Source organism: Streptomyces sp. NPDC007905, assembly GCF_042959345.1.
Taxonomy (GTDB): domain Bacteria; phylum Actinomycetota; class Actinomycetes; order Streptomycetales; family Streptomycetaceae; genus Streptomyces.
Window position 1 is genome coordinate 200,177 of the sequence record NZ_JBIBKS010000004.1, and the last position, 112,080, is coordinate 312,256.

General features: G+C 72.0%; 103 protein-coding genes and 5 pseudogenes (2 of these 108 only partly in view). 38 read left to right on the top strand and 70 right to left on the bottom strand.

Going from position 1 to position 112,080, the window contains the following annotated elements:
* Positions 1-753 carry the 5' portion of an ADP-ribosylglycohydrolase family protein gene (locus ACFZDC_RS09595; RefSeq protein WP_391321880.1) on the bottom strand. Its footprint begins 336 nt before the window's first position, so 753 of the gene's 1,089 nt are visible here — the first part of the coding sequence; its start codon is at positions 751-753; its stop codon lies beyond the left edge, outside the window.
* 67 nt (positions 754-820) lie between these two features.
* Here ACFZDC_RS09595 and ACFZDC_RS09600 point away from each other — a divergent pair, with 67 nt between their 5' ends.
* The 3 genes from ACFZDC_RS09600 to narJ all read left to right on the top strand — a co-directional run bounded on the left by ACFZDC_RS09600 (position 821) and on the right by narJ (position 3,492).
* Entirely contained in the window at positions 821-1,651 is an 831-nt protein-coding gene (locus ACFZDC_RS09600; RefSeq protein ID WP_391321882.1) for a helix-turn-helix domain-containing protein, read from the top strand.
* A 100-nt stretch (positions 1,652-1,751) separates the two neighbouring features.
* Positions 1,752-2,615, top strand: a complete 864-nt coding sequence (locus ACFZDC_RS09605) for a Scr1 family TA system antitoxin-like transcriptional regulator (RefSeq protein ID WP_391321884.1) — start codon at positions 1,752-1,754, stop codon at positions 2,613-2,615.
* A gap of 382 nt (positions 2,616-2,997) precedes the next feature.
* Positions 2,998-3,492: a nitrate reductase molybdenum cofactor assembly chaperone gene (gene narJ, locus ACFZDC_RS09610; RefSeq protein WP_391321886.1), complete on the top strand. Its 495-nt coding sequence runs from the start codon at positions 2,998-3,000 to the stop codon at positions 3,490-3,492.
* 9 nt (positions 3,493-3,501) lie between these two features.
* Here the strand turns inward: narJ and dnaK are convergent, their stop codons facing one another.
* The 4 genes from dnaK to ACFZDC_RS09630 all read right to left on the bottom strand — a co-directional run bounded on the left by dnaK (position 3,502) and on the right by ACFZDC_RS09630 (position 8,694).
* Positions 3,502-5,364, bottom strand: coding sequence for a molecular chaperone DnaK (dnaK, locus tag ACFZDC_RS09615; RefSeq protein ID WP_391321889.1), 1,863 nt, complete (start codon positions 5,362-5,364; stop codon positions 3,502-3,504).
* A 173-nt stretch (positions 5,365-5,537) separates the two neighbouring features.
* Positions 5,538-5,963, bottom strand: coding sequence for an OsmC family peroxiredoxin (locus ACFZDC_RS09620; RefSeq protein WP_391321891.1), 426 nt, complete (start codon positions 5,961-5,963; stop codon positions 5,538-5,540).
* Positions 5,964-6,060: 97 nt separating this feature from the next.
* Complete coding sequence (locus ACFZDC_RS09625; RefSeq protein WP_391321893.1) at positions 6,061-8,139, bottom strand: phage holin family protein; 2,079 nt, start codon at positions 8,137-8,139, stop codon at positions 6,061-6,063.
* Between the two features lie 123 nt (positions 8,140-8,262).
* On the bottom strand, positions 8,263-8,694 hold the full coding sequence (locus ACFZDC_RS09630; RefSeq protein WP_391321895.1) for a hypothetical protein: 432 nt from the start codon (positions 8,692-8,694) through the stop codon (positions 8,263-8,265).
* An 85-nt stretch (positions 8,695-8,779) separates the two neighbouring features.
* Here ACFZDC_RS09630 and ACFZDC_RS09635 point away from each other — a divergent pair, with 85 nt between their 5' ends.
* Both ACFZDC_RS09635 and ACFZDC_RS09640 read left to right on the top strand, forming a co-directional pair.
* Entirely contained in the window at positions 8,780-9,553 is a 774-nt protein-coding gene (locus ACFZDC_RS09635; RefSeq protein ID WP_391321897.1) for an MBL fold metallo-hydrolase, read from the top strand.
* On the top strand, positions 9,550-10,182 hold the full coding sequence (locus tag ACFZDC_RS09640; RefSeq protein WP_391321899.1) for a VTT domain-containing protein: 633 nt from the start codon (positions 9,550-9,552) through the stop codon (positions 10,180-10,182). The genes ACFZDC_RS09635 and ACFZDC_RS09640 overlap by 4 nt, the downstream gene beginning before the upstream one ends.
* Positions 10,183-10,279: 97 nt before the next feature.
* Here ACFZDC_RS09640 and ACFZDC_RS09645 read toward each other — a convergent pair whose 3' ends face one another.
* From ACFZDC_RS09645 to ACFZDC_RS09655, 3 genes are all read right to left on the bottom strand, one after another.
* Positions 10,280-11,341, bottom strand: a complete 1,062-nt coding sequence (locus ACFZDC_RS09645) for an MBL fold metallo-hydrolase (RefSeq protein WP_391321901.1) — start codon at positions 11,339-11,341, stop codon at positions 10,280-10,282.
* Entirely contained in the window at positions 11,338-12,594 is a 1,257-nt protein-coding gene (locus tag ACFZDC_RS09650; RefSeq protein ID WP_391321903.1) for an aminotransferase class I/II-fold pyridoxal phosphate-dependent enzyme, read from the bottom strand. Before ACFZDC_RS09650 ends, ACFZDC_RS09645 begins: the two co-directional genes overlap by 4 nt.
* 238 nt (positions 12,595-12,832) lie before the next feature.
* A complete protein-coding gene (locus ACFZDC_RS09655) occupies positions 12,833-13,762 on the bottom strand; it encodes a hypothetical protein (protein WP_391321905.1) in 930 nt (309 codons plus the stop codon).
* A gap of 305 nt (positions 13,763-14,067) precedes the next feature.
* Between ACFZDC_RS09655 and ACFZDC_RS09660 the strand changes: the two genes are divergently transcribed.
* On the top strand, positions 14,068-15,864 hold the full coding sequence (locus tag ACFZDC_RS09660; protein ID WP_391321906.1) for a thiamine pyrophosphate-requiring protein: 1,797 nt from the start codon (positions 14,068-14,070) through the stop codon (positions 15,862-15,864).
* Between the two features lie 809 nt (positions 15,865-16,673).
* The gene (locus ACFZDC_RS09665) at positions 16,674-17,219 is read left to right on the top strand and encodes a hypothetical protein (protein ID WP_391321908.1); all 546 of its coding nucleotides are present in this window, start codon (positions 16,674-16,676) and stop codon (positions 17,217-17,219) included.
* A gap of 190 nt (positions 17,220-17,409) precedes the next feature.
* Here ACFZDC_RS09665 and ACFZDC_RS09670 read toward each other — a convergent pair whose 3' ends face one another.
* The gene (locus ACFZDC_RS09670; protein ID WP_391321910.1) at positions 17,410-17,832 is read right to left on the bottom strand and encodes a DUF6368 family protein; all 423 of its coding nucleotides are present in this window, start codon (positions 17,830-17,832) and stop codon (positions 17,410-17,412) included.
* A 6-nt stretch (positions 17,833-17,838) separates the two neighbouring features.
* On the bottom strand, positions 17,839-18,258 hold the full coding sequence (locus ACFZDC_RS09675) for a hypothetical protein (RefSeq protein ID WP_391321911.1): 420 nt from the start codon (positions 18,256-18,258) through the stop codon (positions 17,839-17,841).
* Positions 18,259-18,765: 507 nt separating this feature from the next.
* On the opposite strand from ACFZDC_RS09675, the gene ACFZDC_RS09680 reads away from it, so the two are divergent.
* From ACFZDC_RS09680 to ACFZDC_RS09690, 3 genes are read left to right on the top strand one after another with little or no spacing between them, the layout of a single operon-like run.
* Positions 18,766-19,140, top strand: a complete 375-nt coding sequence (locus ACFZDC_RS09680; RefSeq protein ID WP_391321913.1) for a DUF2795 domain-containing protein — start codon at positions 18,766-18,768, stop codon at positions 19,138-19,140.
* Positions 19,137-19,850: a diguanylate cyclase gene (locus tag ACFZDC_RS09685; RefSeq protein WP_391321915.1), complete on the top strand. Its 714-nt coding sequence runs from the start codon at positions 19,137-19,139 to the stop codon at positions 19,848-19,850. Before ACFZDC_RS09680 ends, ACFZDC_RS09685 begins: the two co-directional genes overlap by 4 nt.
* The gene (locus ACFZDC_RS09690) at positions 19,799-20,341 is read left to right on the top strand and encodes a DJ-1/PfpI/YhbO family deglycase/protease (protein WP_391321917.1); all 543 of its coding nucleotides are present in this window, start codon (positions 19,799-19,801) and stop codon (positions 20,339-20,341) included. Before ACFZDC_RS09685 ends, ACFZDC_RS09690 begins: the two co-directional genes overlap by 52 nt.
* Positions 20,342-20,410: 69 nt before the next feature.
* Here ACFZDC_RS09690 and ACFZDC_RS09695 read toward each other — a convergent pair whose 3' ends face one another.
* The 3 genes from ACFZDC_RS09695 to ACFZDC_RS09705 all read right to left on the bottom strand — a co-directional run bounded on the left by ACFZDC_RS09695 (position 20,411) and on the right by ACFZDC_RS09705 (position 23,244).
* The gene (locus ACFZDC_RS09695) at positions 20,411-20,698 is read right to left on the bottom strand and encodes a DUF6158 family protein (RefSeq protein ID WP_391321919.1); all 288 of its coding nucleotides are present in this window, start codon (positions 20,696-20,698) and stop codon (positions 20,411-20,413) included.
* 227 nt (positions 20,699-20,925) lie between these two features.
* Positions 20,926-22,545, bottom strand: coding sequence for an ATP-binding cassette domain-containing protein (locus ACFZDC_RS09700; protein ID WP_391321921.1), 1,620 nt, complete (start codon positions 22,543-22,545; stop codon positions 20,926-20,928).
* Positions 22,546-22,587: 42 nt separating this feature from the next.
* Entirely contained in the window at positions 22,588-23,244 is a 657-nt protein-coding gene (locus ACFZDC_RS09705; RefSeq protein ID WP_391321923.1) for a histidine phosphatase family protein, read from the bottom strand.
* Positions 23,245-23,323: 79 nt separating this feature from the next.
* Between ACFZDC_RS09705 and ACFZDC_RS09710 the strand changes: the two genes are divergently transcribed.
* Positions 23,324-24,811, top strand: a complete 1,488-nt coding sequence (locus tag ACFZDC_RS09710; protein WP_391321925.1) for a phosphatase PAP2 family protein — start codon at positions 23,324-23,326, stop codon at positions 24,809-24,811.
* Between the two features lie 121 nt (positions 24,812-24,932).
* The gene (locus tag ACFZDC_RS09715; RefSeq protein ID WP_391321927.1) at positions 24,933-25,754 is read left to right on the top strand and encodes a methyltransferase domain-containing protein; all 822 of its coding nucleotides are present in this window, start codon (positions 24,933-24,935) and stop codon (positions 25,752-25,754) included.
* Between the two features lie 39 nt (positions 25,755-25,793).
* Here the strand turns inward: ACFZDC_RS09715 and ACFZDC_RS09720 are convergent, their stop codons facing one another.
* The 13 genes and pseudogenes from ACFZDC_RS09720 to ACFZDC_RS09780 form a co-directional block, all read right to left on the bottom strand.
* The gene (locus ACFZDC_RS09720; protein ID WP_391321928.1) at positions 25,794-26,087 is read right to left on the bottom strand and encodes a gas vesicle protein GvpK; all 294 of its coding nucleotides are present in this window, start codon (positions 26,085-26,087) and stop codon (positions 25,794-25,796) included.
* A complete protein-coding gene (locus tag ACFZDC_RS09725; RefSeq protein ID WP_391321930.1) occupies positions 26,084-26,302 on the bottom strand; it encodes a gas vesicle protein GvpJ in 219 nt (72 codons plus the stop codon). Before ACFZDC_RS09725 ends, ACFZDC_RS09720 begins: the two co-directional genes overlap by 4 nt.
* On the bottom strand, positions 26,299-27,066 hold the full coding sequence (locus tag ACFZDC_RS09730) for a GvpL/GvpF family gas vesicle protein (RefSeq protein ID WP_391321932.1): 768 nt from the start codon (positions 27,064-27,066) through the stop codon (positions 26,299-26,301). Before ACFZDC_RS09730 ends, ACFZDC_RS09725 begins: the two co-directional genes overlap by 4 nt.
* Positions 27,063-27,419 (bottom strand): gas vesicle protein GvpJ, encoded by a 357-nt coding sequence (locus ACFZDC_RS09735; protein WP_391321934.1) that lies wholly within the window; start codon positions 27,417-27,419, stop codon positions 27,063-27,065. Before ACFZDC_RS09735 ends, ACFZDC_RS09730 begins: the two co-directional genes overlap by 4 nt.
* Entirely contained in the window at positions 27,416-28,573 is a 1,158-nt protein-coding gene (locus ACFZDC_RS09740; protein ID WP_391321936.1) for an SRPBCC family protein, read from the bottom strand. The genes ACFZDC_RS09735 and ACFZDC_RS09740 overlap by 4 nt, the downstream gene beginning before the upstream one ends.
* The gene (locus ACFZDC_RS09745) at positions 28,570-29,244 is read right to left on the bottom strand and encodes a DNA primase (protein WP_391321938.1); all 675 of its coding nucleotides are present in this window, start codon (positions 29,242-29,244) and stop codon (positions 28,570-28,572) included. The genes ACFZDC_RS09740 and ACFZDC_RS09745 overlap by 4 nt, the downstream gene beginning before the upstream one ends.
* On the bottom strand, positions 29,241-29,504 hold the full coding sequence (locus ACFZDC_RS09750; RefSeq protein WP_391321939.1) for a gas vesicle protein GvpG: 264 nt from the start codon (positions 29,502-29,504) through the stop codon (positions 29,241-29,243). Before ACFZDC_RS09750 ends, ACFZDC_RS09745 begins: the two co-directional genes overlap by 4 nt.
* 29 nt (positions 29,505-29,533) lie before the next feature.
* Entirely contained in the window at positions 29,534-30,304 is a 771-nt protein-coding gene (locus ACFZDC_RS09755) for a GvpL/GvpF family gas vesicle protein (RefSeq protein ID WP_391321941.1), read from the bottom strand.
* Positions 30,301-30,723, bottom strand: a complete 423-nt coding sequence (locus ACFZDC_RS09760) for a gas vesicle protein GvpJ (RefSeq protein WP_391321943.1) — start codon at positions 30,721-30,723, stop codon at positions 30,301-30,303. The genes ACFZDC_RS09755 and ACFZDC_RS09760 overlap by 4 nt, the downstream gene beginning before the upstream one ends.
* A gap of 67 nt (positions 30,724-30,790) precedes the next feature.
* Positions 30,791-31,159, bottom strand: coding sequence for a gas vesicle protein GvpO (locus ACFZDC_RS09765; RefSeq protein WP_391321944.1), 369 nt, complete (start codon positions 31,157-31,159; stop codon positions 30,791-30,793).
* A gap of 142 nt (positions 31,160-31,301) precedes the next feature.
* The gene (gene ligD / locus ACFZDC_RS09770) at positions 31,302-32,246 is read right to left on the bottom strand and encodes a non-homologous end-joining DNA ligase (RefSeq protein WP_391321946.1); all 945 of its coding nucleotides are present in this window, start codon (positions 32,244-32,246) and stop codon (positions 31,302-31,304) included.
* A complete protein-coding gene (locus tag ACFZDC_RS09775; protein WP_391322197.1) occupies positions 32,243-34,090 on the bottom strand; it encodes a transketolase in 1,848 nt (615 codons plus the stop codon). The genes ligD and ACFZDC_RS09775 overlap by 4 nt, the downstream gene beginning before the upstream one ends.
* Before the next feature lie 531 nt (positions 34,091-34,621).
* Positions 34,622-35,539: pseudogene (locus ACFZDC_RS09780) on the bottom strand (NAD(P)/FAD-dependent oxidoreductase); the annotation flags it as partial.
* A 195-nt stretch (positions 35,540-35,734) separates the two neighbouring features.
* Between ACFZDC_RS09780 and ACFZDC_RS09785 the strand changes: the two are divergent.
* Positions 35,735-36,691: a TIGR03557 family F420-dependent LLM class oxidoreductase gene (locus ACFZDC_RS09785; protein ID WP_391321948.1), complete on the top strand. Its 957-nt coding sequence runs from the start codon at positions 35,735-35,737 to the stop codon at positions 36,689-36,691.
* A gap of 71 nt (positions 36,692-36,762) precedes the next feature.
* Here ACFZDC_RS09785 and ACFZDC_RS09790 read toward each other — a convergent pair whose 3' ends face one another.
* Complete coding sequence (locus ACFZDC_RS09790; RefSeq protein WP_391321950.1) at positions 36,763-37,203, bottom strand: phage holin family protein; 441 nt, start codon at positions 37,201-37,203, stop codon at positions 36,763-36,765.
* Positions 37,204-37,295: 92 nt separating this feature from the next.
* Here ACFZDC_RS09790 and ACFZDC_RS09795 point away from each other — a divergent pair, with 92 nt between their 5' ends.
* Positions 37,296-37,643, top strand: coding sequence for a VOC family protein (locus ACFZDC_RS09795; protein WP_391321952.1), 348 nt, complete (start codon positions 37,296-37,298; stop codon positions 37,641-37,643).
* A gap of 13 nt (positions 37,644-37,656) precedes the next feature.
* On the opposite strand, the gene ACFZDC_RS09800 is transcribed toward ACFZDC_RS09795, so the two are convergent.
* The 12 genes and pseudogenes from ACFZDC_RS09800 to ACFZDC_RS09855 form a co-directional block, all read right to left on the bottom strand.
* Positions 37,657-39,618: a DUF5107 domain-containing protein gene (locus ACFZDC_RS09800; RefSeq protein WP_391321954.1), complete on the bottom strand. Its 1,962-nt coding sequence runs from the start codon at positions 39,616-39,618 to the stop codon at positions 37,657-37,659.
* A 73-nt stretch (positions 39,619-39,691) separates the two neighbouring features.
* A pseudogene (locus ACFZDC_RS09805) lies at positions 39,692-39,784 on the bottom strand (arginase family protein); the annotation flags it as partial.
* Positions 39,785-39,795: 11 nt separating this feature from the next.
* Positions 39,796-40,362 (bottom strand): GNAT family N-acetyltransferase, encoded by a 567-nt coding sequence (locus ACFZDC_RS09810; protein WP_391321955.1) that lies wholly within the window; start codon positions 40,360-40,362, stop codon positions 39,796-39,798.
* 181 nt (positions 40,363-40,543) lie between these two features.
* On the bottom strand, positions 40,544-41,467 hold the full coding sequence (locus ACFZDC_RS09815) for an LD-carboxypeptidase (RefSeq protein WP_391321957.1): 924 nt from the start codon (positions 41,465-41,467) through the stop codon (positions 40,544-40,546).
* On the bottom strand, positions 41,464-43,428 hold the full coding sequence (locus ACFZDC_RS09820) for a prolyl oligopeptidase family serine peptidase (protein WP_391321959.1): 1,965 nt from the start codon (positions 43,426-43,428) through the stop codon (positions 41,464-41,466). The genes ACFZDC_RS09815 and ACFZDC_RS09820 overlap by 4 nt, the downstream gene beginning before the upstream one ends.
* Before the next feature lie 3 nt (positions 43,429-43,431).
* Positions 43,432-44,736 carry a M20/M25/M40 family metallo-hydrolase gene (locus ACFZDC_RS09825; RefSeq protein ID WP_391321961.1) on the bottom strand — a complete coding sequence of 435 codons (1,305 nt, stop codon included), beginning with the start codon at positions 44,734-44,736 and terminating at the stop codon, positions 43,432-43,434.
* A complete protein-coding gene (locus ACFZDC_RS09830; protein ID WP_391321963.1) occupies positions 44,729-45,562 on the bottom strand; it encodes a M55 family metallopeptidase in 834 nt (277 codons plus the stop codon). Before ACFZDC_RS09830 ends, ACFZDC_RS09825 begins: the two co-directional genes overlap by 8 nt.
* A 59-nt stretch (positions 45,563-45,621) precedes the next feature.
* A complete protein-coding gene (locus ACFZDC_RS09835) occupies positions 45,622-46,494 on the bottom strand; it encodes a glycosyl hydrolase (protein WP_391321965.1) in 873 nt (290 codons plus the stop codon).
* Positions 46,495-46,621: 127 nt separating this feature from the next.
* Positions 46,622-47,341, bottom strand: coding sequence for a methyltransferase domain-containing protein (locus ACFZDC_RS09840; protein ID WP_391321966.1), 720 nt, complete (start codon positions 47,339-47,341; stop codon positions 46,622-46,624).
* A gap of 140 nt (positions 47,342-47,481) precedes the next feature.
* Positions 47,482-49,971 carry a SpoIIE family protein phosphatase gene (locus ACFZDC_RS09845; RefSeq protein WP_391321968.1) on the bottom strand — a complete coding sequence of 830 codons (2,490 nt, stop codon included), beginning with the start codon at positions 49,969-49,971 and terminating at the stop codon, positions 47,482-47,484.
* 154 nt (positions 49,972-50,125) lie between these two features.
* A complete protein-coding gene (locus ACFZDC_RS09850; protein WP_391321970.1) occupies positions 50,126-52,534 on the bottom strand; it encodes a DHA2 family efflux MFS transporter permease subunit in 2,409 nt (802 codons plus the stop codon).
* 153 nt (positions 52,535-52,687) lie between these two features.
* The gene (locus tag ACFZDC_RS09855) at positions 52,688-53,131 is read right to left on the bottom strand and encodes an SRPBCC family protein (protein ID WP_391321972.1); all 444 of its coding nucleotides are present in this window, start codon (positions 53,129-53,131) and stop codon (positions 52,688-52,690) included.
* A gap of 133 nt (positions 53,132-53,264) precedes the next feature.
* Here ACFZDC_RS09855 and ACFZDC_RS09860 point away from each other — a divergent pair, with 133 nt between their 5' ends.
* From ACFZDC_RS09860 to ACFZDC_RS09875, 4 genes are all read left to right on the top strand, one after another.
* On the top strand, positions 53,265-54,329 hold the full coding sequence (locus ACFZDC_RS09860; protein WP_391321974.1) for an Rv2578c family radical SAM protein: 1,065 nt from the start codon (positions 53,265-53,267) through the stop codon (positions 54,327-54,329).
* A gap of 136 nt (positions 54,330-54,465) precedes the next feature.
* Positions 54,466-56,028 carry an alpha/beta fold hydrolase gene (locus ACFZDC_RS09865; RefSeq protein WP_391321976.1) on the top strand — a complete coding sequence of 521 codons (1,563 nt, stop codon included), beginning with the start codon at positions 54,466-54,468 and terminating at the stop codon, positions 56,026-56,028.
* 55 nt (positions 56,029-56,083) lie between these two features.
* A complete protein-coding gene (locus ACFZDC_RS09870; RefSeq protein ID WP_391321977.1) occupies positions 56,084-56,506 on the top strand; it encodes a Rid family hydrolase in 423 nt (140 codons plus the stop codon).
* A 19-nt stretch (positions 56,507-56,525) separates the two neighbouring features.
* The gene (locus ACFZDC_RS09875) at positions 56,526-57,050 is read left to right on the top strand and encodes a GNAT family N-acetyltransferase (RefSeq protein WP_391321979.1); all 525 of its coding nucleotides are present in this window, start codon (positions 56,526-56,528) and stop codon (positions 57,048-57,050) included.
* 7 nt (positions 57,051-57,057) lie between these two features.
* Here the strand turns inward: ACFZDC_RS09875 and ACFZDC_RS09880 are convergent, their stop codons facing one another.
* Entirely contained in the window at positions 57,058-57,639 is a 582-nt protein-coding gene (locus ACFZDC_RS09880; RefSeq protein WP_391321981.1) for an adenylosuccinate lyase, read from the bottom strand.
* Positions 57,640-58,019: 380 nt separating this feature from the next.
* Here ACFZDC_RS09880 and ACFZDC_RS09885 point away from each other — a divergent pair, with 380 nt between their 5' ends.
* From ACFZDC_RS09885 to pssA, 13 genes are all read left to right on the top strand, one after another.
* Complete coding sequence (locus tag ACFZDC_RS09885; RefSeq protein WP_391321983.1) at positions 58,020-59,825, top strand: 3-hydroxybutyryl-CoA dehydrogenase; 1,806 nt, start codon at positions 58,020-58,022, stop codon at positions 59,823-59,825.
* A gap of 184 nt (positions 59,826-60,009) precedes the next feature.
* On the top strand, positions 60,010-60,834 hold the full coding sequence (locus tag ACFZDC_RS09890) for a TetR family transcriptional regulator (protein ID WP_391321985.1): 825 nt from the start codon (positions 60,010-60,012) through the stop codon (positions 60,832-60,834).
* Positions 60,835-61,146: 312 nt separating this feature from the next.
* The gene (locus ACFZDC_RS09895) at positions 61,147-62,424 is read left to right on the top strand and encodes a nucleotide sugar dehydrogenase (protein ID WP_391321987.1); all 1,278 of its coding nucleotides are present in this window, start codon (positions 61,147-61,149) and stop codon (positions 62,422-62,424) included.
* On the top strand, positions 62,421-63,917 hold the full coding sequence (locus ACFZDC_RS09900; protein ID WP_391321989.1) for a glycosyltransferase: 1,497 nt from the start codon (positions 62,421-62,423) through the stop codon (positions 63,915-63,917). The genes ACFZDC_RS09895 and ACFZDC_RS09900 overlap by 4 nt, the downstream gene beginning before the upstream one ends.
* Before the next feature lie 100 nt (positions 63,918-64,017).
* Positions 64,018-66,084 (top strand): polysaccharide deacetylase family protein, encoded by a 2,067-nt coding sequence (locus tag ACFZDC_RS09905; RefSeq protein ID WP_391321991.1) that lies wholly within the window; start codon positions 64,018-64,020, stop codon positions 66,082-66,084.
* On the top strand, positions 66,081-66,872 hold the full coding sequence (locus ACFZDC_RS09910) for a hypothetical protein (RefSeq protein ID WP_391321993.1): 792 nt from the start codon (positions 66,081-66,083) through the stop codon (positions 66,870-66,872). Before ACFZDC_RS09905 ends, ACFZDC_RS09910 begins: the two co-directional genes overlap by 4 nt.
* A gap of 394 nt (positions 66,873-67,266) precedes the next feature.
* Positions 67,267-68,604 carry a crotonyl-CoA carboxylase/reductase gene (ccrA, locus tag ACFZDC_RS09915; protein ID WP_391322199.1) on the top strand — a complete coding sequence of 446 codons (1,338 nt, stop codon included), beginning with the start codon at positions 67,267-67,269 and terminating at the stop codon, positions 68,602-68,604.
* Between the two features lie 9 nt (positions 68,605-68,613).
* Positions 68,614-70,641 carry a methylmalonyl-CoA mutase family protein gene (locus ACFZDC_RS09920; RefSeq protein WP_391321995.1) on the top strand — a complete coding sequence of 676 codons (2,028 nt, stop codon included), beginning with the start codon at positions 68,614-68,616 and terminating at the stop codon, positions 70,639-70,641.
* Positions 70,638-71,597 carry an aldolase/citrate lyase family protein gene (locus ACFZDC_RS09925; RefSeq protein ID WP_391321996.1) on the top strand — a complete coding sequence of 320 codons (960 nt, stop codon included), beginning with the start codon at positions 70,638-70,640 and terminating at the stop codon, positions 71,595-71,597. Before ACFZDC_RS09920 ends, ACFZDC_RS09925 begins: the two co-directional genes overlap by 4 nt.
* 2 nt (positions 71,598-71,599) lie before the next feature.
* Positions 71,600-72,127, top strand: a complete 528-nt coding sequence (locus ACFZDC_RS09930) for a MaoC family dehydratase (RefSeq protein ID WP_067303517.1) — start codon at positions 71,600-71,602, stop codon at positions 72,125-72,127.
* 3 nt (positions 72,128-72,130) lie between these two features.
* Positions 72,131-73,336, top strand: coding sequence for an acyl-CoA dehydrogenase family protein (locus ACFZDC_RS09935; protein ID WP_391321998.1), 1,206 nt, complete (start codon positions 72,131-72,133; stop codon positions 73,334-73,336).
* Positions 73,337-73,505: 169 nt separating this feature from the next.
* Positions 73,506-74,162 carry a phosphatidylserine decarboxylase gene (locus ACFZDC_RS09940; protein WP_391322000.1) on the top strand — a complete coding sequence of 219 codons (657 nt, stop codon included), beginning with the start codon at positions 73,506-73,508 and terminating at the stop codon, positions 74,160-74,162.
* A gap of 22 nt (positions 74,163-74,184) precedes the next feature.
* Complete coding sequence (gene pssA / locus ACFZDC_RS09945; RefSeq protein WP_391322201.1) at positions 74,185-75,000, top strand: CDP-diacylglycerol--serine O-phosphatidyltransferase; 816 nt, start codon at positions 74,185-74,187, stop codon at positions 74,998-75,000.
* Positions 75,001-75,254: 254 nt separating this feature from the next.
* Here the strand turns inward: pssA and ACFZDC_RS09950 are convergent, their stop codons facing one another.
* A complete protein-coding gene (locus ACFZDC_RS09950; RefSeq protein ID WP_391322002.1) occupies positions 75,255-76,391 on the bottom strand; it encodes a glycerate kinase in 1,137 nt (378 codons plus the stop codon).
* Positions 76,392-76,556: 165 nt separating this feature from the next.
* On the opposite strand from ACFZDC_RS09950, the gene ACFZDC_RS09955 reads away from it, so the two are divergent.
* Together ACFZDC_RS09955 and ACFZDC_RS09960 are read left to right on the top strand one after the other, a co-directional pair.
* Positions 76,557-77,630 (top strand): ADP-ribosylglycohydrolase family protein, encoded by a 1,074-nt coding sequence (locus ACFZDC_RS09955; protein WP_391322004.1) that lies wholly within the window; start codon positions 76,557-76,559, stop codon positions 77,628-77,630.
* A 27-nt stretch (positions 77,631-77,657) separates the two neighbouring features.
* Entirely contained in the window at positions 77,658-78,152 is a 495-nt protein-coding gene (locus tag ACFZDC_RS09960; protein ID WP_391322006.1) for an NUDIX domain-containing protein, read from the top strand.
* 28 nt (positions 78,153-78,180) lie between these two features.
* Here ACFZDC_RS09960 and fdxA read toward each other — a convergent pair whose 3' ends face one another.
* From fdxA to gap, 13 genes are all read right to left on the bottom strand, one after another.
* On the bottom strand, positions 78,181-78,501 hold the full coding sequence (fdxA, locus tag ACFZDC_RS09965) for a ferredoxin (protein WP_391322008.1): 321 nt from the start codon (positions 78,499-78,501) through the stop codon (positions 78,181-78,183).
* Complete coding sequence (gene ispG, locus ACFZDC_RS09970) at positions 78,498-79,625, bottom strand: flavodoxin-dependent (E)-4-hydroxy-3-methylbut-2-enyl-diphosphate synthase (protein ID WP_391322010.1); 1,128 nt, start codon at positions 79,623-79,625, stop codon at positions 78,498-78,500. Before ispG ends, fdxA begins: the two co-directional genes overlap by 4 nt.
* Positions 79,626-79,638: 13 nt before the next feature.
* Positions 79,639-81,504: a 1-deoxy-D-xylulose-5-phosphate synthase gene (locus ACFZDC_RS09975; RefSeq protein ID WP_391322012.1), complete on the bottom strand. Its 1,866-nt coding sequence runs from the start codon at positions 81,502-81,504 to the stop codon at positions 79,639-79,641.
* Positions 81,501-82,490 (bottom strand): 4-hydroxy-3-methylbut-2-enyl diphosphate reductase, encoded by a 990-nt coding sequence (gene ispH, locus ACFZDC_RS09980; RefSeq protein WP_391322014.1) that lies wholly within the window; start codon positions 82,488-82,490, stop codon positions 81,501-81,503. The genes ACFZDC_RS09975 and ispH overlap by 4 nt, the downstream gene beginning before the upstream one ends.
* On the bottom strand, positions 82,487-83,884 hold the full coding sequence (gene ptlI, locus ACFZDC_RS09985) for a pentalenene oxygenase (protein WP_391322016.1): 1,398 nt from the start codon (positions 83,882-83,884) through the stop codon (positions 82,487-82,489). Before ptlI ends, ispH begins: the two co-directional genes overlap by 4 nt.
* Before the next feature lie 7 nt (positions 83,885-83,891).
* Positions 83,892-84,956: a pentalenene synthase gene (gene ptlA, locus ACFZDC_RS09990; protein ID WP_391322019.1), complete on the bottom strand. Its 1,065-nt coding sequence runs from the start codon at positions 84,954-84,956 to the stop codon at positions 83,892-83,894.
* Positions 84,957-85,270: 314 nt separating this feature from the next.
* Entirely contained in the window at positions 85,271-86,284 is a 1,014-nt protein-coding gene (locus ACFZDC_RS09995) for a polyprenyl synthetase family protein (RefSeq protein WP_391322021.1), read from the bottom strand.
* Positions 86,281-87,204, bottom strand: coding sequence for a neopentalenolactone/pentalenolactone F synthase (ptlD, locus tag ACFZDC_RS10000; protein ID WP_391322023.1), 924 nt, complete (start codon positions 87,202-87,204; stop codon positions 86,281-86,283). The genes ACFZDC_RS09995 and ptlD overlap by 4 nt, the downstream gene beginning before the upstream one ends.
* A gap of 96 nt (positions 87,205-87,300) precedes the next feature.
* Complete coding sequence (ptlE, locus tag ACFZDC_RS10005) at positions 87,301-89,061, bottom strand: neopentalenolactone/pentalenolactone D synthase (RefSeq protein WP_391322024.1); 1,761 nt, start codon at positions 89,059-89,061, stop codon at positions 87,301-87,303.
* Positions 89,058-89,909, bottom strand: a complete 852-nt coding sequence (gene ptlF / locus ACFZDC_RS10010; RefSeq protein ID WP_391322025.1) for a 1-deoxy-11-beta-hydroxypentalenate dehydrogenase — start codon at positions 89,907-89,909, stop codon at positions 89,058-89,060. The genes ptlE and ptlF overlap by 4 nt, the downstream gene beginning before the upstream one ends.
* Positions 89,910-90,051: 142 nt before the next feature.
* Positions 90,052-91,503, bottom strand: a complete 1,452-nt coding sequence (locus ACFZDC_RS10015) for an MFS transporter (RefSeq protein WP_391322027.1) — start codon at positions 91,501-91,503, stop codon at positions 90,052-90,054.
* Positions 91,504-92,358: a 1-deoxypentalenic acid 11-beta-hydroxylase gene (gene ptlH / locus ACFZDC_RS10020; protein WP_391322029.1), complete on the bottom strand. Its 855-nt coding sequence runs from the start codon at positions 92,356-92,358 to the stop codon at positions 91,504-91,506.
* A 224-nt stretch (positions 92,359-92,582) separates the two neighbouring features.
* Positions 92,583-93,587, bottom strand: a complete 1,005-nt coding sequence (gap, locus tag ACFZDC_RS10025; RefSeq protein ID WP_391322031.1) for a type I glyceraldehyde-3-phosphate dehydrogenase — start codon at positions 93,585-93,587, stop codon at positions 92,583-92,585.
* Between the two features lie 136 nt (positions 93,588-93,723).
* Between gap and ACFZDC_RS10030 the strand changes: the two genes are divergently transcribed.
* Positions 93,724-94,185 carry a MarR family transcriptional regulator gene (locus ACFZDC_RS10030; protein WP_391322033.1) on the top strand — a complete coding sequence of 154 codons (462 nt, stop codon included), beginning with the start codon at positions 93,724-93,726 and terminating at the stop codon, positions 94,183-94,185.
* A gap of 231 nt (positions 94,186-94,416) precedes the next feature.
* On the opposite strand, the gene ACFZDC_RS10035 is transcribed toward ACFZDC_RS10030, so the two are convergent.
* Positions 94,417-94,617, bottom strand: coding sequence for a type II toxin-antitoxin system VapB family antitoxin (locus tag ACFZDC_RS10035; RefSeq protein WP_391322035.1), 201 nt, complete (start codon positions 94,615-94,617; stop codon positions 94,417-94,419).
* 394 nt (positions 94,618-95,011) lie between these two features.
* Here ACFZDC_RS10035 and ACFZDC_RS10040 point away from each other — a divergent pair, with 394 nt between their 5' ends.
* Both ACFZDC_RS10040 and ACFZDC_RS10045 read left to right on the top strand, forming a co-directional pair.
* Positions 95,012-95,764 carry a Sir2 family NAD-dependent protein deacetylase gene (locus ACFZDC_RS10040; RefSeq protein ID WP_391322037.1) on the top strand — a complete coding sequence of 251 codons (753 nt, stop codon included), beginning with the start codon at positions 95,012-95,014 and terminating at the stop codon, positions 95,762-95,764.
* Positions 95,765-95,783: 19 nt separating this feature from the next.
* Entirely contained in the window at positions 95,784-96,125 is a 342-nt protein-coding gene (locus ACFZDC_RS10045; protein WP_391322038.1) for a hypothetical protein, read from the top strand.
* A 20-nt stretch (positions 96,126-96,145) separates the two neighbouring features.
* On the opposite strand, the gene ACFZDC_RS10050 is transcribed toward ACFZDC_RS10045, so the two are convergent.
* Both ACFZDC_RS10050 and ACFZDC_RS10055 read right to left on the bottom strand, forming a co-directional pair.
* Positions 96,146-96,628: a methylated-DNA--[protein]-cysteine S-methyltransferase gene (locus ACFZDC_RS10050; RefSeq protein ID WP_391322040.1), complete on the bottom strand. Its 483-nt coding sequence runs from the start codon at positions 96,626-96,628 to the stop codon at positions 96,146-96,148.
* 11 nt (positions 96,629-96,639) lie between these two features.
* Positions 96,640-98,121: an AlkA N-terminal domain-containing protein gene (locus ACFZDC_RS10055; protein ID WP_391322042.1), complete on the bottom strand. Its 1,482-nt coding sequence runs from the start codon at positions 98,119-98,121 to the stop codon at positions 96,640-96,642.
* A gap of 183 nt (positions 98,122-98,304) precedes the next feature.
* Between ACFZDC_RS10055 and ACFZDC_RS10060 the strand changes: the two genes are divergently transcribed.
* On the top strand, positions 98,305-99,444 hold the full coding sequence (locus ACFZDC_RS10060; RefSeq protein ID WP_391322203.1) for an MFS transporter: 1,140 nt from the start codon (positions 98,305-98,307) through the stop codon (positions 99,442-99,444).
* On the opposite strand, the gene ACFZDC_RS10065 is transcribed toward ACFZDC_RS10060, so the two are convergent.
* The 7 genes and pseudogenes from ACFZDC_RS10065 to ACFZDC_RS10095 form a co-directional block, all read right to left on the bottom strand.
* On the bottom strand, positions 99,425-100,036 hold the full coding sequence (locus ACFZDC_RS10065) for a hypothetical protein (RefSeq protein WP_391322044.1): 612 nt from the start codon (positions 100,034-100,036) through the stop codon (positions 99,425-99,427). The genes ACFZDC_RS10060 and ACFZDC_RS10065 overlap by 20 nt on opposite strands.
* Before the next feature lie 155 nt (positions 100,037-100,191).
* Positions 100,192-101,067 (bottom strand): methylenetetrahydrofolate reductase, encoded by an 876-nt coding sequence (locus tag ACFZDC_RS10070; protein WP_391322046.1) that lies wholly within the window; start codon positions 101,065-101,067, stop codon positions 100,192-100,194.
* 279 nt (positions 101,068-101,346) lie between these two features.
* A pseudogene (locus tag ACFZDC_RS10075) lies at positions 101,347-101,464 on the bottom strand (cytochrome d ubiquinol oxidase subunit II); the annotation flags it as partial.
* Positions 101,455-101,824, bottom strand: a pseudogene (locus ACFZDC_RS10080) (trehalase-like domain-containing protein); the annotation flags it as partial. The pseudogenes ACFZDC_RS10075 and ACFZDC_RS10080, both read right to left, overlap by 10 nt.
* A gap of 10 nt (positions 101,825-101,834) precedes the next feature.
* Positions 101,835-102,266, bottom strand: a complete 432-nt coding sequence (locus ACFZDC_RS10085) for a hypothetical protein (protein WP_391322048.1) — start codon at positions 102,264-102,266, stop codon at positions 101,835-101,837.
* 33 nt (positions 102,267-102,299) lie between these two features.
* Entirely contained in the window at positions 102,300-102,773 is a 474-nt protein-coding gene (locus tag ACFZDC_RS10090) for a PLDc N-terminal domain-containing protein (RefSeq protein ID WP_391322050.1), read from the bottom strand.
* Positions 102,774-102,897: 124 nt separating this feature from the next.
* Positions 102,898-103,542, bottom strand: a complete 645-nt coding sequence (locus tag ACFZDC_RS10095) for a DUF308 domain-containing protein (RefSeq protein WP_391322052.1) — start codon at positions 103,540-103,542, stop codon at positions 102,898-102,900.
* A gap of 237 nt (positions 103,543-103,779) precedes the next feature.
* On the opposite strand from ACFZDC_RS10095, the pseudogene ACFZDC_RS10100 reads away from it, so the two are divergent.
* Positions 103,780-104,178: pseudogene (locus ACFZDC_RS10100) on the top strand (DUF2252 family protein); the annotation flags it as partial.
* Positions 104,179-104,180: 2 nt separating this feature from the next.
* Here ACFZDC_RS10100 and ACFZDC_RS10105 read toward each other — a convergent pair.
* The 6 genes from ACFZDC_RS10105 to ACFZDC_RS10130 form a co-directional block, all read right to left on the bottom strand.
* Complete coding sequence (locus ACFZDC_RS10105; RefSeq protein ID WP_391322054.1) at positions 104,181-105,338, bottom strand: hypothetical protein; 1,158 nt, start codon at positions 105,336-105,338, stop codon at positions 104,181-104,183.
* 80 nt (positions 105,339-105,418) lie between these two features.
* The gene (locus ACFZDC_RS10110) at positions 105,419-107,233 is read right to left on the bottom strand and encodes an Hsp70 family protein (RefSeq protein ID WP_391322056.1); all 1,815 of its coding nucleotides are present in this window, start codon (positions 107,231-107,233) and stop codon (positions 105,419-105,421) included.
* A 105-nt stretch (positions 107,234-107,338) separates the two neighbouring features.
* Positions 107,339-109,345, bottom strand: a complete 2,007-nt coding sequence (locus ACFZDC_RS10115; RefSeq protein ID WP_391322058.1) for an AAA family ATPase — start codon at positions 109,343-109,345, stop codon at positions 107,339-107,341.
* Positions 109,342-110,571, bottom strand: coding sequence for a hypothetical protein (locus ACFZDC_RS10120; protein WP_391322060.1), 1,230 nt, complete (start codon positions 110,569-110,571; stop codon positions 109,342-109,344). Before ACFZDC_RS10120 ends, ACFZDC_RS10115 begins: the two co-directional genes overlap by 4 nt.
* Entirely contained in the window at positions 110,561-111,235 is a 675-nt protein-coding gene (locus tag ACFZDC_RS10125; protein WP_391322062.1) for a 4Fe-4S cluster-binding domain-containing protein, read from the bottom strand. Before ACFZDC_RS10125 ends, ACFZDC_RS10120 begins: the two co-directional genes overlap by 11 nt.
* Positions 111,232-112,080 carry the 3' portion of a hypothetical protein gene (locus ACFZDC_RS10130; RefSeq protein ID WP_391322063.1) on the bottom strand. 237 nt of this gene lie beyond the right edge of the window, so 849 of the gene's 1,086 nt are visible here — the last part of the coding sequence; the start codon falls outside the window, past its right edge; it ends in the stop codon at positions 111,232-111,234. Before ACFZDC_RS10130 ends, ACFZDC_RS10125 begins: the two co-directional genes overlap by 4 nt.

Genomic DNA, 112,080 nt, shown 5'->3' on the forward strand with positions numbered 1-112,080 from the left:
CTGGTGACCGGGGTGGCGTTCCAGCAGCCGCAGGGTGCGCAGCACCGAGCCCTCCAGCGACTCCCCGGCGACCAGGTGGGCCACGATCGCGGCCAGCGCGCCAGCCGCGTAGTAGCCGGTGGGGTGGCCGTGGGTGATCTGCGCGCCGCGGGCGGCCATGGCGAAGGCCGCGTCGGCGGTGTTGACGAGGCCGAAGGGGGCCGAGCGCATCACCGTGCCGCAGCCCTTGGAGTCCGGATTGACCTGCCCCGGTCTGCCGTCGAGCGGGAGCAGGGGGTCGGGTGCGTACATCTGGGCGACCCCGGACAGGCAGGCGTTGCCGGGGGCGCGGCGGGCGTACAGCCAGGCCTCGGTGACGAGACCACCCGTCGGAGCGCCGCTCTGCGGCGGTGCGGCCTCCCGCGGCCCGGACTTCGTCTGCGTCTCGAGCCACCGCTCGTAGGACCGGCGCAGCAGCAGGGCCCAGCCGCCGCCGATCCCCTTCTCCCGCTCACGGGCATGGGCCTGCACGAGCGCCTCGGTGGTGAACAGGGTCATCTGCGTGTCGTCACTGATCAGGCCGACCGCGCCGTGCGCGCCCGGGACGAGACCGGTCACCCCGCGCGCGCCGTGCAGGGCGCGGATCCGGTCGAGGGAGGCGAACTCGACCGGGTAGCCGAGGGCGTCGCCGAGTGCCCCGCCGAGCAGGCAGCCGCGGACTCTGGACCGGTACACCGCCGCGGCCTCCCAGGACGGCTTCCACCACTGGTCCATGCGTGCGCTCCTCGACTCCGGTGCCCGGCTGCGGTCGTCAGCGGGCTCCTCGACTACGGTCGTCCGTATGACCATTGTCGCGACCGGCCCGTCCGCATCCGCAGCCGCCCCCAAGGACAAGGGGGTGGGCCCGCTGCTGCGCTCCTGGCGGGAGCGCCGCCGGATCTCGCAGCTGGAGCTGGCGTTGCGCGCCGACTCCTCCGCCCGGCACATCAGCTTCATCGAGACGGGCCGGTCGCGGCCCAGCGAGGAGATGGTGCTGCGGCTGGCCGAGCACCTGGACGTGCCGGTGCGCGAGCGCAACGCGCTGCTGCTGGCGGCCGGTTACGCCCCGCACTACCCGGAGACCCCGCTGGACGACCCGGCGCTGGACGCACTGCGCGACGGCATGGAGCGGCTCATCCAGGGCTACGAGCCGTATCCGGCGCTCGTGGTCGACGCCGGGTACACCGTGGTCGCCGCCAACCGGGGCATCGCCATGCTGCTGGAGGGCGTCCCCGAGAAGCTGATGACACCGGCGCCGAACGCGATGCGGCTGACGCTGCATCCCGAGGGGCTCGCGCCGCGCATCCGCAACCTGCGCGAGTGGCGCGGGCATCTGCTGGCGCAGATGGAACGGGAGATCGCCCTGCACCGCTCGGACCAACTGCGGGCCCTGTACGAGGAGGTGGCCGCCTACCCGGTGCCCGAGGACGCGCCCGGTGACGAACCGGCCGAGCCGGTGCCGTACTTCGCGCTGCCGCTGCGGATCGAGCACGACGACCGGGTCCTGTCGTTCGTGTCGTCCATCTCCACCTTCAACACGCCCATGGACGTCACGGTCGCCGAACTGGCCATCGAGACGTTCCTTCCCGCGGACCCGGCGACCACCAAGTACCTGCGCACACTGGCAGGTTGACCCTCACGCACCGGTCCACGGTTCTTCTCGACCACGTGTGCGACGGGCGGGTCGCATGACAGACTGCCCGCATGCTTCGGCGCGTAGGCGAGGGCGTGGCGTGAGTGAGCGGCGGCCTGCACCCACCGTGGGCCAGGTGGTGCTGGGCAAGCGGCTGCAGGAGCTCCGGGAGGCGGCCGGTCTCGGCCGTGAGGAGGCCGCCCGGGTGCTCAGGGTGGCGTCGGCGACCGTACGTCGGATGGAGATGGCCGAGGTCGCGCTGAAGATCCCGTACGTGCAGGTGCTGCTGTCCACCTACGGGGTGCCCGAGGAGGAGACGGCCGCGTTCGTGCGGCTGGCCGAGGAGGCGAACGAGCCGGGCTGGTGGCAGCGGTTCCACGACGTTCTGCCGGACTGGTTCAGCCTGTACGTGAGCCTGGAGGGCGCCGCCCGGATCATCCGCTCCTACGAGCCGCACTTCGTGCCCGGCCTGCTGCAGACGGAGGCGTACGCGCGCGCGGTGATGGAGGCCGGGACGATAGGGCAGACCGGTCCGGAGACGGTCGAGCGGCATGTGTCGCTGCGCATGGAGCGGCAGCGGCTGCTGGAGCGTGACGATCCGCCGCACCTGTGGGTGATCATGGACGAGACGGTGCTGAGGCGCCCGGTGAGCACCCGGCCCGAGGTGATGCGCGACCAGCTGGACCGGCTGCTGGAGTACGCCGAACGGGACCGGGTCACCCTGCAACTCGCCGAGTTCGCGGCCGGCCCGCACCCGGGGACGTACGCCCCGTTCACGCTGTTCCGGTTCGCCGAGCCGGAGCTGCCGGACATGGTGTTCACCGAGTACCTGACCGGCGCGCTGTACCTGGACTCCCGCCGGGAGGTCGCCGCGCATCTGGAGGTGCTGGACCACATGACGACCCGGGCCGCCTCCGCGCAGCGCACCCGGAAGATCCTGCGTGAGTACCGCGAGACCCTCTGACACCGTTGTGACCGGCTGAGGAGCACACCCCGCTGGTCCGGATCCGACGCCCCGCCGATCGAGGGGGTGGCGGCTCAGGCAAAGGACGTCGTGCGCCTGTACGCCGGGGTGGCGCGCAATCCCTGACCCGGACGGGTGGCCTGGACAGGTGCGTTTCCCCACCCGCCCCTAGGTTCTGAACCACGGGGTGAGCAAGGGAGCGCACGTGGCGGACACGCGGACACCACCCGGGGAGCCCGGCGCGGCGCTGCTGAGCGCCGGGCGGTTCCTCCCGCTTCCTCGCCCGCGTGGACCCCGCGACCCGGCGGTCCCGCGAGGAGGCGGACATCGCAGAAGTCGGCCGCGACGCGTTCCCTCCTGTGCTCCCCGAACAGGAGGCCTGATGCCCTCGGACGCGGTGCTCTACCAGGCGGCGGCACTCTGCCTGACCTACCCGGACGACGACTTCGTCGCCCGGCTGCCGCTGCTGCGCGAAGCCGCCCCGCAGCTGCGGTCCTTCACCGACCACGCGGCCGTCACCCCGCAGCGGGAGCTGGCCGCACATTATGTGCGGGTCTTCGACCTCAAGAGCCGACACAGCCTGTACCTGAGCCGGTGGCGCGACGGCGACACCCGGCGGCGGGGCATGTCCATGGGGCGCTTCAAGGACGTCTACCGGGAGCACGGGCTGGAGTTCAGCGGCGAGGAACGGCCGGACTTCCTGCCGGCGGTCCTGGAGCTCACCGCTCGCACCGGCGACACCGCTCTGCTCACCGGGCACCGGGGCGCGCTGGAACAGCTGCGGTCCCGGCTGACCGCCTACGGCACCCCGTACGCAGGCGTCCTGGACGCGGTGTGCGCCACTCTGCCGACGTCGTCCGGCGGGGCGCGTTCCTGAGCCGTCGAGTCAGGCGGCGCCGCCCTTGGTGTCCCGTTCGTCGTCCACGATCTCCGCGTCCACCACGCTCTCTTCGTCCGGCGTGCTCTGTTCCCCGCCCGAATCGCCGGAGGCCGACGGCTGGGCCTGGCTGTACATGGCCTGGCCCATCTTCTGGCTGACGGTGGCGAGTTTCTCGACTCCCGTGCGCAGGGCGGAGGTGTCGGCGTTCTGTTCCAGCAGCGTCTTCAGTTCCGTGACCGCGGTCTCGACCTCACTGCGGGTGTCGGCGGGCACCCGGTCCCGGTTGTCGCTCAGGAACCTCTCGGTCTGGTAGACGAGTTGCTCGGCCTGGTTGCGGGTCTCGGCGGCCTCGCGGCGTTTGCGGTCCTCCTCGGCGTACTGCTCGGCCTCCCGCATCATGCGGTCGATGTCGTCCTTGGGGAGGGCGGAGCCGCCGGTGACGGTCATCTTCTGCTCCCGGCCGGTCGCGAGGTCCTTCGCGGAGACGTGCATGATGCCGTTGGCGTCGATGTCGAAGGCCACCTCGATCTGCGGTACCCCGCGCGGGGCCGGCGGCAGGCCGGTGAGGTCGAAGACGCCGAGCTTCTTGTTGTAGGCGGCGATCTCGCGTTCGCCCTGGTAGACCTGGATGCCGACCGATGGCTGGTTGTCGGTGGCGGTGGTGAAGATCTCCGAACGGCGGGTCGGGATCGTGGTGTTGCGTTCGATCAGCCTGGTCATGATGCCGCCCTTGGTCTCGATGCCCAGGGACAGCGGGGTGACGTCCAGCAGCAGGACGTCCTTGACGTCGCCACGGATGACACCGGCCTGGAGGGCCGCGCCCACCGCGACCACCTCGTCGGGGTTGACGCCCTTGTGCGGGTCCTTGCCGGTGAGTTCCTTGACCAGCTCGGTGACGGCGGGCATGCGGGTCGAACCGCCGACCAGGATGACGTGGTCGATCGCGGACAGCTGCACACCCGCGTCCTTGACCGCCTGGTGGAAGGGCGTCTTGCAGCGGTCCAGGAGGTCCGCCGTCAGTTCCTGGAACTGGGCGCGGGTCAACTTCTCCTCCAGGTGCAGCGGGCCCTCGGCGGAGGCGGTGATGTAGGGCAGGTTGATGGAGGTCTCCGAGGACGAGGACAGCTCGATCTTGGCCTTCTCGGCGGCCTCGCGCAGCCGCTGCACGGCCATCTTGTCGTTGCCCAGGTCGATGCCGTACTGCCCCTTGAACCGCTTGACCAGGTGCTCGACGATCCGCTGGTCCCAGTCGTCGCCGCCGAGGTGGGTGTCACCGTTGGTGGCCTTCACCTCGATGACCCCGTCGCCGATCTCCAGCAGGGACACGTCGAAGGTACCGCCGCCCAGGTCGAAGACGAGGACCGTCTGCTCCTCGCCGCGGTCCAGGCCATAGGCGAGGGCGGCGGCTGTGGGCTCGTTGATGATCCTCAACACCTTCAGGCCGGTGATCTCCCCGGCCTCCTTGGTGGCCTGCCGCTGGGCGTCGTCGAAGTACGCCGGTACGGTGATCACCGCGTCCGTGACGTCCTCGCCGAGGTAGGCCTCCGCGTCCCGCTTCAGCTTCTGCAGCACCCGCGCCGACAGCTCCTGTGCGCGCAGCCGGGTGCCGTCGATCGAGCCCTGCTCGGGGAAGCGCCAGTCCGGATCACCCATGTGCCGCTTGACCGAGCGTGCGGTGCGCTCGACGTTGGTCACGGCCTGCCGTTTGGCGACCTCGCCGACCAGTACCTCACCGTTCTTCGCGAACGCCACCACGGAGGGTGTGGTCCGCGCGCCCTCCGCGTTGGCGACGACGGTGGGCTCGCCGCCCTCCAGAACGGCCACCACCGAGTTCGTCGTCCCGAGATCGATCCCGACCGCACGTGCCATGGTTCGTCCCCTTCCACCAGCGCGTTCACCAGAGCAACCGCCGAGACGCCTCCGTCAGGACGCCTGCCGCACTCCCAGCACAGGACGCGCGTACGTCCTTGTCAATGCACGAGTGCCCGAAAACGGCGATGCCGCGCCCCGGCGGGAACGCGGCATCGGATGACGTACGAGCGTCAGGCCAGCTCGGCCGTCAGGGTGATGGTCGTACCGGTCAGGGCCTGGCTGACCGGGCAGTTCTTCTTGGCGTCCTCGGCCGCCGACCGGAAGCCGTCCGCTTCCAGGCCCGGCACCTCGCCGCGGACGGTGAGGTGGATGCCGGTGATGCCCTCGCCGGGCTGGAAGGTGACGTCCGCCTTGGTCTCCAGGCGGGTGGGCGGGGTGCCGGCACCGGCCAGCGCGTGCGACAGCGCCATGGAGAAGCAGCTGGAGTGGGCGCCCGCGATCAGCTCCTCCGGGCTGGTCTTGCCGTTCGCGTCCTGGGCGCGCGAGGCCCACGTGACGGGCTGCTGAGCGATACCGGAGGAGTCGAAGGTGACGACGCCGTTGCCCTCGAGCAGATTGCCTTCCCAGACCGTGTGTGCGGTGCGCGTGGTAGCCACGGTGGTTCCTTTCGGGTGTGGTCCCGTTTCCGAGTTCCTGGTCCCATCCGATCACATTCGGGCGCACCGCACCCTGAAGACCGGGCCACGCGGGGTTTCAGGCGGCCCGCTCCTCCTCCGCCGCCTCGGTGAGCGGCACCTGCGGCCCGTTCGCCTCGCGCAGCCAGCGGCGCAGCACGCGGTGCACGTGCTCGGCGCCGGTCGGTTCCGCTCCCTCCTCGGCGGGTGGGGACAGGGTGAGCGGGGAGAGCAGGAAGGGGCGGGACTGGTCGCCGCCGAGACCGCCGTGGGAGCCGATCTGCTCCTCGAAAGCGAGGACTTCGCCGTCGGCGGGGTCGTGGGCGGAGTTGACCATGATGTCGGCGGTGTGCGGGAAGGTGTGGGTGCGGCGGACGGCGTCGGCGGCGCCGGGGCCGAAGCGGGCGAGCGGGCCGGGCTCCTCCTCCAGCCTGTCCAGCGGGATCTCGGTGCCGTACGGGCCGAGCACCACGCCGTCGTGCGCCTCGCTGCGCACCAGCAGGAAGCCTATGCCGGGGTGGTTGGCGAGGGTGGCGAGCAGGGCGGGGTGCCGTGCGTCGATCTCCTCCTTGGTCATGCGGTGCGGCACGTCCGCGAAGGAGACCAGGCCGAGGTTGCCCGAGGCCAGCACGACCGGCTCCGAGCCACGGGCGGCCCGGTACTCCTCGCCCCTCTCCTCCACGGGCCGGCGCAGGGCCGCGCGGACGGCGGCGCGGGCCTCGGCGCCGCTGCGGGTGCGTTCGGCCCTGCGCGGCACGGGCAGTCCGCAGCCGGCCCGGACGAGGTCGGCGAGGGTGAGGCCGTAGCGGGCGTGGAAGGTCTCGCCGGGGCTCTGGCCGTGGTCGGACAGGACGACGATCCGGTAGGGGCGCGGGGCGTGTTCGGTGGCCTTCTCGATGAGCGCGAGGGACCGGTCGAGGCGCTGCAGGACCTTCTCGGCGTCCCGGCTGCGCGGCCCGGAGTGGTGGGCGACCTCGTCGTAGGCGACGAGGTCGGCGTAGACGGCGGTGCGGCCGGCGAGCAGGTCGCCCATCACGGCGGCGACCACGACATCCCGTTCGACGACGGTGGCGAAGGCGCGCACGAAGGGGTACAGGCCGCCGCGGCTCACCCGGGGCCGCTGTCTGCGGACGCGGGCCCGGGTGGACTGGCCGATCTCGCGGGCGACCTCGGCGACGAAGGACAGGGCGGTGCGCACCGCGTTGGCGGGGTCGGAGAAGTAGGCGAAGTAGCCGGCGCGGGAACGGTTCTCCCGGCCGCGGCGGCGGGTGGCTATGGACAGCACGAGGGCCTGTTCGCCGGCACCGCCGCCGAACAGGTTGCCGCGGCTGGCGCCGTCGACGGTGAGCAGTCCACCGTCGCCCGTACGCAGGACGGCGCGGCGCTGCAGTTCGACGGCGCTGGTCGGGCGATTGCAGACCATCACCTCGCCCCGGTCCTTCTCGTACCAGCGGAAGGCGGGCACGTCGAAGGTGCTGCCGTGCAGGATGCCGAGCTGGCTGGCACCGGTCTGGCTGGACCAGTCGGTGCGCCAGTGGGTGAGCCGGTGGGTCGGCTGCCCGCCGTCGTCCGTCGCCAGCCAGCGGGCGACCGTCGGCATGAGGCCCTTGCGGACGGCGTGGGTGAGGACGTCGTGGCCGACGCCGTCGAGCTGGACGCAGACCAGGCCGGGCGTGGCCGGGCAGGGCGGGCCGGCACCGCGGCGGCGGTCGGCGAGGCGCAGGAGGCGGCGGCGATAGGCGTCGTCGTCGCGCACGGTGAGGGCGGCGCCGGTGGCCGAGGCGACGGCGGACATCACGGCGGCCACGATGACGGCGGTCTCCGGGGCCGCCTCGGGGCGCCCGGAGGGGTTGACGCGCAGGGCGAGCAGCAGCAGGGAGCCGTTGAGGAAGAACACCAGCAGGCCGAGGACCAGCGCGGGCACGAGCAGCAGCAGCCGTACCAGGCGCGGCCACACCACGGCCGAGAGCACGCCGAAGGCGCCGGCGCCGCACGCGGCGGTGACGGCGATCCGGGTGGCGCTGTCACCGTCGGCGGACTGGAGCCTGAAGTCGGGCAGCAGGCCCGCGAGGACGAGCATGGTGAGCGTGGAGACCGCCCACACCGTGACGCTCCGCCCGACCTGACCGGCAATCCGCCGCCACCGCACGCCCCGCACACCTCACGTCCCGGCCCTCCCCCACCCGTCGGGCGGGGTACCCCCGTCTCGCTCAGCTCGACCAGGGCCTTGCTCCACCTTGTCATAGCAGGCCGGGGGCCGGACGATCGGGCCGCCGGGCCGTCATCGCCCGTCGTACCCCGCCGTCGGCATCGACAGCCTGCGGTGGACCCGTGCCTTCATCTGCGCGTCGTACGACGGCTCGGCCCGCCCCACCGTCTCCACGCGCACCCCGCGCCGCGCGCACTCGGCGGTGAACTCCTCCACCGAGGACAGGGCGCGCTCCAGCACGCGCCGACTGGGTGCCACGAACACGTCCACGCCGGGCCGGACCCCGTCCCACAGTGCGCAATGGTCGAAACGGAGGCCGCCGACGAGGAGTTCCCGTACGACCACGTAGCCGTGTTCCGCCGCCCAGCGGGCACACATGGCGTGCTGGCTGCGAGAGTCCACCAGGAAGGGATCGGCCTCCAGTTCCTCCAGTGGCGTCAGGCTCGCGATGGCGGTGACCCGCACCGGCGCGAGCCCGCCGGAGGCACCCCGCAGCTGTCCCATGGCGTCCCCCTCACCTCCGGGTTTCGCCGCCGACCCTACTCCTGCCCGTAGGCTTCGGGGGAGTCGCGCGAAGGAGGCGAAGAAGGTGCCGGTGGAGATCACCTGGTGGGGTCACGCCACCTGCACGCTCCAGGACTCGAACATACGGGTGCTCACCGATCCCCTGTTCGCCCGCCGGCTCGCGCATCTGCGCCGCCGCCGGGGCGCCGTACCCCCCGCCGAGGCCCACCGCGCGGACCTGGCGGTCGTCTCCCATCTGCACGCCGACCATCTGCACCTGCCCTCGCTGGCCGCACTCGCCCCGGGCACGCGCCTGCTCGTGCCCCGGGGCGCACCACGGGCGGTACCGGGGCTGCGCCGGCTGCGGCAGCTACGGATCACCGAGGTGGCCCCGGGCGACGAAGTGCGGGTCGGGGACCTCCTGGTGCGGGCGGTGCCCGCACAGCACGACGGGCGTCGGCTGCCGGTCGGCCCGCACCGCTCCCCCGCTCTCGGGTACGTCGTCGAGGGCGAGGCACGCACCTACTTCGCCGGGGACACGGGCCTGTTCGACACGATGGCCGAGCAGGTCGGGCCGGTGGACGTGGCGCTGCTGCCGGTGGGCGGCTGGGGGCCGTACCTCGGTGAGGGGCACCTGGACGCGGGCCGCGCGGCCCGGGCGCTGGCCCGGCTGGCGCCGCGCCTGGCGGTGCCGGTGCACTACGGGACCTACTGGCCGATCGGCATGGACGCGGTGCGCCCGCACGAATTCCACGCCCCGGGCGAGGAGTTCGTACGCCTTGCTGCCGCCACCGCGCCGCAGGTGGCCGTGCACGAACTCGGGCACGGGGAGAGCGTGCGGCTGGAGGTCGCGCGGTGAGCTGGTGGCCCACCGCCGTCATCCTCGCCGCCGCTTCGGCGAGGCCTGTGTCGCCGCAGTACACACAGCAGGCACTCGGCACTCCGTCGCTGTTCCTGCTGGTGCTGATCGGGGCGCTGGTGCCGGTCGTGCCGACCGGGGCGCTGGTGAGTTCCGCAGCGGTGGTGGCGTTCCATCAGACGGCGCCGTTCTCGCTGGCGCTGGTCTTCGTGACGGCCTCGCTGGCCGCCTTCCTCGGGGACGCGGCGCTGTACTGGCTGGGGCGGCGTGGGATGCGGTCGAGGAACGGCTCGCGCTGGCTGGAGGCGATCCGTTCCCGGGCGCCGGAGGAGCGGCTCGCGCAGGCGCAGGGGAAACTGGCCGACCACGGGGTCGCCGTGCTGGTGTTGTCCCGGCTGGTCCCCGCGGGGCGGATACCGGTCATGCTTGCGTGCCTGATGGCCGAGTGGCCGCTGCGGCGCTTCAGCAGGGGGAACCTGCCGGCGTGTCTGGCTTGGGCGTTGACCTACCAGGTGATCGGGGTCCTCGGTGGGTCCCTGTTCCCGGAGCCGTGGGAAGGTGTTGTCGCCGCGGTGGGGTTGACCCTGGTGATCAGTGCGATCCCGAGTGCGGTGCGGCGCGTTCGGTAGCGCCGTCGGGGGTTCGGTCGTTTTCGGGGGGCGGTTCCGTGTGAGCGGCCGCGCCCCGCGGCGGTACATCGACACATCCCCGTGCCCATCGGGGAGTTCAGTCGAGCACTCGCGAGCCGCCCACCGGCAGATCCCACAGGTCCTCGCGCTCCAGGCCCGCCTTCTCCCAGGCCGCCCTGGCCCGTGTGAGGGGTTCCAGGACCGGCTCCGCCGACAGGATGAACGTGCCCCAGTGCATCGGTGCCATCCTCCTCGCCCCCAGGTCCAGTGTGGCCTGGACCGCCTCCTCCGGGTCGCAGTGGACGTCGCTGAGCCACCAGCGGGGGTCGTAGGCGCCGATGGGCATGAGCGCGAGGTCGATTCCGGGGTAGCGACGGCCGATGCGGGAGAACCAGTGGCCGTAGCCGGTGTCACCGGCGAAGTAGAGGCGCTGTCCGGCGGGGGCGGTGAGGACCCAGCCGCCCCAGAGGCTGTGGCAGGTGTCGGTGAGGGTGCGCTTGGACCAGTGGTGGGCGGGCACGAAGTCGAAGCGGACGCCGGACAGTTCGGCGCCCTCCCACCAGTCCAGCTCGGTGACGCACGTGAACCGGCGCCGCCGGAACCAGCCGCCGAGGCCGGCCGGAACGAACACGGGTGTCTCGCGCGGGAGTCGGCGCAGGGTGGGTGCGTCCAGGTGGTCGTAGTGGTTGTGGCTGATGACGACCGCGTCGACGCGCGGCAGGGTGTCCCACGGGACGCCCACGGGGGTGATACGGGCCGGGGTGCCGAGGATGCGGCGGGACCACACCGGGTCGGTGAGGACGGTCAGCCCGCCCATCTGGACGATCCAACTGGCGTGCCCCGCCCAGGTGACGGCGGCCGTGCGGGTGCCGGTGCGGGGCAGCGGACCGGGTGCGCAGGGAAGTCTGGGGATGTCGGCGAGGCCCTCGGGGCCGGGGCGCACGGCGCCCTCCCGGGCAAAGCGGGCGAGGGCCTTGAGCCCGGGCAGGGGCGCGGTGAGCCGGTCGTGGAAGGTCCGCGGCCAGACGCGGTGTTCGCCCAGCGGACGGGGCTCGGCCAGCGGCGGGAACGGGGGCGCGACGGGGGCCGGGGCCACGGGGGCGCCGACTTCGTGGCTGGTCCTGATGGCGGGCTCGGGCTCGTGCGTCTGCTGCGTCATCGAGGAGGCTCCCGTCGCTGAGCGTCGTCGCGGAGATCGTCGAGGGCCGACCTCAAGGAGATCAACGCGCTGTGCACCTGTGGCAGTTCCAACGGTGAGGGTGACGTGAGGCATTCCGTGCGTTCCTCGTCCGTGCCGTGCAGCAGGGGCCCCGTGGCCAACCGCACGCGCAGTGCCCCGAGGTCGTCGCCGAAGCGGTGGCCACCGGGCGCGGACATGCCGAGCCGGGCGGAGAGGAAGTCCTCCAGTTCCTGGGCGTCGGCGACGCCCTGCTCGGCGAGCGCTTCGCGCAGCGGGCCGAGGTCGACGTACAGGTGCCGGCCGGCCTGTGGCGGCCGGGCGAGCGCGCCGGCCGCGACGACCACGCTGTGCGCGGCGGCGGCCACACGCGCGTGGAGGCGTACGGCGGCCTCGCGGCGCTCGGTGACGGGCTCGGGTTCGTCGAGGGCGTACCCGGCCGCGGCGGCGACCGGTGCGGCGATCCGGGCGCCGAGCGCGGTGAGGATGTCGAGCACGCGCGCGTGCAGCCGCTCCCCCTCCGCACCGGTGGGGAAGCGGGCGACGGCGGCGGGCCAGCCGACCGGCAGCAGGGCGCCGGCCAGGTCGGTGACGACGGTGACCCGGTCGGGCAGCATCTCGGCGGGGCTGAGCAGCACGGTCTGGTGCGGGTCGTGCAGGGTGTCGCGCCAGGTCTCGTCGCTGACCAGGTGCAGACCCTCGGCCGCCGCCGCCTCGACGGTCTCGTGCAGCAGCTCGGGCGGGGCGACGGTCGCGGTGGGATCGTCGGCGACGGACAGCACCAGCAGCCGGGGATCCCCGCCCTCGGTACGGACCCGGCGGACGGTCTCCAGCAGGGCGTACGGGTCGGGGACGCCGCCGCTCTCGGCGGGGGTCGGCACGTAGAAGACGGGCCTGCCGAGCAGGCGGGCGTACGGCGCCCACCAGGAGGCACACGGGCGGGGCACCAGCACGTCACCGCCGTCGCCGGAGAGCGCGGCGGTCAGGGCGAGCAGCAGGGCAGGGGCACCGGGTCCGGCGGCCACCCGGTCGGGAGCGCAGGGCAGTCCGCGCCGGGTCCAGTAGCCGCACGCCGCCTCCAGCAGGGCGGGGGCGCCGCCGAGGGGCTGGGCCTCGGCGCGGCTCGCTGCGGCGGCGAGGCAGGCGGAGAGTTCGGGGAGGACGGGCAGGCCGTCGCCGGGCAGGGGCGGCCCATAGCGGACGGGTCCGTGTCCTTCCGGGTCCGTCCGCCGCATGTCCGCCTCCGCGCAGTCCGTGGTGCCGTGTGGTGTTCCCGTCCGGGCCGTGCTCTCCTCGTCGGCTGCTCCTGTGGTGCCTGCTGCGTGGCTGGTGCGTCCGGTGCCTGCTGGTGCCTGCTGGTGCCTGCTGGTGCCCTCGGGATGGTGTGTACCCGGCGGACGGCCCTCCATGGCCCGCGGTCCGATGTGTTCAGTTGATCCAGGTTTGCCCCGGGCGCCCGGGTCCGGCCTCCCGTCAGCTGTTCGCAGCCCTCGTGCGGCCGTGCAGCCGGTAGACGGCGCCTGCGCAGGCGGCGGCGATCAGCACCCCGCCGGCGACCAGCGCCGGCACCGAGTCGGTGAAGGTGCCGCCCGCCCCGGCCGCGACCCCGCTCTGCACGGTCGCCGGGGAGCACTCGTCGTCGCCGTCGTGGTGATCGCGGCAGCCGTCTCCGCCGGAGCAGCTGGTGCCGTGGGAGTTCTCGCACCCCTGGTCTCCGGTGCAGGCCCGGGCCGCCGCGCACTGCTGTCCGTCGCCGCGGCACTCCGGCTCCCGGCACTGCGCGGGCCCGTCGGGGCACTTCTCCCCCTCGCGGCACTGCGCGGGCCCGTCGCTACAGGTCCGCGTGCCCTCCTCACACTCGCGTCCCTGGCCTTGGCCTTGGTCCTGGCCCTGGCCTTGGTCCTGGCCCTGGCCTTGGTCCTGGCCCAGCCCTTGCCCCTGGCCGAGCCCCTGGTCCTGGCCCTGTCCCAGCCCTTGCCCCTGGCCCGGATCCTGCGCCGCCCCCGTCTCCGGCCGCAGTCCCTGCGCCGACTCCGACTCCCTGGCCGGCCCCGGCGTCTGCCCTTGCTGCTGGGTCAGTCCCGGCGTCTGCCCCGGTTCCTGGACCAGTCCGGGCGTCACCCCCTGCTCCGGGACCAGTGCCGGCGTCTCCCCCGGCTCCTGCCCGTCGCCGCACTGCCCGGTGGCGTCGAGGGAGTCGAGTGCCTGCCCGGTGAGAGCGCCGCAGGACGCGGACACGGTGAGCGTGCCGCCGGGCTTGGCGGTGCCGGCGCTCGCCGCGGACGCGGGATGCGCGGACGCGGGATGCGCGGACGCGGGATGCGCGGACGCGGCGGGCCCGGCTATGGCGAACGCGGCCCCTGCCAGGACGGCGACGGACAGGGCACGAGCGGTGCGGCGCATGGGGCGGGCTCCTCGACGGACGGCGGAACTGCGGGACGGTGGAGACGACGGCCGGGCGCTGCGGCCGCGGGACACGGCTCTCGCACCCTCGCTGCCATCACAGCCCGCCGGACGCCGCACCGCGCGCGGCCGGACCCCATTCGCGGGACGCGAACGGCCTAACGGGTGACTCCGGGACGGCCTCGGCGAGCCTGCGCGACGGTCGTCGCCGGTACCGTCCACGCAGGTTTTCCAGCCCCCCTGCCGGTGACTCGGTAGGTGCTGACCGGATCGTCCGCTTCGCACCGCACCGGGGAGATCTCTTCATGAGCACAAAGGTCGCCGATCACATCCTCGAGCGCCTGCGCGCTTGGGGCGTGGAACAGGTCTTCGCTTATCCCGGGGACGGGATCAACGGACTGCTCGCCGCCTGGGGGCGGGCCGAGGACCAGCCGCGTTTCATCCAGTCCCGGCACGAGGAGATGTCCGCCTTCGAGGCAGTCGGGTACGCGAAGTTCAGCGGCCGGCTCGGGGTGTGCGCGGCGACCTCCGGACCCGGCGCGATCCATCTGCTGAACGGCCTGTACGACGCCAAGCTGGACCATGTGCCCGTGCTGGCGATCGTCGGCCAGACCAACCGGACCGCGATGGGCGGCTCCTACCAGCAGGAGGTGGACCTGCACACGCTGTTCAAGGACGTCGCCTCGGAGTTCGTGGAGACGGTGATGGTGCCCGAGCAGCTGCCGAACGTGCTGGACCGGGCGATCCGCACGGCCTACGCCCGGCGCTGCCCGACCGCGCTGATCATCCCCGGTGATGTGCAGGAGCTGGACTACTCGCCGCCCACGCACGAGTTCAAGATGGTGCCCTCCAGCCTGGGCATGAGCGACTACACGGCGGTCCCCACGGACGACGCGCTGCGCCGGGCGGCGGACGTGCTGAACGCGGGCGACAAGCCGGCCATCCTGATCGGGCAGGGTGCCGCCGGGGCGGTCGTGGAGGTGCAGGAGATCGCCGAGCTGCTCGGCGCGGGCGTCGCCAAGGCGCTGCTCGGCAAGGACGTACTCAGCGACGAGCTGCCCTACGTCACCGGGCCGATCGGCCTGCTGGGCAGCAGGCCGTCGTACGAGATGATGCGGGACTGCGACACGCTGCTGACGATCGGCTCGTCGTTCCCGTACACCCAGTTCATGCCGGACTTCGGCAAGGCGCGCGGGGTGCAGATCGACATCGACCCGCACATGGTCGGCATGCGGTATCCCTACGAGGTGAACCTCGTCGGCGACGCGAAGGCCACCCTGCAGCGGCTGATCCCGCTGCTGCAGACCGATCGCGGCGGGCGCGAGTGGTACGACACCGTGTGCGCCAACGTGAAGCGCTGGCACGAGACGATGGAGCGGCGGGCCGGACTGTCGGCCGACCCGATCAACCCCGAGTACGTGGCCCGGGCACTGGACCCGCTGCTGCCGGACAACGCGATCCTGACCTCCGACTCCGGTTCGGTCGCGAACTGGTACGCACGGCACATCACCATGCGGCCGGGCATGCGCGGTTCACTGTCCGGAACGCTGGCGACGATGGGCCCGGGGGTCCCGTACGCGATCGGCGCGAAGTTCGCGCACCCGGACCGACCGGTGATCGCGCTGGTCGGCGATGGTGCGATGCAGATGAACGGCCTGGCGGAGATGATCACCGCGGCCAAGTACCGGGACCGCTGGTCGGATCCACGGCTGGTGGTGGGCGTCTGGAACAACCGCGACCTGAACCAGGTGACCTGGGAGATGCGCGCGATGGAGGGCTCCCCCTCCTTCCTGCCGTCCCAGGAGATCCCTGACGTGCAGTACGCGGCGTTCGCCCGCTCGCTGGGCCTGACCGGCGTCCGGGTGGAGAAGGCCGAGGAGGTCGAGGCCGGCTGGCGGGCGGCCCTGGAGGCCGACGGACCGGCCGTGATCGAGTTCCTCACCGACCCCGCCGTACCGCCGATCCCGCCGCACGCCACCTGGGAGCAGATGGAGGCGACCGCCACGTCGATCCTCAAGGGCGACGCGGACCGTGGTTCGATGATCAGGCAGGGGCTGAAGGCGAAGGTGCAGGAGTTCCTGCCGAGCCGGGGCAAGCACTAGCGCGAAACGTCGGGTGGTGAACGGCGTCCAACAGTTCACCGTCGGGAGAGCCCGGCACAGCAGCGCCCCCGCCCGAGGAGAGAGCGCCCCTTGAGATCAGTGCGTCACAGGGGGCGCCGGGTATCGGCAACGGCACAGTTCCAGCGCCACGGACGAGGTCCGGAAGGCCGGCCGGGCCTTCTCACCCGTGGTACAGCACGCGGACGACGATCGTGTCCGGCGTCAGGCCACCTTCGAGGCCTGGCAGGCGTTCGCCTCCGGGCACCCGCCGGTGCACCCGGCGAGTCACTTCTGGGCCAGGCACTTCGCGGCCCCCGAGGGCTACCCCGGAATGCAGGCCGTGGAGGACTACCGGACCCAGCCGGCGCTGCTCGCCGGGAGTGAAGTGGCGGTTGTAGTCGTACGGAGCCATAGCGGCACCGATCGCCTCGGGCACATCACCCGGGGCACACCGGGGGACAGACACGGTGACTCGTTCTTTCGCCATGGCCCTTGTGGCTCTCTCTCCTCGTTCTCTGCTCACGCCGGGTGCCAATGCCGCCACACCGACGTGGACCGCTGGTGGCAGTTCTTCCTCCGCAGATTCGACCTGGGGCACACCTTCAGGCTCCTGAAGCAGACCCTCGGCTGGACGGCACCGAAGGTCCGCCACGCCGACAGCGCCGATCTGTGGACCTGGCTCATCATCACACCCGCCTTGCGCCATCGACCAAGTTCCCGGCCACCACCCGAAAGAGGCGTAGCCCCGGGCCTTCGAAGATCGTTGGGCGGTATGCACAAGAACACTGCTCAACTCGAGAGGACCTCCCTTGTCGAATCTCCGGACGCGGGCGCTCGCCCGGCGCGCGACAGGCGTGGCCATGGCCGCGATCACGACCTTCCTGCTCCAAGGAGCCCCGGCGTCGGCGACGGCTGCCGCGGAACCGCCGGTCGCGGGCACCTACTGCACGCCGTGGGAGGGCCACTACGGCGCGAAGAACTGGACCTACGCCGATGCCCGTGTGTGCCTCGTCGTCGATGCCTCGCAGAAAGCCCACGTCAGGGGCGAGACCGACACGAACACCTACTACTGGGGCGCCGCCTGGTACAACGCCAGCAGCAACTACCCGGCCAACTGGCGCGCCACGGGAACGGTGAGCAACTCCAAGGGCAAGGTGCTGTCGTACGACACGTACCTGGTCAGCCAGACGTCCCGCACCGGCTCGAAGGACGACATGATCAACGTCGGCACTCTGTCGGAATGCGGCGAGTACACCGTCAGCATGCGGTTCTTCCAAAACGGGGCGTACTGGACGGACGGCCCCTCCATCGACTCGGGGGAGCGCACCTACCAGATCGCGGTGCCCTGCTCCTGAGTCGACCGCGCGTCTGCCGCGCCGCCGCCCCGGGGCGGCGGCACTCGTACGCCCAGACGGGGCTTCGGCCTTGCTCCCCAAGGCCGAACGGCACGTTCTTCGGACATCGGCTGAGGACATCCGGCCGTACGACCATGGCACCGAAGGCGCGACGCCGTGCCCGGGCCAGCTTCCAAGGTCAAGATCAATCTCATCGATACTGGCTGCTCCGTTGGTCCCCACGGCCGCGCTTCTGCCACTTTTCGGCGCCTGAGCCCCATGGGTTTCCGTTCGGGGAACGGCCACAGTGACCGACTGGACGGTTGCAGAAGGCGACGACATTGACGGCGTGGGTCGGCGTGAAGCCGATGAGAGACTCCTGATCGACTTCATCGGCGTGCTCGGCCTCGGATATGGACTCGTCGCCGATGCCGGGCCCCATGACGGAGACCAGGACAGGCCGTCTTCCGTCGACGCCCCCGGGCTCCGAGATGCCGAGGCTCTCCGTGTGAATGTTCAGGTCGTACTCGCCGACCCGCTTCTCCTCGAACCGCGCCGAGGAGCGAACCAGAAGGTCGCGGAGCCGCTGAATCGCCGCGCGGGGGACGGCCTCTGCCAACTCGACCACCAACACCGGTAACTACGGCGCCGTAGACGTCATCCACGTGGCCCGTCCGCTGAGCTTTACGGAACCCGCCATGTTTGCGGGGATGTGGGCCACGAGCGAGCCGGTGCGGCTCTCGCCCGGCTTCAGCGTGCCGTAGGCGCACTTAAAGGCGGTACCTGACGAGGTACAGGGTTCTGAGATCTTGATGACCCGGAGATTCTGGGGCTGCAGCTCATGGGTCACAACGAGCTCATCGACCGGCTCCTGGCCGTTGGTCACCGTCCACGACCAGGTGGCGGTGTCCCCGTCATCGGAGATTTCCGGGGCCCCGTAAGTGAGGCCGACCGTCGCCTCGGCGTGCGCCGACGGCACGTTCACCACGAGGGTCAACGCAGTCACGGCGGCCGCGAGCGCGGAGCGCAGCAGGCGCCGGTAGGGGCGGTTCAGTTTCATGATCTACCCAACGCCACCGGCGCATGACGGTCACGGGGAAGCTGAAGCTGGTGGTGTTTTAGCTCCGTCGCCGTCTTCGGCCTGCCGGCCGGGGTGCAGCGTGCGCCGTCCGTCGGCGCCACCGGCCCGGTGCTGCCCGAGGCTGGGCAAAGGCGCAGCGGCTCGACTCGTCACCAAGGGTGATTACCGGCAAAGCCGAACGGTTCGCCGGACTCGCGGAGCGGAAGATCGTGGGAGCAGAGAGCTGCTGCCTCTGACTCCCTGCCCCGTCCTCATCGACGGCTGTTACACGACGGCCCTACCGGGTACGCGTCTGCGCACTGAACGGTTCGGTGCGCACAGGGGGCAATCGTTGGTGTGCGGAAAACAGTTCTCCCAGGTCACCGGCTTGGCCACCGAACTCGTTCGCGTCGTTCGACAAAACGGCCGGTTTCCGGCCGTCGGACCCGGTGTCGGCCTCCGGGCCGCCGGGTACGCGGTGCGGACCCCGAAGATCTGGAGTGAGACATGCAGCGAGGCAGTGACCGGCTGAACGTCCACCGGGACGACGAGATGAAGCACGAGCTGAAGGGCCTGCTCCGGTCCGGGCACCCGACGCGCGTCGAGGAGTGGCACGATCCGGAACCGGCCGCCGACGACGACCCGGAGGTCTGGAGCGGGCCGGTGGGCGGTCTGGGATCGCCGGCGTCCCTGGAGCGGGTGCGGCTGGAACTGGCCCGGCACCTGAGCCGGCACGCCTTCCCGGCGAACGCCGCGGACGTGGCCCGGGCCCTGCGCCGCGGCAACGCGCCCGGCGGGTTGGTCGACGCGGTGGCCCGGCTCCCGCGCTCGGAACGGTACGCCAATGTGCAGGAGCTGGCCGAGGCGCTGGTGGGCGAGTGAGCCGGAGCCAGGCCGCGCAGATCGCCACGACCGGCACCACGGTCGACGTCGGGGAGGCCACCACGCGGTTCCTGCTGTACGGGCTGCTGCCCGGCTGGTTCTTGCCCGGTCTGGCGGACTGGGCGATGCACCGGCGCACCCGGATCGAGCACACCGCGGGGACGAAGGAGTCCCTGATCCACTCCCTGATGATGGCCGAGGTCGGCGTGCCCATCGCGTTGACCCTGCGCTACGAGATCAATCCCCTGCTGCTGACCGTGCAGCTCGGCGCGGCGGCGGTGCACGAGGCGACGGCGCTGTGGGACGTGCGCACCGCTGTGGACAGCGACCGTGAGGTCAAACCCCTGGAGCAGCACATCCACAGCTTCCTCGAGGCGCTGCCGTTCGGGGCGCTGGCCTCGCTGATGTGCCTGCACTCCGACCAGGTGCGGTCGCTGCTGCGGCGCGGGCGTGGCGATCCGGACGCCTGGCGCCTGGTGCCGCGCCGGCGCCCGCTGTCGCCCGGCTATCTGGCGGGCATCGGCCTCGCGATCGGCGCCTGCGTGCTCCTGCCGTACGGCGAGGAGCTGCTGCGCTGCGGGCGCGCGGCCGGGGCGAGGAAGCGGCGCGCGCGGGCCGAGAGGGCCGTTTTCGGTACTGCGAAAGGAAGTGAGGAGTCATGCGTATCGCGTTTCTGGTCGCGCCCGAGGGCGTCGAGCAGGTCGAGCTGACCGAGCCGTGGAAGGCGGCCTCCGACGCCGGGCACGAACCGGTGCTGGTGTCGACGGAGTCCGGGAAGATCCAGGCGTTCAACCATCTGGACAAGGCGGACACCTTCCCCGTGGACGAGGTCGTGGGCGAGGCGTCGGCCCAGTCGTTCGGCGGGCTGGTCCTGCCGGGCGGGGTGGCCAATCCGGACTTCCTGCGGATGGACGAGAAGGCCGTCGCGTTCGTGAAGGACTTCTTCGACCAGGGCCGTCCGGTGGCCGCCATCTGCCACGCGCCGTGGACGCTGGTGGAGGCGGACGTCGTGCGGGGCCGGGTGCTGACGTCGTGGCCGAGCCTGCGGACGGACATCCGCAACGCGGGCGGCACCTGGGTGGACGAGCGGGTGAAGATCTGCGACCACGGCTCCAACCAGCTGGTCACCAGCCGCAAGCCGGACGATCTGAAGGCGTTCTGCGACACGTTTCTGCACGTGTTCGCCGGCGAGGTGGGCTGACCCACCGCCCCGAACCGCGCCCGGGCCGGCCCGCCTCACCGCGGGCCGGCCCTTTCGCGTGGGACCGCCTCAGGTGCCCGACGCGCCCGGAGTCGCCGCCTCGCCGCAGCTGCGCTCACGGGCGCCCTCGCGGGTGCGGCCCGCGCTGACCAGGCGGCGCGGGTTGCGGCGCAGGTACTCGCCCTCCAGCTGCGCCATGCGCTCGTTGTGGGCCCGCAGCGCGTCGTTCGATCCGTACAGGAGCGTGTCGTGGCGCGTGCGGTGGATCGTCTCCAGCTCTTTCATGAGCTGCTGGTCGTCCAGTCGGCTGGGGTCGACTCCGGTCATGGTGGTGCCCCGCTCGTCGTGGTCGTTCATGGGGTCCGAGTACCCGCCCGGCATGCACTGACCCGAGCGTTTTCCGGGAGGGAGCCGTGGAGCTCGCGTAGCTCGCGTTCCTCCACCCACTGTACGAACATCCCGGCCCCCGGGCCTCCGCATGCGTCGCCCCCTGCCGGCCCGCAGGTGCGCAGCGCGCCGGTGCGGCGGTGCGCCGGTGCGGCGGTGCGCCGGTGCGGCGGGAGAGCCTGTGACCCCCGGCAGGGCTACCGGGCCCGTTGCACCCGGCGTTCGTCCCAGACGGGCTCCGGGGTCTCGCGGACGCGGCCGTCACTGCCGAAGACCAGGAAGCGGTCGAAGGAGCGGGCGAACCAGCGGTCGTGGGTGACCGCGAGAACCGTGCCGTCGAAGGCCTCCAGGCCCTCCTGGAGGGCTTCGGCGGACTCCAGGTCGAGGTTGTCGGTCGGCTCGTCCAGCAGCAGCGCGGTGACTCCCTGCAGTTCCAGCAGGAGGATCTGGAAGCGGGCCTGCTGGCCCCCGGAGAGCCGGTCGAAGGGCTGTTCGGCCTGGCCGGTGAGCTCGTAGCGGCGCAGCCGGGACATGGCCGCGCCGCGGTCCTGGGCGTGCTCCTTCCACAGGATGTCGAGCAGGGTACGGCCCCGCAGCTCGGGGTGGGCGTGGGTCTGGGCGAAGTGGCCGGGCACGACTCGCGCACCGAGTCTGAATTCCCCTGTGTGCGCCACGTCCTCGCCGGCGAGCAGCCTGAGGAAGTGCGACTTGCCCGAGCCGTTGGAGCCGAGCACGGCGACCCGTTCGCCGTAGAAGACCTCCAGGTCGAAGGGGTTCATCAGGCCGGTCAGCTCAAGGCCCTTGCAGGTGACGGCCCTTACGCCGGTGCGCCCGCCCTTCAGGCGCATGGTGATGTCCTGCTCGCGCGGCGGCTCGGGCGGCGGCCCCACCTCCTCGAACTTGCGCAGACGGGTCTGCGCGGCCTGGTAGCGGGAGGCCATCTCGTGGCTGACCGCGGCGGCCTGACGCAGGTTCAGGACGAGCTTCTTCAGCTGGGCGTGCTTCTCGTCCCAGCGGCGGCGCAACTCCTCGAAGCGGGCGAAGCGTTCGCGGCGGGCCTCGTGGTAGGTGGCGAAGCCGCCACCGTGCACCCAGGCGTCGGCGCCGGCCGGCCCGGGCTCCACGGAGACGATCTTCTCGGCGGCGCGGGCGAGGAGTTCACGGTCGTGGGAGACGAACAGGACCGTCTTGCGGGTCTCCCTCAGCTGCTGTTCCAGCCATCGCTTGCCGGGGACGTCCAGGTAGTTGTCCGGCTCGTCCAGCAGCAGCACCTCGTCGGTGCCGCGCAGCAGCGCCTCCAGGACGAGGCGTTTCTGCTCGCCGCCGGAGAGGGTGCGCACCTGCCGCCACTGCGCCTGCTCGTACGGCACACCGAGTGCGGCCGTGGTGCACATGTCCCACAGCGTCTCGGCCTCGTAGCCGCGCACCTCGGCCCAGTCGGCGAGGGCCTGGGCGTAGGCGAGCTGGGCTGCCTCGTCGTCGACGGTCATGATGGCGTGCTCGGCCAGGTCCACGGCCTTCGCCGCCTCGCGGATGCGCGGCGGGGCGACGGAGACGAGCAGGTCGCGTACGGTCGTCTCGTCCCGGACGGAGCCCACGAACTGGCGCATCACGCCGAGGCCGCCGCTGACGGTGACCGTGCCGCCGTGCGGTTTCAGCTCGCCGGAGATCAGCCGGAGCAAGGTGGTCTTGCCGGCGCCGTTCGGGCCGACAAGGGCGACGGCCGCGCCTTCGCCGACCCGGAAGGAGACATCGCCGAGCAGCGTCCTGCCGTCGGGGAGGTGGTATTCGAGGTGCGCGGCTTCCAGATGTCCCATGAGGGGGCATTCTCCGGGGCGGCCCCGACCCTGGGCAAACGCTTATCCGGCAGCGTCCAGGGGCTCTCCGGCCGGGCCGCCCTCCCCCGCGGGTACGACGGTGGCGCCTTCCCAGGACAGTGCCTTCCACCCGTCGGCCGGCGAGCCCTCCAGGATCACCACACCGGTGTTGCGCAGCGGGCGGGCGGCGGCGAAGGCCACGTCGACGTTGGCGGCGCGGGCGGCGGTCCACATGCGGATGGCGGCGCCGTGGCTGACCATGGCGACGGTGACCGCGCCGCTCGCGGCGGCCTCGGCGATCACGGCGTCGTACCGGGCCAGTGCCTCCTCGCCGCTCTCCCCGCCGGGGATCCTGAGCGACGGGTCCCCGGCCGCCCACGCGAACACCGTGCGCAGGTACAGCCGGCCCTCCGGGGAGTCGCCGGGCCGCATCTCCAGGTCGCCTGCGGACACCTCGCGGATGCCGGCGCGGACGATCACTTCCAGGTCCCGTGCGGCGGCCAGCGGGGCGGCGGTGAGCCGGGTGCGCAGCAGGGTGGAGGCGTAGACGGCCTCGATGTCCTCGCCGGCGAGTGCCTCGGGCAGGGCGGCGGCCTGCCGTTCGCCGAGCGGGGTCAGGCCCGGGCCGGGTACGCCGGTGTCCAGCAGATGGTCCAGGTTGGACGGGGTCTGACCGTGGCGGACGAGGAGCAGGCGCATCCGGGGTTTCCTCCCGCGTCGGCCAGGCAATCGGCGTACACGGACACAAGAAGGGGCTGCTTCAGGGTAACCGCACCCCATGAGCGCAGACGTCGACCTGACCGCCGTCCCGAAGACCGGCCGGCACGCCCTGCGGTGGCTGCTCGCCGCCGACTCCCGGCTGTTCGAGGCGGCCGCGGCATGGCACTGGCCCGGTGCCGAGCGGGTGCTGCCGAAGCTGAGCCGGAGCGCGAACCACGGGGTGCTGTGGTTCGCGACGGCCGCCGTGATCGCGGCCAGCCGCACCCCGCGGGCGCGGCGGGCCGCCACTCGCGGGGTCGCCTCCCTGAGCCTGGCCTCTCTGGCAATCAACACCCTCGGCAAGCGGTCCGTGCGCCGCGCCCGGCCCGTGCTGGATCCGGTGCCGCTGGCCCGGCAGCTGAAGCGGCAGCCGATCACCACGTCCTTCCCGTCGGGTCACGCGGCGTCGGCCGCCGCCTTCGCGACCGGCGTGGCCCTGGAGTCGCCGGCCTGGGGAACGGTGGTGGCGCCGGTGGCGTTCTCCGTGGCCATGTCCCGGGTCTACACGGGCGTGCACTTTCCGAGCGACGTGCTCGCCGGGGCGGCGCTGGGCGCGGGCGCGGCGTTCGCCGTCCGAGGCCTGGTGCCGACCCGAGCCCAGATCACGCCGGCGCCGCGGCCACGTGCCGAGGCGCCGGCCCTGCCCGAGGGCGACGGCCTCGTGGTCGTCGCCAACCGCGCCTCGGGCACCTCCGACCGGGTGGGCGTGCTGCGCGAGGCACTGCCCAAGGCGGAGGTCCTGGAGTGTGAGCCCCAGGACGTGAGGGCGGAGCTGGAGAGGGCGGCCGTGCGGGCGAGGGCGCTCGGGGTGTGCGGGGGCGACGGGACGGTGAACGTGGCGGCCTCGGTCGCGCTGCGGCACGGCCTGCCCCTGGCGGTGGTGCCCGGAGGCACACTGAACCACTTCGCCTACGACCTGCGCCTGGAGGATGAACGCAAGGTGGCCGACGCCGTCCGCCGGGGCGAGGCGGTCCGCGTGGACGTCGGCCGGTTCGTCGCCGGGGACCAGGAGGGCATCTTCGTCAACACGCTCAGTCTGGGCGTCTACCCGGAGCTGGTGCGCGTACGGGACCGCTGGTCGTCCCGGATCGGCGGCTGGCCGGCCGGGGTGCTCGGAGCGCTGAAGGTGCTGCGCTCCGACGGGCATCCGCTGGAGGTCGTGCTCGGCGGGCAGCGCCGGCCGCTGTGGCTGCTGTTCGTGGGCAACGGCGTCTACCACCGCATGGGGCTCGCGTCCGGTCGCCGCAAGGACCTGGCGGACGGACTGCTGGACGTGCGGGTCGTGCACGGCAGCCGCAAGCCCGCGCTGCGGCTGCTGGCAGCGGCGGCGGCCGGTCCGCTCACCCGTTCACCCGCCCATGCGGCGGTGCAGCTGAACCGGCTGCGGCTGACCGGCCTCGCCCCCGGGACCCCCCTGGCCTACGACGGCGAGGTGACCGAGGTCAGGGGCGACGTGCTGGTGGAGAAGCTGCCCGAGGCGCTGACCGTGTACCGCCCCCTCTCCTGACCGTCCATATTCTGATATACGGGTCTCATCATTCGGCATGGACGCGTACCGTTCGACGTACCGCGCCACCGGGCCGCAGGCCCCCGGCCGGTCCATCGACGAGGGGCGAAGGGGCACAGCCATGCCGAAAGCGCAGGAGACCGCCGTCTACACGCACGGCCACCACGAGTCGGTGCTGCGGTCCCACACCTGGCGGACCGCCGCCAACTCCGCGGCCCATCTGCTCGGCGTGCTCAAGCCCCACATGAAGATCCTGGACATCGGCTGCGGCCCGGGCACCATCACCGCCGACCTGGCGGAACTGGTGCCCGACGGCCACGTCACCGGCGTCGACCACGCGCCCGGCATCCTGCGCCAGGCCCGGGAGACCGCCGCCGGGCGCGGCCTGGCCAATGTGGACTTCGCGGTCGCCGACGTCCACGCCCTGGACTACCCCGACGAGACGTTCTGCGTGGTCCACGCCCACCAGGTGCTCCAGCACGTCGGCGACCCGGTGCAGGCGCTGCGCGAGATGCGCCGGGTGACGAAACCGGGCGGGTACATCGCCGTACGGGACGCCGACTACGCTGCCATGACCTGGTATCCGGCGGTGCCGGGCCTCGACGACTGGCTGGACCTGTACGAGCGGGTCGCCCGGGCCAACGGCGGCGAGCCGGACGCCGGGCGCCGGCTGAGGGCCTGGGCGCTGGCCGCCGGACTGAGGGACATCACGGCCGGCTCCAGCACCTGGACGTTCGCCACGCCCGAGGAGCGGGCCTGGTGGAGCGGCCTGTGGGCGGACCGCACCCTCGCCCCGGACTACGCCGAGCGGGCCACGGAGGGCGGCCACGCGACACCGGAACTCCTGAGGGCCGCGTCCGAGGCGTGGCGGGAGTGGGGCCGGCGGGAGAAGGGCTGGTTCACGGTGCTGCACGGGGAGATCCTGTGCCGTAAAGAAGCGTGAACCGCCCCTCTCACTCGTGATTCGTCCGCCGCGCCCGGCTCATTCCCGGGGAAGCAGCGGTCCGAGCGGTCCGAGGTCCAGGTTCAGGTCCTCGGGCCGCAGGCCGTAGCGCTCCCGCAGCTCCGCCATCCGCTCCTCCAGGAGCATCAGGGTGAGCCCGATCCGCTCCTCCTGCTCCTCGCTCAGCTCGCCGGTGTCGAAGCGGCGCACCGCCTGCCGTTCCATCAGCTGGCGCAGCAGTTCCACCACGGTCAGAACGAGTTTCACCAGGTCTCGCTCGACGGTGTCGGGTTCCAGGTCGAGCCGGTTGCGTTGCGTCTTGTGTACCGTCATCGGGGCCCCTCGATCCCCGGCCGGGCGGCGGGCAGCACCTCGAAGGGCGAGGGGACCGACTCGTTCACCGAACTGATCAGCGCGTTCAGGTCGATGCGCACGAGGTCGACGTCCGCGATCCGCAGCGTGATGTCGCCGGTGATGACGACCCCGCCGGCCAGCAGCCGGTCGAGCAGGTCGACCAGGGCGACCTCACGGCGTTCGATGACGGTCACTGTTCCTCCCCGGAAAACGAATAAGCGGCCCAGGGCCCGGTGAGTTCCACACGTATTCCGGGCACCTCGCCCTTCGTGCGGTCCACCATTTCCACGAATCCCTCGGAATCCGCCCGGCGTACCAGGTAAGCGGCGTTGAGCACGTTCCGGCCCGACGTCCCGGACAGCGCGGCGTTCTGCGGCGGGTGCAGCCGGGAATCCTCGGCATAGCGGGAAAGCCGCTCGTGCAGGGTCTGGGCGAACGTCTCGGCGCTGCGCCACTGCTCCTCGTGCGCGTGCGTGGACTCACGCCGCCGGCGCAGATAGTCCCGCCCGCTGGCGGGTCGGGCGGCGCCCGAGACGGCGGGTTCCGCGACCTCGCTCGACGCGCTCTCCAGGTACACCTTGACGCCCCATTCGACCCGGCCCTCCAGCCGGTCGAGGATGCGCCGGAAGTCGCCCTCACGTTCCTCGATCATCATGCGCACCCCGCTGTCGTCCCGGAAGACGGTCGCGAGCCGGAGCGGCAGCGGGGTGGTGACGGTGGTGAGCGCGTCGATCACGCCCTGGTGGGCGCGGGCGGTGGCGGCCAGCCAGTCGAGGTCCTCCAGGCGGCCCCGCAGGGCCTCCTCGCAGAAGTCGTGCTCCGGGACCGTGCTGACGACCGCCACCAGCCCATGGTGGTGCAGCAGCGCCGGCGGAGCGCCCCCGATGCCCGTCAGCTCGGCCTGCAGGGGCGCGCCGAGCGGGTGGCAGACGGCGTAGACGTACCGCAGTCCGGTCATGGGGCCTCCTTCGGCGCACGGCCGGTTTCCAGCTCCTCGAGGCGTGCCAGCCGCTCCCTGAGCTCGGCGTTCTCGCGGGTGAGTTCGTCCCTGCGGGCGCGGGAGGAGAGAGCGGGGTCGGTCTCCCACCAGTCAATGCCCATTTCCTTGGCCTTGTCGACCGAGGCGACGATGAGCCGGAGCTTGACGGTGAGGAGTTCGATGTCGAGCAGGTTGATCCTGATGTCGCCCGCGATGACGATGCCCTTGTCGAGCACGCGCTCGAGGATGTCGGCGAGGTTCGCACCGCTGCTGTGGCCGTAGGGCTCGGGGAAGCGGCTGGACGACTCCGGGAACCGGCTGGGCGTCGTCATCGACGGCTCCCGCCTCCGGCGTACTCGGGTTCCTCTTCCTCCTCGTACTCCTCTTCATCCTCCGGTGTTTCTTCGCCGCCGGGCTCCTCCTCGTCCTCGTACTCGGCCGCCTCTTCCTCGACCTCCTCCTCGGGCTCCTCGGCCTCGTTCTCGAGTTCCTCGCCCTCCTCTTCCTCGTCTTCCTCCTCAGGCTCCTCGGCCTCCTCCTCAGGCTCCTCGCCCTCCTCGGCCTCCTCGGCCTCCTCGCCTTCCTCCTCCCGCTCCTGGGACTCTTCCTCCTCCTCGGCGACCGCGTCCTCATGGCTGCGGACGACCTCACCGTCGCGGATCTCGCCGCGCCAGCCGTCCTCCGCCTCACCCTTGAGCGTGATGAACCGGGCGAAGTTCTTCAGGTCGAGCCGGGCCCTGCGGCCCTGGGCGCGCCATATGTTGCCGGTCTTCTCGAACAGACCGCTCGGGTAGTACTCCATGACCAGCAGGACACGGGTGAGGTTGTCCCCGAGCGAGTGGAAGGACACGACACCCTTCGTGGTGCCCTTGGCGCCCTCCGACGTCCACTGGATGCGGTAGTCCGGGATCTGCTCGGTGGTGTGGGCCTTCCAGCTGCGGTTGGACCAGAACACCTTCAGCTGCCAGTCGGACTTGGTGTCGTCGGCGCGGTTGGCACTCTTGACGCCCTTGGCGAAGGTGCTGAAGTCCTGGTACTGGGTCCACTGGTCGTACGCCGTGCGCAGCGGCACGCCGACGTCGATGGACTCGATGATGACGGTGGGCTTGTTGCCCCCGCCGCCCTTGCGCTTACCCTTGCCGCCCCCGAGGTTCTTGACGGCGTCCATGACGTTCTCCTTGGCCCGGTCGAAGCCGACCCCGAGCATGGAGCGCAGCGGCCCCTGGCCCTGGGCGAGCCTGCGGCCGCCGTCGAGCGCCAGCTTCGCGAAGCCCGGGCTGTTGCCCTCTGCGATGTCGTTGAGCTTGACCGTGGTCTCTCCGAGCTTGCGGCCGAGGCCGCTCAGCAGCCGCTCAGCCTGCGCGGACAGGTATTCCTGTACCTCTTCCTTGAGGTGGTCTGCGGCCTCGCTGTGGGCGAGATCGGATATGGGGTTGCTCTTGGCGGCACCCGTGGCCTTGCCGGCGGATCCGAGGGTTTCGGTCATCGGTCATCGCCACCCTTCGACTGCCGGGACCGGCCGCCACGGCTCCCGCCGCCGGCCGCGGCCGTCTTCTTCGCGGCCGTCTTGCGGGCCACTGCCGTCTTCTTGGCCGGAGCCTTGGGAGCGGCCTTCTTGGCAGATGCCTTCTTCGGCGGGGTCTTCTCGGCCGCCTTCTTGCGCGGCCGCTCCTCCCGCCGGGCCTGCGAGGTCTCCTCGTCGTCCCCGGTCTCCTTCTCGGCCGCCTTCTTGCGCGGCCGCTCCTCCTGCCGACCTTCCGAAGTGTCCTCGGTGTCCTCGGTGTCCTCGGCGTCGTCCCGCGGCTCCTCGTCCTCCTCGTCGGAGCCGGTCCCGGGCACCGCCCCGGAGAGCCGGTCGCGCACCTCGGTGGTACGGCCGTGCAGCCGCTCGGCGAGCGCGTTCATCTGCCGCTCGGCCATGGCCCCGGAGGCGGCCTTACCGACGCCTCGCAGGTCCTCGCGCAACTGGTCCCCGATCTCCTTGAACTGCGGGTTGTCGCGCAGCTGTTGCTGGAGCAGGTCGCCCAGGGCCCGCGGGGTCAGATTCAGCTTCTTCCCGGCCACGAGAGAGCCGACCGCGAGGGCCATTTTCGCTTTCTTCGTGCGCCCCAGCAGGTATCCGGCCCCTACCGCGAGGCCGAGTGCCGTCCGATTCATGATGTCGTCCCCTCGCCAGTCGTTTCGCCGGAGCGCATGGCTATCTCCAGCCGGTCGAGCAGTTCGTCCTCGAGCCGGTCGAACTCCTCCTCAGTGACCTCGCCCGCCTCCAGCTGCTCTTCGAGGCGGGCGAGTTCGGCCCGTACGGTGGCGGGGTCGTAGTAGATCCGTTCCGCCTCGCGGAGCACCTGTCTGATCGCCCACAGGCTGCCGCGCGCCGGAGCGAACGGCAGCAGCAGCACCTCACCGATCAACCCCACGCTGTTCTCCTTCCGCTCGGGCCCCGCCGCTACTGCGCGCCGGCGTCGGCGCCGGCCGTGCTGCCCGCGGGCTCGGCCGGGCCGGGCTCGACGAAGCTGTACGGCGGCAACGGTCCGTTGACGCGCAGGTCGAGGTGGGCATGGCTCTTGCGGACCTGTTCGACCGTGGCCAGGAAGTTCTCGGCCGAGTCCCGGGCGACCAGGAAGGACGCGTTGAGCAGCCAGCCGGTGGACTCGGGGCCCACGCTCACGGCGGCGGCCGCGGGGGCCAGCAGGCCCTGCACCTCGGTGGCGTCCTCGGTCTCCTTGGCCTTGACGGCGGCCGCGACCATCTCACCCAGGCGGATCTTGTCCTCGTAACTGCCGCCGCCCGAACGCCGGTTGTCCTCGGCGAGGGTGCGCAGTTCGGTGTTCTCGGCCATCACGAGGTGCAGCACGGCCTCTTCGACGTGGCTGGCCTTGACGTTGTACTCGACCTTGCCGTCGAGCTCCCGCAGCCGCTCACCGTAGTGCTCCGCGCGCTCGGTGAGCACCTGGGTGACGGCGTCGTCGCCGTCGGCGACGCTGCCGAAGCGCATGGGCAGCACGCAGCCGCCCGCGCCGGTCTCGGCGAGCACGTTCTGGTGGGCGAGCAGGTCCCTGCGCTTGGGGCGCAGGTCCTCGGGGGCGTCACTGACCACGGCGGCCAGTTCACCGGCCGTGAGGATGCGTACGGGGCGGGACGGCTCGCCGACACCGGCCATGCCCTCCGGGAGCGACGGGTGGGACCGTGCGGTGATCCCGTAGACGTACGTGCTCACTCCTGCTCCTCCTTCCGGCGTGCCGTGCTCTTGCGCGGACGCGGCCGGTCCTCGGTCTGCCCTTCTTCCCGAGCCTGCTTGAAGGCGTCGGACACGGTCTGCGCGGCGCCGGACAGCGCCCCCTTGGACTTGCCGCGGGCTCCGGACTCGGTGATCTCGCCGACCAGGTCGGGCAGGCCCGGGCTCTTGCGCGGCCCCGCCTCAAGGTCGAGGCGGTTGCACGCCTCGGCAAAGCGCAGGTAGGTGTCGACGCTGGCCACGACGACCCGGACGTCGATCTTCAGGATCTCGATGCCGACCAGGGAGACGCGCACGAAGGCATCGATGACGAGCCCCCTGTCGAGCACCAGCTCGAGTACGTCGTAGAGGCCGCTGCTGCCGCCTCCACCGCCGGTCTGCTGTGCCGGTACCACGGTCATGCGACCGTTCCTCCTCGTAAGTGATCTCTTGCGGTGTGTATGTGGGCCCGGGACGCGGGCGGCCGGCCTAGTGGCCGCCGGCCCTGCGGGCGTCGGCCCGTCCGCGCTCGTAACGGCGAACGCGCCGGTAACCGGTGAGCTGCCCCTCCGGGTCCAGTTCGACCTGGTAGCTCGCCATCAGGCTCATCGTGTCCGGCACCCGGGCGAGTTCGAGGACCTCCATCTCGAGCGACCATCCGTCCTCGGACTGCTCGAAGGAGGACACCGACTCCGGTGCGAGACCGGTGAGTTCGGCGAGCTGGGCCCGCGCCTGACGCAGGACCTCCATGGGGCTCGGCCGCCGGTCCGCGTTCCTTCCTGACGTGTGGTGGTTCTCCTGTGAGTCCTGGGGTTCTTGCGAATCCTGTGACTCGGATGTGTTCTTTGTGTTCGACATGGCCACCTCTCCTTGCGGGTGGCCGCTCCTCCCCTGGCCAAACATAGGAAGGGCATGGCTCCTCGGCGTCGCAGGTCACCGAGGTGCTGGGGGCGGCCGCGACCGGCCGTCCCCAGCTGTGCTCAGCCGCGTACGGCCACGCTCAGCCCCGCAGCTCCGCCAGGCGGCGCCGGGCGGGTCCCAGGGCACGGCCCCGGCTCGGCAGGCCGGACCAGGGGTCGGTGCGGGCCTGGTCGACGGCGTCGGCGATGGTCCAGCGGCGGGCGTCGAGGCCGGGTTCGTCCAGCTGCTCCCAGGCGAGGGGCACGGCGACGGGGGCGCCGGGCAGGGCGCGGACCGTATAGGGAGCGACGGCCGTCTGCGCGTAGGCGTTGCGCTGCACGTCGAGGTAGAGGCGGTCGCCGCGCTCGCTCTTGCGGGCGGCGGTGGTGAGCCGGTCCGGGTCCGCTGCCTCGGCGAACTCCGCGACCTCGTGGGCGAAGCGGCGTACCTCGTCGAAGTCGTGGCGTCCGTCGAGCGGGACGACGAGGTGGAGGCCGCGCGAGCCGGTGGTCATCGGCGCGCTGGGCAGGCCCAGCTCGTCCAGCAGCTCGTGGAGCCGCCCGGCGGCCCGCCGGACGGCGGCGAAGTCGTCGCCGGCGGGGTCCAGGTCGAAGACCAGCCGGTCGGGGTGGTCGAGGCCGCCGGCCCGGTCGGTGCGGGAGAGCCAGCGGTGCAGGGTGATGCAGGCCTGGTCGGCGAGGTGGAGGAGGGTGGCGGTGTCGTCGCACACGACGTGGGTCACCGTGCCGCCCTCCTTGGCGACCTCGGCCCGGGTGACCCAGTCCGGGTAGTGCTCCGGGGTGTTCTTCTGCATGAAGCGGGGGCCGTCGAGGCCGTCCGGGTGGCGCTCCAGCATCAGCGGGCGGCCCCGCAGATGCGGCAGCAGGTAGGGCGCGACGGAGTGGTAGTAGTCGGCGAGGTCGCCCTTGGTGTACTCCTTGGCGTCCCCGCCGCCCGGGAAGAGCACCTTCCCGGGCCGCTGGATCTCCACCGTACGGCGGCCCGCCCGTATCGTCCGCACCCTGTCGTCAGGGTCCGAACTCATCGCACGACCGCCTCCTCGACCAGCAGTTTCGCCGCGGCCGCGATGCCCGTGGCGTCGATGCCGGCCGCGTGCAGCTGCTCGTCGGGCGCGGCGGAGCCCGGCATGGTGCGCACCGCGACCCGGACAAGGCGGGGCACGGGCCGGCCGTCGCCGAACGCCTCCGCGACCGCGTCGCCGAGGCCGCCCTCCTCCCGGTGGTCCTCGACGGTCACCAGACAGCCGGTCTCCTCGGCGGCCCGGCGCAGGGTCTCCACGTCGACGGGCTTGACGGAGTACAGGTCGATCACGCGGACCCGGATGCCGTCCTGTTCGAGCCGGTCGGCTGCGGCCAGCGCCTCGTGCACGGTGACCCCGGCCGCGACAATCGTCAGCCGGTCCTCCTCGCCTGCGCGCAGCACCTTGCTGCCGCCCACCGGGAACTCCTCGTCCGGCCCGTAGATCACCGGGCTCTTGCCGCGCGAGGTGCGCAGATAGCGGATGCCCTCGAGGCCGGCCATCTCCGCGACCAGCCGGGCGGTCTGGTTGGCGTCGCACGGGTACAGCACGGTGGAGCCGTACACGGCCCGGAACATGGCCAGGTCCTCCAGGCCCATCTGCGAGGGCCCGTCCTGCCCGATCGCGACCCCCGCGTGCGAACCGACCAGGTTGATCCCGGAACCGCTGATCGAGGCCATCCGCACGAAGTCGTGGGCGCGGGTGAAGAAGGCCGCGAACGTCGAGGCGTACGGTACCCAGCCGCGTGCCGCCATGCCGACGGCCGCGGCGACGAGCTGCTGTTCGGCGATGTAGCACTCGAAGAAGCGCTCGGGGTGCTCCTTGGCGAACACTTCGGTGCGAGTGGAGTCACCGACCTCGCCGTCCAGCGCGACGACGTCGCCGCGGGCGGTGCCGAGCGCGGCGAGCGCCTTGCCGAAGGCGTCCCGGGTGGCGACCTCGTCGCCCTGCTCGTAGCGCGGGAGTTGCAGGACCTCGGTGGTGACGGAGCGGAGCACCCCGGCGGCGGGCGGCTCTCCGACCTGGACGCGCAGGCCGCGCGGGCCGCCGAGTTCGGCGATGGCCTCGTCGGCCTCCGGCAGCGGCTTGCCGTGCAGGCCCTCGCGGTCCTCGACCGCGGCGACGCCCTTGCCCTTGAGGGTGCGGGCGAGGATCACCGTGGGCTGCCCGGTCGTCGAGATCGCCTCGCCGTACGCACGGTCGATCTTGTCGACGTCGTGCCCGTCGATCTCGATCGTGTGCCAGCCGAAGGCCTGGAAGCGGCGGGCGTAGGCGTCCAGGTCGTGGCCGTGCCGGGTGGGTCCGCGCTGGCCGAGCCGGTTGACGTCCACGATCGCGATGAGATTGTCCAGGTGCTCGTACGAGGCGTGCTCGGCGGCTTCCCACACCGAGCCCTCGGCGAGCTCGCTGTCCCCGCACAGCACCCACACGCGGTAGTCGAGGCGGTCCAGCCGCTTCCCGGCGAGGGCGATGCCGACGCCGACGGGCAGGCCCTGGCCGAGCGAGCCGGTGGCCGTCTCCACCCACGGCAGCCTGCGCGGGGTCGGGTGCCCCTCGAGGCGGCTGCCGAGCTTGCGGAAGGTGAGCAGCTCACCGTCGTCGATGGCACCGACCGCCTTGTAGGCGGCGTACAGCAGGGGCGAGGCGTGCCCCTTGGACAGCACGAAGCGGTCGTTGCCGGGGTGTTCGGGACGCTCGAAGTCGTAACGGAGGTGGTTCGCGAACAGCACGGCCAGCAGATCGGCGGCGGACATCGAGGAGGTCGGATGCCCGGACCCCGCCGCGGCGGCGGCCCGCACGCTGTCCACGCGCAACTGCTGGCCGAGTGCGACGAGTTCGTCGGTGTTCATGTGTCTCCTTCTGCTGCATCGGGGGAGTTCGGGCGTTCCGTGGGGTCCGGGGGGGGCGGTGCGTTTGACGGGACCGGGGGCGGGGTGGTCGGAGGGTTGCTGGGCCGTGGGCCGGGTCTCGGCGGGCTCGCTCACCCGGCCCGGGCCGCCGGGCACGCGTGCCAGCTCCGGTGATGCCGTGTCCAGCGGGACCGACCAGGACCGCACGAGGCCCAACTGGACGCCCTGGCGCGGGAGTACGGCGTTCAGGAGCCAGTCGGCGGCGACGCGGACGCGGTTGCCGGGCAGCGCGGCCAGGTGGTAGCCGCGGGTGACCGCGCCGGCCGGCAGGCCGGACAGCGGGATGCCGAGCGGGTTGGCGGCGGCCCGGACGCCGCCGAGGTCGACGGCGAAGCCCAGGTCGCGGTGGCGGTAGGCGCGCCGGCGCCGGCCGAGGCCGAGCGAGGCGGCCACGTTCTCGCCGGCCACCCTGCCCTGCCGCCAGGCGTGCTGGGCCGTCATCGGCGTGAACCTGCCCGGGCGCTCCAGATCCGGTACGGCCGCCGCGTCGCCGCAGGCGAACACCTCGGCGCGGCCGGGCACCTGCAGGTACGGATCGACGATCAGCCGTCCCCGTTCCAGCGGCTGCCCGACGGCCTCCACCAGCGGATCGGGCCGGACCCCGACGCACCACACCAGGGTCCGGCACTCCACGAACTCGCCGTCGCTGAGCAGCACACCGTCGTGGGTGGCCTCCTTCACGGAGGTCCCCATCCGGACGTCGACGCCCCGCGCCCGCAGCACCCGGTCGGCGGTGCGGGAGAGCCGCTCGTCCATCTCCGGCAGCACCCGCGGCGCGATGTCCAGCAGCATCCAGCGCGGCCGTGCCGCGCCGGGCAGAATCCGGCGCGCGAGGCTGTCGGTGAGCAGCTGCATCTGCGCGGCCACCTCGGTGCCGGTGTAGCCCGCGCCGACCACGACGAAGGTGCAGCGCGCGGCACGGCTCTTCGGGTCGTTCGTCGCGGCGGCCAGCTCCACCTGCCGGGTGACGTGGTCGCGCAGGTACAGCGCCTCGGGCAGGCCCCGGAATCCGTGCGCGTGCTCGGCGACACCGGGGATCGGCAGCAGCTTGTTGACGCTGCCGACGGCCAGCACCAGCCGGTCGTAGCCGACGGTTCCGGTTCCGCCCTCGGGGTCCTTGTAGTGAACCGTGCGCCCGTCCAGGTCGACGCGGTCGGCCTCCCCGAGCAACAGGCGTACGCGGCGCAGGGTGTCGGGCAGGGACACGGTGACCCTGCGGGCCTCCAGGATCCCGGCGGCCACCTGGGGCAGCAGGGGCAGATACAGGAAGTAGTCGGTCGGGTTGAGCAGCGTGATGTGGGCACGGCCCCGGGTCACGCGGGCAAGGGTGCGGGCAGCCCGGTACCCGGCGAAACCGGCGCCGACGATCACGACACGTGGTGGACTCACGGTGCGCCTCCGGCGGTGTGGCTCCCCTCAGGTGTTCCGCGTAACCGGGCCCGGGCCACCCAAACGCCGCCCAGCTCACCCGGATGCCCACTCGGCGCGGCGTTTCGCCCCGAGCGGCCACGGTTACCCGGCCCGGGACCGTCTCACCCCGACCAGCCCCGACCCCGACCGCCCGGTCGCGCGGAGGTGTCCCCCATGCCCGAGTACGGCTACTTCCTGTCCTGCGAGGAGCACGGCCCGGCCGAGCTGGTCGAACAGGCCCGCATGGCCGAACAGGCCGGCTTCCAGGCGCTGTGGATCTCCGACCACTATCACCCGTGGAACGACGCGCAGGGCCAGAGCCCGTTCGTCTGGTCGGTGATCGGCGCGCTGTCGGAGGCGGTGTCGCTGCCCATCGAGACGGCCGTGACGTGCCCGACCGTACGCATCCATCCGGCGGTGCTGGCGCAGGCCGCGGCGACCAGCGCGGTGCTGACCGGGGGCCGCTTCCGGCTCGGCGTCGGCACCGGCGAGGCGCTGAACGAGCACATCCTCGGCGACCGCTGGCCGCCGCTGCACGTCCGCCTGGAGATGCTGGAGGAGGCCGTCCAGGTGATGCGGCGGCTGTTCACCGGCGAGGAGGTCACCCACCACGGCACGCACTACACCGTGGAGAACGCCCGCCTGTACACCGTCCCCGACGAGCCCGTCCCGATCGACATCTCCGGCTTCGGCCCGAAGGCCACGTCGCTCGCCGCCCGCGTGGGCGACGGCTACATCACGATGATGCCGGAGGAGGAGATGGTCACCCGGTTCCGCAAGGGCGGCGGCGGAGCCAAGCCGGTGAGCGGGGGGACGAAGGTCTGCTACGGAGCCGATCGCGACGAGTGCGTGCGCACCGTGCGCAGGCTGTGGTTCAACGAGCTGCTGCCCGGCGAGATGGGCCAGGTGCTGCCCTCACCGCGGCACTTCGAGCAGTTGGCGGACCTGGTCACCGAGGACATGGTCCGGGAGAAGTCGGTGTGCGGCGACGACGCCGACGAGCACGTGGCCGCGCTGCGGGCCTTCGCGGACGCGGGTTTCGACCGGGTGTACGTCAACCAGATCGGCGCCGACCAGCGTGGGTTCTTCGACTTCTACCGGACGAAGGTGCTGCCGCGGCTGAACGGCTGAGACCGGGGCGAGGCCGAGAGGCGCGGGGTCGCTCCGCGCCCCTCGGTCGGCTGGTGGGCCGAGACGCGATCTCAGGCCCGGTGGTGCGGACCCTCCGGGTCGATGTCCGGGCGGGACGGGGTTCCGGACGGCATCGGCGGGTACGGCATGCCGAGTCCGCCGGGCGGGGCGACCGGTGGGGTGGCGCCGACGGCAGGGCCGGGCGTCGCGCCGTGCGGGTGCTTCGGGTGGGCGGCACCGCGCAGCAGGTAGGCGAGCGCGCCCAGGATCGCGGCGGTGATCAGCGCGGCCGCCCAGCCGGGCAGGCCCGCCGCGAGGCCCAGGCCCAGGGCGAGCGCGAGCGCGCCGCCCGCGTACAGGGCGACGGCGCCCGCGGCGGCGTAGAGCATGGCCGTGCGGCGCCGCTTACGGCTCTGCTCGCGCAGTTCCTCGCGTACCGTCTCGCGTGCCACCTGTGCCAGTTCTTCGACGAGGTGCTTGTCCAGATGTTCCAGGTGATCAAAACGGTCCATGAACTGCGGGTACCCGCTGGGCACGGTGAGTAACAGGGGCGGCCCGGGCCGTGGCCTGTGCGCGCCCGGCCGACCCAACTAGGCTCGTCCTCATGGAGATTCTGGGCGCCTCACTGCGCATCTGCGTCGACGACCTCGAAGACGCGATCCCCTTCTACGAACGTCTCGCGGGCGGCAGAGCGCTCCGGTTCGAACGCGGTGGCGTCCAGGTCGCCGCGATCGGCTGCTTCCTGCTGATGAGCGGCCCCGAGGCCGAACTGGAGCTGCTGCGCAAGGTCGCGGCCACGATCGCCGTGAAGGACGTGGACGAGGCACACCGGCTGCTCACCGAGCTGGGCGCCCGGATCATCGCGGGACCGGTGCCGACGCCGGTGGGCCGCAACCTGCTCGCGATGCACCCGGACGGTTCGGTCTTCGAGTACGTCGACCACGGGGGCTGATCCGGGCCGCGCTTCAGGGCGTGTCCGGCCGCATCCGGAAGTCGTGGCGGGCGGGCAGCGGCTCCTCGGTGAGCCGGGCCCACAGTCGGCCGATCGCGTCGTCGCCCTCCCGCAGGTCCGCCACCTCGAAGTCGGTGTCGAAGACGGCCCGGGCCTCGGCGCGGCGTCCCTCGGCGAGCAGCAGTTCGGCCTCCAGCAGCCGGAACCGGCCGCGTCGGCGGACGGCGGGCAGCAGCCGCTCCCACACGGCGCGGGCGTCCGCGGTGCGCCGGACCCGCAGCAGCGCCTCCAGCGTCTCGCGACCGAGGGCGGCGAGGGCGGCCGTCCAGGTCTCGCCGTCGTCGCGCCGTTCGCGGCACAGGTCCTCGAAGGCCTCCGCGTACCGGTCGGCGGCTCGCTCGTGGTGGCCCGACTCCTGGTCGGCGACGGCCAGGCAGCGCAGCAGCGGCCACAGCGACGGGGCGAGCGGGACGGCCCGCTCCCAGCTGCGGACCGCCTGGGCCCGGTCGCCGGCGTGCCACTGGGCGACGCCCAGGTGGTACTCGGTGTGGGGGTCTGCGGGCGCGGTCTCCAGCATGTCCCGCCAGTGCGGGGCGACGAGCGTCTCGTGGGGCGGGCGGACCCGGCGCGGCTCGGGCAGGGTGCCGGTGCGCAGCAGCTCGAGCCAGGGCGCCTGCGCCTCGCCGAGGGTGGACTCGGGAAACGGCGTGCCGGGCAGTTTCCAGTCCGCGCGCAGCACTTCGAGCGCGCCCCAGCCGGAGCCGGTGGCGAGGCTTTCGCCGGGTTCGGTGTCGGCATACGGCTTCCAGGCCGCGTACGCCTCCTCGACGCGATCGCGTGGCAGCACCGCCGCCAGCCGCTCCTCGGCCCCCCGGACGACCGCCGTCCACTCCCCCTCGCGGGGGGTGTCGAGCGGGCCGTACGCCTCCAGCCAGGACACCTCGCTCTCCGGCTCCAGCCGGACGTGCTCCAGCTGGGTGCGGGCGAGTCCCGCCTGGATCTCGCAGTAGCCGCCGGTGCCGGGTTCGGTCAGCCACTCCTGCCAGCGCCGGCCGCCGGACCCGCTGCCCCACACGAAGAGCTTGCGGCCGCGCAGCACGTCGGTGGAGGTCTGCACCAGCCCGTGCCCGGCCGCGTCCAGGGCGGCGATCCAGCGGCGGCGCCCTTCCGGCACCTCGTAGAAGTAGTCGGCGGCATAGGGGCTGTTGAGGGGATGGGTGCGGTCGATGCCGTCGTACGACGGGACGGGCACTCGGCGCAAACGGCGTTCGTAGCCGAACTGCCAGGCCTCCTCGGCGGGGGCGAGGACCCTCACCTTTTCGGGCACGGCGATGTTCGACCACCAGTACGTGGGCACCGGACGCTCGTGCGGATTGCGGATGCGGACGCCGACGTGGAGGAAGTCGGAGCCCTCCGGGAGCCACAGGTCGACCTGGAAGGGCAGGTCGCGCAGCCGCTCCCACTCCCACAGGCGCAGCATCTCGCCGCCGTCCGGGGCGGGGACGCGGGCCGCGTGCAGGGGTGCGCAGGAGAGAGTGGTGTGGCCGGTGGCGCCGATGTTCCACTCGATGCCGCCGGAGTACCAGGCGCCGTTGAGGGCGAAGTCGGCGGGCTGGAAGACCGGGTTGCGGTAGAGGAGTTCGCGTCCCGTGGGCAGGTGGACGAGGGAGGCGATCCGGCCGCCGAGGCCGGGCAGGACAGTGGCGCGCAGCCGGTCGTTCTCGATCACCAGCGCGTCGAGGGTCCGGGGTTCACGGGTTCTGCCGTAGCCGTCGCGGACACGCACCGGCAGCAGGCTGTGCAGCGGCTCGTAACCGAGCTGCCGGGCCATGTCCCGCGGCATGTCGTCCCGGTCCCGGTCGTCGACGCGGTGGACCTCGTCGAGGGGGCGGAGCGGGGGCAGGGGGTTGTCGGGGCCCAACCGCGCGGCGGGCAGGGTCAGTACGTCACGTCGGATCCTCGTCACGACGACCATGGAACCCGGCGTGCGATGAGCCGGCCAGGGGAGCTGCCGGTCAGGATTGCGCAAAGGCGTCCACGACCACGTCCCCGGCGAGCTTGTGGCAGCCGGGTACGGTGCCGGGGGCGGGCGGGCGCAGGCCGAGGTGGGAGGGAGCGTCGATCACCACGAGAGTCCGCATGCGGACCGTCCTCACCGAGCGGACGATCCGCCGGAAGCCCTCATCTCCACGGTCAGAGCCCAGCGTTCGTGATCCCGCCAGGCCCCGTCGATGTAGATCATGTCCGGCGAGAAGCCCTCCAGACGGAAGCCGGCGCCGCGCGCCATCGCGACGGAAGCCGCGTTGTCGGGCTGCGCGTTGATCTCCAGCCGGTGCAGACCCAGCGGCCCGAACGCGTACCCGATCACCAGGTCGAGGCCCTCGCGCATCAGCCCCCGGCCGGCCGCGTGCGCGAAGGCGCCGTAGCCGAGGGCGCCGCACTGAAAGCCGCCCCGGACGATGTTGTTGATGTTGATGAACCCGGCGATGTCCCCGGTGTCCTTCTCGCACACCAAGAAGCCGGCCTTGGCCGGGTCCTCGATGAGCGATCCGGCGTAGGCGGCGTAGCCCTCGTCGGTGTCCGGCGGGAACAGCCACGGCCGGTGCAGGTCCTTGCTCTCCCTGGCCCGGGCGGTGAACTCGGGGCCGTCCTGGAGAGTGAAGGAGCGGATGGCCACGCGCGGGCCCTCGGCGAGGTGGCGGGATGCGGTGTTCGGCATCCGGCCAGCCTACGTGTCACGGTCGCGGCGCTTCGTGCGACAAGCCCCGCACGACACCCCGACGGGGCCGGTGCCGGGCAGGGCGCGGCCGGTGGCGGGGAAGCGGGTGGACCCACTCGGCGCAGCGCGGCCCCCTCAGCCTCAGCGCAGCGCGGCACCCCTCAGCGCAGCACGGACCGACTCAGCGCAGCGCGGGCTCGTCCAGTGTCAACGTGCCCGCGTTCGCGTCGAGTTCGGCCGCGACACCGAAGGGAATGGTCAACCCGCCCGCGCAGTGACCGAATCCGAAATCCTCGACGACGGGGACGCCGAGCGGACCGAGGCGGTCGGCGAGCATGGGCCGCAGCCGCTCATAGGGATCGCACCGCTCCCAGGAGCCGAGGAGCACCCCGCGCACGCCCTCCAGCCAGCCCGCCCGCAGGAGCTGGGTGAGGTAGCGGTCCAGGCGGTACGTCTCCTCGCCCACGTCCTCCAGGCACAGCAGCCCGCCGCGCGCGCAGGGGCGGGCGTGCGGGGCGCCGCGCTCCGCGGCGAGCAGGGAGAGGCAGCCGCCGAGGGTGACACCGCGGGCCCGGCCGGGGACGAGGGCCGTGCCGCCGGAGGTGATGGTGCGGACGGTCTCCGGGGCGAAGAGCGTGGCCCACAGATGCTTCTGCGCCCGCTCGTTCTTGATGAAGTCGATGCCCGCCGCCATCGGCCCGTGCAGCGTGGCGAGCCCGAGGCGGGTGGCGAAGGCCTCGTGCAGGACGGTGAGGTCGCTGAAGCCGACGAACACCTTCGGCCCGGCGGCGCGCATCGCCTCCCAGTCGAGCAGATCGATCATCCGCTGCGCGCCGTACCCGCCGCGGGCGCACAGCACCGCGTCCATCGCCGGGTCGCACCAGGCGTTCTGGAAGTCGGCGGCACGATCCGCGTCCGTGCCCGCCAGGTAGGGGAACTCACCGTGCCGGTCGAGCACATGGGGCGCGGCAACCGGGTCGAGGTCCCAGCCGCGCAGCACGTCGAGACCCGCCTGCAGCCGCTCCTCGGGCACCGGCCCGCTGGTGGCCACCACGGCCACACGCGCCCCGGGGGCCAGCCTGGCCGGCCGTAGCAGCTCTCTCACGTGCGCAACTCCAACTCCGGGACACCGGGTGTGGCCAACGCGAACACCTGGGCGTAGAGGGACAGTTCGGCCTCCAGGGCGCGCACCATCGTCTCGGCCCGCCGGAACCCGTGTCCCTCCCCCTCGAAGGTGAGGTAGGCGTGCGGCACGCCCCGGCCCTCGATCCCGGCGAGGAAGCGTTCGCACTGGGCGGGCGGGCAGATCACGTCGTCCAGGCCCTGCAGCAGCAGGAAGGGCACGGTGAGCCGGCCGGCGTGCGCGGTGGGCGAACGTTCGGCGTACCGGGCGGGTACCTCAGCACGCGGGCCGATCAGGGACTCCAGGTACCGCGACTCGAAGTCGTGGGTCTCCCCCGGCCCCCAGGTGCCGAGGTCGAGGACGGGATAGATGATGGTGCCGCAGACGTAGACGTCGGTGGTGGTCAGGGAGGCGGCGGCGGTCCAGCCGCCCGCGCTGCCGCCCCGGATGGCGAGCCGGTCCGGGTCGGCGGTGCCCTCCTCGGCCAGGGCGAGGGCGACGGCCGCGCAGTCCTCGACGTCGACCACGCCCCACTGCTCGCGCAGCCGCTCGCGGTAGGCACGGCCGTACCCGGTGGAGCCGCCGTAGTTGACCTCGGCGACCCCGATGCCACGCGAGGTGAAGTAGGCGATCTCCAGGTCCAGTACGAGCGGCACCCGACTTGTGGGGCCGCCGTGCGCCCAGATGACGTACGGCGGCAGCTCGCCGTCGGGGGCGGTGCGGCCGGGGTGGTGCGGCGGGTAGACGTGTGCGTGCACCTCGCGCCCGGCGGGGCCGGTGAAGGTGCGGATCTGCGGCTCGGGGTAGTGGGCCGGGTCGACGGGATCCCGGTGCCGGGCGCCGATGGCCCGGGCGCGTCCGGTCCGGGTGTCCAGTTCGACCACTTCGGGTGCGGTGCGCGGACTGGCACCGACGGCGACCACCCGTTCGCCGTGGGCCGCGAGGGTGGGCGCGAACTCGGTCCACGGCCCGGCGGCGTCGACGACCTCACCGGATTCCGGGTCCAGGATGCCGAGTACGCTCGCCCCCCGGCCGTGTACGACCGCGACGAGCCCGTTGTCCAGTGGTGCGAACCAGCGCAGGCCGAGCTTCCACAGCGGCCCGGCGAACTCCTCCTCGCGCGGGCACAGCGGGGTGCCGTCCCGGTACAGGTTCCACCAGCCGCTGTGGTCGCTCGCGTACAGGAGACGGCCGTCCGCGGACCATTCCACCTGTGCGACGGCCTCCTGCGGTCCGCCGGCGACGGTGTGGACCGCATGCAGCACTCCGTCGTCGCCGACCTCGCCGACCAGCACTTCCGTGCCGTCCCACGGCATACGCGGATGGTCCCAGGCGAGCCAGGCAGCCCGGCGGCCGTCGGGCGAGAGCCGAGGCCCGGTGACGAACCGGTGGCCCTCGTCGGTGAGTTCGCGTACGACGGCCCGGTCCTCGGCGGCCGAGCCGTCCAGCGGAACGGCCGCGAGAACCCGCCGCACGTCGCCCGGGTCCTCCCCGGTGAACTCCTCCAGTACGCACCACACCTCACCGCGGGCGACGTCCACCTGCGGTTCCGCCCAGCGCAGTCCGCCGCCCACCGGGGAGACGGGCGTCAGCGGGCGCGGCTCGCCGCCGGGCTTGTACCGGTACAGCCGCTGGTCGGCGAAGTGCGTGAACACCACCAGGGGCGCGCCGTCCCGGACCACCCCGGTCCACGGCCGGCCGCCGTACTCGATGACCCGGCTGCGCACGTTCCACGGCGCGGGCAGCACCGACTCCTCCGTACCGTCGGCCGACCGGCGCACCAGCGCCCGGCGGCCGCCCTCGGCGGGCCGGGGCTCGGTCCACCAGACCTCGTCACCGACGAACCCGACCCATTCCGGCTGCCCGCCGTGCGCCGCGGCCAACGCCGCGTCGATGGGTGAGGGCCACGACCCGTACGCCGACCTGTGCACCTCGTCCCCCATCGCCTAGGCCGTCCGCAGGAAGCGGTCGAGCACCCGGACGCCGAAGTGCAGCGCCTCGACGGGGACGCGCTCGTCCACGCCGTGGAACAGCGCCTGGTAGTCGAAGTCCTCGGGCAGCTTCAACGGCGCGAAGCCGTAGCCGGTGATGCCTAGCCGCGAGAACTGCTTGGCGTCCGTGCCACCCGACATGCAGTAGGGCACGACGTGCCCCTCGGGCGCGAACTCCTCGACGGCCGCCCGCATCTTCGCGTACGTCGGCGAGTCCAGGGGCGCCTGCAGGGCGACCTCCCGATGGGCGAACTCCCAGTCCACGTCCGGCCCGGTGAGCCGGTCCAGGGTGGTGCGGAACTCCTTCTCGCCGCCGGCCAGGTAGCGCCCGTCCACGAAGGCGACCGCCTCCCCCGGAATGACGTTCAGCTTGTAACCGGCCTCCAGCATGGTCGGGTTGCTGCTGTTGCGGATGGTCGCCTCGACCAGCTTGGCGGCCGGGCCCAGCTTGTCCAGCAGCCGGTCCACGTCGGTGAAGTCCGGGTCGATGCCGTAGAGGGCGGCGAGTTCGCTGAGGGCGGCCCGTACGGTCGGGGTGAGCCGGAGCGGCCACTCGTGCTCGCCGATGCGGGTGACGGCGGCGGCCAGCCGGGTCACCGCGTTCTCCTTGTTGACCTTGGAACCGTGTCCGGCCCGGCCGCGCGCGGTGAGCTTCAGCCAGCCGGTGCCGCGTTCCCCCGCGGCGATCGGGTAGAGCTGCCGTCCGGCGCCGTCGTGGAAGGTGAAGGCACCGGACTCGCTGATGCCCTCCGTGCAGCCCTCGAACAGCTCCGGATGCCGGTCGGCGAGGAACCCGGAGCCGTCCTCGGCGCTGGCTTCCTCGTCGGCGGTGAACGCGATGACGAGGTCGCGGCGAGGGCGTACGCCCTGCCGGGCCCAGGCGCGGACGACCGCGACGATCATCGCGTCCATGTTCTTCATGTCGACGGCGCCGCGCCCCCACACGACGCCGTCACGGATCTCGCCCGAGAACGGGTGCACGCTCCAGTCGGCGGCCTCGGCCGGCACCACGTCCAGATGGCCGTGGACGAGCAGGGCGTGGGCGGACGGGTCGGTGCCCTCGATCCGGGCGACGACGTTGGTCCGTCCCGGGGCCCGCTCCAGCAGCAGGGGCTCCAGGCCCGCGGCGGCCAGCCGTTCGGCCGCGTACTCGGCGGCGGGCCGCTCACGGCAGTCACCGCCGCCCCGGTTGGTGGTGTCGATCCGGATCAGCCCGGAGGTGAACTCGACGACCTCGTCCAGTGCCTGCTCGTCAGCCATACTGCTCCTCCACCGCGGCCGAGACGATCGTGGTGACCGCCTTGAAGGTACGGATTGCCTCGTACATGGTGTCGCTGGTGTAGGCCACCTTCCGCTCGCCCACGCGGGCCACGCCCGGGACGACGGTCGCCGCCATCGCCAGGTGCTCGGCGTCGAACTCGACGGCGACGGTGAACGGCCCGCCGCGCACGGGCTCGTGACGGACGGCCAGTCGCGCGGCCTCCTTGGCCGCCGCGCGGATGTCGGAGGCGGTCCGCACCGGTGTGCGGCAGACCGCCGCATACCGGGACACATGGTCCTTGACCGCGACCTTCAGTGCCTCGGGCGCGTACCCGAGCGCGTCATCGCAGGCCAGGTCGTCGCCGGTGACGAGCACGACCGGTACGCCGTACTCGGCGACGACGTGCGCGTTCAGCAGACCCTCGCTCGCACGGACGTCGTTCACCCACACCCCGGTGATCTGGTTCGCGAGGTAGGTGTGGGCGAGGACCCCCTCCATGCCGGCGCCCGCGTGGTAGCCGACGAACGCGATGCCGTCCACGTCGCCGTGCTGCACGCCCTCCACCATGGACAGCGCCTTGTGCCGTCCGGTGAGCATCTCGACCCGCTCGTCGAGCTGCTCCAGGAGCAGGTTGCGCATGGTCCAGTGGGCCTCGTTGACGAGCACCTGGTCGGCGCCGCCGTCGAAGAAGCCGAGCACGGCCGCGTTCACGTCCGAGGTGAACATCGAGCGGCACCGCTCCCACTGCGGCGTCCCCGGGAGCACGTCGGCCGGCCAGGTGACGCCGGTGGCACCCTCCATGTCCGCGCTGATGAGGATCTTCATGGTGCGCCACGTTACGCTCCACGGCCGCGGCCGGGCTACGACGCGGCGGCTCCGGGTCCTCAGCGCAGGCCGGCGCCCCGCCTGACCCAGATCTCGAAGTGCCCGGTGCCCGTGGACGTCCGGTAGGGCAGCGAGCTGGTCAGGCGGTAGCGGCCGCTGGTGCGCATCTCCTGGCGCACCGCCTCCTCGGCCGCGGGCAGGCCGCCGGAGCAGTCCAGCATCACCCCGTCGAAGTAGCCGTCGCGGACGGCCGCGCGGTAGCCCGGGATGCCCGGCAGGTGACGGCCGTCGTGCGTCTTGCAGTCGATGAAGAAGAAGGACAGCCAGTCCTCGTACCAGATGACCGTGGACACGCCCTCGTCCTGGAAGACGTCGTGCACATGGCGCCCTGCCCTGACGAACTGTGCCGCGGTCGCCTTCCTGGTGCCCCAGGGGTACCAGGCACCGTTCATCTCGTGGGCCAGGCTCATCGCCACGGGTACGTTCAGGGCCCGCAGTGTACGGGCGGTGCTGACGATGTAGGCGTCCTGGCTGCCGTCGGCGATCTGCGCGAACGTGGCCTTGTGCGGCTCCCAGGCGATGTACGGGAGCCGGCCCTTCTCCCACACGGCGCGGGTCTGGCCGGCCTGCGGTTCGTCGCCCCAGCCGAGGTAGTACTCCAGCATGGCCGGGGTACGCCCGACCTGGGAGGCGTAGCGCTCGACGGGACTGAGGTCCTTGGGGACGCCGTCGAAGGTGGCACCGAAGTACTTGGCCTTCGGGTGCAGCAGCGGGGTGACGTCGTAAGGCTGCGCGGGCGCGTACGTCGTGCCGCCGCCGGGCAGCGACGCGGCCGGCTGGGCCCCGTCACCGCCGGCGCCGATGGGGGCCGGCCCAAGCTCACGCAGCCCGCCAGGCAGACGATCCCGGCTGAAGGGACACGGCTTCGTCACGACCGGACCGTCGTGCTCCGGCCGCGCCTGGGAGGGGCCGGTCCGGGGACGGCGGACTGCGCGGGACGGCGGCATCGGCGGCTGTCCGTCCCGCGCTGCACGGGTCGGTCCGGGCTCCGGGCGGCCCTCACTTCCCGGCGAGTACGAACCAGCGCGCCGGCAGGTCGATGCGGGTGCCGTCCGCGAGGTACTCGGTCTGCGGCAGGGTCGTCTCGCCGTCGGCGAGGACCTGCAGGCCGGCCTCGGCGAGCAGGCGCAGGATCTCCTGGTCGTCCGCGTCGGCGGGCTTGAGGCCGTGGTCGAAGACCCGGCGCAGCTTGGCCGGCGGGCCCTCCGGGTCGTCCGTCGCCCGCTTGAGGACGTCCCGCGAGCCGGAGGTGAGTTCCACCACGAAGGCGCGGCCCTCGCTGCCGATGATCTCGGCCACGGCGGCGGCCACCGCGGCGCGGGCGGCCGGTTCGCTCTGGTGGATGACGGCCCGCATGTACACGTTGCTGTCGCCGAGCCGGTCGTGCAGGGCCTTGACGGCGCCGGTGTCGGTCAGGTCGAGCTGCTGGAACTCGACGGGGGCTCCGTCGGCCGCGCGGCGGGCGTGCTCGATGGCGGCGTGCGAGAGGTCGACGCCGACGGCGCGCGCGAACCGGGTGGCGAGGTAGCGGGTCTGGGTGCCGTTGCCGCAGCCCAGGTCCACGATGGTGCGCGTGGTGTCCGCATGGGGCAGGAACAGCTTGCTGTGCGGCTCGGCACTGAGGGCGGGGTCGCAGTCCCAGATCGCCTCACCCGTGGCGTCCGAGGTCCCGCGCCAGTAACTCTCCCAGTTGTCACGGTAGTTGTCCGAGACGTTCATTGCGATCTCCCCACGGTCGGTTCCGTGATCGGGATATCGCGACGGCCGTGCGTTGGGCAAGGGGCAGGGGTCACCTTCATCGGATGTATGGACCGCGGCCACTCCGCGGGGCGCACGCGGCAGGCCGCGCGCCCCCCTGTTCATGGCCTTGCGGTGACGCCCTGTTCGAACCAGACGGTCTTGCGGTGCCCGGTCGCGCTGGCGCCCCACTCGCGGGCCAGCCGGGTCACCACACGCAGACCGCGGCCCGACTCGTCGTACGGTCCGGCGCCGAGCATCGCGGGCAGGCCCGGTTCGTCGTCCGTCACCTCGAACAGCAGCGCGTCGGTGCGGACCACCCGCAGTCCGACCCGGCCGCCTCCGCCGTGCCGGACGGCGTTGGTGACCACCTCGCTGACCAGCAGCTGTGCCGTCTCCACCGCCTGCGGCAGGCCCCACTCCAGCAGCCGGTCACCGACCAGGCACCGGGCCCGGGCCACCTCGCGCGGGTCGGCGTCGAACTGCCACTCGGCGACATGGTCGTCGGGGATGCCGTTGAGCCGGGCCATGAGCAGGGCGACGTCGTCCTTGCGGCCGCCGTGGGTGTTGAGGGCGCGGATGATGGTGTCGCAGGCGTCGTCCATCGAGGCCGCGGGGTGGGCGGCGGACTCGCAGAGCGCGGCGAGGCCCTCGCCGATGTCGCAACCGCGCACCTCCACCAGTCCGTCGGTGCACAGCACCAGCCGGTCGCCGGGCCGGACGCGGACGACGGTGGACTCGAACGGGACTCCCCCGACCCCTATGGGCGCGCCGGTCGGCAGATCGAGCAGTTCACTGCGACCGTCCTCGGCCCGCACCAGGACCGGTGGGATGTGTCCGGCGTTGGCCATGTGCAGTTCGCCGCGGATCGGGTCGTAGACCGCGTACAGGCAGGTGGCCAGGTAGTTCTCGCCGAGCCGCCGGGCCAGGTCGTCGAGGTTGCGCAGCAGTTGGGCCGGCGGGGTCTCCATGGCCGCCATGGTCTGCACGGCCGTGCGCAACTGACCCATCATGGCGGCCGAGTTGAGGCCGTGCCCCATGACGTCGCCGACCACGAGGGCGGTGCGCGAGCCAGGCAGCTTGATGGTGTCGAACCAGTCGCCGCCGATCCGGCCGAGCCGGGTGCCGGGCAGATAGCGGGTCGCCACGTCGCAGCCGGCCATCCGCGGGGTGACCTGCGGCAGCATGCTGTCCTGGAGGGTGTCGGCGACGTTCTCCTGGTAGGTGTACATACGGGCGTTGTCGAGCACGAGTCCTGCGCGCGCGGCGAGTTCGGCGCCGGTGGTGCGGTCCATGTCGTCGAAGGCGGCGCGGTCGGGGCGGCGCATCAGCACCATGAAGCCGAGGACGACGTTGCGCGCCTTGAGCGGGACGATCAGCAGGGAGCGGCCGGTGATGAGCGGCCGGAGATCGCGCTTCTCGAACTCGCCGGAGATGCGGTTGGCCAGTTCCTCGGTGACCCTCGGGACGAGGACCGGTTCGCCGGTGACCATGCACTTGTAGAACGGGGTGTGCTCGGGGAAGGCGAAGGCCTCGCCCACGGGCACGGTGTCGTCCCAGCGGCCGGGCTCGTCGTTGTGCTCGACCCAGACGCGGTGCATCACGGTGCTCGCGTCCGGCGGTCCGTCCGGGAAGCCCTCGCCCGCGAGGACCGCCGCCCGCAGGTGGGTGCCGGCGAAGTCCGCGAAGCGGGGCACCGCGGCGCTGGTGACCTCGCGGATGGTCTCGCCGAGGTCCAGCGAGGAGCCGATGCCGGAGCTGACCCCGTTGAGGAACTCCAGGCGCTCGCGCACCGCGGCGTACTCGAGCTCGTGCTCGGCGCCGGCGGGGATCATGGGCGCGGTCCGCTGCTGCGGTACGACGGCTTCGGGACGGCTGCGGCCCGGGCGGCGCGGCACGCCCCAGTACGGGGTGACGGGCACCCGGTCGAACTGGCTGAACTCCAGCACGGGGTAACCGAGCTCGAGGATCTGGGCGACGATGCGGCCGCTGATTCCGGGGCTCATGTTGGGCAGGATCTCGGGGAGCCGGCGCTCCAGTTCGTCGGAGGCGGGCAGTTCGGTGTGGCGGGCGAAGCCGGGCGAGATCCGCTCGGCGGTCTCGTCGTCGTAGCCGCGCTCCTCCCTCAGCCGGGTGGCGTCGGCGGCGAGCACCAGCAGCCGGGAAGGCCCCGGACCGACCAGCGGATAGGCCCACCACAGCACATCGATCCGCGTCTCGTCACCCGTTTCGTCGCCCTTGGTGGCGCCGGGCGGCTCGTCCGTGTGCGGGAAGAGGCGGGCGCGGCCCGCCGTCGGGTAGGAGGTACGACCGCCGAGGGAGGCCTCCAGGTCGGGGCCGGGCCCGTCGAAGGACTCGTAGGGGCCGTAGGCGTCCGGCATCGCCTCGTGGTGCAGGTCGTCCGAGAGCGCGCCGGAGACCGGCAGCAGGTCCGCGGCGGGACGCCCGACCGCGTCCTCCCGGTGCACGCCGAACAGGCGGCCCGCGCCGCTGCTCCAGTGGGACACCAGGCCGTCGCCGTCGACGACCACCACGGCCAGCGGAATCCGGCCCTCCGCGCCGTCACCGGCGCCGCGGCCGGGAGGTGTGTCCCGCTCGCTGCCATGGTCCATGGCCCCGGCCCTCTCTCCCCACAGGTTGTTCGCAAACGATCTGTGCCGCCCGCCACTACGGTACGGCGGCGGCCGGTCGCGATGTGTGGCAATCCTGCAATTGGTTTCACCCGATCGCACCGGCGCGCAGCTCAGCGCCCCGCGGGCGCCCCCCTCAGTCCTCGTGTCCCAGCTGCAGGTCCCGTTCGGTGCGGCCGCCGCCCGCGACCTGCAGCACGGTGGCGACCGGCGGGTAACCTGCGGCGATCACCGTGTACTCGCCGGAGGACAGATCCACGAACCGGAACGTTCCGTCGGCTCCGGTGGTGAGAGTGTCGACCACGTTGCCGGCGGCGTCCAGGAGCGTGACGCGCGCGTCCTCCACGGGGCGGCCGCCGCCCGCCCGGACGGTTCCCCTCAGGACGGCGCCGCCCGCGAGTTCGATGTCCTGCCGGGTCTCCCGGGCTGCCTGAACGCTGACCGGGAGCGCGGCGGGGCGGAAGGCGGGCGCGCTGGCGGCGAGGGTGTACTCGCCGGCGACCAGTTCGGTGATGACGTAGCCGCCCTCGCGGCCGCTGCGGGTGCTCGCCACGACCTCCCCGTGCACGTTGGTGAGCGTGACGGTGGCCTCCCGTACGGGGCTGCCGTCGGCGGTGAGCACGCTGCCGGCCAGGTGTCCGGCGCTGCCGAGCACGACGTCGAGTTCGACGGGCCGCTCGCCGACGGTGACCGAGACGGCCTGCGGCTGGTGGCCCCCGGCGGCGGCGATCAGCACGTATGGCCCGGAGCCGGGTGTGGCGAGCGCGTACCGTCCGTCGTCGCCGCTCGCGCCCCGGCCGATCTGCCGGCCTGCGACGTCGATGAGGGTGAGCGCCGCGCGGGGAACCACGGTCCCGTCGGGGTGCTGGACCGTGCCGCACACCGGGATTCCGGCGGTGTGCGGTGAACGGGCCTGCGGGATGGGGGCGTTCATGGTGGCGTTCATGGTGGCGGGCTCCGTCTCGGTGGCGTGGTGGGACACCAGCGGTTTCTCCTTGAGGAAGAAGGCGATGAGCAGGCCGAGGGCGAGCACCGGGACGAGGTAGAGGAAGATCCGGGGCATCGCGTCGGCATAGGCGCGGATGTAGGCGTCGCGCAGGGCCGGCGGCAGCGCGTGCACGAGCTGCGGGGTGAGGGACTCGGGGTCGGGCAGCCGGGCGCCCGCGCGCGGGGGCAGTTCCCGGCGCAGGGCGTCGGTGAGCCGGTCCGCGAAGAGGGTGCCGAAGACGGCGGCGCCGACGCTGCCGCCGATCTGCCGGAAGTAGGTGTTGGCGCTGGTGGCGGTGCCGAGGTCGGCGGGGCGCGCGGAATTCTGCACGGCGAGCACCAGCGCCGGCATCACCAGGCCGATGCCGGCGCCCAGTACGGCCATCCAGACGCTGTACTGCAGCCGGGGCGTGTCGGCCTCGAGCCGGGACAGCAGCCACATGCCGACGGCGGAGACGGCGCCGCCGAGGGCCGGGAAGATCTTGTAGCGGCCGGTGTGGCTGATCAACTGGCCGCCGATGATCGAGGCGCCGACGATGCCGGCCATCATGGGCAGCATCAGCAGCCCGGACTCCGTGGCGCTGGCCCCGTCCACCATCTGCAGGAAGGTCGGCAGATAGCTGGCGGCTCCGAACAGGGCGACGCCGATCACCAGGCCGACCAGGCCGGTGACGTTGAAGACGGAGTCCCTGAACAGCCTCAGCGGGATGAGGGGTTCGGCGGCGAAGTGCTCGGCGACGAGGAAGAGCACGGTGGCGGCGAGGGCGCCCGCGCCGAGGCCGAGGATCTCCCGCGAGTCCCAGGCGTACTCGGTGCCGCCCCAGCTGGTCAGCAGCACCAGGCAGGTGGAGGCCGCCGCGAGCAGCAGTGCGCCCAGCACGTCGAGGCGGCCGCGGACCTGCGGCTTGGGGAGTTTGAGGACGGCGGTGACGACGGCCAGGGTGAGCAGGCCGAAGGGCACGTTGATGTAGAAGCACCAGCGCCAGGAGAGGTGGTCGGTGAAGTAGCCGCCGAGCAGGGGGCCGGCGACGGAGGCGAGCCCGAAGGCGGCGCCGATCAGGCCCATGTAGCGGCCGCGCTGCCGGGGCGGCACGATGTCGGCGATGATCGCCTGCACGCCGATCATCAGCCCGCCCGCGCCGACGCCCTGGACGGCGCGGAAGGCGATCATCTGGTCCATGCTCTGCGCCCGGCCGGCGAGCGCGGAGCCCACGACGAAGACCAGGATGGCGAACTGGAAGACGCCCTTGCGGCCGACGAGGTCGCCGACCTTGCCGTACAGCGGCAGACCGATGGTGGAGGTGAGCAGGTAGGCGGTGATCGCCCAGGACATCCTGTCCAGGCCGTGCAGCTCACCGACGATCTTCGGCAGCGCGGTGGCGACGATCATCTGGTCCAGCGCGGCGAGGAGCAGCGCCAGCATCAGCCCGACGAAGACCAACCGTACGCGCCGCGCGCCGAGTTCGGCGGCCGGGGCCGGTGGTGGGGGTGTGGCGAGGGCCCGCACCGGAGCCGGTGCCACGACCGGCTCGTGCTGCACCAGAGTCGTCCCGCCCACGTACCGCTCCCCTCGTCGCACCTGTCTCACATTTCCCGCGTAAGGCGACAACTGCGATCAAGTACGGCGAGTTACGGCACAATCCCGAACGGGATGGAGATCCACCCGAACCGGTGAGGGGTGCAACACCCCTCCGCCGGGCCGCCCTTGGGCCTACGCCTCGACCTCGCGCGCGAGGTTGGCGAGCACCGCGTCGTAGATCCGGCCGAGGCCCTTGGGCGCGAAGGTCTTCTCGAAGAATCCGCCGATGCCGCCGGCACCCTTCCAGGTGGTGGTGACGACGACCCGGGACTTCCCCTCGCCCGCCGGGGTGACGCGCCAGGTGGTGACCATGGAGGAGTTGCGGTCCTTCTCGACCAGCTCGCCGTCGGTGGGCTCGCTGACCTCCAGGAGGCAGTCGCGTACACGCTTGCTGGTGGCCTGGAGCTTCCAGTGGACGAGGGTGCCCTCGCCGTCGCCGCCCTCGCGCACCTCGTACTCGCTGAAGTGCTCGGGCAGCAGCTTCCGCCGCGTGCCGCGGTAGTCGGCGAGGGCGTCGAACACCTTCTCCGCGTCCGCCGCGACGACCCGCTCCGTAGTGGCCTCGACCTGCGCCATTGCGTTCCTCCAGGACCTGGTTTCTCGGGGTTGGGGCAAGCCAATCACCCCGGCGCCCGGCCGCCCAAATCGGGGTCGCACGATTATGGGAACGTATGTTCTATTCTGTGGCGAGCGCTACCGAGGAGGCGTCATGCGCTGGGAGAACCTCACCGTGGAATCCGCAGACCCCGACGGCCACGGCCGGGCCGCCGATGCCGCGCTGTTCGGCGCGGACGCCGTCACCACCCGCACCTTCGACACGCCCGAGTTCCGGGGGATCACCTTCCACGAGGTACGGGCCCGCTCGATCCTGAACCGGGTGCCGGGTGCCTCGCGCATGCCGTTCGAGTGGACGGTGAACCCCTACCGCGGCTGCACGCACGCGTGCGTCTACTGCTTCGCCCGCAAGACGCACAGCTACCTGGACCTCGACACGGGACTCGGCTTCGACTCCCAGATCGTGGTGAAGGTGAACGCGCCCGAGCTGCTGCGCCACCAGCTGGCCTCCCGCCGCTGGCAGGGCGACCACGTGGCGATGGGCACCAACGTCGACTGCTACCAGCGTGCCGAGGGCCGCTACCGGCTGATGCCGGGCATCATCTCGGCCCTCACCGAGCACGCGAACCCGTTCTCGATCCTGACCAAGGGCACGCTGATCCTGCGCGACCTGGACCTGCTGACCCGGGCGGCCCAGGTGACGGACGTCGGCATCTCGGTCTCCGTGGGCTTCACCGACACCGAGCTGTGGCGCACGGTGGAGCCGGGCACGCCCGCCCCCGAGCGGCGCCTGGACGTCGTACGCACCCTCGGCGAGCACGGGATCGGCTGCGGGGTGCTGATGGCGCCGGTCATCCCGTTCCTGAGCGACCACCCGGCGCAACTGCGGGAGACGGTACGGACGATCGCGGCGGCCGGAGCCACATCCGTCACGCCCCTGGTGCTGCACCTGCGGCCCGGCGCCCGGGAGTGGTTCATGGCCTGGCTCGGCCGGCACCACCCGCACCTGGTGCGCCGCTACGAGCGGCTGTACGCGGAGGGCGCCTACGCCCCCAGGTGGTACCAGCGCCGGATCACCCGTCAGGTGCACGAACTGGCCCAGGAGTACGGCATCGGGCCCTCGCGCGCGGGGATGGCCCGGCGCATCCGGCCGGCGCAGCCCCCGGAGGCCGACGAGACCCCGGCCGGGTCCGAACCGACCCAACTCACCCTCATGTGAGAGCGTTGGAGGGCATCCCTCGACCCAATCGGGTCAAGTACTGACAGAACGGGTTCATCAGGGCCCTGTCTCCGGGACGATGCGGCGAGAACCGTGACCCTCGCGGTTCGCACCACCCTCCGTCCCGGGAGGCCCCATGAGAACACGCGCAGCCCTGCTGTGCGCAGCCGCCGCCATGGTGGCGGGCTCGGTCACGGCCCCGCCCGCCGGGGCGGCCGCCCCGGCCCCGGCGGCGGCGCTCACCTGGAAGAAGTGCGGAACCAGGGACTACCCGACGCTCCAGTGCGCGTCCGTGAAGGTGCCGCTGGACCACGCGCACCCGTCCGGCAGGCAGATCACACTCGCCCTGTCCCGCGTCCCGCACACCGCGAAGACCTCCCAGGGCCCCCTGCTGGTCAACCCCGGTGGCCCCGGCGGCAGCGGTCTCACGCTCGCCGGATACGTCGCCTCGGCGCTGCCCAGGAGCGTGGCGGCGCAGTACGACGTCATCGGCTTCGACCCGCGCGGGGTGGGCAGGAGCACGCCGGCCCTGGACTGCTCGCCCCGTCACTTCACGTCGGTGCGCCCCGACACCGTGCCCGCGACGAGCGCGCTGGAGCAGACGAACCTGAAGCGCGCGCAGTCCTTCGCCGCCGCCTGCGGCCGTACGCACGCGGACGTGCTGCCGTACATCACCACCGTCAACGCGGTCCGGGACATGGACGCGATCCGGCAGGCCCTGGGCGCGCAGAAGATCAACTACTTCGGCTACTCCTACGGCACCTACCTCGGCGCGGTCTACGCGAAGCTCTTCCCCGAGCGGGTCCGCCGCCTGGTGCTGGACTCGATCGTGAACCCGACAGGCGTCTGGTACGCGGACAACCTCGGCCAGGACTACGCCTTCGACGACCGCCACCGCGCGCTGATGGCGTGGATCGCCAGATACGACTCGGCGTACCACCTCGGCACGGACCCGGCGCGGGTCGAGGCCGAGTGGTACGCGATGCGGGCGGCCCTGGCGAAGAAGCCCGCGGACGGCAGGGTCGGCGCCGCCGAGCTGGAGGACACCTTCATCCCTGGCGGCTACTACGACGGCTACTGGCCCTACCTCGCCGAGGCATTCGCGGCCTACGTCCACGACAAGGAGACCGAGCCGCTGGTGAAGGCGTACGAGAAGTTCGCCGCCGTGGACGCCTCGGGCGACAACGGATACAGCGTCTACACGGCGGTGCAGTGCCGCGACGCCGCCTGGCCGCGCTCGTGGAACCGGTGGCGGGCGGACACCTGGGCGGTGTACGAGAAGGCACCCTTCATGGCCTGGAACAACGCCTGGTACAACGCACCCTGCGCGTTCTGGCCGATCGACACCGTCAAGCCCGTGAACATCGCGAACGGCAAGCTGCCGCCGACGCTGCTGTTCCAGGCGACCGGCGACGCGGCGACCCCGTATCCCGGCGGTGTCACGGCCCACCGGCTGCTGGCCCGCTCCAGCCTGGTGGTCGAGGAGGGCGGCGGCAACCACGGCATCAGTCTGAGCGGCAACGCCTGCCTGGACAGGTATCTGGCCGCCTACCTGACCGACGGCACGGTCCCGCACGGCACCTCGGTGGCCGACGCGGTGTGCCGGAAGTCCCCGGATCCGAAGCCGCTGACGGCCAAGGCGGCCTCGACGTCGTCCCGCGGCTCGGCCCTGCACCGCCTGCTGGGTTTCCGCCGGTAGCCAACCTCACCGGCCCGCCGGGGGCGTTGTCGGACCCGTGGTTCACCATGGGGCCATGTGCGACCAACCGGCCCGGATCCCCGCCCCCGCCGGGGTCGCCCCCGCGGCCCGGTACAGCCACGCGGTCACCGCCACCGGCCGTTTCGTGGCCGTCTCCGGCCAGCTCGCCCTGGACGAGGACGGCAAGCCGGTCGGCGTGGCTGATCCGGCCGCGCGGGCCAGTGAGGTGTTCGAGAACCTGAGGCGCTGTCCGGCCGCGGCCGGGGCCGGCTTCCAGCACGTCGTCAAACCGACCTGCTTCGTCACGGACATGGCGTACCCGCTGGCGAGCCGCGCGGCCCGCGCCGCGCACATACCCGACGGCCGCCTTCCGGCGGCCTCCGCCGTGCAGGTGGCCGCGCTGGTCGCTCCGGAGTTCCTGATGGAGGTCGAGGCGCTCGCGGTGGTCGGCGAACAATCACGGGCGAACGTTGCCTGAAGGGCCCTAGGGTGCCGCCATGGACGCCCCACTCCCGCACATACGCCCGATGAGCCTCGTCGACTGCGACCGCGTCTCGGAAATCCGCATCCGCGGCCGGCAGCACGCCTACAAGGGGCTCATGCCGCAGCCCTACCTCGACGCGCTCAGCGTGGCGCGGGACGCCGAGCGGCGGCGGACCTGGTTCGCGCAGGGGGACGGCGCCGTGGTCAACCTGGTCGCCGAGCGGGACGGAGAGGTGGTCGGCTGGGCCGCGCACGGGCCGTACCGGGACGGCGAGGTGCGCACCGGGGACGCCGAGTTGTACGCGATCTACGTCGATCCCGTGCACCTCGGCGGTGGCATCGGGCGGGCGTTGCTTGCCGAGTCGGTCGAGCGGTGCTCCCGGTACCCGCGCATGTTCCTGTGGGTCCTGAAGGAGAACAGGCGGGCCCGCCTCTTCTACGAGCGGGCCGGTTTCCGTGCGGACGGCACCGAGGAGCCCTTCGACGTGGACGGCGTGCCCGTCCCCGAGGTGCGCTACGCCAGGGCGCTGCGCGACTGACCCGGCATCACCCCTGTTTCTGCCGCGGGATGCGCGCCAGCGCGTGCACCGCCGCCTCGGCGAGGGCCGGATGCGCGAGGGCCTCGGTCAGGACGCGGCGGGCCCGGCCGTCGCCGAGGGCGCCCAGGCCCTCCACGCAGGCGAGGGCCACCCTCCGGTACGGGTCGTGCGGGCGCAGCCGCCGCTCCAGCGTGGTGATCAGCGCCGGTACGGCCTCGGGGGCGCGCAGCTCGACCAGCAGCCGTACCGGGTGCAGGGCGTAGGCGACGCGCAGTTCGTTGGTGGCGAGGGCGGCGGCCGCGCGGGCCGTGCGCGGGTCGCCGAGGCGGGCGAGGGCGTGGGCGGCGGAGGCGCAGCGCGGCGGGTCGCGGTGGTTGAGCAGCAGGACCAGGGACTCGAAGGCCCGCCGGTCGCCGGCCAGGCCCAGCCGGAACGCGGCCAGTTCCCTGGCCCACAGCGGCTGCCCGGGCGCGGTGAGCACCTCCGCCAGTTCGTCGTGGTCCTCGGTCGCCAGCAGCCGGTCGTACGCCGCCGAGCCGCACGACTCCTGCCGTAAGCGCTCCGTGAGCGATCGCAACTCTTCGTCCACGGCGACCAGCGTAGGCGGGGTGCGACCGCGGAGGGAGCTACATCACAAACTCGGTGAGGGCTCAGGGCTGGCGTGCTCGTTACTCGCCGGTTAAGCTCAGACGAGCGAGGTCACCCCCTCGCACATCCGCTGACGACGGTTTGGTGACGCAGCCGTCGTGAGCAGTGGTCGGTTCGGTACCTCGGTACCGCAGTACGACCCGGCTCCGGGACAGGGCCGGTCGGATACAGCCGCTCCCGGGCGTGTGCACGCCCGCGGCGCCGGCACCGGGCGTGTGCGCTCGCAGCCCGACAACACCCGCACTCCCTTCCGCTCCGGTGTGCGCCTTCCGGCGCACCCGGCGCGTTCCTAGTCGTCACCCTCATTCCTGGAGTCCCGCGATGGCCACTCCCCTGTCCGACACCCCTCTGTCCCCGCTCAAGACGATCGCCGTCGTCGGCCTCGGCACCATGGGCACCGGCATCACCGAGGTCCTCGCGAAGGCCGGCCGCGAGGTGATCGGCATCGACATCAGCGAGGCCCAGGCCGCGCGGTCCGTCGCCGTCCTGGAGACCGCCACCGCCCGCGCCGTGGAGCGCGGCCGGCTGACCGAGCAGGAGCGCGCCGACGTGCTGGCCCGGGTCCGCACCGCCACCGACCTGCGCGCGGCGGCCGACGCCGACCTGGTCATCGAGGTGGCCCCGGAGTCGTACGAGACCAAGCAGCGGATCTTCCGCGAACTGGACGGCATCGTCCGCCCGGAGACGATCCTCGCCACCGGCACCAACGCCCTGTCCGTCACCCGCCTCGCCGCCGACTCGGCGCGCCCCGAGCGTGTGCTCGGACTGCACTTCTTCAACCCCGCCCAGGCGATGAAGCTGGTCGAGATCGTCTCCTCGGTGCTGACCGCGCCGCAGGCCGTCGCCGCCGTCACCGACCTCGCGATCGAGCTGGGCAAGGAGCCGGTCGCGGTCGGCGACCGCCCCGGGTTCGTCGCGGACGGGCTGCTGTTCGGCTACCTCAACCAGGCCGCCGCGATGTACGAGGCCAGGTACGCCTCCCGCGAGGACATCGACGCGGCGATGCGGCTCGGCTGCGGGCTCCCGATGGGCCCCCTCGCCCTGCTGGACCTGGTCGGCATCGACACCGCGCGTACGGTCCTGGAGGCCATGTACGCCGAGTCCCGCGACCGGCTGCACGCCCCCGCCCCGATCCTGAAGCAGCTCAGCGAGGCGGGCCTGACCGGCCGCAAGTCGGGGCGCGGCTTCTACACCTACGAGGCTCCCGGCAGCGCCACGGTCGTGCCGGACGCGCTGACGCCGGTGGAGGGAAGCACGGGGGTCGCGGGCCGTCCCGTCCGCTCCGTCGGGGTGGCGGGGTCCGGCACCATGGCGTCCGGCATCGCCGAGGTGTTCGCCAAGGCCGGGTACGAGGTCGTCCTCGCCGCCCGCAGCGAGGAGAAGGCCCAGACCGCCAAGGCCCGGATCGGCAAGTCGCTCGGCCGCTCCGTCGACAAGGGCCGGATGACCGCCGAGGCCGCCGCCCAGACCCTGGACCGGATCACTCCGGCCGGCTCCTACGACGCCTTCGCCGACGTCGACTTGGCCGTCGAGGCGGTCGCCGAGGACCTCGAGGTCAAGCGGCAGCTGTTCGCGACGCTGGACAAGGTCTGCAAGCCGGGCGCGGTCCTCGCCACCACCACCTCCTCGCTGCCCGTGGTCGCCTGTGCCCGCGCCACCTCGCGCCCGCAGGACGTGATCGGCATGCACTTCTTCAACCCGGCCCCGGCGATGAAGCTGGTCGAGGTCGTGCGCACCGTCCTGACGGCCGACGACGTCCACGCGACCGTCCGCGAGGTCTGTGCGAAGGTCAGGAAGCACGCGGTGGACTGCGGCGACCGCGCCGGGTTCATCGTGAACGCGCTGCTGTTCCCGTACCTCAACAACGCGGTGAAGATGGTCCAGGAGCACTACGCCTCCCTGGACGACATCGACGCGGCGATGAAGCTCGGCGGCGGCTACCCGATGGGCCCCTTCGAGCTGCTGGACGTCGTCGGCCTGGACGTCTCGCTCGCCATCGAGAAGGTGCTGCACCGCGAGTTCCGCGACCCGGGTCTGGCCCCGGCCCCGCTGCTGGAGCACCTGGTGGCCGCGGGCTGCCTCGGCCGCAAGACCGGCCGCGGCTTCCGCGAGTATGCCCGCCGCTGACGGCGTCGGCGACTGGTCCCGCACGGAGACGGACTGGGGCGGGCTGCTGGATCCCCACGGGTATCCGCCGCCCGCCCGGCGCGACGGCCCCCCGCCCGACCGACCCGGCAATCCCCCGCCCCCCACGGGCGGGGGAAACCCCGGACCTGCGCATCCAGCTGCGGACATGCAGTACGTTCGGGTCATGTCCCAGCCCGCCAAGTCCTCACGTACACCAGCCACGCCCGACGCGCCGGAAAGTGCCGCAGGCAGTCGCGCCGCCGCCCAGCGGCTGAAAATGCGCCGAGAGCTGGCGGCCGCAGCGATGGAACTGTTCGCGACCAAGGGGTACGAGGCGACCACCGTCGACGAGATCGCGGCCGCGGCCGGGGTCGCGCGCCGCACCTTCTTCCGCCACTTCCGCTCCAAGGAAGAGGCGATCTTCCCGGACCACGACGACACGCTGATCCGTGCCGAGGCGGTGCTCAACGCCGCCCCCGCGCACGAGCACCCGCTCGACACGGTGTGCCGCGGCATCAAGGAAGTCATGAAGATGTACGCGGCCCGGCCGGAGATCTCGGTGGCCCGCTACAAGCTGACGCGCGAGGTGCCCACCCTGCGCGAGGCCGAGATCGCCTCGGTGGCCCGTTACGAGCGTCTGTTCACCCGCTATCTGCTGGGCCACTTCGACGAGCACGCGCACGCCGACGACGCCAACGACGACCCGCTGCTCGCCGAGGTCGCCGCCTCCGCCGTCGTCACCGCCCACAACCACGTCCTCAGGCGCTGGCTGCGCGCCGGCGGTCAGGGCGACGTGGAGGCCCAGCTCGACCACGCCTTCGCGATCGTGCGCAAGACCTTCGGCAGCGGCATCGGCGCCGGGCGCGGCTCGGCGCCCGGGCCGGCCGCCGCCACTGTCCCGGCGACGGTCTCCGCGCACGGCGAGGTGCTGGTGACGGTCGCCCGCACGGACGCCCCGCTGGACAAGGTCATGCGGACCATCGAGGAGGCGCTCAAGGAGCGCTCCTGACCGCACGGCGCACGGACCGGTACCGAGAAAACCACGGTACCGGTCCGTTTTTTATGTTCGAAGAACAGTAGCTTTTCGAACCTTTTCCAAAGGATGACCCAGACTCTCGGGATCTTCACCGAAAATCCCACTGCCCCTCCGCCGGCATGGCATGCTTTCAGACCATCGGACATATTCCGCCGACCAGGGGAGGTCGGCGGTCTTGGCGTGTACACCGAAAGTAGCCTCGGGGAAACAGGGGGATGAGGCTCGGTGCGCGCCGTCGCATTCCTTTGTGCCGCTCGCACGCGGCATTGTGCAGGGGGGATTTCCTTGTCTTTTTCCGCGACACCTGTCGTCGGCATCATCGGGCTCGGCTACGTGGGGTTGCCCACGGCCCTCGCCCTGCTGGAGTCGGGCCTCACAGTCATAGGCCTCGACGTGAACGCCGACCGGCTGGACGCCATCCGGGACCACCGCGTCGACCTGGTCCCCGACGACCACCGCCGGCTGCGCGCCCACACCGGGGAGGCGCCGGGCGCCGACCGGTTCGTCCTCACGACGGACCCGGCGGCCCTGCGCACGGCCGAGGCGGTGCTGATCTGCGTGCCGACCCCGGTCGACGAGCACCTCGTACCGGACCTGCGGGCGCTCGTGGGCGCCTGCGCGACCGCCGCGGCGCACGCGGTGCCCGGGCAGACCATCGTGCTCACCTCGACCAGCTACGTCGGCACCACCCGGGACCTGCTGCTCGGCCCGCTCGCCGAGCGCGGGCTGCGGGTGCCCGAGGACGTGAGCGTGGCCTACGCCCCGGAGCGCATCGATCCGGGCAGCACCGACCACACCCAGAGCACCACCCCGCGGGTGGTCGGCGGGGTGAGCCCGGAGTGCACCCGGCGCGCCGCCGACGTGCTGCGCCGCACCGGCGCCGAGGTGCACGAGGTACTCTCGCCCGAGGCCGCCGAGATGACCAAGCTACTGGAGAACACCTTCCGCGCGGTCAACATCGCCCTGGCCAACGAGTTCGCCACCATCTGCGGCGAGCTGGGCCTGGAGGCGCTGGAGGTCATCCAGGCGGCGGCCACCAAGCCGTACGGGTTCATGCCGTTCTTCCCCGGCCCCGGGGTGGGCGGCCACTGCATCCCGTGCGACCCGCACTACCTGCTGTGGCAGCTGCGCCGGAAGCGGGTGGCCGCGCCGCTGATCGACACGGCGATGACCGCGATCGCCACCCGGCCGCAGGCCGTCGTGCAGCGCGCCCGTGAGGTCCTCGCCGACGCGGGCGTACCGCTGCGCGCGGCCCGGGTGCTGGTGGTGGGGGTGGCCTACAAGCCGGGGGTGGCGGACCTGCGGGAGTCGCCCTCGCTGGAGATCATGGCCGCTCTCGGCGAGGCCGGGGCCGAGGTCGCGTACACCGATCCGCTGATCCCGGCGGTGTCGCTGGGCGGGCGCCGGCTGCTGTCCGAGCGGGAGCCCGGGGAACGGCACTGGGACCTGGTGCTGGTGCACTCCGTGCATCCGCGGCAGGACCTGACGTGGATCACGGACGACATCCCGGTCCTCGACACCACCTACCGGCTGCAGGACTTCAAGCGCCGGGCGGTGGTATGAGCGTCCAGGCCGAGCGGCCCGCCGCGCCCGGCGGGCCGCAGCCGCCGCACCCCTCGGTGCCCGGGCCGCGTTCCGCGCGGCCCGGCCGCCGCCGCGTCGCCGGGGTGACGGACCGGATGGACCCCGGGGTACGGCACGCGGCGCGCCGGCTCTGCGTGGTGATCGTGCTGCTCCCGCTGCTGCTGATCCTCGCCCGCGAGGCACCCCGGCTGGTCCAGGCCCCGCTCGTGCTCGGGTACGGGTTCCTGGTCCTGACGGTCACGATCTCCATGCTGTTCATCGCCTACAGCCGCTACGACGACCCCTCCCAGCGGACGCTGCGCCGGCGCCCGCGCCATCTGCACCGTTTCCCGGAGCTGCCCGCACGACCACGGGTGAGCTTTCTGGTGGCGGTCAAGGACGAGGAGGACGGCATCGAGGCCTGCGTGCGCTCGATGGCCGCGAGCGACTACCCGGACCTGCAGATCGTGGTGGTCGACGACGCCTCCACCGACGGCACCTGCGCGGTGCTGCGGCGCCTGGAGCGGGAGCTGCCCGTGCGGGTGCTCTACCTGGACCGCAACGTCGGCAAGAAGCACGCCCTGGTCCGCGCCGCCGAGCTGGCGGACGGGGACGTCATCGCCTTCACCGACTCCGACTGCGTGCTCGCCCCCGACGCGCTGCGCCGCTGCGTCGCCGCGCTGGTGCGGCACCGCGAGCTGGGGGCGGTCAGCGGGCACGCGCGGGCGCTGAACGCCGACGAGTCCGTGCTGTCCAGGGCCCAGGACGTCTGGTACGAGGGACAGTTCCGGGTGGCCAAGGCGGCCGAGGCGACCTTCGGGTCCGTCTCCTGCGTGTCGGGGCCGCTCGCCGTGTTCCGCAGTGACGCGATTCTCAACTACCTCCCGGCCTGGGCGGGCGACCGTTTCCTCGGCGGTGAATTCCGGTTCGCCACCGACCGGCAGCTCACCGGATATGTTCTCGGCCAGAAATGGAAGGGGAAAAGGCTCAAGGCGCAGTACGCGGATTCTCCTTTCATCACCCGGCGGGACCACGCGGAACTGCCGTGGCGTATCGGATACGTGCAGTCCGCGAAAGTCTGGACGACCGTGCCGGCGCGCCTGCGGCCCTTCATGCGGCAGCAGGTGCGCTGGAAGAAGAGCTTCATCCGCAATCTCTTCTTCACCGGCACCTTCATGTGGCGGCGCGGTCTCGGCCCGGCGGTGCTGTTCTACGGGCACGTCCTGTGGGTGCTGTGCGCTCCGCTGATGGCCGTACGCCATCTGGTGTGGGCGCCGTACCACGGGCTGTGGTTCCTGACGGGGCTGTATCTGGCGGGCGTGCTGCTCAAGGGGGTGGTGTGGGGCCTTGCCTTCAAGGCCGACAACCCCGGCTCCACACGCTGGCGCTACCGGCCGCTGATGAGCCTGCTGTCGTCCCTGGTGCTGTCCTGGCTGCTGCCGTACTCCCTGCTGACCATCCGGCGCGGGGTGTGGTCGAGGAGGCTGTCATGAGGGCCGCACGGGCCGCCGGACGGGGCCTGGCCGCGCTGCTGGCCGCGGGCGTCGTCATCACCTTGTATCTGCTGGTGCTGTCCCGGGGGAGCTGGCCGCCGTGGTCCATTCTGTAGCCGCGAGGCGGCCACGCCTCACCGTCCGCCTGCGCCGGGGCGCGCTGCGCAGCGCCCTGGGCACGCTGACCGCGCTGGTCCTCGCCGTGCCGTTCGTCGTCGCCTGGCGGCTCTACGTCGACCAGCGCGAGGTCACCCGTCAGGTGAGTGTGCCCGCCGCACGCGTCGACGCGGCGGCCACCGCCCGCTGGAAGGCCCTGGGAGCGCGGCTTCCGGAGCGCGCGGCGCCGGTGATCCTCACCTACCACGACCTCCATCCGCACAGCGGCAGCAGCTACGTGGTGGACCCCGCGGTGTTCGAACGGCAGCTCACGGCCCTGCAGACGGCCGGCTTCCGCACGCTCACCACCGACGAGCTCGTCACCTACCTGCTCGGCGGACCCGTACCGCCGCGCTCGGTGATGCTGACGTTCGACGACGGCACACACGGGCTGTGGACGTACGGGGACCGGATCCTCGCGCGGCACGACATGACCGCGGTCTCGTTCCTCATCACCGGACGGGTGGGGCAGCACCGGCCCTACTACCTGTCCTGGCAGGAGATCGCCCGCATGGCCCGCTCGGGCCGCTGGGACTTCGAGGACCACACGCACGACCTGCACAGCCGCACCCGTATCGGGCCGCATGGCGCACTGGGGTCGTTGCTCGCGCACCGCAGATACCTGGCGTCCACCGGCCGCCTGGAGAGCCAGGACCACTACGAACGCCGGGTGCGGGCGGACTTCACCCGGTCCCTGGAGGACTTCCCCCGGCACGGACTGCCCCGGCCCCGGCTGTTCGCGTACCCGTTCTCGGCCCTGCCGGAGAACAGCGCCTACATCGGCGACCTGATCGACCGGCTCTTCGTCGGGGCACTGACGGACAAGAGTTCCGGCCCGGAACCGGCGGGCCGCAGATCGGCGGCGCACCAGGAGTTCCAGCGACTGGAGGTGTTCGCGGACACCACACCCGACGCGCTGCTCGCGCAGGTGGCGGCCCGCACTCCGGTGCCGCCCGCGGGGGATCCGCTGCGCTTCCCGGAGCGCTGGACGGGCAGCGACTGGAAGCCGCTGGAGGGCGGCCCGGACTTCCTCACGGGTGCCGGCGGCCCCCACCCGGCCGGCCGGTACGCGTACGCCGCCTACGCGCCGTACGCCGCCACCGACTGGGACCACTACTCGGTCACCGCCGGCCTGACCGGTCTGTCCTCGCGAGGCGGCGGCGGCACGGCGTTCGCCCGGGTCGGCGGGGACGCCACCGTCGGGGTGCGGGTCTCCTACGGCACCGCCCAGCTGGTCGGCGGAGGGCCCCCCGACCGGGTCCTGGCCGAGCGCCGGCTGACGCCGGGGCCGTCCCACGAGGTGCGGATCACGGTGGACGGCGCGCGCACCGCGGCGGTGGTGGACGGCCGGGTCCGCTTCAGCCTGCCGAACGGCAGCGGGGTACGCGGCACCGGCGGCATCGCCCTGGCGCTGTCGCGCGGGGACACGGGGACGGCCTGGCCGGCGTTCCGCCACGTGGAGACCGGCCCGCTGCCCGGGGCACGCGCCGCCGGCCGCCCCTTCGACGGCCCCGCGGGCTGGAGCGACGGTGACGGCCGTCAGGCGCAGGCGGTGATCGGTGCCGGCACGGTGCAGCCGGTCGGTACCGGCGGCTGGACGTACGCCGGCTACCGGCCGGGCAGCACCGGGCACTGGTCCGGGTACACCCTGAGCACCCGGTTGACGGGGCTGGTGGAGGAGGGGCTGCACAGTTCGGTCGTCGTGCGCCGCGGCGCCCCCGACCAGCTCACCGTCCGCCTCTCGCGCGGCTGGGTCACGCTGCTGTCCGGGCCGGGCGCCCACCCCCGTACGGTGCTGTCCCGCAAACTGCCGGAGGCCGCGCAGCGGGACGTCCGGGTGACGGTCGGGGCCCACGCGACCCAGGTCCGCGTCGGCGGCGGGCTGGTGCGCGCCTCCGTCCCGGCCTCCGGCGGCACCGGCGGCATCGGGCTCGGCGCCTACCGGCATTCGCCGGCCCAGCCGTGGCCGGCCTTCGAGAACTGCGCGCTCGACGGAGGACGTACGGCATGATCCGGCAGCTCCTGCGGCGCCGCCGCGCACGGCTCCTGACCGGGGCCGTGCTCGCGTCGGCGGCGCTCGCGGGCGGACTGTCCCTGGAGGCCCAGGGCACGGCCGGCGCCCCGTCGGACTTCCGGCCCGCCTTCCCGGAACGCGGGCTCGTCACCAACGAGTTCGCGTACTGGCACCCCGACGCCCCCGGCGCCCGCCACTCCCCCGACTGGACCATGACCAGCGGCTCCCTGTTCGGGCTCGACGGCGCGGGGTGGTCGGGGCACCCCGACGGCGAGCGGCCCGACCCCGCGTCCGCCCGCACCACGGACTCCGCGGTCTTCCGGCTGGTCTCCCGGCGCCGGGACTTCGCCGACACCCGCCTGTCCCTGCGGCTGCGGCTGACCGAGCTGGTGACGACACCGCGTACCCCGGCACAGGCGTACGACGGCGTGCACCTGTGGCTGCGGTTCCACAACGAGCAGGAGTGCTACGCGGTGAGCGTGACCCGGCGCGACGGACAGGTGGCGGTGAAGCGCAAGACGCCCGGCGGCCCGTCCAACGGGGGCACCTACGTGACCCTTGCCACGGCGCCGGCCGGGCTGTCGCCGGACGTGTGGACCGACGTCGTGGCCACCGCGACCGATCTTCCCGACCACACGGTGCGCATCACGCTGGAGCTGGCGGGCCGCCGGGTACTGGACGTGACCGACGCCTCACCGGGAGACCTGTACCGGCCGGGAGGCGTGGGCATTCGCGGGGACAACACGGAGTTCACCTTCCGTGACTTCGTTGCACACTCGGAGTGACGGTGCGGCGCGAGTCGGTGACGTAAAGCGGACGAAAGGCCTACTCACGGGCAGCCCTGATCGATCATCGCTCATTTGTTACGTAAAGATTTCATCTGAGAGAAACTTCTGGCACTCAGTGCCTTGTCACATGACACGCGGTGTCATACGTTGAAAGAAGTCCGGGCGGCCGGCGCGCAGAGACCTTTCGCGCGTCGGCTGTCCCCGCAAGCCGGACGGCCTGCGCGCCCGGACGCCTGCGTCACAGGCAACCTCCCGCGCCACAAAGCGCTGCCGAAGCACCACCCGCCGAACCGACGGCATTCCCCAACCCTCAGCAGCACTCCCAACAGCACCGACGAAACCCCAGCGCCCCTCCCTCAGGGCGCTCACCGCCGGAGGCAACACCGTGACCGTGAAGGACATCCTGGACGCGATTCAGTCGAAGGACGCCACGTCCGCCGACTTCGCCGCTCTTCCGCTCCCCGAGTCGTACCGCGCGATCACCGTCCACAAGGACGAGACGGAGATGTTCGCGGGCCTGGAGACCCGCGACAAGGACCCGCGCAAGTCGATCCACCTCGACGAGGTGCCGGTGCCCGAGCTGGGCCCGGGCGAGGCCCTGGTGGCCGTCATGGCCTCCTCGGTCAACTACAACTCGGTGTGGACCTCGATCTTCGAGCCCCTGTCCACGTTCGGGTTCCTGGAGCGCTACGGCAAGGTCAGCGAGCTGACCAAGCGGCATGACCTGCCGTACCACATCATCGGCTCCGACCTCGCGGGCGTCGTCCTGCGCACCGGCCCGGGCGTCAACGCCTGGAAGCCCGGTGACGAGGTCGTCGCCCACTGCCTGTCGGTCGAACTGGAGTCCTCCGACGGCCACAACGACACCATGCTCGACCCCGAGCAGCGCATCTGGGGCTTCGAGACGAACTTCGGCGGCCTCGCCGAGATCGCCCTGGTCAAGTCCAACCAGCTGATGCCGAAGCCGGCGCACCTGAGCTGGGAGGAGGCCGCGGCTCCGGGCCTGGTCAACTCCACCGCCTACCGCCAGCTGGTCTCCCGCAACGGCGCGGCGATGAAGCAGGGCGACAACGTCCTGATCTGGGGCGCGAGCGGTGGCCTCGGCTCCTACGCCACCCAGTTCGCCCTGGCCGGCGGCGCCAACCCGATCTGCGTCGTCTCCTCGCCGCAGAAGGCGGACATCTGCCGGGCGATGGGCGCCGAGGCGATCATCGACCGCAACGCCGAGGGCTACAAGTTCTGGAAGGACGAGCAGACCCAGGACCCGAAGGAGTGGAAGCGCTTCGGCAAGCGCATCCGCGAGCTGACCGGTGGCGAGGACATCGACATCGTCTTCGAGCACCCCGGCCGCGAGACCTTCGGCGCCTCCGTCTACGTCACCCGCAAGGGCGGCACCATCACCACGTGCGCCTCGACCTCGGGCTACATGCACGAGTACGACAACCGCTACCTGTGGATGTCGCTGAAGCGGATCATCGGCTCGCACTTCGCGAACTACCGCGAGGCCTGGGAGGCCAACCGCCTCATCGCCAAGGGCAAGATCCACCCGACCCTCTCCAAGGTCTACTCCCTGGAGGACACCGGCCAGGCGGCGTACGACGTCCACCGCAACCTGCACCAGGGCAAGGTCGGCGTGCTGTGCCTCGCCCCCGAGGAGGGCCTGGGCGTGCGCGACGAGGAGATGCGCGCCAAGCACATCGACGCCATCAACCGCTTCCGGAACATCTGAGGGCCTTAGATGACAGAGCGTCAGAAGGACCGTCCGTGGCTCATGCGGACGTACGCCGGCCACTCGACGGCGGAGGCGTCCAACGAGCTGTACCGGCGCAACCTCGCCAAGGGCCAGACCGGTCTGTCGGTGGCGTTCGACCTGCCGACGCAGACCGGCTACGACCCCGACCACATCCTCGCCCGCGGCGAGGTCGGCCGGGTCGGCGTGCCGGTCTCGCACCTCGGTGACATGCGCCGGCTGTTCCAGGACATCCCCCTGGAGCAGATGAACACCTCGATGACGATCAACGCCACCGCCATGTGGTTGCTGGCGCTCTACCAGGTCGTCGCCGAGGAGCAGGGCGCTGACATCACCAAGCTCCAGGGCACGACCCAGAACGACATCGTCAAGGAGTACCTGTCCCGCGGGACGCACGTCTTCCCGCCGGGGCCGAGCCTCCGTCTGACGACGGACATGATCGCGTACACGGTCTCCCACATCCCGAAGTGGAACCCGATCAACATCTGCAGCTACCACCTGCAGGAGGCCGGGGCCACGCCGGTGCAGGAGATGGCGTACGCGATGTCCACCGCGATCGCCGTCCTCGACGCCGTCCGCGACAGCGGTCAGGTGCCGCAGGAGCGCATGGGTGACGTGGTCGCCCGCATCTCCTTCTTCGTGAACGCGGGCGTCCGCTTCATCGAGGAGATGTGCAAGATGCGGGCGTTCGGCCGCATCTGGGACAAGGTCACGCGCGAGCGGTACGGCATCGAGAACCCCAAGCAGCGCCGGTTCCGTTACGGCGTCCAGGTCAACTCGCTGGGCCTGACGGAGGCTCAGCCGGAGAACAACGTCCAGCGGATCGTCCTCGAGATGCTGGCCGTGACCCTCTCCAAGGACGCACGGGCGCGTGCCGTGCAGCTCCCGGCCTGGAACGAGGCCCTCGGCCTGCCCCGCCCCTGGGACCAGCAGTGGTCGCTGCGCATCCAGCAGGTCCTCGCCCACGAGAGCGACCTGCTGGAGTACGAGGACATCTTCGAGGGCTCCCACGTCATCGAGGCGAAGGTGAACGCCCTGGTCGAGGAGTGCCTCGCCGAGATCGACCGGATCCAGGAGATGGGCGGCGCGATGGCCGCCGTCGAGTCCGGCTACCTCAAGGCGCAGCTGGTCTCCTCGCACGCCGAGCGGCGGGCGCGGATCGAGTCCGGCCAGGAGAAGATCATCGGCGTCAACATCTTCGAGACGACCGAGCCGAACCCGCTGACGGCCGACCTGGACACCGCGATCCAGACGGTCGACCCGGCGGTCGAGGCCCGTGTCATCGAGGCGCTGCAGCACTGGCGGGACACCCGCTACCAGCCGCCCTTCAACCACCCGCGCCCGTGCAAGGCGCTGGAGCGGCTGAAGGAGGCCGCCAAGGGCACCGACAACCTGATGGCGGCCACGCTGGAGTGCGCCCGCGCCGGGGTCACGACCGGCGAGTGGGCCGGGGCCCTGCGCGAGGTGTTCGGCGAGTACCGGGCGCCGACCGGGGTCTCCTCGGCACCGGTGGCCGTCACCGCCGAGGCCGGCTCGGCACTCGGCGAGGTGCGGGCCAAGGTGGACGCCACCGCCCGCGAGCTGGGCGTCGGCAAGCTGCGCTTCCTGGTCGGCAAGCCGGGCCTGGACGGTCACTCCAACGGCGCCGAGCAGATAGCGGTGCGCGCCCGTGACGCCGGCTTCGAGGTGGTCTACCAGGGCATCCGGCTGACGCCCGAGCAGATCGTGGACGCGGCCCTCGCCGAGGACGTGCACGCGGTCGGCCTGTCGATCCTCTCCGGCTCGCACGCCCAGCTGGTGCCGGACGTACTCCAGCGGCTGCGTGTGGCCGGTGCCACAGATATACCGGTGATCGCAGGTGGCATCATCCCGAACGGTGACGCCGAACAGCTCAGGGCCGCCGGTGTGGCCGCGGTGTTCACCCCGAAGGACTTCGACATCACCGGGATCATCGGCCGCATCGTCGACGAGATCCGGAAAGCGAACAAGCTCGACCCCCTGGAGGTCCCCGCATGACCGTCAACCGCCTTCGCCCGCGCCGCTCCTGCCTGGCGGTCCCGGGAAGCAACCCCCGCTTCCTGGAGAAGGCCCAGGGCCTCCCCGCCGACCAGGTCTTCCTGGACCTGGAGGACGCGTGCGCGCCGCTCGCCAAGCCCGAGGCGCGGCACACCATCGTCAAGTTCCTCAACGAGGGCGACTGGACGGGCAAGACGCGGGTCGTGCGCGTCAACGACTGGACCACCGAGTGGACGTACCGGGACGTCGTCACGGTGGTCGAGGGCGCCGGCCAGAACCTCGACTGCATCATGCTGCCGAAGGTGCAGACCGCCCAGCAGGTCGTCGCGCTGGACCTGCTGCTGACCCAGATCGAGAAGACGATGGGCTTCGAGGTCGGGAAGATCGGCATCGAGGCGCAGATCGAGAACGCCCAGGGTCTGAACAACGTCAACGAGATCGCGCAGGCCTCTGCGCGCATCGAGACGATCATCTTCGGCCCGGCCGACTTCATGGCGTCGATCAACATGAAGTCGCTGGTCGTGGGCGAGCAGCCGCCCGGCTACCCGGCGGACGCCTACCACTACATCCTGATGAAGATCCTGATGGCCGCCCGCGCCAACAACCTCCAGGCGATCGACGGCCCCTACCTGCAGATCCGCAACGTCGAGGGCTACCGTGCGGTCGCCCAGCGCGCCGCGGCGCTCGGCTTCGACGGCAAGTGGGTGCTGCACCCGGGCCAGGTCGAGGCGTCCAACGAGATCTTCTCGCCCTCCCAGGAGGACTACGACCACGCCGAGCTGATCCTGGACGCGTACGACTACTACACGTCCGAGGCGGGCGGCAAGAAGGGCTCGGCGATGCTCGGCGACGAGATGATCGACGAGGCCAGCCGCAAGATGGCCCTGGTCATCTCCGGCAAGGGACGCGCCGCCGGCATGCAGCGCACCAGCAAGTTCGAGATTCCGGAGGCGTGAGCATGCAGTTCGGGCGCACCTACGAGGAGTTCGAGGTCGGGGCGACGTACAAGCACTGGCCGGGCAAGACGGTCACGGAGTACGACGACCACCTGTTCTGTCTCCTCACCATGAACCACCACCCGCTCCACATGGACACCAACTATGCGGAGAAGACGACGGACTTCGGCAAGAACGTCGTCGTCGGGAACTACATCTACTCCCTGCTGCTCGGCATGTCCGTGCCCGACATCTCCGGCAAGGCGATCGCCAACCTGGAGATCGAGTCGCTCAAGCACGTGGCGCCGACCTTCCACGGCGACACGATCTACGGCGAGACGACCGTGCTCGACAAGTGGCCGTCGAAGTCGAAGAACGACCGCGGCATCGTCTACGTCGAGACCAAGGGCTACAAGCAGGACGGCACCCTGGTGTGCGTCTTCCGCCGCAAGGTCATGGTGCCCACCGAGACCTACATCAAGGAGCGCGGCGGCGAGCAGCCCGGCCGCCCGGAACTGACCGCACCCGCGGAAAAGAACACGGAGAAGTAGGCCATGGCCCGTCTCGCCCAGACCGCCGGTCTGACCGACGTCCAGCAGGAGATCCTCTCCACCGTCCGGGACTTTGTCGACAAAGAGATCATCCCGGTCGCGACCGAGCTGGAGCACCGCGACGAGTACCCCCAGCAGATCGTCGACGGGCTGAAGGAACTCGGCCTGTTCGGTCTGATGATCCCCGAGGAGTACGGGGGCCTGGGCGAGTCGCTCCTCACCTACGCGCTGTGCGTGGAGGAGATCGCCCGTGGCTGGATGTCGGTGTCCGGCATCATCAACACGCACTTCATCGTGGCGTACATGCTCAAGCAGCACGGCACGCAGGAGCAGAAGGACCACTTCCTGCCGCGCATGGCGGCCGGTGACATCCGGGGCGCGTTCTCGATGTCGGAGCCGGGTCTGGGCTCCGATGTGTCGGCGATCACGTCGAAGGCGGTCAGGGACGGCGACGAGTACGTCCTGAACGGCCAGAAGATGTGGCTGACCAACGGCGGCACGTCGTCCCTGGTGGCCGTTCTCGTCCGGAGTGACGAAGGACACCCCGAGGGCACGGCGCCCCACAAGTCGATGACGACCTTCCTGGTCGAGAAGGAGCCCGGCTTCGGCGAGGTGCGCCCCGGCCTGACCATCCCGGGCAAGATCGAGAAGATGGGCTACAAGGGGGTCGACACCACCGAGCTCATCATGGACGGCCTGCGCATTCCGGCCGATCGGGTGCTCGGCGGCGTCACCGGCCGAGGTTTTTACCAAATGATGGACGGCGTGGAGGTCGGCCGCGTCAACGTCGCGGCGCGTGGCTGTGGCGTCGCTCAGCGTGCCTTCGAACTCGGCGTCCAGTACGCCCAGCAGCGTCACACTTTCGGGAAGCAGATCGCCCAGCACCAGGCCATTCAGTTCAAGCTGGCCGAGATGGCCACCAAGGTCGAGGCCGCGCATGCCATGATGGTCAACGCGGCACGTAAAAAGGACTCCGGGGAACGAAACGACCTCGAGGCAGGGATGGCGAAGTACCTCGCCTCCGAGTACTGCAAGGAGGTCGTGGAGGATGCCTTCCGGATCCACGGCGGCTACGGCTTCTCCAAGGAGTACGAGATCGAGCGCCTCTACCGGGAGGCCCCGATGCTGCTGATCGGCGAAGGTACCGCCGAGATCCAGAAAATGATCATCGGGCGCAGGCTGCTCGAAGAGTATCGGTTCCAGGGCTGATTGTCCGGGTACGGGGTGTTTTCTTCGAGAAGAAGATCACACCCCGTAGGTGGTGTTCGGCCGCCGACTCGGCTGACTGGCTTGCCCAGTTGTGGCCCGCGACCGGTACGATCCGGGAAAGCCGCCGTCCCCCGTCAGAGCGCGGCATCATCCGCTACGAAGGTCATCCATGCCCCACAGCCAAACCTCTGCACCTCGCGACCGCCAGGTCGGCGTACGCCTCGCGCGCGGAGCATCGCCGTGGCTTCTCCCGACCGTCGCCACCGCAGCCCTCAGCCTGGTCCGCGCCCGCCGCTCGGGCGTCGCCAAGGCCGTCGCCGTGCCCGCCACCGCGCTCGCGGCGGGCATGCTGTGGTTCTTCCGCGACCCCGAGCGCGACATCGCCCAGGGCCGGGTCATCTCGCCCGCCGACGGTGTGGTGCAGAGCATCATGCCCTGGAAGGACGGCCGCACCCGCGTCGCGATCTTCATGAGCCCGCTCAACGTCCACGTCAACCGCGCGCCCCTGGCGGGCACGGTGACGTCGGTCGAGCACATCCCGGGCGGCTTCGTTCCCGCTTTCAACAAGGAGAGCGAGAACAACGAGCGCGTAGTCTGGCATTTCGACACCGAACTCGGCGACATCGAGATGATCCAGATCGCCGGCGCGGTGGCCCGTCGCATCGTGCCCTACCTCCCTGAGGGGACGAAGGTCGAGCAGGGCGACCGCATCGGTCTGATCCGTTTCGGCTCGCGTGTCGACCTCTACCTGCCCGAGGGCGTGGAGGTCGCGGTCGAGGTCGGCCAGAAGACCGTGGCTGGGGTGACTCGCATTGACCGTGATTGATCCGGAGACCCAGGCGGGCTGGGTGCCCGAGGCCGACGAGGTGGACGAAGAGGAGGAGATGCCCCTTTCTCTCCGCCTCTCAATAGCGGACACCCTCACGCTCGGCAACGCGACGTGCGGCTTCATGGCGGTGTACTTCACGACCACCGGCATCCTGATCCCGCACCTCACCGGCAGCCAGGAGTCCGGCATGGCCCGCCACAGCGCGGCCACGGCGGTCATCCTGATGCTCTGCGCGGCGGTCTTCGACCTGTTCGACGGCCTGGTGGCCCGGAAGCTGCGCTCCTCCCCCATGGGCGCAGAGCTGGACAACCTGTCCGACCTGATCAGCTTCGGCCTCGCGCCCGCGTACTTCGTCCTCGTCTACGGCATGGTCGCGGACGACGCTCACCAGAGGGTGGCGGCGCTCGGGGCCATCGTGGTGCTCCTGGCCGTCGTGCTCCGTCTGGCGCGCTTCTCCTGCGTGACCATGAAGGACGGCGTGTTCCAGGGCATGCCGTCGCCGTTCGGCGCACTGACGGTCGTTTCGATCGTCCTGCTGGAGCTGCCCTTCGTGGCGACCCTGCTGGCGATCCTGGGCACCGCGTGGCTGATGGTGAGCCGTGTGGAGTACCCGAAGCCGCGGGGCCGGCTAGCCGGCGCCATGCTCTCCTGGATCGTCCTGTCCATGGGCCTCCTGGCCGCCTGGGCCTTCGACGCCCCGGGCGGTCAGCTGCTCCTCCAGACGGGCTGCGCCCTGCAGCTGGTCATGGGCGCGGTGATCCCGCTGTTCGCCACGGCGCGCCGGGTGAACAACTTCCGTGACAACCGGCGCGAGGCGCGGGCCGCGCAGCCGTAGCGCTCCACTGGGAGGGCCCCGGACCCGGGTTGGGTTCGGGGCCCTTCGCTTGTGCGGTGCTCGGCACCGGTGCAACCGCGCTGGGGGCTCGGCCCCCAGACCCCCCCGGCGCACCCGCCCACCCGTCTCGGTCGGCTTCGCGGGCCCCGTGCCAGGCCGACGCCCACCCCCGGCCCCGGGCACCTTTTCGGCCTACCGAGTCGGGTGGTGGAAGGGCATGGGCCGGGGGTCCGGGGGCGGAGCCACCAGGTACCTCAGACCAGGTGGTCCTCGGCGATGCGAACGGCGACCCGCTCCAGGATCGGCCCGGCATCCGCGATGCACTTGGCCACGTCGGGCTCGACGGACGTCAACGGGTACGCCCGTCCGATACCGGCCCGCAGCAACGCCTCCTCCGGCAGAGCGAGCCGCCCGCACACCGCGACGACGTCCTTGCCCGCGGCCCGAGCCGCCGCAGCGACCCCGGCCGGTGCCTTCCCGTGCAGGGTCTGCTCGTCCAGCGAGCCCTCGCCAGTGATCACCAGCGAGGCACGCTCCAGCGCCGGGGCGAAGCCCAGCACGTCCAGCATGATTTCGATGCCGGGGCGGAATCGGGCGCCCAGCAGCAGCGCGCCGTAGCCGATGCCGCCCGCCGCTCCCGCGCCCGGCGCCGCCGCGTGCTCCGCCGCCCGCGGCCCGGCCTCGGCCTCCAGGACCTTCGCGAAGTGGGCCAGGGCCGCGTCCAGGCTCGCCACGTCGTCCGGCGAGGCCCCCTTCTGCGGGCCGTACACCGCGGGAGCGCCCATGGGGCCGGTCAGCGGGTTGTCGACGTCGCTGGCAAGCACCAGCTCCACCGACGGCAGACGCGCATCGAGGCCGGACAGGTCCGCCCGCGCCAGGTCGGCGAGGCCGCCTCCGCCCGGCGGCACCGGCTCGCCGTCCTGGTCCAGGAACCTGGCGCCCAGCGCCGACAGCATCCCGGCGCCGCCGTCCGTCGTCGCGCTGCCGCCGACACCGAACACGATGGTCCGCGCGCCCGCGTCCAGCGCGGCCCGCAGCAGCTCCCCGGAGCCGTACGTGGAGGCGGTCAGCGGCGCGAAGACGCCGGCCGGCAGCCGCTGCAGGCCGCTCGCCTCGGCCATCTCCACGACCGCGGTGTCGCCGCGCAGCGCGAACGCGGCCGTCACCTCCTGGCCCAGCGGCCCGGCGACCCGGACCTCCCGCCGCTCGAACCCGGCCGCGACCGCCGCGTCCACGGTCCCGTCGCCACCGTCGGCCACGGGCAGCGCCTCAACCTCGAGACCCGGCACGACCCGGTGCAGCCCGGCCGTCACCCGCTCGGCGACCTGCCCGGCCGTCAGCGAGCCCTTGAACTTGTCCGCGGCGATGAGCACCCGACGGGTCTCGTTCACTGCAGCGTCCGCCACCTTGCTTTCCCCTTGCTCTCCGGGCCCCGCGCACGTCAGGGCCAGTCGCGCCGCTGCGACCTTAACCGCAGGACGCGCCCGCCGTCATGCCCCGACCGAACCCTGGGAAGCGGCTGGGAGCCGCCTTTGGAAAACGGGTAGACCCCAGCCATGACCAACCAGGGCACCGGGCCTGACCTCGCCGACCGCATCCACGGGGGCTGGCTCGGCCGGATCGCGGGCAACATGCTCGGCAAACCGGTCGAGCAGGGCGACGTGTGGACCCGCGAGCGCATCGACCGCTATCTGCGGCAGACGGCCGCGCTGCCGCTGACCGACTACCTGCCCGAGCCCGCCGACGCGGACGACGGCGCCGTACTGCGCCCGGAGTGGCGCCAGTGCGTGCGCGGCCGCATCCACGGCAGCTGCCGGGACGACGACGTGGACTACGCGATCCTGGGCCTGCACCTGCTGGAGACCCATGGCTTCGGCTTCAGCACCGAGCAGGTCGGCGACCTGTGGCTGCTCAGGCTGCCGTACCTGCAGACCTTCACCGCGGAACGGGCGACGTACCGCAACCTCGCGAACGGTCTGAAGCCGCCGCTGACGGCGACGTACGACAACCCGTACCAGGAGTGGATCGGCGCGCTGATCCGCGCCGACGTCTACGGCTGGACCTGCCCCGGCGACCCGCCGCGGGCGGCGTCGCTGGCCCGCCGGGACGCGGTGCTCTCGCACACCGGCAACGGCGTGTACGGAGCGATGTTCGCGGCCGCGCTGATCTCGGCGGCCTTCGGCGCGCGGGGTGTGCGGGAGGCGCTGGAGACCGCACTCGCCGTGATCCCGGCGAGCAGCCGGCTGGCCCGTACCGTGCGCCGGGTGGTGTCCCTGCACGAGACCCGGCTGCCCTGGGAGGAAACGCTGGCCACCGTGTCCGCGGAGACCGCCGGGCTCGGCTGGATCCACACCGTGCCGAACGCGGCGGTCCTCACGGCCGGGCTGCTGTACGGCGACGGCGACTTCACGCGCACCATCGCCCTCACGGTCCGCGGCGGCCTGGACACCGACTCCAACGGGGCGACGGCCGGCTCGGTGGCCGGGGTGCTCACCGGCGCGGCCGCCATCCCGGCCCAGTGGAGGGACCCGCTCCAGGACACGGTGCGCAGCGCGGTGTTCGGGTTCGACGGGGTACGGATCAGTGCGCTGGCCGAGCGCACCCTGCGCCTGGCGACCGCCGGCCCGTAGCCTCCGGCGCCTGGTTACCCTTCCTGAATGACCACGACAGACGACTTCGCCGCGTACATCGCCGGCCTCCCCCGAGTCCTCGCCGGTGCCGCCGCGCTCTTCCGGGACGCCGAGGGACGTGTACTGCTCGTCGACCCCAACTACCGTGAGGGCTGGGCCCTTCCGGGCGGCACGATCGAGTCGGACGACGGCGAGACGCCCCGCGAGGGGGTCCGCCGCGAGACGCTCGAGGAGATCGGCCTGGACCGGGAACCGGGCCGGCTGCTCGCGGTGGACTGGGTGGCCGGGGCGGGCCGGCCACCGCTGGTGGCGTACCTGTACGACGGCGGTGTCCTCACCGAGAGCGAGTTGAAGGCCATCCGTCTGCAGGAGGAGGAGCTGCTGTCCTGGCGTCTGGTGACCCGCGAGGAGATCCCCGGCCACCTGCCCGGCGCCCTCGGCCGCCGGGTGCTGGCCGCGCTGGACGTCCTGGCGGAGGGCGCGGGCACGGTGGAGCTGGAGAACGGCGACCGGGTGGCCTGACCGCCCGCGCGGACGGTCAGGCCCCCGTTCAGGCCGTGTGGACCGGCTGCCCGGCGACGACCGGGTGGTCGCGGTCGATCAGGCCGTGGGCGGCGGCGCCCCCGGGCGAGCCGAGGTCGTCGAAGAACTCGGCGTTCGCCGCCCGGTACCCGGCCCACTCCGGCGGGGTGTCGTCCTCGTAGAAGATCGCCTCGACCGGGCAGACCGGCTCGCAGGCCCCGCAGTCGACGCATTCGTCGGGGTGGATGTACAGGGCGCGTCGCCCCTCGTAGATGCAGTCGACCGGGCACTCCTCGATGCAGGCCTTGTCCTTGACGTCGACACAGGGCTGGGCGATCACGTAGGTCATGGCAGCTCGCTCTCCTTCTCCATCTGCTCGGCCAGCTTGAGTGCCTCGTCGATGAGCGTCTCCACGATCTTCGACTCGGGTACGGTCCTGACGACCTCGCCCTTGACGAAGATCTGTCCCTTGCCGTTGCCGGAGGCGACCCCGAGGTCGGCCTCCCGGGCCTCGCCGGGGCCGTTCACCACGCACCCCATGACGGCGACCCGCAACGGGACCTCCAGGCCTTGCAGGCCGGCGGTCACCTCGTCGGCGAGCTTGTACACGTCCACCTGGGCCCGCCCGCAGGACGGGCACGAGACGATCTCCAGCCGGCGCTGCCTCAGGTTCAGCGACTCCAGGATCTGGATGCCGACCTTGGCCTCCTCGGCGGGCGGGGCCGACAGCGACACCCGGATGGTGTCGCCGATGCCCTCGCTCAGCAGCGCGCCGAAGGCGACCGCCGACTTGATCGTGCCCTGGAAGGCGGGGCCGGCCTCGGTGACGCCGAGGTGGAGCGGGTAGTCGCACTGCTGGGCGAGCAGCCGGTAGGCGCTGACCATCACCACCGGGTCGTTGTGCTTGACGGAGATCTTCAGGTCCCTGAAGCCGTGCTCCTCGAACAGCGAGCACTCCCACAGCGCCGATTCCACCAGCGCCTGTGGGGTGGCCTTGCCGTACTTGGCCAGCAGACGCTTGTCGAGGGAGCCCGCGTTCACCCCGATGCGGATCGGGACGCCGGCGTCCCCGGCCGCCCGGGCGATCTCCTTGACCTTGTCGTCGAACCGGCGGATGTTGCCGGGGTTGACGCGGACTCCCGCGCATCCGGCGTCGATGGCGGCGAAGACGTAGCGGGGCTGGAAGTGGATGTCGGCGATCACCGGGATCGGGGACTTCCGGGCGATGGCCGGCAGTGCGTCCGCGTCGTCCTGCGAGGGGCAGGCGACGCGGACGATCTGGCAGCCGGCCGCGGTCAGTTCGGCGATCTGCTGCAGGGTGGCCCCGACGTCGGCGGTCGGGGTCGTGGTCATGGACTGGACCGAGACGGGCGCGTCACCGCCCACGGCCACGGACCCGACCTGGATCTGCCGGCTGGGGCGGCGGGGGGCGAGGCGCACCGGCACGGTGGGCACCCCGAGCGGGACGGACATGGCACGTGTCTCCTCAGTGTGGGGGTACGGCGGTGTGGGGAACGGCCGGGTGCGGTACGGCGAGGTGGGTGGGGCCGACGGCCGCGCGGCTGTACAGGAGCGCTGCCGCCAGGGTGTCGGCGATCCGGGGGGCGGTGAGTCCGGCGGCTTCGAGGACCTCGGACCGGGAGCCGTGGGCGAGGAACCGCTGGGGCAGCCCGAAGGTGCGGACGGGAGCGGGCGCCCCCGCGTCGCTCAGCGCCTGGGCCACCGCGGCCCCGGCTCCGCCCGCCCGGCCGTTGTCCTCGACGGTCGCGACCAGGCGGTGCCCGAGGCTCAGCTCCACCAGGGCCGGCGGCACCGGCTTGATCCAGCGCGGGTCTACGACGGTGACGCCGATCCCGTCCAGGGCGAGCAGCGACGCGGCCTCCAGGCAGATGCCGGCCATGGCCCCGACGGAGACGAGGAGCAGGTCCGCGTGCTCCCCCCGCCGGAGCACGTCGACCCCGACGACGGTGTCGATGGCCGGAACGTCCTGCCCCGTGGTGCCCTTGGGGAAGCGCAGGGCGGTGGGGCCGTCGTGGACGGCGACGGCCTCGCGCAGCGCGCGGCGCAGGGTGGGGGCGTCGCGGGGCGCCGCCAGCCGCAGCCCGGGGACCATGTTGAGCAGGGACAGGTCCCACATGCCGTTGTGCGAGGGGCCGTCCTCCCCGGTGACCCCGGCCCGGTCCAGGACGAGGGTCACGGGGGCGCGGTGCAGGGCGGCGTCCATGAGGAGCTGGTCGAAGGCACGATTGAGGAAGGTGGCGTAGATCGCCACCACCGGATGCATCCCGCCCAGGGCGAGGCCCGCGGCGGCGGTCACCGCGTGCTGTTCGGCGATGCCCACGTCGAGGGTGCGGTCCGGGTGGCGGGCGGCGAACTCGGTCAGGCCGGTCGGGTGGAGCATGGCCGCGGTGACGGCCACCAGGTCGGGCCGCTCGCCGCCGAGTTCGGCGAGCTCCCGGCCGAAGACCGAGGTCCAGGAGGGCGAGCCGTCACCGTCCGGCGGGCCGGGGCGCAGGGGCCGTACGGCGTGCTGCCGGTCCGTCTCGTCCTGTTCGGCGGGGGCGTGACCGCGGCCCTTGTCGGTGACGCAGTGGACGACGGCGGACCGGCCGAGGTCGCGGGCGCGGCGCAGGGCCGTCTCCACGGCCGAGATGTCGTGGCCGTCCACGGGGCCCAGATAGGTGAGTCCGAGGGTCTCGAACAGGCTGCCCGGTGTGGTCTCGCCGCGCAGTGCCGTCAGGTGTTCGGCGATGCCGCCGGTGGTGGGGCCGTAGGAGCGGGTGTTGTCGTTGAGCACGACGATCACCGGCCGGCCGGGGGCGGTCGCGATGTTGTTCAGCGCCTCCCAGGCCATGCCTCCGGTGAGCGCCCCGTCCCCGAGGACGGCCACCACGGCGCGTCCCGTGTCCCCGCGCATGCCGTGGGCGCGGGCGAGGCCGGCTGCCCAGGACAGCACGGTGGAGGCGTGCGAGTTCTCGATGACGTCGTGCGGGGACTCGGTCCGGCAGGGGTAGCCGGACAGTCCGCCGCGCTGCCGGAGCGAGCCGAGGACCCCGGCGCGGCCGGTGAGGATCTTGTGGACGTAGGTCTGGTGGCCGGTGTCCCACAGGATGCGGTCCCGGGGGGACTCGAAGACGCGGTGCAGCGCGATGGACAGTTCGACGACCCCGAGGTTGGGACCGAGGTGCCCGCCGGTGCGGGTGACGGTGTCCACCAGCAGCCGCCTGATCGGCGGGACGAGCCGGCGTACCTCCTCGGGTGACATGGCCCGCAGGTCCTCGGGCCCCCGGATGTCCTCCACGTGTGTGTCCACGCGTGACTCCTTCACGCGTGTCTCCTCTGCTGCGTTCATCGCACCTGCGCCTCGTCCGCCAGCGGTGTGCGGGGGATCCGGCCGGTGACCGGGTCGGCCAGCCTGGCCGGCATCGCGAAGACGACGTCCTCGGGCACCGCCTGCTGCAACTCGACGTTCGTGTATCCGAGTTCGGCGAGCCGGCCGAGGAGGCCGCCGACCAGGATCTCGGGCGCGCTGGCCCCGGCGCTGACGCCGATGCTCGACACGCCGTCCAGCCACGCCTGGCTCAGGTGGTCCCGGTCGGGGACGAGGTGGGCCCGGCAACCGTGCTCGCGCGCCACCTCGACCATGCGCAGTGAGTTGCTGGAGTTGGCCGATCCCACGACCAGGACCAGGTCGTGACGGCGTGCCAGGTCCTTGACGGCGTTCTGCCGGTTCTGGCTCGCGTAGCAGATGTCGTCGCCGCCGGGGGCGACGATGTCGCTGAACCGCGCGCGCAGCGCCTCGACCACCTTCGCGGTCTCGTCGAAGGAGAGGGTGGTCTGGGTGAGGAAGGCCACCGGGGTGTCGTCGGGCAGGTCGAGCCGGAGCACGTCCGCCACGGTCTCGACCACGACGGTCCGCTCGGGTGCCTCGCCGAGGACGCCGTCGACCTCCTCGTGGCCCGCGTGCCCGACCAGCAGGATGGTGCGGCGGTCGCGGGCGAAGCGCAGGGCCTCCTGGTGCACCTTGGCCACCAGCGGGCAGGTGGCGTCGATCACCTCCAGGTGCCGCCGGTCCGCGCCGGCCCGGACCGCCGGGGAGACACCGTGGGCGGAGAAGACGCACACCGCGCCGTGCGGGACGTCCTCCTCGCTGTCCACGAACACCGCGCCACGCTTCTCCAGTTCGGAGACGATGTAGTGGTTGTGCACGATCTCCTTGCGCACGTACACCGGTGCGCCGTGCAGGTCCAGGGCCCGCTCCACGATGCCGATGGCCCGCCGTACGCCGGCGCAGAAGCCGCGCGGCTGGGCCAGGACGACCTTCCCGGCCCCGTTCACGCGGCGTCACCCCCGCCGAAGCCGGGGAAGGCGACCGCCGCCGCGGTGGCGCGCTCGGTGCGGGCGTTGATCCGCAGCCGCAGCCGGCGGGGGTGGTAGACGGTGGCCAGCGGGACGGGCCGGACATCGGCGTCCGGCTCGCAGGTGATCCGCCACTTGCCGAGGATGGTGGCGAGCCCGAGGGTGGCCTCGGTACGGGCGTACAGGTCGCCGATGCACTTGCGTGCGCCGGTGCCGAACGGCATGAACGCCTGGCGGGCCAGGGGGGAGAGCCGGTCGGGGAGCCAGCGGTCGGGGTCGAAGCGGTGCTCGTCGGGGTAGGCCTCCTCGTTCAGCGCCACCGCGGCGGGGCTGAAGACGATGGTGGTCCCCTTGGGCAGGTGTTGTCCGGCGAGTTCGGTGTCGGACGCGGTGAGCCGGGTGAACAGCCAGGCCGGCGGGTGCAGCCGGAGGGTCTCGCTGATGATCCGGTCGGTCAGCGACAGGTTCGGCAGGTCGTCCCACGCCGGTGCCCGGCCGCCGAGGACGGTGTCGATCTCGTGGTACAGCGCGGCCTCGATGTCCGGGTGCTGGGAGAGCAGGTGGAAGATCCAGGTGAGGGTGCCGGCGACGGTCTCGGTGCCGGCCGCCATCACGGTGATGACCTGGTCGTGGATCTCGGTGTCGTCGAGCCGGCTGCCGTCCTCGTCGCGCGAGACGAGCAGGGCGGACAGCAGGTCGTCGTGCTCGGCGTCGTCCCGGCGGTAGTCGTCGATCAGCTGCTGGGTGGTCGCGTGCAGGTAGTCCAGGTTGCGCCGGTAGCGGCGGTTGGCCGGGGTGGGCAGGCGGCGCAGGGAGCGGGGCAGGAACATCTGCCGGAACAGCCCGTTGAGGACCGTGTCGAAGGCGCGTTCCACGCCGTCGGCGAGTTCCTTGCTGACGGGGGTGGAGTAGAGGGTGCGGGCCACCGTGCGCAGGGCCATGCCGTACAGCTCCTGGAAGGCGTCGACGACCATGCCGTCGTGCCAGCGCTCGGAGGTGGCCTCGATCTCGGCGTGCATGGCGGTGGCGTAACGCTTGAGCTGGGAGCGCTGGAAGGCGGACTGCATCAGCCGCCGCTGCCGGCGGTGGTCCTTGAACGGGCAGGTGACCAGGCCGTTCCCGGCGATGTCACGGGCCCGGTCGTAGAAGACGCCGCCCTTGTCGTAGGTGCGGTCGTTGGTCAGCACGTCGCGCAGCAGGCCCGGGTGGCAGGGCACGTACGCGGCGGTCGGACCGATCTTGATCTTCACCAGGTCGCCGTGGGCGGACAGCGACGACATGAACCGCACGGGCTGGCGCATCATCTGCAGGGCGTGGCCGACGACCGGGACCGCCCCGGGGGCCGTCCCGGCGACATAGGTCTGCTGGGGCATCGCAACCTCACATCGGGTGGGTGGTGCTCGGGTGGTGGGGACCGGCGGGTGCCGGTAAGGCGCAGCGGCTGCTGCCGAGTTCCTCGAGGTAGCCCTGGACGCTGGCGGCGACCGCGAACTCGGCGTCGTAGCGGCCCGAGGAACGGTGCCAGTCGTAGGAGCCCCGGATCACCGTGCGCACGGCGTCGTTGCGGTACCGCTCCACGGCCTCGCGTTCGGCGGCGTTCAGGTCGTAGATGTCGCACACCTTGGGCAGGCAGGTCTCCAGCAGGAGGTACTGCGAGAGGCGGGCGTGGACCTCGTCCTGCAGGTGGGCGATGCTGCGGCTCTTGGGCCAGCCGTGTTCCCGCTGCAGGATGAACACCAGGTTGTTCTGCTCGCCCCGGGCCTCCTCCTTCTCCAGCGACGCGATGTCGTTGAACATCAGGTTGACGTCGATGGCGATCTGCAGCATCGCGGAGAGCACGGCGCTGTCGAAGACGCGCTGGGGCACCTCGAAGTGCCCGGTGCTCTCGGCCATGTCCACGGTGGGCTGGACGCCGATGGTCTGCCGGCGTACGGCGAGGTACTGGGCGGCGGAGTCGTAAGGGGTGTCGTGGAAGCGGCTGGTGGCCTCGTCGACGTATCCGGTGAAGTAGTTGCGCCAGTGCCGGGCGCCGCGCGCGCACCAGGAGGGGGACATGCCCTCGCAGGTGCGGCGCCAGATGTCGGCGAAGCCGTGCGCGATGGGCGGTGCGGTGTCGGGCAGCGGGCCGTCGAGGGCGGCCGCCACCGCGTCCGTGAGCCTGCGGGTCTCCTCCGGGTCCTCGCCGCGCGGTCCGTCGAAGAGGTCGTCGAAGAGGAAGAACCACGACATGAGATCGACGCCCAGGTCGAGGTCGGCGCCGGTGGTGTGCGGGTAGAAGCGCGAGGCCAGGTCGGCGTAGGCACCGCGCAGATGGCGTTCGGCGGCGGCCTCGGTGGTGATGAGGCCCAGGGCGCGCGGCCACTCCAGCTGGTGGGCCTCGGCGCGCTGGTGGTCGGGACTGCGCCGGCTGGGCAGCGGTATTCGGAAGTCGACGTCCTGCGGCATGGTGATCTCCGTGGTGGGGGCACTGGGCGAACGGTGGTGGCGTGGGGCTGCGGGACTCGTCCCTCGGGAGGACGACCGGGCGGCGCCGCCCCACGGCGGAAGCGGATGGGAGAGGGGGCCGCGGGCCACGCTGCCCACGGCCGGAGCCGGGCTCCGGGGCGACGCCGCCCGCGGAGCCGGGCCTGCCCGGTGACACCGTCGCCCTCGGGGGCGGGGGGTGTGACGACGGGCCCTGGCCCTGATCCCTCACGGTCCTGAACGTGCTGAAAGATCACTGACGAGGGGCCGGACGTACCTCGGTCCGGCCGGACTTCTCACACCTCTCGATGCACGATGAACCGTCCCACGGCGAGCAACTCGTCGCGGGCGCGGGCGTCCAGACCGGCTCCGCGCAGCGCTGCCTCGCCCAGGGCCATCCGCCGGACCGCTTCGGCCTGGGCCCAGTCGCGGCCGCCGGCGGCCGCGATCAGGTCGGCCGCGCGGCGCAGTTCGGTCTCGTCCGGGTCGCCGGGCGCGGCCAGCCAGGTGGCCAGCTCGACGCCGAGCGTGCCGCCCTGGTTGAGCGCGTGGGCGACCGGGAGGGACTTCTTGCGGGCGCGCAGGTCGGAGTGGGCGGACTTGCCGGTGGTGGCCGGATCGCCCCAGATGCCGAGGACGTCGTCGGTGAGCTGGAAGGCGAGGCCGATCTGTTCGCCGTAGAGCGCGAGGGCGTCCACGGCGGAGCCGGGCGCCCCGGCCAGCAGGGCGCCGATCGCGGCGCTCGCCGACAGCAGGGCACCGGTCTTGTCCGCGGCCATCGCCAGGCATTCCTCGACCGTCACGTGCTGGCGCTGTTCGAAGGCCATGTCCTGGACCTGACCGTGGATCAGGCGGCGGGTGGTACGGGCGAGCAGGCCGGCCGCGGCCGCCGCGGTGGGCAGCCCGCAGTCGAGCAGCACCTCCTGGGCGAGGGCCAGCAGCGCGTCGCCGGTGAGGATCGCGCTGGAGGCACCCCACAGAGACCAGACGGTACGGCGGTGGCGGCGCTCCTCGTCGCCGTCCATCAGGTCGTCGTGCAGCAGGGAGAAGTTGTGCACCAGTTCGACGGCGACCGCCCCGGGCAGCGCGGCCTCGGGCGGCGCGCCCACCGCCTCGGCCGACAGCAGGGCCAGCGCGGGGCGCACGGCCTTGCCGCCGTCCGCCGCGATCGGCGCACCGGCGGCGGTGATCCAGCCGAGGTGGTAGGCGGCCTGGTGGCGGGTCTTGCGGTCGAGCAGGTCCAGGGCGGTGCGCAGCGCGGGCGTGGTGGCGTCCCGGCCGCGGTGCAGGCTCGCGGGGGTGACGGTCACGCCGCGGCCTCCGCTCGCCAGGGCTCCACCGGGTCGTCGAAGATGGCCACGACCTTGCGCAGGATGCGGCGGTCCGCCGGGTCGAAGGGCGTCTTCGCATGGATGGTGCCGAGCTGGTCCCACATGACGATGTCCCCGTGCTGCCAGGTGTGGGCGTAGGTCAGTCCGGGTGCGCCGGCGTGACCGCACAGGTCCTGGAGCAGCTCCTTGCTCGCGGTCGGGTCGAGTTCGAGGACGCGCTTGGTGTTGAGCGGATTGACGTAGACGGCGTGGCGGCCGGTGCGCGGGTTGCGGGCGATCAGCGGGTGGACGGTGGAGGTGCCGTCCTCGGGCAGGATCGTCGTGACGGCGGCCGGTCCGGTGCCGCCGTCGGGGCTCGCGATGGAGACCTCGCCCTGGTAGCTCTCCTCGATGGTCTCCTCGTAGCCGGAGCGCAGGGCGTGCCGGGCCCGGTAGGAGTGCAGCCGGCGGCGCAGCTGCTCGGGCAGGGAGTCGTACACCGCGTACATGTCGGTGAACAGGGTCTGCCCGCCGCCGGAGACGGGCAGTTCCACGGCCGCCAGGAAGCCGATCCGGGACACCCGCGGCCGGAAGGAGTAGTCGGTGTGCCAGTCCATCCAGCCGGCGTCGCCGACGCCGATCTTCCGGCCGTTCTCCACGATGTTTGAGATGATCAGGATCTCGTTGTGGTCGGGGCTGGCGCCGGTCGTGAGGCCCGTCCTGGGGATGTGCCCGAAGCGGCGCCCGAAGCCCAGCAGTTCGTCGTTCGTGGGGTCCCGGTGGCCGCGGAAGACCAGCACCAGATGCTGGTCGAGCGCGGCCCAGATCTGCTCGACGGCGGCGTCGTCGAGGTCCGGGGTGATGTCGGCGCCGTGCACGACGGCCCCGACGGAGGATCCTGGTATCGGCGAGACGTCCATGGCCTTGCGTCCCCCTTCGTCATTGCTTCGCCATTGCTGCGTCATTGCTGCGTCATTGCAGCGTGGTTCGTGCGTGGTGCTGCGCGGACGGGTGTGTCAGTCGCTCAGTTCGAGATGGGCGAGGTCACCGGCCTCGCGCCAGGTGCGCAGGACGTTCACGAACTCCACCGAGCCACCGCCGTAGCTGCCGTTGAGGACGTGCAGCTCGCTCGGGCGGCCCTCGTTGTTGTACAGGCCCGGGGTGCAGGACTCGGCGTAGTCGAGGTTGCGGTTCGCGAGCCGGAGGATCTCCTCGACCCACTCCTTCTCACCCGTGGCGGAAACCTCCACGACGTGCCGGCCCCGTTCCTGGACGGCCTTGAGGACGTAGGCCACGTGCCTGCTCTGCTCGCCCAGCATGTACGGCACGTTGACGTGCAGACCCGACTGGACCTTGGACAGGACGAAGCAGTTGGGGAAACGATTCACCATCAATCCGTGAAATGTCCGCGCCCCGTCCGCCCACTTGTCCGACAGTCGCAGCCCGTCCCGCCCGACGACCTCGTAACCGGCCCGGGCCGTGTACGGCACGGCGTACTCGGACTCGTAACCCGAGGCGAAGACCAGGCAGTCCACCGGGTACTCCCGGCCGGCCGCGACCACCGCGTGCGCGGTGAGCCGCTCGATGCCTCGCCCCTCGGTGTCCACCAGGGTGACGTCGGGCCGGTTGAAGGTCTCCAGGTAGTCGTCGTGGAAACACGGCCGCTTGCAGAACAGCCGGTAGTACGGCTTCAGCGCGGCCGCGGTGCCTCGGTCGTGGACGACGGCGTCGATACGGGCGCGCAACTCCTCCATCTTGAGGAAGTCGGCGCGCTCCATGGCGCCGGCCGCGTCCCCGGGGTTGGTCCCGGCGGACTTCGGGAGGATCGCCGCGAGCTTGGCCGTGATCTCCGTCCAGCCGTCCGCGACCAGGTCCTCCCCCTGCGGTACCCCGGAGGTCAGCGCGTGGAAGTTGTCCATGCGCCGCTGCTGCCAGCCCGGTTCGAGTCCCCGCACCCACTCCGGGTCGGTCGGCCGGTTGGCCCGCACGCCGACCGCGGGAGGGGTGCGCTGGAAGACGTACAGCTGCCCGGCCGCCTCGGCCAGGTGCGGGATCACCTGGACCGCCGTCGCACCCGTCCCGACGATCCCGACCCGCTTGTCCCGCAGGGCCGCGAGGCTGCCCGGAACTCCGTCGCCGGTGTAGCCGTAGTCCCAGCGGGCGGCGTGGAAGGAGTGTCCGCGGAAGGTCTCGAGGCCCTCCACGGCGGGCAGTTTGGGCCGGTGCAGGGAGCCGATCGCCATGCACACGTACCGGGCCCGGAAGTGATCGCCCCGGTCGGTGCGTACCAGCCAGTGCGAGGAGTCCTCGTCCCAGCGCAGTTCGGTGACCGAGGTCTGCAGGAGGGCGTCCCGGTAGAGGCCGTAGTGCCGGGCGAGGGCCCGGCAGTGCGCGAGGATCTCGGTGCCGGTCACGTACTTCTCCGTCGGCACGGTACCCAGCTCTTCGAGCAGCGGCAGGTAGATGTAGCTCTCGATGTCGCACCTGAGGCCGGGGAACCGGTTCCAGTACCACGTGCCGCCGACGTCACCGGCGGCGTCGATCAGGCGGATCCGCTCGAATCCGCCCGTCTCGCGCAGCCGCGCGCCCACCAGCAGGCCGCCGATGCCGGCGCCGACGACGGCGACGTCGACCTCGTCGGTGACGGGGTCCCGGTCGACCGGTTCGGCGTAGGGGTCGGCCGCGTAGCGGGACAACTCCCCGCGCGCGGGCCGGTAGACGCGGCCGCCGCCGGCCTCGAGGCGCTTGTCGCGTTCCTCGCGGTACTTCGTCCTCACCGTCTCGATGTCGACGGACTCTGACGCGTGGCCGGCGGGGGCGTCTGGTGCGAAGGGTTCCACAACGTCTCCTGTGTGGGGTGGACAGGTGAGGTCAGGTGGCGCCATACGTCGTCGAACTGGTCGCGCAGCCGGGTGGGCGCGTCGGTGTTGGTGAAGAGGTAGAAGCGGTCGGAGCCCAGCGCGTCCCACACGGTCTCGGCGACCAGGTCGGCGGTGACCGTCGTGTCGCCGGTCGCGTCGCGCGGCGCGGCGAGCCCGCGGACCATCGGGGTGTCGACCCGGCCGGGGCAGAGCACCGAGACCCGTACCGGGGTCCCGGCGAGGTCGGCCCGCAGGCTGCGGGCGACGGCCAGGTCGGCGTGCTTGGAGGCGGCGTAGGCCGCGCTGCCGCTACCCACGGCGAACGCCGCCATCGAGGCGGTGTGCACGAGGTGCGCGGGCCGCCCGCTCGCCAGCAGCCGCGGCACGAAGGCGCGGGCGACATGGACGTGCGCCCAGTGGTTCACCTCGAAGACCTCGCGCATCCGCGCCAGGGGCACGGCCCACAGCGGCGTCCCGACGGGGCCGACGACACCGGCGTTGTTGCAGACCACGTCGATCTCTCCGAGGGTGGCGTACGCCTTCTCGGCGAGGGCCGCGACCGCGTCGGGGTCGGTGAGGTCCACGGTCTCGGCATGGACGTTCCCGCCGCGCGCGGCGAGTTCGCCGGCCCTGCGGTGCAGGGCGTCGCCCTGGATGTCCGCCATGACCACCTTGACTCCGGACCGGGTGAGCCGGGCGGCGAGGGCGAGACCGATGCCGCTCGCCGCGCCGGTGACCACGGCCGTCCTGGGGTGTAAGTGCACGGGACTTGTCCGTTCCTCGCATCCTGGGGCGGGCGGGGGCACGGGCCGCATCGTCGCGACCCAGGGGTGTGCGGGGCGGGCGTGAGCCCGGGTTCCGGCGGCCTCCGCCCGGGGGAGGGCTGGGCGGAGGCCGCCGGTGGTTTCAGACGGGATCGGGCAGCTTCAGACTGACGGCGAAGATCGCCACCGAGAAGAGCGTCAGCAGGACGAGGACCAGCACCGCTGCCGAGGAGTGGCCCATCGAGTCGCCGAGGGCGAGGTAGATCGTGCCGCCCACGGTCGCGCCCAGGGCGGTGGCCGTCTGCTGGCTGGTGACCAGCACGCCGCTGCCCATGCCGGCCTGGGCCGGCGGGACGTCGGCGAGGATCATCCGGAACAGGGTGGGCCCGATCAGGGCCTGCCCGATACCGGTGAACGCCAGTACGGCCAGGACCAGGACGACCGGGACGTCCGGCCAGGTGATCCCGATCAGCAGCGCCATCAGCAGCAGTCCGGCGCCCTGGACGGCGGCCCCGAGCGTCACGATGCGCCGGCCGAGGGCCGCCGCGATCTTCGGGGTGAACAGCGCCACCACGAAGAAGGCGGAGGCGAACGGGGACAGCACCGCTCCCGAGCCCAGGCCGCCGAGGCCGAAGTCGTCCTGGGCGACCAGGGCGTAGACGAACATGAAACTGCCGAACCCGATCGAGAACGGCACCATCGCGAGCAACCCCCGGCGCATCCCGGAGCGGGACAGGACCGACGGAGGCAGCAGCGGCGAACCGCCTTGGGCCTCCAGCCGCCGCTCGACCCGGATCAGCGCCACCACCGCGGCGGCGGCGACCACGGGCAGCGCCCACAGCCACAGCGGCCAGCCCAGTGCCTGCCCCTCGACGATCACCAGCAGGACGCAGACCAGGGCCACCCCGAACAGCAGGGTGCCGGCCAGGTCGAAACCCGGCCTGCGCCCGGCCCTGGTGTCCGGCATGTTCCGCACGGCCAGCAGCGCGGCCACCCCGACCGGCACGTTGATCAGGAACACCGACCGCCAGCCGACCCCGGCGATGTCCAGTGAGACCAGCAGTCCGCCGAGGATCTGGCCGGCCACCGCCGCGAGTCCGGCGGTGGCGCCGTAGAGGCTGATGGCGCGGGCGCGGGCCTGGCCCTCGGTGGCCGCCTGGATCGTCGCGAGGACCTGGGGTACGAGCATGGCCGCTGCCGCGCCCTGCAGGAGCCGGGCCGCGATGAGGAACCCGACGTTCGGGGCCACCCCGCACAGCGCGGAGCTGAGGGTGAACGCGATCAGGCCCCACACGAAGAGCCGGCGTCTGCCGTAGGCGTCGCCCAGGCGCCCGCCGAGTACCAGGCCGAGCGCGTAGGCGATGCCGTAGCCGGACACCACCAGCTCCAGTGCGGTCTCGCCGCCGTTCAGGTCGTGGCCGATCGTGGTCAGCGCCACGTTGACGATGAAGAAGTCGACGATGGACAGGGCGAATCCGGTGAGCACCACGACCAGGCCGGTCGTGGACAACCCCGCCGGTGTCGGGGCGTCCTGCGGGGACGGCGGCTCCTGAGTGCCGGGAGCGCCGGTGGGGGGTGCTTCGCGATGAGTCATCTATTCAACCGAGCTGGGGGTTCCGGTGATCTTGGACATGATTCCCTTGGAGGGGTCCTTCGCCGAGTCCGTCCACGGCGTCAGCGCGTTGAAGCCGCGCTCCGACGCGGCCGGCTGGACGCGGGTGTCCATCGACATCCGCATGACGGGCGGGGACGACAGGTTGGGGACCGACTTGTGGCAGGTGTAGGCGTGCATGAACAGCACGTCGCCCGGCTCCATCGCGGAGTGCAGCAGGGTCTCGTCCTCGCCCATCTGCTCGGCGGGTATGCCGCGCACCGGGTGGCCGAACCTGCGGAAGGACTCGTGGACGACGTGCTCGCGCAGACCGCGCCGGTGGCTGCCGTCCGCCAGCGCGACTCCGCCGGACTCCTTGGTGGTCGCGATGAGCGGTATCCACACGGGGCGGAAGTCCTTGTTGGGGCCGATGTAGAAGCCGTCCTGGTGGAACGGCGTCAGGTGGGCGAACGACGGCTTCTCGGCGCCCGCGGCCGACGGGTAGTAGCGGATCGTGGTGGAACGGAAGACGAAGACGGGCTCGCCGAAGACCTGCTCGAACACCTTCAGGGTCGAGGGGTGGTTCCAGAAGTCGTCGTACTTGACGTACTTGTGCATCGCCACCTCGTCGACCTCCTCGAAGGAGTCGATGGTGACGTCGTCCAGTGTCGCCTTCGGGTCCGCCGCGCCCAGCGCGATCAGTCCCTCCAGCATCTGCTCCGCGGTGGTCCGGACGAGGTCGCGGTCGAGGACGCCGCGCAGATACAGGTAGCCGTGCTCCTCGAAGAAGCCGTCGAGCGCCTCCCGGTCGTCGAGCAGAGGCGTGCAGTCCGTGTAGTCGCCGGTCACGTACGTCATGGGTTCCCGTCCTTGTGACATGGTCCGAGTGACATGGGCCGTAGGGGCGTGTGACGTGTCCCGCCCGGCACGTGGGCGGGCCGACGGCCGCGGTGGCGTCGGTGGGGGCGGCCCGGATGCACGGGGACGGGCCGCCGGCGCGTCGGAGCGTCGGCCGCCGCAGGTGGGCGGGCGGCCGAGGAACTCGGAGGTGAGCGGGGAGGGGAGCCGGGCCGGACGGTGCGTCAGAGGGTGGCGCCGACCAGCAGGGCGAGGTCGATGAGACGGTTCGAGTAACCCCATTCGTTGTCGTACCAGCCGACGACCTTGACCTGCGCGTCGGTCACGCGGGTGAGTCCGGCGTCGAAGATGCAGGAGGCGGGGTCGCCCACGATGTCGGTGCTGACGAGGGGCGCCTCGGTGTACGACAGCAGTCCCTTGTAGGCGCCGGCCGCGGCGGCCGCGTACGCCTCCTTGACCTCCTCGACGGAGGTGCGCCGGCTCGGGGTCACCGTCAGGTCGGTGACCGAGCCGGTGGGCACCGGCACCCGCAGGGCGAAGGCGTCGAGCCGCCCGGCCAGTTCGGGCAGCACCAGGCCGATGGCCTTGGCGGCCCCGCTGGAGGTCGGCACGATGTTCAGACCCGCGGCGCGCGCCCGGCGCAGGTCCTTGTGGGGGGCGTCCTGGAGGTTCTGGTCCTGGGTATAGGCGTGGACGGTGGTCATCATGCCCGCGTCGATGCCCACGCTCTCGTGCAGCACCTTGGCGAGCACCGCGAGGCAGTTGGTGGTGCAGGAGGCGTTGGAGATGATCGTGTGCCGCTCCGGGTCGTAGGCGTCCTCGTTGACACCGAGCACGACCGTGAGGTCCTCACCGCTGGCCGGGGCCGCGATGACGACCTTCTTCGCACCGCCCTCGACATGGGCGCGGGCGCGGGCGGCGTCGGTGAAGATACCGGTGGACTCGATCACGATGTCCACGCCGAGATCGCCCCAGGGCAGGGCGCCCGGGTCGCGCTCGGCGAGCACCTTGATCGTCCGGCTGCCCACGCGGATCGCACCCGGCTCAGCGGCGATCTCCTCGGGGAACCGGCCCAGGATCGAGTCGTAGGCCAGCAGGTGGGCCATCGTGTTGACGTCACCGAGGTCGTTGACGGCGACGATCTCCAACTCCGAGCCACGCGCGGCCACCGCGCGGAAGACGTTGCGGCCGATACGCCCGAAACCGTTGATACCGATGCGCACAGTCATTGATGTGTCCCTCACCTTGCGCTTCTGGGGTGGTTGACGCGCCGTTGCGCCGAGGTGCGATGCCGGACCACACATCACCGCGGGGCGGGGACGTGGTGCATCACGACCTTATATAAGCATGCGATACATTTCCAGGGTGACCTCTCCTCAGAACCGCAGCCACGAAGCCGACTTGGACGTCGATGACCTCACCCGGGCAATCGAGAACTTCAACCGCTTCTACATCCGGCTCGCCTCCGTGCAGAAGTTGTCGTTCACGACGCTGTCGGTGCTGGACACGCTGGCCTTCCGCGGCCCCACGCGACTGACCGACCTGGTCCGCACGGAGCAGTTGAGCCAGCCGGGGATCACCCAGTTGGTGACCCGGCTCGAACGGGACGGGCTCGTCGAGCGCCGCCCCGACCCGACCGACGGCCGTGCCGTCCTCGTGCACATCACCGAGGAGGGCCGGAAGATCGGCCGCGCCCGGCACGAGGACCGGGCCCGCCATCTGGCGCCCCTGATGGGTGAGTTGACACCCGAGGAACGGCGGACCATCGCCTCGGCCGTCCCGGTCCTCACCCGCCTCGCCGAACTCGGCGTGCGTGCACGGCAGTAGGCGCTTCGCGCGCCGAATCCGCCGACGCCCCGGCGTGTGCACGACTTTGCCGACTCGGCGTTCGGACCCGGCGGCAGACCGCGTCGCGCACCGATCCGCCGGCCGCACCCGGCAGTACGCGCACGGTCTCCCGACCGCGGTACGCACCTACGGCAACGGACCGCGACACGCCCCGACCCCTCCGGTGACGGCGGTACTTGTACGACCCCGCGGCGACGCCCGGAGCAGTGCTCAGCCCTCCGGGTCCCGCGGCCTCGCATCCACCTCGCGCAGCGCCTCCTCGCGCGCGGCGGACCGCGCCTCGGTCCGGTGGCCGCGCTCGATGTAGTCCCGGACGACCAGTTCCACGGCGTCCTGCGGATTGCTCACCCCCGCGAGCGCCATGACCTCCACGACGAGCTGGGCGTCGAGTGAGACAGTCACCTTGGCCATGGCCGGACGCTAGCATCGAAAGCCCCCGCGCCGATATTGGTCCACCCACCGCGCGCAAGGAACGCGCCACCCCGATGCCCCGCCGCGTGCACAACGGCGCCCCGCGGTGGTGGGGCTCGATCTCCTCGCCGCTGTTCGCGCGGTCGCGGCAGCCGGGCAGGGCGCGCCAGAAGGTCACGACATCGGACAACACCCTTGGCTTGTTCAGGAGTTCGCGACGGGACCGGGCGGCAGGTGGACCGTCATGACCAGGGGGCAGGTCTCGGTGCCCGAGCCGCGGTATGCGTTCCGCCGTGCACTGCCTGAGCCCGGCACAGCCCCTGGCCACCGCCTGAGCCCCCCTTCTCCGCGATATCCGTTCGCCATGAGCAGGCGGGCGTCCTAGTGTCGGCCCATGGGCAAGCCTCTCGTAGCCGTCCTCAGTGGCGCAGGTATCTCCACCGACTCCGGGATCCCCGACTACCGCGGGCCCAACGGGCTGTGGCGCAAGGATCCCGAGGCCGAGAAGCTCGTGACGTACGAGTACTACATGGGTGATCCGGAGATCCGCCGGCGGTCGTGGCAGATGCGGCGGAAGAACAGGACGCTGATGGCCGAGCCGAACGCCGCGCACCTGGCCGTGGCCGAGCTGGAGCGATCCGGGGTGCCCGTACGGGTGATCACCCAGAACGTGGACGGGCTGCACCAGCTCGCGGGCATGCCCGCCCGCAAGGTGCTCGAACTGCACGGCAGCGCGCGGAGTGTGGTGTGCACCAAGTGCCACCGCCGGGGGTCGATGGCGGACGCCCTCGCCCGGGTGGAGGCCGGCGAAGACGATCCGCCGTGCCTGGAGTGCGGCGGCATCCTCAAGTCCGCCACCGTGATGTTCGGCGAACGTCTCGACCCCATGGTGCTCGCCGAGGCCGTGGCCATCACCAAGGCCTGCCAGGTGTTCATCGCCGTCGGCACCAGCCTCCAGGTGCAGCCCGCCGCCGGGCTCGCGGGTGTCGCCGCCGACCACGGCGCACGGCTCGTCATCGTCAACGCCGAGCCCACGCCGTACGACGAGATCGCCGACGAGCTCGTCCGGGAACCGATCGGCACCGCCCTGCCCCAACTGCTGCGCACCCTGAGCGACCGCGGCGACGGCCAGAACCACCTGCCATGATCGACCGACCGTTCGAGGCATGGTGCAAGGCGGGGAACGCGCTGCGCTGGTGAACGACCCCTACCACCCCGACGACGACCGCGGTTGCCTGCGCCTGGTACTCGCCGTACCACTCACCCTGCTCACCCTGATCACCGCGTACTTCTGCTGGACGGTACTGACCATTCAGCCGTCCGGGCCCTGGGACGAACACGCGTACGCGGGCATCGTTCTGTCATGCGTCCTCACCGTCGCAGCCGCCGGCGCGGCGATCGGGCTGTGGCTGCTTCCGTCGGTACGACGGGTCATGCGGTGGTGGTGGATGGGGCCGGCCCTGCTGCTGGGACTGGTCGCGGGGGCGTGCTGGGTCATGGGTGGCTGAGCCCATCCGCGGACGCCGCCTCAGAACAGGGCCGTGCCCCGCTCGAAGTCGAGCAGTCGCCGCTTGCGGTCGAGGCCGCCGCCGTAGCCGGTGAGGCCGCCGCCCGCGCCGATGACACGGTGGCAGGGCACGATGATGCCGATCGGGTTCCTGCCGTTGGCGAGGCCGACCGCGCGGGAGGCGTTGGGTTTGCCCAGGGCGGCGGCGAGTTCGCCGTAGGAGCGGGTCTCGCCGTACGGGATGCGGGTCAGCTGGTCCCAGACGCTGCGCTGGAACGGAGTGCCGTCCATGCGGAGTTGGAGGCTGAACCGCGTCAGCTCGCCCGCGAAGTACGCCGACAGCTGTTCCCCGGCCTCGGCGAAGGGGGTGTCGTCGGGCGTGCCGAAGGTCTCCTCCGGCGGGCGGTGGCGTTGATCGGTCATGTACAGGCCGCACAGGACGCCGTCGTCGGCGACGAGGGTGAGGGGACCGTAGGGGCTGTCGATGACGGTGTACTGCTTCATCGAGGAGATCCTTACGCGGGAAGGAGGTTGATCGGGTGGCTGTCGGTCGCCCACAGGTACTGCACGGCGTACGCACGCCAGGGGCGCCAGGACTCGGCGCGGGCGGTGAGCGCGGCCGGGGTGGCGGGCAGGCCCAGCTCCTGGGCGGCACGCCGGACGCCGAGGTCGGTGGGGAGGAAGGCGTCGGGGTCGCCGAGGGCGCGCATGGCGATGACGTCGACCGTCCACGGCCCGAAGCCGGGCAGCTCCAGCAGGTGGGCGCGGGTCTCGGTCCAGTCGGCCTCGACGCCCAGCTGGAGGCGGCCGTCGGCGAGTTGACCGGCCAGGGTGGTGAGGGTGGTGCGCCGGGTGCGGGGCATGGCCAGGGTCTCGGGGTCCACGGCGGCCAGCGCCTCGGGTGACGGGAACAGGTGGGTGAGCCCGCCCTCGGGGTCGTCCAGGGGCTTGCCGTGGGCGACGACCAGGCGGCCCGCGTGGGTGCGGGCGGCGGCCGTGGAGACCTGTTGCCCGAGCACGGCCCGGACGGCGAACTCGGCCTCGTCGACCGTGCGCGGCACCCGGCGGCCCGGCGCCCGGTCCACCAGCGGCGCGAGCACCGGGTCCGTGCGCAGCCGGTCGTCGACGGCGACCGGGTCGGCGTCCAGGTCGAGCATGCGGCGGCAGCGGCTGATCGCCACGGTCAGGTCGCGCAGATCGCTGAGGGTGAGACGGCAGGCGATGTGGTCGGGGCGGGGGGTGAGGGACACGATCCCGTGGCCGTACGGCAGGCGCAGCGTGCGCCGGTAGGCGCCGTCGCGCCACTCCTCCACGCCCGGTACGGCCGTGGCGGCGAGGTGACCGAAGAGGTTGTCGGGGTTGAGCGGGGCGCGGAACGGCAACCGCAGGACGAGCGTCCCCGGGGTGCCCGCGGCGCTGTACCTCGGCACCTTGGCGCGCAGCTCGCTCGGTGACAGGGCGAAGACCTCGCGGACGGTGTCGTTGAAGGTGCGGATGGAGGAGAAGCCGGCCGCGAAGGCGATCTCCGCCATGGGCAGGGGGGTCGTCTCGACCAGCAGCCGCGCGGTCTGGGCGCGCTGGGCGCGGGCCAGCGCGAGGGGTCCGGCGCCCAGTTCGGCGAGCAGTTGCCGCTCCACCTGCCGGGTGCTGTAGCCGAGCCGGGCGGCGAGGCCGGGCACGCCCTCGCGGTCCACGACGCCGTCGGCGATGAGCCGCATGGCGCGGGCCACCAGGTCGGCCCGCTGGTTCCACTCCGGGGAGCCGGGGCTGGTGTCGGGACGGCAGCGCTTGCAGGCCCGGAACCCGGCCTGCTGGCAGGCGGCGGCGCTCGGGTAGAAGGTCATGTTCTCCGGCTTGGGCGGCACGACCGGGCAGCTGGGCCGGCAGTAGATACGGGTGGTCAGGACGGCCGTGAAGAACCACCCGTCGAACCGGGCGTCCTTGGACTGCACGGCGCGCACGCAGTGCTCCCGGTCGAAGTGCGTCCCTGTCTGCATGTGTCCAGGATCGACCACCGCGAGGGCCGACCGCTGGCGAGAATCCGACATCTACCTCGTGGTGACCAGGACCTTGGGCGCTCGCCCTTTTGCGCTGGCTACGATGCCGCCATGGGCCACGGAGCCGTCAACCCCGCGTCCGGCGGTGCCGATGCGCGCCCGGAGGGCAGGTCCCCGGCTCGGATGTGGCCGCTGTACGCCGCCGGGTTCACCACCGCGTTCGGCGCGCACGGTGTCGCCGCGAGTCTCGGCGCGCGGTCCGCCGACGCGGTCACCTCGCTGCTGGTGCTGGGCGGCCTGCTCGCGCTGTACGACGGTGCCGAAGTGCTCCTGAAGCCGGTGTTCGGGACGCTGGCCGACCGGGTGGGGGCGCGCCCGGTGCTGCTGGGCGGCCTGGCCGCGTTCGCCGTCGCCTCCGCGCTGTACGCCGTCGCGGGCGGCCCGGGCCTGCTGTGGGCGGCCCGCCTGGGCCAGGGTGCGGCGGCCTCCGCGTTCTCCCCCGCCGCCTCGGCGCTGGTGGCCCGGCTCAACCCGGGGGCGCGGCACGGACGGGTGTTCGGGAGTTACGGCTTCTGCAAGTCCCTGGGCTACACGCTCGGTCCGCTGCTCGGCGGGCTGCTGGTGTGGGCGGGCGGGCTGCGGCTGCTGTTCGCTGTGCTGGCGGCGCTGGCCACTGTGGTCGCGGCCTGGGCGGCGGCCGCCGTCCCGCGGGTGCCGCCGCTCCCCCGGCGCCGGCAGACCCTGCTGGACCTCGGGCGGCGGCTGGCCGACCCGGCCTTCCTGGTGCCGACGGCCGCACTGGCGGGAGCGACGGCCGCGCTGTCGGCCGGGGTGGGGTTCCTCCCCGTGTCGGGGGCGGCGGCGGGTCTCGGCACGGTCGCCACGGGGGCGGCGGTCTCCGTGCTCGCCGCCTGTGGGACGGTCGTCCAGCCGCGCGCCGGGCGGGCCCTGGACGCGGGCCTTCTCGGTATCCGCGCCGGCCTCACCTGCGGTCTGCTGCTCGCGGCCGCGGGGCTGGCCGCGGCGATGCTGCCCGGCCTGACCGGCGTCCTCCTGGCCGCGGCCCTGATCGGCACCGGAACCGGCCTGATCACCCCGCTGGGCTTCGCGGCCCTGGCCTCGGCCACCCCTGCCGAGCGGCTCGGCCAGACCATGGGCGCGGCGGAACTGGGCCGCGAACTGGGCGATGCGGGAGGGCCGTTGCTCGTGGCGGTGGTCGCCTCGGCGGCGACCCTGACCTACGGGTACGGCGCGCTGGCCGCGCTGCTGGCGGCGGGCCCGGTCGTCGTGGCGGCCAGGGCCCTCAGGGGCAGGCGTAGGTGAAGCTTCCCTTCGCCTCCATCGGGGCCCGCTGGTGCGCGATCCTGAGGCGGGCGGTCCCCCGGAAGCGGCCCGGACCTCGGACGGTCCAGCGCAGGTGCACCCGGACCCGGCGCTCAACGCGGTGGGCGGTGCGGACCAGCTCGCCAGAGTCCCCGCCGTACGCCGGAACGGCGTGGTCGGCGTGGTCGGTGTGGTCGGCCGTGATGTCGTGATGCGCCAGCGCGTGCGCCGCGCTGCCGAAGAACAGGGACGACTTGGACAGCCGTGGGTCGAGAGCGGCCGATCCCCCGTGGGTGCCGGACTCGATGCGGAGGGAGCGTAGTCCGGCGACCTGTGCCGGCGTCAGACCGAGTCTTCGCGCCACCTCCTCGGTGTCGCCGTCGAGTTCGGTCCGGAAGTCCGGGTCCACGGCCAGGCGGGTCAGGGCAGCGCGATAGGCGTCGTCGGTCGTGGTCGGGTCTCCGTCGGTCTGCGGGCACTGATGCCGATCGCGGCGGAGCCGGGGATCCCCCTGGCCGGCGGCAACTGCCCTTTCCGGCCGTCCCCGCCGATACCTGCTGGAGACCTCGGAGACCTCATAGGGCTCAGGCACCACCAGCGCAAGAGCAACGAGCAGGGCCGCACGGTGCCCCGGCCGCCCGGCCGCGCCGCATACCCACCGATCGGATCCGGCCACCGGCCCGTCGACGGGTGACCGACCCGTCGGACGACGCGCCACCGACGTGCCCCGCAGCGGGCGGTGGCACATCAGCCCTGTCGGTGTCCCCGGCGGAAGCCTGCGATCCACTCCGAGGTGGCCCGCAGGCCGCCGAAGGTGTAGAAGTGCACCTTCAGCTCGCCGTGCCGCGCCGGGTCGTACTCCCGTGCGAGCGTGTGCAGGAAGCGATCGGGGCCGGCCGTACCCATGAGGTTGGTCAGCGAGAAGCCGTACTTACGGGCTATGGAGGCGCTGGTGCCGACGCCGAAGCGGGTGGCGTAGGTCACCAGCCGGCGCACGCCGGCCGGGCCGGGGACGCCGATGCGGATCGGCAGCCGGACGCCCCGGGCGCGGACGGCCTCCACCCAGCGGAGCACCGCGTCGGCGTCGAAGCCGAACTGGGTGATGACGTCGCCTGCCAGCCGGTCGGCCCCGAGGGCCGCCGCCTTGGCGGTGAGCGCCGACCACAGCGAGTGGTCGGTGATCTCGGGGTGGCCCTCCGGATAGCCGCTGATGCCGACGTGCCGCACCCCGTGGCGCTGGAGCAGCCCGGTGCGGATGACGGCGAGGGCATCCGCGTACGGGCCCTCTGGGCGTGCGGGGTCGCCGCCGACGACGAAGACGTTCTCGGCGGTGCCGTCGGCCGCCAGGCCGGTCAGGAACTCCTCCAGGTGCCGCCGGGAGGGCAGGCGGCGGGCGGAGATGTGCGGGACGGACAGGAAGCCGAGCCGTTTGACCGCACGGGCGGCGGTCAGCCGCATGCCGAGGTCCTCGCCCGCGAGGAAGGTGACGTTGATCCGTGTGCCCCGCGGAATGCTGTCGCGCGCCTCCTCCAGCTTCGGCACGTCCTTGCCGGTCATCTCCAGGGAGAAGTCGTCCAGCAGCGCGGTGCCCGCCGCCGGCGGGGCGGTGGGGGCGGAATGCATCGTGCTCCTTGTGCGGCTTCCTGCGACCGCGTACGGCCTCGGTCCTGATCCGGCCCGATGATGTCACGGGTGCGGTGGGCGCCGGGGAGCAGGGGGAGCGTCCGGCCCGGGTACGGGGAGACCGGCCGCTAGGCGTGGGTCCCGGGTGCGGTGGCGGGTGTGTCGGGGGTCGCCGTGCGGCCCGGTGTCCGCGGGAGGAGCGCCGCCGCGGCGAGGCCGCCGAGCCCGATCACCGCCAGCGTGATCATCGCGGTGGCGTAGGCGCCCTTGGTGAGCCCGGCCGCCGAGCAGGGCGTAGGGATGGAGCAGGTCCCCTAGAGCGCCGACGTACTCGCCGTGCTGGTCGATCTTCACGCCGCGCACGATGTTTCCGAAGGCCCCCCCACAGAAGGGCAGGCTGCCCCGCACCACCCGGGCGACCCTGGTCAGGCGGTGCCGGTCGGAGGGTGCCGGGGAGTCGATGGGTGCCATGAAGTCGGCGACCTCGCCGACCCCGCCGGCCCCATGAACCGGGTGACCAGGATGGCCGTGTCGGACAGGTACAGCTGCCGGACCGACATGCCGTTACCGTCCGGGGCCTCCGCCGCCAATGCGGCAGTGGCCGCCTCGCTCACTGTCCAGGAACGAGGCGAAGACACTGGGCGAGTCGAAACGGGGGGGTGCACCACCAGTCGACGGTCCCGGCGGACGACACCAGGGCCGCCGTCTGGAGGTCGCCCACCATTCCGTGCTCCGCGATGGGCGGATACCGGTCCATGAGATCTCCGCTACGGGCTCACGGCCGAGTCGTCCCGCCGGACCACGCACAGGGCCCAGATGATGAAGCCGGACACCGTGATCATCACGACCGACCAGACCGGGTAGTACGGCAGGGACAGGAAGTTGGCGATGATGACGAGCGCGGCGATGGCCACGCCGGCGACACGTGCCCACATCGCCGGCTGGAACAGGCCGAAGCTGACGATCGTCGCGATCACGCCCAGGGCCAGATGGATCCAGCCCCAGCTGGTGAGGTCGAACTTGAACACGTAGTTCGGGGTCGTGACGAAGACGTCGTCCTGGGCGATCGCCATGATGCCCCGGAATATGGACAGCAGCCCGGTGATCAGGAGCATGACGCCCGCGAAGGCCGTCAGGCCGAAGGCCCATTGCTGGGTGGCGGACTCTGCCTGGGTGCGTGTGCGGTTCGGCGCGCTCATGCGGATACCTCGATTCGTTCTCGTGGGTCGTGGTCAGGGCGCGGGCGTGGTGGGCGTGGTGGGCGCGGTGGCGGAGCGCTGCGCCTGCCCGGCGCCGCTGAGGATCAGCTCCTTCGCCCTGCGGAACTCGTCGTCGGTGATGTCGCCGCGGGCCCGGATCTCGGAAAGCTTGGCCAGTTCGTCGACGCTGCTGGTCGGGGCGCCCCTCGCGGCCTCCCGGACGTAGGAGTCGAAGGCCTCCTGCTGCGAGCGTGCCTGCGCTATCTCCCGCTTCCCCATGTCCCGACCGCGTGCGATCACGTAGACGAGGACGCCCAGGAAGGGCACCACGAGCACGAAGATCAACCAGCCGGCCTTGGCCCAGCCGCCCATGTCGTCATCGCGGAAGATGTCGACGATGACACGGAACAGCAGGATGAACCACAGGATCCACAGGAAGAACCACAGCATCGTCCAGAAGGCGCTCAGCAGCGGATAGTCGTACGCGAGGTAGATCTGCGTGCTCATTTCTCTCCTTCGTTCCGTGGCTGCGGCCCGTCGGTTTCGTCAGACCGGTCTCTGCCGTTTTCAGCGTGCACACGGCGAGGAAGGGACGTCCTCACCCGAGGCGGGTGATCGTGGGGCCGCCGGCTCAGAACGGTGGGACGGACGCGTCCGGGGGCGTGCCGCTCCGGCGCAGCGCGGCCCGCCACGCGAAGGCGAGCGCCAGCTCCACCAGGCCCAGCAGCACGAGCCAGAGACCGAGCAGGCGGGTCAGCGCCCGTGCCGACTCGGTGGGCAGGGCCAGCACCACGATCCCGGCGACGATGCCGAGCAGCGCGGCGCCCACGACGACACCGCGGTGCGGGAGGTTCTCGGCCGTGATCGCCGTGTAGAGGGTGAGAATGCCGGACACCAGCCAGGTGAGCCCGACGATCAGCGACAGCGCGGCGACGGTCTGCATCGGGTGGCGCAGGCAGAGTACTCCGGCGAGCACGAACAGCACCCCGATCAGCAGTGCGGGGAGCCGTTCGCCGTGTCCTTCCCGGCCGAAGGCCGTGACGAAACGGAACGCGCCGGCCAGCAGCAGGTAGAGGCCGATGACGACGGCCAGGACGTGCAGCGTCTCGTCCGGCCAGACGAGGATCAGCACACCGGGTACGAGCGTCACGATCGCCGACCCCAGGATCCAGGTCCAGGACCGGGCGACTACCGTCATGGCGTCCGTGGTGCCGGTGGCCGGCCCGGGGGGCGGGTGCGGCGGTCCGGGCGGTGCCGGACCACGCGACTCGGTCATGGCTTCTCCTCGCGTGATCGAAAACGGGTCGCCTCCGGACCGCCGGCGGGGGCGGTTTGCGCGAACCCCTCACCGGGACAGGGTCGCGCGCCGGGCCGGTGCGCCGGGTCACCCACCGCGGGTGATCCCTCCGCACGGCCGGGGCGGTGGGGTGGCTGCACGGGCGGACCGGCCCGCGGCCCTCCGGGAGCCGGATTCCGCGGCGGCCGGCGGGCCGCCGGATCAGGAGGGTGCATCATGACCGCGCGGAGTGCCGTCACCGTCTCATCATCACCGGCCGACCGAGCCGCCTACGGCAGGAACGCCCGTGCGCGGGCCCCGCGTTCGGGTCAGGGCGTGTTCGAGGCCGCGCCGGACCGTCCGGACGTGATCGATGTGCTGGAGCGCCAGTCGGCCACCCGGCTGCCCGAGTCGGTGCCGATCCGCTACGGCCGCATGCTCGAATCGCCGTTCCGCTTCTACCGTGGCGCGGCCGCGGTCATGGCGACGGACCTGGGGTCGCTGCCCGACACCGGGCTCCGGGTGCAGTTGTGCGGGGACGCCCATCTGCTGAACTTCCGGCTGCTGGCCTCGCCGGAGCGGCATCCGGTCTTCGACATCAACGACTTCGCCGAGACGTTTCCGGGGCCGTTCGAGCCCTAACCCTGCGGTTCCTCACCCAACAGGTGCTGCCTGAGGAGCTCGTGCTCGCCGGGCAGGCTCCACCACTCCCCCCACGGACCTGGTGCGACCCGCTTGAAACAGACCTGCAGGCCCTTCCCGGACAGCTCGGCATGGAGCAAGTGGGCGCAACCGATCACCTCGTCGTTCTCTCCGTCAATCTCCACCTTCACCTTGCCCGAGGAGGCCACGGCGGTCATGCTGCACACGGGCCTGCCGTCGTCTTCCAGAACGATGTGTTTGCGCGGGATCCGGGAAGTCGCTTCCGACAGTCGCACCGCACGATCCTGCCGTGCCGTCCCGATCAAGTCCGCAAGCTCCTTCAGGAGTCCCGGCCCCGTCTTGTCGCCGACTTCGGGCATGTCGAAGGCAACGCGCACGGTCAGCACGGCGGCGGTTTCGGTCGTCGCCGGCTGTTCCGGAGGCAGCGCGCCCGCTGGTCCCGGCTGCGCGGTCTCCGCGAGGCGAGGCCGTGTGAACACCCGTTGCCTGACATAGGCCTTGCCGTCCGCCGAGTAGCCGGGCACCGTGACGAAGTCGGCGAGCCCCTCCGCGTCGCAGCCGGCGTGCGGTTGCTGGCGCTCCGGGTCCAGCGGTTCGCCGAGGTCCAGGGTGAAGTCCCAGTCGATCGTGTGGCCGGTCGCGTCGGCCGCGAGCCGGATCTCGCGGGTCAGTTCGCAGGCCCTGTGCAGCTTGTCGGGTGGGATCCGCAGGCCGCATTCCAGAAGCTGCTGGGCGACGGTCTCCGCGTCGGGAGAGGGCCCCTCCTCGGGGAACAGCAGCCGTGCGATGCGCCCGATGACATCGGCCTCCTTCCGTGGCCCCTCGATCTCCGCCGTGCGGACGGCGATGTCCAGGAGCACCTGGTCGGCAAGGGTGTTCAGCTTCGTACGGATGTCCTGGTGATCGAGGTACTCCGCAGGGATCAGCCGCCGTTGCTGTGTCCTGGCCTTGCTCAGGGCGTCCAGCCGTATGTCGTGCTCGTCCACCCGCCGGTCCTGGGCCTCGAGCCGGGTATCGACGTACTCACGGAGCCGCCGGTTCTCCTCTACGAGCTGTTTCAGCTCCTCCTTCACCATGTCCCACGCGGATCCGAGCACGAACTTCTGCAAGGAGGACAACAACAGCTCTTCCACCCTCCCTGCTTCCTCCCTGGAGGACTGGTTCCGCCGCCCGCCATCGTTGTGATGGGCCGTCATGTCCATGGTTCCGCCCCCTAGTAGTTGCTGTCGAAGCGCAATATGGCGTCCAATTCGGCTCCGGTATGGGTGTTCACCGCACGGGCAGTGATCTCCGAGCCACCGAAGCCCAACCGGATCTCCACCCGGCGCTGGTCGAACGGGAGTGACATGGCCGTTCCCAACTCCACGCTCAGGGTGCCGATCTGCTCACAGCCCTCGTCGTCGATGTAACGCGGGTCGGGGGTGAGCGTGCGGAAGAACCTGAAGGTGATCGAGTCCTGGTCGAGTCGGAGCGGGCAGAACGGCGACGGTCCGCTCGTGCTGCCGGTGTCGACGGTGTCGCCGATCTGCACGAAGCGGTGGAACCGGTCGTTGCACATCACCCGCCCTCCGTGTCCCTCCAGGCGTTTCTCCACCGGATCCCGGCCGGTCTCGAACGGGAGGGCGATGTTGCAGCCGTAGGTGTAGCGGCTGCGCCGCGAGATGATGAGCTCGGGGTCGTAGCCGAGCAGGACCGCGCCGCGCAAGACCGCCGCCACGGCGCTGGTGGTACGTACGAGGGTCACCTTGTCCTCGAAATGGGACAGCAGGCGCTGGCGCAGGTACTGGGCGCCCGAGAGCCCGCCGACCAGGAGCACCTGCTCGGGGCCGTCCGGTGCCCCGTCCCGGTCCCGCATCACAGCGAGTTGCTGATCGACGAGTTCGACGAGGTCCCTCAGCACGCCGTCGAAGAGTCTACGGACCTCCACGGTGCTGACGACGATGCGCGACTCCGACCCCCCCGGGCGTGCGGCCAGGTCCTTGCGGATGTCGTCGGTGAGGAGTTCGTCCACGTCGCGTGGGAGGGTCACGTACACCGGCTGGTCGATGGTGAGTTCACCGTCGGGGCCCCGGGTGGCGCTCACGGAGATCTTTCCGCTCTCCCAGATCTGCATGATCTCCAGAAGGGCGTCCGGGCGCTCGCGGCGGATGCGGTCCACGACCTGCCGGCCGCCGAGCCGGTCGGTGAGGATGTCGTCGACGAAGGCCTGGTTGATGTACTCGGAACCGAGTTTGCCGCCGGACACCTTGCCGATCTCGACGAGCCGGCGGCGGTCGGCGTCCGTGGTGCCCACCACCCGGTAGGCCGTGATGTCGACGGTGCCGCCGCCGCAGTCGACGACCATGAAGCGGCTGCCTGCCCGGGTGATCTCGGCGGTGGCCTCCTCGCCCCGGGCGGCGATCACTCTGGCGAGATGGATCTGGCAGTACAGTGCGGCGGCCTCCGGTTCCCGGGCGAGGATGAGGCGGTCGTGGTCGGCGGGCATGCCCGCCTCCACCGCCGCATCACGCATGAGCTGTTTCTCGGAGTCGTCCCAGATCGCGGGGATGGTCACACACCACCGGATCTGACGCTCGAGGTACCCGCTGCCCTCGACCTCCTCCCGGACGATCGCGTACATGCGGCGCAGATAGCCGACGACGAGAGGGTAGGCCTTGGCGGGTGTGTCGATGGTGGTGCCCGCGATCCCGAGCACCGGAGCGCCGGCGATGCCGCCGGGTTTCAGGGCCATCTTGAAACCGTGGGCATAGGTATGGTCCGCGTGCCTGCCGGCGCGGGCCAGGGCCGTCCACTCCAGCAGCGCGCGGTGGCCCCAGGCGGTGGGTTCGCCGGAGGGGCCGAGGAGCACGGTGGTCAGGTCCTTGGGGTAGTAGCCACCTCTGCTTCCGTCCCACTGCTCCTGGATCTGTGTGTGCCGGTCCAGCCCCCGTGGGCCGGGACCGTGTTCGTCTCCCACTTCGGCCCAGGCGTAACCCGTGCCGTGCGTACCGAAGTCGATGGCAGCCACGATGGGATACGGACTGATCATCGTCCCCTCCTCCGATGGTCGAGGCGCGGTGGCCGGGCCGCCGCCAGGGCCTGTCTTCCGGATCCTGCCGCGGTCGCTTCGTCCGCCTGATCCGGGAGAAGGGCCCTAGGGCCGCGGGTTCACCACCGCGACGGTGCGGTCCTCCGGCAGTTCCAGGTGGAAGCGGCCGGTGCGGCGGCCGGTGGCCACCACACAGTCGATGAGCGGCGCGCGGACCGAGCGGTCCAGGATGTTGCGGATCTCCCGCCCGCCGAGTGCCAGCGACCGCGGATCGCGCATCTCCCGGGCCACCCCGGCCGTGATGGACTCCTGATCCAGTTCCAGCTCCATGCCGGCGCGGGCCGCGGACGCCGTGATCTGCCGGAGGAACTTCGCCGTGATGGCGGGGATGTTCTCCGGCCGGAGAATGTCGAAGGCGATCACACCGTTGCCGATCCGCCCGAGCAGCTCCGGACGCTTGAGCGTGGTGGTGAAGTGCTCCGACACCTCGTGCTGGAAGAGGTCGGAGACCTCCGGGTAGGAGGGTAGTTCTCCCTTCTGCAGCAGGGCGTACAGCGGTGTCGCTCCGAGGTTGGAGGTGAAGATGATCAGGGACTGGGAGAAGTAGGCCGTCCTGCCGAGCCCGTCCGTGAGCCGTCCGTCCTCCAGGATCTGCAGGAACTTGTCGAAGACGCTCTCGTGGCTCTTCTCTATCTCGTCGAAGAGCAGGACGCTGAAGGGCTTGCTCATCACCCTGTTGGTGAGTTCGCCGCCACGCTCGTGCCCGACGTAGCCGGGGGGCGCTCCGGTGAACCGCTCGGCCGCGTGCTCCATGGCGAAGGTGGACATGTCGAAGCGGGTGAGCGCCGTCTCGTCGTCGAAGATCATGTCCGACAGGGCGCGGGCGAGTTCGGTCTTGCCCACGCCGGTGGGTCCGGCGAAGAAGAAGACGCCCTTGGGCCGGGCTTCGACGCTGTACGGGTCGGAGACGAAGTCGACGTTGAGTGTCCCCGCGGCCAGGGCCCGGCCGACCGCTCGCACGGCGGTGGGCTGGCCGATGACCCGCTCCCCCAGCTGCCGCTCGGCCTGGGGGATCCGGTCGACGAGCCGTACCCAGGGGTCGTCCTGCTGACCGAAGAGCGCGCGTTTGATGAGTTCCCTGGGCTCGGAGAGGGGCACCTTCTCCACACAGCTGGTCTGGGCGAGCCCGTCCAGTTCGGCGAGCGCCATGCCGTCGGTGAGATTGGCCAGGGTGCGGATCGCGGCGTTGGCGTCGTCGTCTTGCGCCGGGGACTGGCCGTGGAAGCGTCCGGCGATGGTGACGAGGTAGCCCAGCCGCTCCCGGTAGGAAGGCCGCGGCACCTCCACGGCTCGCACGAAGGGCTCGTCGCGGTGCAGCCACGGCGGCACGGATGCCAGGTCCGGCACCACGACGACCAGCAGGTTGTGCACCTGGGCCCTGGCCGCGCGGCCCGACTCCAGCATCATCTTCTTGGTGAGCAGCAGCAGGTCCCGGTCCTGCCGGTCGTGGTGGTCGGGGTCCAGGAGCAGCAGTTCGGCGAAGTCGAGGATGAAGGCGACCGGCCGTGACTGCTGCGCCAGTCCGCGGCGTACGGCGGCGAGGGCCTCACTGGGCTGACGGTAGCGGGGCGCCTCGGCGGCGCCCTCCCTGATGCTGCTGCGCATCCTGTGGTGCAGTTCCCTCGCGCGGGCGCTGCGGGAGTCGCCGCCGGACTCGGGCGGGTCCTCCGCCTGGGCTTCCCGGGTGGGCTGGACCGGCTGGGTGTCCCGGGTCCTGCCCTGCGGCCGGGTGTCCCGGATCCGGTCCGCGGCGCCGGCCTCGTCAGCCGGTGCCGCGATGAGCCGGGCGAACCTCCGGTGTCCGTCCTCGCCGTCGAAGACCAGGCCGTCGACCTGGTCGTACCGCCCGACGAGCTCGTAGGAGAGGGCGCTGAGGATGGCGCCGAGCGCCCTGCCCATCGGTACGAAACCGCCCTGCCAGCGAACCACGTCGTGGACGTTGCCGTGCAGGATGACATGGCGACTGCGGGCGATCTCCGCGACGAACTGCCGCACCCAGGGCGAGACCACCCACCGTCCCCCGGGCCTGCTCTCACCGGACGGGGCGCTCATCGACGCTCCCGGAAGCGGTCGGTGGGCAGTTGCTTGGCCTCACGGGCGGGCGGACGCTCGGGTTTTCCGTCCCAGGTGAGTTCGCCGGCGCGTACGCCTTCTGGTTCCAGCGCCTCCTGGAAGCGTTCGAGGACCTCCGCGGTCAGATCGCAGCTCCTCTCCTCGCCCGAGGCCGACAGCCGCGTGACGAAGTCATGGCCCTCCGCCTCATAGACGAGTTGGGCGCCTCCGCTGCCGTCGGCGACCACGGCCATCACGATGCGGTCGCCCGAGACACGGCGTGCGGTGAGCATGCTGCTGGTGCCGTCGGACTGCACGCTGCCCGCTTCCAGGCGCAGCCCGGCGGCCGGGAGCGCGCGGCGTACCGCGTCCAGGACGATCTGCACGCAGGCCAGTTCGTCCAGCCAGGCGTCGAAGGCGGCGGCGAGGGTGGTGAGACGGTCCCGCGCCTGCCCGGTCAGCCGGGTGATCTCGGGGAGGTGGCCCCGGTCGGCCGCCGCGGACAGCTGCCGCAGAAGCGGACGGGCCGCCTCCAGGCCGTCGAGTCCGGCACCCGCCTGTTCCGCCTCGGAGACGAGGGCGGCCAGTTCTTGGTGCGCCTGTTCGGCCTGCCGCCGCGCCCGCGCCAGGACCTCGCGCCGCTCCTGCGCCCGGCGCAGATGCCGTTCGGCCGCGTCGGCAGCCTTGAGCCGGGCCGCCGGGAAGCGGTCGGGAGAGCCGGCCTGGCGCCGGGCCTCATCCAGCGCCGCGGCGACCTCCTCAGCCCCTTCGCGGTCCAGTTCGGCCCGGTCGGCGAAGGCCGCCAGGCCGGATTCCAGGACCGCCAGGGCTGCCGACCGCTCTTGCCGTGCCAGGGCGGCGCTGACGGCGACGTCCAGGGCGGTGGCGCCCTCCTCGGCGGTCGCCAGGGCGGACCAGGCCGCCTCCAGGGACGGTTCGTCGCGGGCGGAGGCGATGGCGTCGGCCACCGCGGTGAGCACCGTGGTGAGATGGGAGTGCCGGGAGACCTCACCGGTGGCCAGGGCTGCATCCCGCTGCCCGGCCACCCGTCCGGCCAGTGCCGAGCGGCGTGCCGTCAGCTTCTTGCGCTCGGCCCGCACCCGGCGGTCCCGCTCCCGCTCCCGCTTCAGGCGGGCCCGCTCCTCGCGCTGCCGGCGCTGTTCGGCCAGCTGCTGCTGCCTGATGCGGTCGAGTTCGGCGAACGAGTACTTGGGGCTACCGGACATCGGTCCTCCGGGACATGGTCAGATGAATTCCGTTCCGGTCCAGGGCGCGTTCGAAGTTCTCGCGGAAACCGGGGACCGGAGGAACGCCGTTCCAGACGATGCTCCCCGACCCGATTTCGAACTCCAGGCCCGCGCTCGCGTCGTGGCCGGGCGGCTGGTGGCGGTCCGTCAGGTAGTGGATGCGCTGGTTGTCAGAGCCCCGCCACAGCAGCGGGCGGTGGCGTTCGGACAGGAAGGGGCCGTCTACGAGGATGTCCAGCCGGGCCAGCAGCTTCCGCTGGTCCGCGTCCCCGCGCCGCAGCCGCTCCAGAGTGAAGCCGGAGTAGGACATCACCGACCAGTCCCGCTCCGCGCGCATCCGGTCCACCAGGGCGGCCAGCACTCCGGCCTGCGCCATGGGCTCGCCCCCGGAGAAGGTCACTCCCGTCACCGTTTCGGGCAGTGCGTTGAACCGGGCGGCCAGTACGTCGACCTCCCAGGGCTCGCCGCCCTCGAAGGGCAGTCCCTCGGGCGAGACGCAGCCGGGGCAGCGCAGTGGGCAGCCCTGCACCCACACCACGGCCCGCAGACCTGGACCGAGCACCCCGACCGAGTCGGAGACGCGGCCGACGGAGAGGACCGGGGGCCCGCAGGAGCCCCGCGCGTCTTCATGGGGACGGTTCATGGGAAGTGCCTTCCTGAAGAGTGCCGGGTGAGCGGGAAGCGGTCGCGGCCGGTGCGGGCCGCCAGCTCGCACCACGGACAGCGGACCGCCTGCGGGAGGTGGACGTGCAGGGGGCCGGTGGGGCAACGGCGGATCTCGTATTGAGCTTCGGCCAGCACGTCGATCCACTCCTCCGGCCGGGGGCGCGCCTCCGGGTCGTCGTAGCCCTCGTCGAGGCAGCGCCGCAGCAGCAACCCGAGCGGACCGGCCAGCACCAGGCCGGCCCGGGGCGCGCTGGGCGGCGGGCGCAGAGGCGTGCCGAGGAGGACGGCCCGCCGGGCCTCCACATTGGCGCGTACGTCGTAGGGCGGTTCCGCGCCGGGCGGGATCCCCGCGAAGGGATGGGTGCCCAGCTGGAGGATGACCGCGATGAGCACGGACAGGGCCCAACGGTCGGCGGAGAACCGGCGTTCCTTGCGGGAGGCCGGGTCCGCCAGGTGCTCCGGAGGCGTGTACTCGTCCCGGGAGAACGGCGACGGAAGCGGCGTACCGCCGCGGGGGTCGTGGATCTGCCAGCCGTCGACGTCCACGAAGGCGACGGTGGCGCCCGCGGTGGCAAAGAGGTTCTCCGGTGACAGGTCGGCCACCACATGGCCGGCGCGATGGATCGCGCTCATGGTGCGGGCGAGGTCCAGGGCGAGTTCCAGGTACCAGCGCCAGGTGGCGTCCGCGGGTACCAGGCTCCCGTGGCCGGTGAAGGCGTGGTGCAGCGAGGCGAATCCTGGCTGCAGGAGCGCGGGTTGGACATATCCGAGCAGACGCCCACCGCGGGCGTCGCGAACCCGTCCGAGCGGCCAGGCCACCCT

Excerpts from the sequence above, each read along its gene's own strand:
- ACFZDC_RS09765 (WP_391321944.1), bottom strand. The coding sequence starts at position 31,159 with ATGTCGAACACAAAGAACACATCCGAGTCACAGGATTCGCAAGAACCC.
- ACFZDC_RS09975 (WP_391322012.1), bottom strand. The coding sequence starts at position 81,504 with ATGAACGCAGCAGAGGAGACACGCGTGAAGGAGTCACGCGTGGACACA.
- dnaK (WP_391321889.1), bottom strand. The coding sequence starts at position 5,364 with ATGGCACGTGCGGTCGGGATCGATCTCGGGACGACGAACTCGGTGGTG.
- ACFZDC_RS09705 (WP_391321923.1), bottom strand. The coding sequence starts at position 23,244 with ATGCGCCTGCTCCTCGTCCGCCACGGTCAGACCCCGTCCAACCTGGAC.
- ACFZDC_RS09630 (WP_391321895.1), bottom strand. The coding sequence starts at position 8,694 with ATGGGACAGCTGCGGGGTGCCTCCGGCGGGCTCGCGCCGGTGCGGGTC.
- ACFZDC_RS09820 (WP_391321959.1), bottom strand. The coding sequence starts at position 43,428 with ATGGGGGACGAGGTGCACAGGTCGGCGTACGGGTCGTGGCCCTCACCC.
- ACFZDC_RS09925 (WP_391321996.1), top strand. The coding sequence starts at position 70,638 with ATGACCGTCAACCGCCTTCGCCCGCGCCGCTCCTGCCTGGCGGTCCCG.
- ACFZDC_RS10090 (WP_391322050.1), bottom strand. The coding sequence starts at position 102,773 with ATGAGCACGCAGATCTACCTCGCGTACGACTATCCGCTGCTGAGCGCC.
- ACFZDC_RS10060 (WP_391322203.1), top strand. The coding sequence starts at position 98,305 with ATGTGGCCGCTGTACGCCGCCGGGTTCACCACCGCGTTCGGCGCGCAC.
- ACFZDC_RS09955 (WP_391322004.1), top strand. The coding sequence starts at position 76,557 with ATGACCAACCAGGGCACCGGGCCTGACCTCGCCGACCGCATCCACGGG.
- ACFZDC_RS09890 (WP_391321985.1), top strand. The coding sequence starts at position 60,010 with ATGTCCCAGCCCGCCAAGTCCTCACGTACACCAGCCACGCCCGACGCG.
- ACFZDC_RS09900 (WP_391321989.1), top strand. The coding sequence starts at position 62,421 with ATGAGCGTCCAGGCCGAGCGGCCCGCCGCGCCCGGCGGGCCGCAGCCG.
- ACFZDC_RS09690 (WP_391321917.1), top strand. The coding sequence starts at position 19,799 with ATGCGTATCGCGTTTCTGGTCGCGCCCGAGGGCGTCGAGCAGGTCGAG.
- ACFZDC_RS10050 (WP_391322040.1), bottom strand. The coding sequence starts at position 96,628 with ATGAAGCAGTACACCGTCATCGACAGCCCCTACGGTCCCCTCACCCTC.
- ACFZDC_RS09655 (WP_391321905.1), bottom strand. The coding sequence starts at position 13,762 with ATGCGCCGCACCGCTCGTGCCCTGTCCGTCGCCGTCCTGGCAGGGGCC.
- ligD (WP_391321946.1), bottom strand. The coding sequence starts at position 32,246 with ATGAGTTCGGACCCTGACGACAGGGTGCGGACGATACGGGCGGGCCGC.
- ACFZDC_RS09735 (WP_391321934.1), bottom strand. The coding sequence starts at position 27,419 with ATGACGACGCCCAGCCGGTTCCCGGAGTCGTCCAGCCGCTTCCCCGAG.
- ACFZDC_RS10110 (WP_391322056.1), bottom strand. The coding sequence starts at position 107,233 with ATGATCAGTCCGTATCCCATCGTGGCTGCCATCGACTTCGGTACGCAC.
- ACFZDC_RS09650 (WP_391321903.1), bottom strand. The coding sequence starts at position 12,594 with ATGCGGCGGACGGACCCGGAAGGACACGGACCCGTCCGCTATGGGCCG.
- ACFZDC_RS09865 (WP_391321976.1), top strand. The coding sequence starts at position 54,466 with ATGAGAACACGCGCAGCCCTGCTGTGCGCAGCCGCCGCCATGGTGGCG.
- ACFZDC_RS09680 (WP_391321913.1), top strand. The coding sequence starts at position 18,766 with ATGCAGCGAGGCAGTGACCGGCTGAACGTCCACCGGGACGACGAGATG.
- ACFZDC_RS09830 (WP_391321963.1), bottom strand. The coding sequence starts at position 45,562 with ATGAAGATCCTCATCAGCGCGGACATGGAGGGTGCCACCGGCGTCACC.
- ACFZDC_RS09840 (WP_391321966.1), bottom strand. The coding sequence starts at position 47,341 with ATGAACGTCTCGGACAACTACCGTGACAACTGGGAGAGTTACTGGCGC.
- ptlI (WP_391322016.1), bottom strand. The coding sequence starts at position 83,884 with ATGCCCCAGCAGACCTATGTCGCCGGGACGGCCCCCGGGGCGGTCCCG.
- ACFZDC_RS09760 (WP_391321943.1), bottom strand. The coding sequence starts at position 30,723 with ATGACCGTGGTACCGGCACAGCAGACCGGCGGTGGAGGCGGCAGCAGC.
- ACFZDC_RS09660 (WP_391321906.1), top strand. The coding sequence starts at position 14,068 with ATGAGCACAAAGGTCGCCGATCACATCCTCGAGCGCCTGCGCGCTTGG.
- ACFZDC_RS10120 (WP_391322060.1), bottom strand. The coding sequence starts at position 110,571 with ATGTCCGGTAGCCCCAAGTACTCGTTCGCCGAACTCGACCGCATCAGG.
- ACFZDC_RS10035 (WP_391322035.1), bottom strand. The coding sequence starts at position 94,617 with ATGGCCAAGGTGACTGTCTCACTCGACGCCCAGCTCGTCGTGGAGGTC.
- ACFZDC_RS09920 (WP_391321995.1), top strand. The coding sequence starts at position 68,614 with ATGACAGAGCGTCAGAAGGACCGTCCGTGGCTCATGCGGACGTACGCC.
- ptlA (WP_391322019.1), bottom strand. The coding sequence starts at position 84,956 with ATGCCGCAGGACGTCGACTTCCGAATACCGCTGCCCAGCCGGCGCAGT.
- ACFZDC_RS09730 (WP_391321932.1), bottom strand. The coding sequence starts at position 27,066 with ATGACCGGACTGCGGTACGTCTACGCCGTCTGCCACCCGCTCGGCGCG.
- ACFZDC_RS09845 (WP_391321968.1), bottom strand. The coding sequence starts at position 49,971 with ATGGACCATGGCAGCGAGCGGGACACACCTCCCGGCCGCGGCGCCGGT.
- ispG (WP_391322010.1), bottom strand. The coding sequence starts at position 79,625 with ATGTCCGTCCCGCTCGGGGTGCCCACCGTGCCGGTGCGCCTCGCCCCC.
- ACFZDC_RS10115 (WP_391322058.1), bottom strand. The coding sequence starts at position 109,345 with ATGAGCGCCCCGTCCGGTGAGAGCAGGCCCGGGGGACGGTGGGTGGTC.
- ACFZDC_RS09875 (WP_391321979.1), top strand. The coding sequence starts at position 56,526 with ATGGACGCCCCACTCCCGCACATACGCCCGATGAGCCTCGTCGACTGC.
- ACFZDC_RS09885 (WP_391321983.1), top strand. The coding sequence starts at position 58,020 with ATGGCCACTCCCCTGTCCGACACCCCTCTGTCCCCGCTCAAGACGATC.
- ACFZDC_RS09695 (WP_391321919.1), bottom strand. The coding sequence starts at position 20,698 with ATGAACGACCACGACGAGCGGGGCACCACCATGACCGGAGTCGACCCC.
- ACFZDC_RS10040 (WP_391322037.1), top strand. The coding sequence starts at position 95,012 with ATGGGCAAGCCTCTCGTAGCCGTCCTCAGTGGCGCAGGTATCTCCACC.
- ptlD (WP_391322023.1), bottom strand. The coding sequence starts at position 87,204 with ATGGACGTCTCGCCGATACCAGGATCCTCCGTCGGGGCCGTCGTGCAC.
- ACFZDC_RS10015 (WP_391322027.1), bottom strand. The coding sequence starts at position 91,503 with ATGACTCATCGCGAAGCACCCCCCACCGGCGCTCCCGGCACTCAGGAG.
- ACFZDC_RS09715 (WP_391321927.1), top strand. The coding sequence starts at position 24,933 with ATGCCGAAAGCGCAGGAGACCGCCGTCTACACGCACGGCCACCACGAG.
- ACFZDC_RS09720 (WP_391321928.1), bottom strand. The coding sequence starts at position 26,087 with ATGACGGTACACAAGACGCAACGCAACCGGCTCGACCTGGAACCCGAC.
- ACFZDC_RS09810 (WP_391321955.1), bottom strand. The coding sequence starts at position 40,362 with ATGCCGAACACCGCATCCCGCCACCTCGCCGAGGGCCCGCGCGTGGCC.
- ACFZDC_RS09740 (WP_391321936.1), bottom strand. The coding sequence starts at position 28,573 with ATGACCGAAACCCTCGGATCCGCCGGCAAGGCCACGGGTGCCGCCAAG.
- ACFZDC_RS09745 (WP_391321938.1), bottom strand. The coding sequence starts at position 29,244 with ATGAATCGGACGGCACTCGGCCTCGCGGTAGGGGCCGGATACCTGCTG.
- ACFZDC_RS09960 (WP_391322006.1), top strand. The coding sequence starts at position 77,658 with ATGACCACGACAGACGACTTCGCCGCGTACATCGCCGGCCTCCCCCGA.
- ACFZDC_RS10095 (WP_391322052.1), bottom strand. The coding sequence starts at position 103,542 with ATGACCGAGTCGCGTGGTCCGGCACCGCCCGGACCGCCGCACCCGCCC.
- gap (WP_391322031.1), bottom strand. The coding sequence starts at position 93,587 with ATGACTGTGCGCATCGGTATCAACGGTTTCGGGCGTATCGGCCGCAAC.
- ACFZDC_RS09645 (WP_391321901.1), bottom strand. The coding sequence starts at position 11,341 with ATGACGCAGCAGACGCACGAGCCCGAGCCCGCCATCAGGACCAGCCAC.
- ptlH (WP_391322029.1), bottom strand. The coding sequence starts at position 92,358 with ATGACGTACGTGACCGGCGACTACACGGACTGCACGCCTCTGCTCGAC.
- ACFZDC_RS09795 (WP_391321952.1), top strand. The coding sequence starts at position 37,296 with ATGGAGATTCTGGGCGCCTCACTGCGCATCTGCGTCGACGACCTCGAA.
- ACFZDC_RS09860 (WP_391321974.1), top strand. The coding sequence starts at position 53,265 with ATGCGCTGGGAGAACCTCACCGTGGAATCCGCAGACCCCGACGGCCAC.
- ACFZDC_RS10055 (WP_391322042.1), bottom strand. The coding sequence starts at position 98,121 with ATGCAGACAGGGACGCACTTCGACCGGGAGCACTGCGTGCGCGCCGTG.
- ACFZDC_RS09855 (WP_391321972.1), bottom strand. The coding sequence starts at position 53,131 with ATGGCGCAGGTCGAGGCCACTACGGAGCGGGTCGTCGCGGCGGACGCG.
- ACFZDC_RS09600 (WP_391321882.1), top strand. The coding sequence starts at position 821 with ATGACCATTGTCGCGACCGGCCCGTCCGCATCCGCAGCCGCCCCCAAG.
- ACFZDC_RS09825 (WP_391321961.1), bottom strand. The coding sequence starts at position 44,736 with ATGGCTGACGAGCAGGCACTGGACGAGGTCGTCGAGTTCACCTCCGGG.
- ACFZDC_RS09940 (WP_391322000.1), top strand. The coding sequence starts at position 73,506 with ATGCCCCACAGCCAAACCTCTGCACCTCGCGACCGCCAGGTCGGCGTA.
- ACFZDC_RS09930 (WP_067303517.1), top strand. The coding sequence starts at position 71,600 with ATGCAGTTCGGGCGCACCTACGAGGAGTTCGAGGTCGGGGCGACGTAC.
- fdxA (WP_391322008.1), bottom strand. The coding sequence starts at position 78,501 with ATGACCTACGTGATCGCCCAGCCCTGTGTCGACGTCAAGGACAAGGCC.
- ACFZDC_RS10045 (WP_391322038.1), top strand. The coding sequence starts at position 95,784 with ATGGTGCAAGGCGGGGAACGCGCTGCGCTGGTGAACGACCCCTACCAC.
- ACFZDC_RS09785 (WP_391321948.1), top strand. The coding sequence starts at position 35,735 with ATGCCCGAGTACGGCTACTTCCTGTCCTGCGAGGAGCACGGCCCGGCC.
- ACFZDC_RS09675 (WP_391321911.1), bottom strand. The coding sequence starts at position 18,258 with ATGAAACTGAACCGCCCCTACCGGCGCCTGCTGCGCTCCGCGCTCGCG.
- ACFZDC_RS10125 (WP_391322062.1), bottom strand. The coding sequence starts at position 111,235 with ATGAACCGTCCCCATGAAGACGCGCGGGGCTCCTGCGGGCCCCCGGTC.
- narJ (WP_391321886.1), top strand. The coding sequence starts at position 2,998 with ATGCCCTCGGACGCGGTGCTCTACCAGGCGGCGGCACTCTGCCTGACC.
- ACFZDC_RS09800 (WP_391321954.1), bottom strand. The coding sequence starts at position 39,618 with ATGGTCGTCGTGACGAGGATCCGACGTGACGTACTGACCCTGCCCGCC.
- ACFZDC_RS09790 (WP_391321950.1), bottom strand. The coding sequence starts at position 37,203 with ATGGACCGTTTTGATCACCTGGAACATCTGGACAAGCACCTCGTCGAA.
- ACFZDC_RS09870 (WP_391321977.1), top strand. The coding sequence starts at position 56,084 with ATGTGCGACCAACCGGCCCGGATCCCCGCCCCCGCCGGGGTCGCCCCC.
- ACFZDC_RS10085 (WP_391322048.1), bottom strand. The coding sequence starts at position 102,266 with ATGAGCGCGCCGAACCGCACACGCACCCAGGCAGAGTCCGCCACCCAG.
- ACFZDC_RS09935 (WP_391321998.1), top strand. The coding sequence starts at position 72,131 with ATGGCCCGTCTCGCCCAGACCGCCGGTCTGACCGACGTCCAGCAGGAG.
- ACFZDC_RS09910 (WP_391321993.1), top strand. The coding sequence starts at position 66,081 with ATGATCCGGCAGCTCCTGCGGCGCCGCCGCGCACGGCTCCTGACCGGG.
- ACFZDC_RS09775 (WP_391322197.1), bottom strand. The coding sequence starts at position 34,090 with ATGAACACCGACGAACTCGTCGCACTCGGCCAGCAGTTGCGCGTGGAC.
- ACFZDC_RS09710 (WP_391321925.1), top strand. The coding sequence starts at position 23,324 with ATGAGCGCAGACGTCGACCTGACCGCCGTCCCGAAGACCGGCCGGCAC.
- ACFZDC_RS10070 (WP_391322046.1), bottom strand. The coding sequence starts at position 101,067 with ATGCATTCCGCCCCCACCGCCCCGCCGGCGGCGGGCACCGCGCTGCTG.
- ACFZDC_RS09700 (WP_391321921.1), bottom strand. The coding sequence starts at position 22,545 with ATGGGACATCTGGAAGCCGCGCACCTCGAATACCACCTCCCCGACGGC.